Origin of the sequence: Chryseobacterium gambrini, assembly GCF_027920505.1 — a bacterium.
Lineage (GTDB): Bacteria > Bacteroidota > Bacteroidia > Flavobacteriales > Weeksellaceae > Chryseobacterium > Chryseobacterium gambrini.
On record NZ_CP115857.1, the window covers coordinates 2,710,559 to 2,825,901 of the forward strand.

The window sequence follows — 115,343 nt, forward strand, 5'->3', positions numbered from 1 at the left end:
AGTACCATCGGAATTATGGTGATCGCCATTGTGGTTTCCATTTTCTTAGTTTCTTTTGGAGAAACGGTTTTGCCGATAACTTTCGGACACCTTCACAATTTAATGACGGGGATCGACTTTACAGAAGTTCTGATGGGAGCCATGCTAAATTTCCTTCTGTTTGCGGGAGGAATTCATATTAATATCGACGATCTCAAAGAGCAGTTTGTTCCTGTCGTGATTTTTTCAACGGCAGGAGTCGTGATTTCTACCTTTGTGGTGGGTTTCGGCATGTATTATCTTTTGCCTCTTGTCGGGATTTCGCTGCCTTTTATCTATTGTCTGCTTTTTGGCGCACTCATCTCTCCTACTGATCCTGTTGCCGTTCTGAGTATCTTAAAACAGGCAAACGTTTCAAAATCTCTGGAAACCAAAGTTGCGGGAGAATCACTTTTTAATGACGGGATGGCGGTTGTGGTTTTCACGGTTGTTCTTCAGCTTGCGATCGGAAACGAAGTAACCCTGAATATGGAAAGCATTGGTCTGCTGTTGCTGAAAGAAGCAGGTGGCGGACTTTTACTCGGGGTTGTTCTGGGATGGATTACTTCCCGACTGATGCGTGAAGTGGACGATTATATTATTTCCGTTCTGGTAACGCTTTCTGTAGTAATGGGAGGGTATCTTATTGCAAGACAAATGCATATTTCGGGACCTTTAACCATGGTTGCCGCCGGATTATTCATGGGGAATTTTAATGTAAAATTCAAAATGAAATCTGTGACACAGGATTATCTGATCAAATTCTGGGAACTTATCGACGAAATCCTGAATGCAGTTCTATTCCTTTTTATCGGCTTTGAATTACTGATGATCAAAGACTTAAGCCATTATATGATTCCGGGATTATTGGCCATTGCGGTGGTTTTACTGGCAAGATTTATTTCAATTTGGGGACCTACTAAGTTCATGTCTTTCAGAACAAGATTCAGTCCGCAAACAGTAAAAGTTTTGGTTTGGGGCGGAATCCGCGGCGGAGTTTCGATTGCTCTGGCTCTTTCTATTCCGAAAAATGAAAACAGTACCATTGTTTTAAGCATTACTTACTGTGTGGTTGTATTTTCAATTATCGTTCAGGGACTTACGATTGCTAAAGTTGCCAATCCGAAGAAGATTGCCAAAGAGGAAGAAGAACAGGAAAGTGTTGCTTTACATAATACTGATTAAATTATTAATTATCAAATGAATGACATTTTAAAAGAAATAAAAGAAGCTTTAGTTACCTTATCAATTCCCGAGAAAGCAGAATTTTTCCCGAAGTTCTTCAAAACCGGAAAAGGAGAATACGGAGAAGGCGATTTGTTTTTAGGAGTAAAAGTTCCGGATCAGCGTTCTGTTGCAAAAGAATTTTACGCCAGAATTTCGATGGAAGAACTCAGCAAATTACTGTCTTCCCAATATCATGAACACAGATTGACGGCTTTATTCATGTTAATTTCTAAGTTTGAAAAAACAAAAGACAAAGCGGTAAAAGATGAAATTGTTGAGTTTTATCTGAATCATTTACAGCACATTAACAACTGGGATCTGGTAGATTCAAGCTGTTATAAAATTCTGGGACGCTATGCTTTTGAAAACCAGAAAGATGAATTACTGAGAACGCTTTCGGATTCTGAAGAAATGTGGCATAAAAGAATAGCTGTTGTGGGAACGATGCATTATGTAAAAAAAGGATCGTTTGATCTTACCAAAGAATTCGTTACTAAAAATCTGAAACACACTCATGATCTGATGCACAAAGCCAACGGCTGGCTGCTTCGAGAAATGGGAGAAAAAAACGAAGCGGAATTAATTAATTTTCTGAATAAACATTACAAAGAAATGCCCAGAACAAGCCTTCGATACGCCATTGAAAAACTCGACGAAGATCTCCGGCAGGATTATCTGAAAGGCAGAATTTAAACATTTAGTCTGCCTAAAATTTTATTTAAAGTTGAAAATTATAAATAAAAATGCTCTCAACAATTTTAAAAATCTTTGATTTTTAGAAGTTGTTATGCAGGTTTTAATTTGTCCTCGTTAACTTTAAATAAAAAACTCTCAACTTTTGTTGGTAAATTTGAAAATTATTTAAAAACTCAAATATGAAAAACATTATTAAACAGTTGCTTTTATTATTGCCTCTGTTGCTTCTTACAAGCTGTTTTGATATTTTAGACAAAATCAACGTAAAAGCAGACGGAAGCGGAGAATATTCGCTTATTCTGAACGCCAGTAAAAGCAAGACCCGATTGGCATCCATCTCGAAAATGGAAACAATTAACGGTAAAAAAGTTCCGAAAAGGTCTGAAATTGAAGCTAAAATTAATGATGCAGCAAGAATTTTTAAAGCAACTCCCGGAATTTCGAATGTGAAGACTTCAATGGATTTTGATAACTACATCATCAAATTAAGCTGTAATTTCAAGAAAATTGAAAACATCAATGCTGGACTGGAACAACTGAAAGCGAAAAATATCGTAGGAAAAATGGTTCCTGTACAGCTTTACAGTCAGAGCCCGGAGAAAAAAACATTCACCAGAAATAAAGTGAGCAGTTTTAAAAATGATTACGACAAGATGAGCAAAGCGGATAAAGAAGTCTTTAACGATGCGAAATATACTTCCGTGATGCAGTTTGAAAATACCATAAAATCCCAGACCAATAATGCTTACCTGCTTTCTCCGAACAAAAAAGCAGTAAAACTGGAAGCCAACGTTCTGGATTTTATCCTTCAGAAAAAACAACTACAAAATACCATTCTCTTTCAATAATTTCAATCGACAACCATGAAATCTATTTTACAAAAAACACAAATTTTACTTTTACTTTTTGCTTTCAGCTTCGTCTTTTCACAACAGAAAATGAAGCTTCCGAAAGACGTTCTTTTTTACATGGAAATCAACGGGAAGCAGCTTAACCAGAAAATCAACTGGCAGAAACTGAATCCTTTTCTGCTTGAAGTAGCCAAAGAAGACAAAGAAAAACAGGCTTCGTGGAACGATTATTCCAAAACGGGGATAAAATATGATGCCACACAATATCATTATGCCAATTTCAACGATTCCGTAAAAACCTATACGGCTCATTTTCTGCTGGATAACAAAGAAAAATTTCAGGAATTCATTAATTCATCCAAGAAAAAAGGACTGGAAATTTCGAAACGAAAAAATTACTCGTACGTTAATCTTGATGATGAAATGTTCGTTGCCTGGAATGATAAGCAAGCGGTTCTGAAATTAATCAGCTATGAAAAACCTTATAAAATCGACTGGAATGATGAAGCGATGATAGACAGTGCCGCTGCAACAATTGACAGTGCGGCAATTGTTATGGACAGCGCAGCCGTTGCGGTTGACAGCGCATACGTAGAAAAAGCATTCGATTACAAGGAAGAAATCAAATATCTGAAAGATGATATTCAATATCTAAAGGAAGACATTAAAGAATACAAGGCTGAAATTGCCAAGAAAGAAAAAGACATTAAATATCTGGAAAAGCACCACAAATATCCTGAAGAAGAAAAAGATTCGAGTGACAAAAATTATTCTGAAAAAGAAAGCGAATACACACTTCCGCATATGGAGGAAGAAATGGATGAGGAGACGGAAGAAGACAGCATTTATCTGAAACAAATGGATTCTCTGAAGATCGAAAAGTTTAAGATCACCAAAAAACTGGCGGAAAAGGATTTTGATGATTATTTCAGTTCTGCACCGGAGCTTGATGTTTCCAAAGAAATATTGTCTTTCCGTGATGCGGATTCCGATGTTTTTGTGTATACGGATTACGGAAGAATCGTAAATAACGGAGCTTACGGTAAAATTATGAGCCACTACCCTTTCGGAAATCTTATGGGGAAAGCATACGATTCGAATTCTTCTTACAATCTGTATTTTGACAATGATAAAGTAAGACTGGTGAACAGTTATCAGCATAAAAATGAAGCGGTTCAGAAGAGCATCAATTCTGTTTACAGAGGGAAAAAGAATAAAAAGCTGACGGCTCTCATCAACGATAAAAGCATCGGATATTACGCCATTAATGTAGACGGAAATAAGTATTTTGATCTGATGTACAGCCTGTTGAAAGATTCCGGAGAAGGCGATTATCAGAAAGAAATGGAACTTTTAATGGAAACCATGAAGATTGTTCTGGATGAAAAGGCCATTACCAAGATCGCACCAGGAAACGGAATTTTCGTCCTTAACGAATTGAAATCCAAAACCGTAGAATACACGGATTATGAATACGATGATGATTATAATGAAAAGGAAGTGAAGAAAACCAAAGAAATCGCTGTTCCGAATTTCACGTTTGCTTTTGCTACGGAAAATGAAGGGTACTGGAACCGTATTTTCAATCTGCTGACCACGAATAAAGTAACGGCTAAGAAATTCTCTAAAAACGGAGATTTCTATGCCTTCAGTGAAGGAAAAAATGACGGATATTTCGACAAGTTATTCTTTACGGTAAAAGACGGAATTGTCTACGCAACGACCTCAACAGAGAATATTTCAGCTAAAAACCAATCGGAAATCTCTGAAAAATGGGCAAAAGATTCGGCGAAATATCCTTTGTCGGGAAGGTTTGACATTCAGAAACTAATGGTCGGACTTGAGAAAGAGTTTAAAACTCCGTCGGAAAGAAAAACACTGGATCTTCTGAAGAAAAATCTGGGCGAAGTGTATTTTAAAACAGAAGCCAAAGGAGAAAAGATAGAAACAGAAGTTAATTACAACATTAAAAATGCTTCGGAAAACAGTTTAATGTATTTCTTCGATGTTTTTGATGAAGTATATAAAATGAAAGAATCTGATAAAAAGCAGCCTATTTTATAATGAAAAAGAAACTTTTTGTCTTCGTTCTATTACTTTTTGCGGGGATGATGTATTTCGTTTTTTACCATAAACAAAATACGAAGATTTTTTCTCCGCAGGAAGCAGATGCGATCATTCTGATTGATACAAAAAAGCTGACAAGACAATATGTTTACAGCCTTATAGAGCATCCTTCTTTATGGTTTGAAAGCAAAGGAAAAAACAAAATATCTTTTAGAAAATCGGGAGTGGAAATTCCCGATTTTTTGCAGGTTTTCCATCTGAAAAATTCAAAAGTTTCGAACTGGTACAGTGTTTTTGAACTGGAAGACACGAAGACTTTTTTATCGTTTCTGAAACAGCAGAAGTTTACGGATCTGGGAAATCAGATGTTCAGGAAAGATCAGGTTTTTATTAAAATCCTTGGAAAAAACCTCATTATCGGAAGTTCCAGTGATGATTTTGAGCGAATTAACAACCAGTTATTTCACAGTTCTCAGGCAAATCTTTTTGATGCAGACGCGCTCGTTACCAATGGATTAGGAAGTATTATTCTGAACACAAAAAAAGGCAGCCATAATCTTTCTATCGAATTGAAACATGATGAAATTGAAATCAGGAATCAGTCTGATTCTTATGATCCCTCTCCGGCTATTTCAAAACTATTGAAGACCGATTCTTTTTTAGAAACAGAACTGGATGCTGAAAATATTAAAATTTTTAGTTCTTTTTTTGATAAAACTTTTGCAGATTCTTCATCCATTAATCAGATGAAAGTTTCCGTACATCTGGAAGAGGTGAATGACACGATCATTACTTACAGCTACGATGACAATTTTAATGAAGTTGAAAAGAAAACATTTCAGAAGATCATTCAGCCGAATTATATCATTGATTTTCAAAGCTTAAACCCTGAAAAGACGGAACTGTATTTTCAGAATAAAAAATGGATCAATGCCCAGAATCAGTTCACAGCAATTCCTTTTCAGCCTAACCTCATCACTCAGAATAGCAAAGGTTTTAAAATAAAATCTACAAGAAAACCAGTTCAGCAGTCTTTCAATCTGAATGAAAATTATATTTTTGTAAAAAATAATCCGTTATTGCTGTCTTTTTTAAAAACATTATCACCTAAGGAAAAGAAAATGATTTCCGATATTGATTATATTTTTTACGGAAACAGAGATCAGGATTATTGTCTGAAAGTACAGTTTAAAAAAGATGACCTTCCTTTGATTTTAAGGTGGTAAAAAAATAAAAATCAATGGATGCTTTGCATATTACTTTACTAAAACCCGTCACGCATTATTTCCTGCATTTTGTTTTTCCCGTGTTTATTGCTCTAATCTTTTACAGGAAGAACTGGAAAAAAGTGTATCTTATTTTGCTAGCAACCATGCTTGTAGATGTGGATCATCTTTTCGCGAATCCTATATTTGATCCTAACCGCGGAAGCATCGGTTTTCATTTTTTGCATTCTTATTATGCGATTGCGGTGTATTTTTTGATGCTTTTTTTTAAAGGAAATATCAGGATTGCAGCCATCGGATTACTGCTTCATATGTTGACGGATTTTCAGGATTTTTATTTCTGGAATCATTAAAATACCATTAATATTTTCTTTTGATATTTCAAAAGTCATCGATTTTTTGTATTTTAGGAACAGTTATGAAATTGAAAGACTTTTTACATTATACGTATATTTTTCCCATTCTTGCAGTTGGTTATTATTTTTCCGGACTTATGGGGACGGGTGTTCTGTCTGATGTAATTGCCGGAATTTTATTAACGGGCAGTGTTTTATCTGCAGTGCATCATGCAGAAGTTGTCGCACATAAAGTAGGTGAACCTTTCGGAACTATTATTCTTGCGCTGTGTATTACAATCATTGAAGTGGCGCTGATTATTTCACTGATGGTTGCGGGAGGAGATCAGGCGATTACGCTTGCAAGAGATACGGTTTTTGCTGCGGTAATGCTTATTCTCAATGGAATTTTAGGAATCTGTATTTTGGTGGGCGGCGTGAAATATTACGAACAGTTTTTTGCAAGAACTTCCGCCACAACTTATCTGGTTAGTATTGTTTCCATCCTGATTTTGACTTTGGTTCTTCCGAATTTCACCTCCAGCGTAAACGGTCCTTTTTATAATCAGGCACAACTGATTTTTGTTTCTATTGCCTGTCTTGTGATTTATGGAGTCTTTCTGATGGTTCAGACGATCCGTCACAGAAATTATTTTATCGTTCCGGAAGAGCAATCAGAAGAAAATTATATTCCTTCGGTTTCAAAAACGGCAATCAGTTTTACTTTTCTGGTGATTTGTCTGGCGATTGTTGTGATGATGGCAAAAGGTCTTTCTGCCACAATTGAAAATATGGTGCAGAGTTTGGGCGCTCCAAAATCTCTGGTCGGAGTCATTATCGCGGCGGTAGTTCTGCTTCCGGAAGGTGTTGCGGCGATTCGGGCGGCTCGAAGCAACCAGATCCAGTCGAGTTTAAATCTTGCTCTGGGTTCTGCTTTAGCAAGTATCGGACTCACGATTCCTGCGGTTTCTGTGGTTTGTATCCTGTATGATATTCCGCTGGTTTTAGGTCTGGACAAGAAAGATATTATTCTGCTTTCTCTTTCTGTTTTTATCGTGATGCTTTCTTTAAGCCGCGGAAAAACAAATATTCTCTACGGAACGGTTTTATTGGTAAACCTTGCAGCCTACATTTTCACGGTAATTGTTCCGTAACTTAAAAAAACACTGAACTCACAACAAAGAACTTTAAACCATTAGAGTCTTCTTGCGAGTTCCATTTTGAAAGCCATCAGTTTGGCAATGTTTTCAGATTTGTAAATTGCCAGATCTGCGTTTTCTCCCACAAAATTTTCTTCAACCGTTGTTTTCCAGAGATTCAGCCAACGATCGAAATGATGCTGTTCCATCGCCTGAATTTCATTGATCGGAAAATGAACGCCCATCGGATTTCCTTTGTACGACATCTGTCCGAAAAGAATGGATTCCCAAAACGAATACATCTTCGGCAAATGACTGTCCCATTTTACTTTAGCAATATCATTAAAGAAAAAGCCAATAACCTCATCTTTAACGACTTTGGCATAAAACGAATTCACCAGATATTCAATATCTTCTCTTGATTCTAATTTTTTCATACACCAAAGTTAGCATAAAATTGTGTGGAAATGTTTTGTGGCTGGATTGATACATTTCAGGTTTGGGATTTTGTTTTTTACGAAAACAGTATTCAATTTTCTGTAAATCAGATTAATTTCTTATCAGATAAAAAACTTACCAAATCTTCAATGCTTTTAAGATATTTTCCGGATATTCTTTTTTTATTGATATATAACTCGATCTGATTTGAAGTATCAAAAAACAATTCTACAGATTTATTTTCTTGAAATTGATACGTTAAACAACTAACTTCTAACCATCCGTTTTTTATTAAATATTCTGTAAAAGAGTTCTTCATTTTAATAAATTTAAATCTAACAATATCTTCCCGCTTCGTATTCCTGAATGTAATATTCGATCGTATTGCCGGAGCCAGATTCTATAATTTCTCCATCACCATTTTTGACTAAAAAAGAAACATTTCAACTAATGTATTATACTTTTCATCTCTTGTATTATAAAATTCTTTGCTCACATAGAAAAAAATTATTCCATAACTTTTTTTAATAGTAGATTATTTGAAAAGAGAAAACTTAATCCCCGATTTTTCACTGGATTTATCAATATGATTTTGAGCTATTTGGATAATTTTCTGTTCTGTTAACATAATTATTTTCCAGTTTTTACGATTTTAATTTACGAAAAACAAAAAGATTGCCTCTTTCTGAGACAAACTATTTTTGTTCTTATTTATTTTTTTAGATTCAATAAATCTCTAATTCTAAGGACTAAAAATACAAGAAATAACAAGGTATTAAAAATATATAAGTAATTCTCATAGCTGTTATATTTCTGATTGTAGTAAAAAAGTTCAAAAATGTTAGACATTAAATTTAAATAAATCAAGAAATAAAAAAGAATGCTTACATAAATATATTTTTTTACACTGCTTCTAAAAAATAGAAAATAAAGAAGTAAAAAACTATTTAAAGGTAATGCTAAAATCCCCCAAGAAGAGTTAATATCATTCCAATGAAATATATTTATACCAGCAATTAGCAAAAGTGTCCAAAAGTCAATCTCTTGTTCTACATGCTGATTTTTTCTTTGCACTAAGAAAAAAATAATATAAATAATGGCTAAGATTATTGTATGGATTTTAATCCATCTTTTTACCACCTCATAACATTCTGTAAATCCATCGCCACAATATAATCCGTAATCTATAATGTCACTTGAATAAAAGTAAATATATCCGAAATAAGCAGAAAAGCCTGCTGATAAGATCAATAAAATAAATAAAAACTGTTTTTGTCTCATTTGTTTTTAGAAATAGCAAAGCAATATTAGCTACTTATGTTTTATTATTGAGAGAGCTCGTAATTTCGGCTTGAATTGAGCATTAGTTTCTCAATGGTACAGGGACTTTTCAGAAATCAATTTATTTTATAATTGATGATCAATTCAAATCGAAACAAGGTGGTCTGTGCTACTGATTCTTGCAATAACGCCAAAAGACTAATGAGAATTAATCGTATCTTCTGCATTTATGGAATGAAATATTCTATTTCTTTAGCATATGCAAAATCTCCAAAATCTTGCTTCTCTTTTGAGGAAGGTTCTCCTTTGAAGCGTAGGAGCTTTATCATTTTATTTTTCGTTTTTAAATACACTATAGCATTTAGTTTATTTTGCTCTAGCTCTATCACAAAATTACTGTAGGTATGATTTTTATCCGCAATATAAGTTTCTTCAAAAATTTTTTTTAGATTTTTGGGCATAACAATATTAGTATCATAATATTTTCTATTCTGCTGATCCTGCCATGATACCGAAAGATGAACGGGAATTTTTCCTTTCCAAGTATTGTTTGTTATTTTATCAAGATGTTCTGAAAGATCTTCTGTATAAAAAGAGGAATACCAGCCATCAGATGAAACTACATAACTTCTATCTAATTTAGTCTCATTGTTTTTTGATACAAATTTAAATCCGTAATTATACTCTTTCTCATTGTTTGCCCAAGCATCATAAGGGATTCCGTGATATTGCCAGTAAGGCGTTGAATTTCCCCAGTTTTCTAAATTTCCAAAATGTTTATTAAGATTAGGATCTTTGTATGAAGGCAATTTAGCTTTCATAATTTCTACTTTATCAAAATCACCATTTCCTCTTATCCAAACCCTTATCCAGCCACCCGGAGCCATCCCCACAATCAGCTCGAAATAATTACTGGGTTTAGGTATGTTTTCTATGGCATTATCCTCTTTTTCTCGGGGAAAAAATTCAATTTGTTTCTTTATAGTCTTTGTTATCTGCTTGGGATGAGACTGCTCACGAAATATGGCAAGTATTTTTTCTTTCGGGAGCTGTAGTGTTCCTTTATATGATAAGGAATCTGTAGCCGTTGCATATTCTATACTTACTTTTTCAGGAACAGGTTTATATTTATCTCCAGAAATATAATTTCCTGCTGTATCTCCCCAACCAGGCTCTATTGTTGTATGGGTACTTGCTCCAGCATATTCAAAATCAACTGAACCAGCAGCAGGATAAAACTTGGGAGCAGAGATATTGGCAGACCAGTTATAGAGGTCTGCCTGTTTTTCTTTTTTTTCTTGTTGGTCTTTACAGGCTAATAGCAAAAGACTAATGAGACTTAATTGTATCTTTTTTAGATAATTTCGGAGTGTAGAATAGCCGCTGATAGGGCTGCTTTGTGCGATTGTTTTCATTTTCATTAAATTGAGGCTCGTTAGCATAAAGCATTGGAATATGATCTATTGCATCCGAAGTAGCTGCATTTACGTATTGATCTGTTTTATCTTTTGCTAATCTTCCATTATAACTTGCAGATAAATGTACATATTTTTTGTTAATGAGTTTATAATCATCAGGATTTAATTTGTATATTCTTTGTTCATAATCAAAAAATAAATCTCTATTTTCTAGCACTTTACCACTATTATCTTTTTTCCAGCCTGTTTCTGCAACAGCTTTAATGGTATCATAATAATTTTGCAGTTCTTGCGGAAGTTCATATTCAAAAGGATACTTTACATCTGGTTTTGCTATTTTATGGTCATCAAAAAAAGGAACTCCCCCATATTGCATTGCCATGTGGTGCATTACTTTCAATGCTACAACAGAAAGCTTATTGCTTGGTACTCTCTCTGCATTTAATTTATAATGATATGCAAAAAGGTTATATTCTATTTGCCCTTCGGTTTTTGTAATTTGTGATCCCATAAATTCTTTAGGCTTTATGATAATTTTCGTTTTTGGAATAAAATAGTTTTTATCTGTTGCCAATATATGATGATATTCGTCCCATTTTATTTTACTATCTTCACAGTAGTAATTATTGATATACCAATTTCTTAGGTCATTTCTTTCCTGTTGTGCCTTTGCTTTTTTTTCAGAACTTGCATTTACAGAGACATCCATAAAATGAAGTACTTTTTCTTCTACTTTTGCATCTGCATATCCTCCTCCTATATCACTGTGGGCTCCCAACATCCATATTTGTCTGCTATCAAAAGCATCCGTAACCGGAGTTACAGGAAAATTCTTCCGCCAGTCGCTACTTGCCATTATATGAAAAACTTTTTTAAGGTTTCTGTGTTTAAGATATGGATTTGCCTTTGGCAAATCTGCCACTTTTTTATTGAGTTTAAGCAATTTTTGTGTAATGATCTCTCCTGCGAGAGGAACCAGAGGCTTAAGCACATTAGAAATTGGGGATGGAGGTATAATCATTTCACATCCTAATACGCCAACTTTTTCAACTATTTTCACAATATTTTTGTTATCTTCTATGCTTTTAGCCACATCAATGATATTGTTTTTTTCTAGCATTTGTGAAATCACGGTATCAAAAATTCCTAAAAACTCAACAGATACTCTATCAACAGGATATTCCATTTTAATTTTATTTTGAAATAAGTATTGCATATAGCTTCCTGTATCACTAGGATGAAGCATATTATCTAATGGCTTTTTCAATGTAATGTCTGTTTCTTTTTTCAGCAAATCTTTGTTGGTAGGAAAATCATTTTGTTTTTTTTGATCCTTATTCTGTTTATTTGTTATGGTTTCTGCTATTTGCTCTCTTTTCAATACTTCATTGCAAAAATGTCTGGCTGCTGCTGCACCCCTGCTGAAACCAAATACATCAAATTTTATTTCTACAATTTCCAAAGGAAACTTATTTACCGAAGAAGCTTGTATTTTTTTTAACTCTTCCTGTAATTGCTCTACAATTTTTTCGCATCCCTCTTTTACCCGTTCTACTATCCCTCTTTCTCCTTCTCCAAAACCAGAGCCGAACACATCATCTTCCTCATATTTTTTTGTTCCTATTCCTTCTACATATTGTCTGAGTTGTAAATAATAGAATGCATATTTATCTGTTTTTTCTTTTATATCTATCTGATACAAATCGTGCAATAGTGCAACGTTCGAATAATTATTCCAATAGCTACTGCCCGACTCCGGAACAAATCCATTAAATTTATTCTTTGGAAGATTATTTTCATCAATGGGTAGAGGTAATTTATAATATTTGGTATCAGAATTATACTTGTTATTCCCTGTACCATCGAAGAATACTCCAATACGAAGTTTTACTTTTTCTGTTTTTTCAAATGCTTTATATTTTCTTTTGTCTGTTCCATACACATCAATATCTTCTACACCAATATCCGCAAGGTTTCTAATTCCTATATTTCCTGTTTTCATTTTTGTTAATTTTAAATGTTAGTAAAAAAGAAAGCGGTGGTTTCCCACCACTTTCAAAACAAAGTTTAACCGTTGTTATACAGGTTTAATAATTGTACTTGGCAGCGTTGTCGCTCCATCACTATGAGCCAACTGCGCCTCTGTATCCAATTTGAAGCTAGTTTCAAACTCCAGTTCCTTAGGATTTTCACAATTTTCCGGATAATCTTCACGGAATAGTGGAAGCGGATGCAACGGATCAACCGGTAATCCTGTAGAAGATGCCTGAAGAATCGTCAACGTTGTAGGAACTCTTGTGATCCAGTATTTCCCTTGCGGAACTCCTGTCGGCTGTCTCATCTCGTCTACAATAGACATATACATTGGGTCTCCAATCACAGGAACTGCTCCGCCGTTCCAGATAATCCCTGTTTCCATAAAGAACTGTACAGCAGCTTCAAAGCCCGGTTTTACGGTAACAATGATTCTCGCCATCCCTGCCTGAAGGAAACTTCTGAACAGAGGATCCATACTTTCGGTAAGATAGAATTCCTGCCAGCTTTTACGGTTCGCCCAATAGTACGGATAGAAGGTATAATCCATGATTTCCCACTCAAATGCCTGTTCCATGAACTTCGCCAAAGCAGCATACTGATCAAGATTATCATTAAGATATACTTGGAAGTTATCCATTTTGGTATTATCATTTAATGCGTTTGTCGATTCATAGCCCAGTGTATTTGAGTTAAGGTAATCCTGCAACAGGTAAGCGATACAGTTATGCTTAAGGGTATCATGCTCCATATAACGGTAGAAGTTTCCCTGTTTTTCTTTTGCTTCTGCTTCTTTAGCTTTTTGCTCGTCGTCTAAACGTTTTTGTTCTTCCTGAAACTTTTTGTACGCTTCTTCATAGGCTTTAATAATAGCATTAAAGTTTTCTGTCTGCCATTGAAGCATAAATGCATCCGAAAGTTTGCAATACAACGTCACGTTAAGCGTTACATCTTCAATATTTCTGCCTCGGTACAGAAAGTTAAACGTTCCGGAAAGGTTTAAGCCATTTTCCCAAATCGTACTCTGATTGATTCTGCCTCCAAAATTTAAGTTTCTCTCTCCTCCTTTACCGTTGCTGCAATAAAACTCACTATTATGAAATCTGGTATTTCGATCCATATAATATTGGATCTTCATATCTTTGGCAGCATAATTTTGTGTAATATTGATAGGTGTTCCTACCGCACCGAATGAACCGGTTGAATTTGGACGCCCAACAATTTCCTGATATACTTCCACATTTTCTTTTGGAAGGTCGGTTAAAGTTACTCCGTAAATATTTGCCCAATGTTGAAGTAAGTCTTTCGTTGCAGCTTTCGGACTTGCCATATTCCATGGCTCCGGAGCTGTTCTCGGATCTACCGGAGCTGTAAGCACCTGCGCTTTTGCAACGGCAACCGCCAGACGATGCAGTCTTGAAGGTTCAGGAACCATAAATTCAAACATAGTACGTTTACCATAATTGTAAATTTGGTTTTTCATCTTCTTATCGATCCATCTGTAAACCCCTGTAATATGTTTAGGCTGCGCTGCATCGGCATTATCCGTTTTAGTTACCCTTCCTCTGTTGTCAAATTCATGAACATTGGTTTCCGTGTATTCTTTAATGATCTTTTGTACCCTTTCTTCAGAAATTTTGGTCAATACTCTTTCCATCGCTCTTTCCGTGATTTCCTGAGATTTAGCAACCGCCTGTCTCGTGCTGTCATGCTGCGCGGTGTTGTTCGCATAGTCTGCCCCAATATCCAATCTATAACCGGGGTTATAACTAAAGTGAGCATAAGCGGTAATACTTTGCTGCTTTTCAAGTTCTTTAGCCACCTCCGTCTGCATATCCGTTCTGGAGGTTTTGGTCGTATCGGAAATTTTTTCTGTTTCCTGAGACTTGGAAGTAGTGTCGGTAATTTCAGAATAATCCCTTGCTACGGAAGATTTGTGTCTCAGCTCACTTGCCATCACGTTCTCAATATTGGAAACTTCTCCCGGAACGTAGGCGTGAACACTCTGCACGACTTTCAGATAATCGGCAACCCCCAATCTTTTGATTCCGAAGTTTCTGCGTTTTTGGATTTTTACGTTTTCAGGTTCTTCCGGATTTTCCACTACCCCTCTTGTCAGAGTAAGCATGCCCGTAAGCCCCAGATTTCCTTTCGTGTACAGCTGTCCAAGATCTGCGGATGCCTTACTTCCGTTATCAAAAATAATTTCGATTCTGAAATTAATACTTGCCCTAAACTTGTTAACAAGACACACAGGGAGCGTAATTTTATCATTGATCACGGGAATGTTGCTGAAGTTTTCTTCAAAACTTCCTGCCTTATCGGTTGTGGCAATAATTTTTGCAGAAGCCACGCTCCATGAAGAATCTGCGACTTCAAAAGAAAAGTTAACAAATCCTCCTGATCCCGAAAATGCTGATGAGCTGTGTGCATAAAAACTATATGCCATTGGTGTTCTTGCGGTGCTTTGCACCACCGGAACAGACGCTCCTGCAAGGTTAACATACTGCTGCTGCTCAAGCGGAGAGTTTTCCAACGCAGTCTGCATAGAAGAAGAAATATGACTTCCAACAATATTTAAGGCATCTGAATAACTTTCTAATTCCTCATTAAGCGTGATGTTTTGGGAACCGATTCTTAACGTATTGTCAGAAATAATTGTAACTTTCTCTTTTTCCGCTTCTTGAGAAGCCCTGTCCATATCAATCTCTGTGAAAAGTTCGATAAAGAGATCAAAAGATTCCGGGGAGAGTTTTTCCTGTAGATCAGGCAAATTGATTTCGTTTTTATAAGAAAACTGAAAAGGAGCGACCTCAGATCTCTTCAACTCCTCATACATACGGTTTTTTTCTTCTTCCGGAGTTCCTTCGGTGATCTTACTTTCGATTTCTGCAAGTTTTCTTTCGTAAGCATCCAGTGCTTCTCTGTTTTCTTCCTGATATTTTGCATATTCATCCTGATACGCCTGGTAAGAGGATTTGTGATATTTTTTCTGAAGCTTTTCCAGTTCTGTAGTAAGCTTTTCCAGTGCTTCTTTTCGATGAAGCGCTTTGTTGGCTGCCAATAAAACCTGTGCTTCAGATTCTAATCTCTGCGAAGTTCTTGCACTCAAAGCGTTAGCCGATATTCCGGAAGCAGCTCTTGAAGAAACAGACCCCGCGGTAACAGCATCTTCAGAGAATAAAAACTTAGGCAAAACGATTTTTCCGTCCAAGGCTTTTTCCAATGGTTTTGGTCCGTTAACCTTGATAATTTCAGGATCCGCTAAATTCATACTTTGGGCAAAGCCAATATGGATTGCCATTAAAATATGGCTGATTGCTTCTTTCACATAGAAATCTCCCTGAGTAACGATCTGGAAAATATAATTGTTCCAAAGAGTTGAAAAGACTTTGATTCCATCTGCTGTAAGCTCTCTATTGTTATCAATAAGATGACTGTAATAATTTTTTACATCATTTAATTCATTGGCGTTAAGCTCTTCTCTTTTAGAAATCTTTCTTCCGATGATCAGAAGTTTCCCGAATTCTCCCTCTTCAATTTTCTTTTCGGTTTCAAATCCGGAATTACTGAATGTTCTTGCCGCATTTGCCATTTCCGAGAGCTTCGATGCTCTTGAAGATTTTCCTGCAATGGCAGTATCGAAAATTCCGGTAGCTCCTTTTGGTCTGTGGATAAATCCTAAATTTCTTTCTTTGGTTTCTGTAAGCTGTGGATTTCTTAAGCTCACGAATCTGAAAAGCGTCTGAGACGCATCGTTTTTTCCTGACATTTTGTAAATTTGTTTTGCATTATAAAGGTTAAGATTTGAAGCCTCTTTTTAGTAGAGTCACTTCAGGTTTTAGCCTTATTTTTTTAGGTGGTCTTCAGGCTAAAGCATGTCCACCATGAGTTTTAAAGTCTCTTTTCACTTTCTGTTTTTTTCTATATAGCAAATATCGTCCGGCGTGGCGACAAAACTCGTCGTATTAAATTGATTTATAATTATTTTCGATAAAAATTCATAGATAATTGAAAATCAATGAGAAAAATTTCCGAAAGGTTTTTCGGAAAATTTGAAGAGAAAATTGTTTTATTTTTTAACCTTTTTCAGAAAGAAATGAAAGAATTCTACGAGCTGCTTTTTGCCATTAAAATCAAGCTGAAATTTTCATATTTTAACTAAAAATTTTCATAAAGGCTTTTGCAAATTTCATCACAACAATATTTTATCTTTGTATGTTCATTTGAATTCAAATTGATAAATAGGTAGATTAACTTGTTTTTCAATTTTAGAATCAACAGAAAAAGTAAAAACAAAATGATATAAAAAATGGCACGGGGATTTAGAAAAAAAATTCAGCAGAAAAACACCGAAAACAGTGGTTTTGGCAGCAATGTTTCGGGAAGATTCATTAATAAGGACGGTCTTCCGAACGTTAACAGAAAAGGAGTGAATATTTTCAACAGATACAGTTGGTATCATACGATGCTGGATTTATCCACATTCAATTTTCTTTCTTATCTGGTGATTGCGTATGTTTTAGTGAATTTATTTTTTGCTTTAATTTATTATCTCATTGGTGTAGAACATTTAACGGGAATCGATAAAAGTAATCCGGTAAATGAATTCATCGATGTGTTTTTCTTCAGCTCTCAGACGTTTACCACGGTAGGATACGGAAGAATTGCTCCGGTAGGCTTCATGGCAAGTCTGGTGGCTACTTTTGAGGCTTTTTTAGGATTGCTTACCTTTGCCATTGCCACGGGACTTTTCTACGGAAGATTTTCAAGACCGAGAGCGTATCTGAAGTTTTCTGATGTTGCGGTTGTCGCACCTTTTAAAGAAACTTCAGCATTAATGTTCAGGCTGGCTCCCTATAAAAACAATGCATTAACGGATGCAGATGTTGTTATTACTACCGCCATTGAGGTGATGGAAAACAGCTCACCGAAAATTAATTTTTATCAGCTGAAAACACAGCTCAGCAAAATCAATACTTTGGCTCTGAACTGGACAATTGTACATGAAATTGATGAAGAGTCTCCGTTTTACGGGTTTTCAGAAGACGATTTCAAAAATACAGGAATTGAAATTATTGTTCATATCCGTGCTTTTGACGAGGTTTTTTCAAATACGGTAGTACAGAGAACCTCTTATGTAACGAAAGAAATTGTATACGGTGCAAAGTTTATCCCGATGTATTATCCTGATAAAGATAATCTTTCCACGGTGCTGAATCTGGATAAAATAAGTGACTATCAAAAAGAAGAACTTCCGGTATTCATGGAAGAAGAAGAATAAATGGATTTAGAATTTTATAAAAAACAGGCATTACAAAAACAAAAGGAACATAAAAAATTTCTGGACGGGCTGAAAAAGAAACCGCCCAAAAATCTGGATTATATTGTTCAGGAAACGCATGAAGAGGTTTTTGAAAACATAGACTGTCTGCAATGCGCCAATTGCTGTAAAACAACAGGACCGCTTTATACCGAAAAAGATATTGAAAGAATTTCTAAGCATCTCCGCATGAAACCTGCCGATTTTGAAGCAAAATTCCTGCGTGTAGATGAAGATGATGATAAAGTTCTGCAAAATTTGCCGTGCTTTTTTTTAAATGAAGACAATACCTGCTCTATCTATGAGGTTCGTCCGAAAGCGTGTAGAGAATATCCCCATACCGACAGAAAGAAGATCTACCAGATCAATAATTTAATGATTAAAAATACTTTCATTTGTCCCGCCGCATATGAATTTGTAGAGCGAATTATGAAAAATTTAGGAAAATAATATATAATTCAAAATCCGTCTTAAATAATTATAAAGTCCGTTAAATAAAGACTTCACGCATAATATTAGATAAAATGCCGGCGTTTAAGTTAAACAACCATTTAAATATTAATATTATGAAGAAGTTAGTTTTAACAGCAGCGTTTACATTAGTCGGAGTAATCGCGGTATCGGCTCAGACGGGAACATCACAACAAAGCCCGTCACAAAATTCTAATAATCCATCGACCACTCAAATCCAGCAGAATTCACAGGCAACCACAAACTGGGAGACAACTTCCGGAACGTCAAGCCAAAATCAAAATACAGGCACCACTGCCACTGTTGAAGCAACAACACCCGCCACAACAGCATCCGCAGAAACCACTGTAAATGCCAATACAGAAGCAGTAGCAGACACCACCAAATCTACAGACGCTATAAAAGAAGAAAAGAAATCCAAGAAGAAAAAGTCGAAGTAAGTATTTAAATTTTTAAGAAGTAGAAAGAAGATCCTGAAATGTAATGTTTCAGGATTTTTTTATATAAATATCAAACAATATAATTTATCTTAAATAATTATAAATCAAGTTAAAAGAAGTAGAAACAATAAACTTTGTATGAAAGTTGTATTTAACATAATATCAAATTTTGAATAAATAATCGATATGCAAATAAAGAGAATCCTGAATCATATTTCAGGATTTTTTGTGATGTATTTCCTCAAGTCTGAACTGAACAATTTTCTTTATTAATTCTTCAGGAAGATCCTCATTTACAGGAAACTGTACGGCTCCTTTTGAAAATTTATAATTGCTTTTTTTAAATTCAGCCTCAAATTCTTTTATTCCTTCTGCTCCGGGATAAAATCCGATATGTTTTTTATACCCTGCAAAATACACCAAGGGTTTATTTTTGTATCTGAAAGCGGGCATCTGATAGCCAATATACTCTTCAATTTCAGAATTTTGCAAAAGAATCAGTTTTCTGAGATTTTCTAATTTATCCCGAATCTCCGGAAACAGAGCAATATATTCATCAATATTTTTAAATGTATTTTTCATGAATTAAATGTAATGATTTTTCACTTTTTTGGCAGTTCTTATTATCATTCTGAACGAAGCGAAGTGAAGAATCTGACTTTAGTTGAGACGTTATAGATTTCTCCTGTGTCGAAATGACATGAAGATGTTAATTTCATTTGAATTAAAATGATTATCATTAGCTGAATGAAATGCCTTTGCGATCGAAAATATTCAGCATCATTCGAAAACAAGACCTTTCGAACGAACGTAGCGTTAAAAATAAAAAAAGCGCTGAATAATCAACGCTTTCTCCTTTCACTTTTTACTTTTTTCCCATTTATAATCCCGGGAACAGGTTATATGAAAAAAGGTCGGGAATTTCCCAACCTTTGTATTTTATACTACTCCCTGAGCTAACATTGCTTCAGCAACTTTCACGAATCCGGCGATATTGGCACCTTTTACGTAGTTTACATAGCCGTCTTCTTCTTTTCCGTAGTCTCTGCACGCTTTGTGAATTCCGATCATGATCTCTTTCAGTCTTGCATCAACCTCTTCAGAAGTCCAGTTCAGACGGATTGAGTTTTGCGTCATTTCAAGACCTGAAGTCGCAACACCTCCTGCGTTAGAAGCTTTCCCCGGAGAGAACAATACTTTATTGTCTAAGAAATAGTTAATTGCATCAAGCGTAGAAGGCATGTTTGCAGCTTCTGTTACACAAACGCATCCGTTTTCTACCAACAATTTAGCATCATCAAGATCCAATTCGTTTTGGGTTGCAGAAGGGATGGCAACATCACACTTCACTTCCCAAGGACGTTTTCCTGCAAAGAATTCTGCAGAAGGATATTTCTTCACATAATCTTCCGCTCTGTTGTTTCCGGAAGATCTCAATTCCAATAAATAATCGATCTTATCTCCGTCGATTCCATCTTTATCATACACATAACCGTCCGGTCCGGAAATCGTTACTACTTTTCCTCCCAGTTCGTTAACTTTTTTAATAACTCCCCAAGCTACGTTTCCGAAACCTGAAACCGTTACCGTTTTATCTTTGAAAGTCTGTCCGATCGTTTTAAGCATCTGCTCTGCGAAGTAAACAACACCGTATCCTGTAGCTTCAGGACGGATTAATGAACCTCCATACGCAAGACCTTTTCCTGTAAGAACTCCCGTAAACTCGTTTCTGATTTTTTTGTATTGTCCGAATAAATATCCGATCTCTCTTGCTCCTACTCCGATGTCTCCCGCAGGAACGTCTGTTTCAGGACCAATGTGTTTGCACATTTCCGTCATGAAAGCCTGGCAGAAACGCATTACTTCCATATCCGATTTTCCTTGCGGATCAAAGTCTGAACCTCCTTTTCCACCACCCATAGGAAGTGTAGTTAAAGAGTTTTTAAACACCTGTTCGAACGCTAAGAATTTAAGAACAGAAAGGTTTACTGTAGGATGGAAACGGATTCCTCCTTTGTAAGGTCCGATCGCAGAGTTCATCTGGATTCTGAACCCTCTGTTTACCTGGATCTCTCCTTTATCGTCAACCCATGGAACTCTGAAGATGATAATTCTTTCAGCTTCCGCCATTCTTTCAAGAAGCTTCATTCCCGTATATTCCTTTTTCGTTAAGATAAACGGAATTACAGTTACCGCAACTTCTTTTACTGCTTGTAAAAATTCTGGCTCATTAGGGTTTTTTGCCTCAATTTTTGCTATAAATTCTTGGATTTTCTGGTCAATATTATATTGTTCCATATATTAGGGTTGAATATTATTGCCAACAAATTTAATTTTTTTTTCAAGATTCACAACACCCTAAATAATAATTGTTGAAAATTTAATAATATAATGACTTAATATTATTAAATCCACAATTAACGCATTAATATTATTAAAAATTAAATGTTATGTTTAAAATAATGCAATATTAAGAAATCGTTAATTGTCAGGTTGCTAAAAATTGTCTCCCCGAAAGTGATTTTACCTTCCCCAAAAGTTCCAATTCTAAAATTACCGGTAAAATTTTGTGTGAGGCAAGTGCTGTTTTATCGGCAAGATCATCCAGAGATATCTGCGGATTCTCATCTATTATTCTGAATATTTCACTTTGATTTTCAGTTAATTGGATTGAAATTTCACTGTGAGGAAATAATTCTCCAGTTCTTCCCTTCGGATGATTAAATCCTAAGTTTTCAACCAGATCTTTTATCGTGGAAATTGCCGAAGCTTTGTTCTGAAAAATCAGATGATTACAGCCCTGGCTCTGCTTGTCAGTAATTTTTCCCGGAAGCGCATACACTTCACGGTTATACAGATTTGCATAAGTTGCAGTGCTGATTGAACCTCCGCCAAAAGCAGTTTCCACCACAATTGTCGCAGGAGAAATTCCGGCTACGATTCTGTTTCTCTGGATGAAATTTTCACGATCCGGCTTTCTTGAAGAATTGAATTCTGTAAATAACACCCCTCCTTCCTCAAGAATTTTTTCTGATAATTTTTTGTTTTTTGAAGGATACAATGTGTGAAAACCATGGGCTAAAACGGCAACCGTAGAAACCTGATGAAGAATAGACTGCTCATGAACTTCTTTATCGACGCCTAAAGCCAGACCGCTCACCGAAATAAAATTACCGGAAGACGATTCCTGAAAAAACTCTTCAATAAACTGCTTTCCGTAGGAAGTCATATTTCTTGTTCCTACCATGCTTACTTTTTGCTTAGAATCATCATAATTCCCTTTCTGATAGAGAATTACAGGAGCATCATCGCATTCGTTTAAGAGTTTGGGAAGATCATGGAGATGTCTGAGATTAATTTTGATATGGTTTGCCTCACAAAACTTCAGTTCATTTTCGGCAAACTTCAGATGAGCAGGATTTCCGATGTCTGAAATCATTTTAGATCCGAATCCGTCCAGCTTTTTGTATTCCTTTTTGGCGTTTTCCCAAGCGTTCTTGGCACTTCCGAAAGTACGGACAAGCTTATAAAAATTGATATCCCCGATTAAATTACACTCGCGCAGAGCGATAGAATAAAGATGTTCTTCAGAATACATTTGTGTTGTTTTCGCAAATGTAGAAATTTTTAAAATTATTTTCCTCTCAGTTCATCCAGTCTTTCCCAGATATCGTCTTTCTTTTTGTAAGGCAGCTCCATAAAATCTTCAGGATGGTTTTCTTTGTACTCCTGCCATAATTTATCATCTTTTTCGCTGTAATAATTTGGAAATTCCCAAATGAATTTTTTCTTTTTATCTCCTACTTTTTTAAATAGCAAAGCCAGAATTACTCCCACAATTGCACCTGCAAGATGCGCCTGCCATGAAATTTTACTGGGTTCCTGCAGATTAGAGAACAGTTCTTCGGGAAGCATTCCCCACACAAGACTTCCGTAGTACAGAACAACCAGCAGAGAAATAGTCAGCAGTTTTGTATTCCATTTAAAAACCCCACTGAAAAAAAGGAAAAAAGCAAGAACATACACCACTCCGCTTGCTCCGATGGTACAGGTGTAAAGATAATCTCCCGTCATAATGTCAATCGGCGGAAGAAGCCACACCAAAAATCCTGTAGCGAGCCATCCTGTGATAAACACTTTATTGGCAACCAAAGGATAAAACTGATATAATAAAAACATAAGCACCGCGATCGGGATAGAATTTCCTACGATATGCTCCATGTTTCCGTGTAAAAGAGGTGAAGTTATAATTCCCAGCAAGCCTTCTGGCAACAATGGAATAATCGCCCCGAAACAGCTCTGAAAAAAGCCTTGCATCTGCAGAAAAAACCCCAGCCACATCGCTGAAAGCATCAGCAAAGGATATAAAAGAGCCTTTTTGGAAATTATATTGTTTTTTAACATGAAGATTCTACGTCAAATGAAAAGCCAACGATAAATTTCGGAAAAATTGGCGATGAAATCTCTGTTCAGAAATTTATTTCAGCCAAAAAGTAATGATTTTCACTGCTTTCGAAGGAATTCCTTTTATTTTGTCATTGAAAACTTCAAAAAACAATTTCAAAAACCGGATAAAAGCCTGATCACATTCACTTCTTAAAGCTGGTTTTACATTCATAAAAATTATATTTAATATTTTTGTAAGGAATTTTGTACAATGAAATCCTGAACTCATGAAGAAGTTTTTATTAATTCTCTCTCTTTCTCTGGGAATTTTCGGCAACGCACAGGTTGTCATTACAGACACCGCAACCATTAAAGCAGACACCATTAAACACTGGTCAGTTTTAGGAAAACAGTCCTTAATGATCAATCAGGCAGCCTTCTCGAATTGGGTGGGAGGAGGAGCAAACAACGTAGGGTGGCTTGCTGCACTGGATTACAACATTACGTATGAAAAAGACAGTGATCTTTGGGAAAACATCATCCTTTTGAATTACGGACAAAATGATACGAAAGGAGTTGGTGTAAGAAAAACTCAGGACGTTATTAATGTTTCCACAAATTATGGAAGAAAGTTTTCAAAAAGCTGGTATCTTTCTGTAGGAGCGGGACTGATTTCTCAGTTTTCTGCGGGATATGAAGACGGAAATAATCCGGAAGCAAAAAAAATATCCAATTTTATGGCTCCCGGTTATCTGAATGTCGGGATGGGGATTACGTACAGACCAAATGATAACGTAAATATTACCCTTCGTCCGAGCAACGCGAGATGGGCTTTTGTGCTGGATAAAGATCTTCAGCTTGCAGGAAATTACGGTTTAAAAGCAGACGGAGATTCCTCAATATTACAATACGGTTTTCTGGGAACGGCTTATTATAAATTTAAGCTGATGGAGAATGTGAACATCACCAATACGGCATCTGTTTTCTCCAATTATCTCGATCATCCGGAAAGACTGGTTTTGGCGTACGGAATGATCTTAAATTTAAAGGTTAACAAATTTATATCGTCCAACATTACTGTGGATTTAATGTACGACCATAATCAGATCCAGAAAACACAGCTTAAACAGACGTTGGGCGTTGGTTTTGCTTATACTTTGAATAATGGCGTAAAACGTTCCGACAGAAAAGACAGCCAGTGGTGGATTAAAAAGTAAAATCATCAATGATCATATTTTTCCCTCAACAGATTTATTGAGGGATTTTTTTTGAATATCCTTTAATTTTACTGAGTTCAATGTAAAGATTCCGAATCAAAATTGGCTAAAGCCATTCCTATTGATGTTTTTATATTGTTTCACATCGAACCCACATTAATGTTTTCTGGTTCTCTTGTATTTTCCCTTGTAAAAAACCGGGATAATCTTTTGATTTTAATACATTTGTTAAAACATATTTAAAGATGAATTTCGAACAGGTTGCTTTACATTTAGAAGCTTACAGAGAACACGACCAGATCATTGATGCGGCAGAATACATCATCCGCTCTTTCAATCTCGAACATGAAAACTTTAAAGGATTTGGTCTTCGCGATGAGGTTTTCCCAAATTCTCTCGTTCTAACGGCAGAAGGCGTTTTAGGAAGCCCGCAAAAAGTAATGATCCCTAAAAATTTATTCGATTTTGATCTGAATCTGGTTTTAAATTTAATTGCCCACGAAATGCTGCATGTAAGACAGAAAGCTCCGGGACACGTTATTGAAGAAAAAAGCGAAAGGGAATTTCAGGCGTATTACGAAATGCTTTTTCATAAGGTTTTTCCTCAGATTCCCGAAGTATCCGATTTTTACAAAAAAGACTTCGGCAGCAAAGCTCTTGAATATTATAAAAGAATGGGCGAAGGTTCTGAACTGCAGAAAAAATATGCTGAACAGAAACTTGAAGTAGAACAGTTAATCAACACATTATCATGATTGTAAAACCCGAAATTTCGTGGGAAGATTTCGAAAAAATAGACATCCGCTGCGGAACCATTGTTTCTGTAAATGATTTTGAGAAAGCAAGAAATCCATCTTATCAGCTCGAAATAGATTTTGGAGATTTAGGCATTAAAAAATCCTCCGCTCAGATCACTTCGTTGTATCAGAAAGAAGAATTAATTGGTCAGCAGATTTTGGCTGTCGTTAATTTTCCTAAAAAACAGATCGCCAATTTTTTCAGCGAATGTCTGGTTTTGGGTGTTTATGGAGAAGATAAAAAAGATGTTACCCTTTTAACCCCTTCATTACCCACAAAGAACGGAATGCAGGTAGGATAATGTCTTTCAAAAAATCTAATGAAAATATTGAAACCTGTGAGGTTTAGTTTCAAACAAATTACGAAGAAGTAAAAAATGATACAAAATATTCCTTTAGAAAGAGTTTTATTTCTTGATATCGAGACGGTTCCGGGATTCGGATTGTGGGAAGAACTATCGGAAGCCGAACAGATGCTTTGGGATAAAAAAACGAGATTCCAGAGAAAAGATGAGATTTCTCCTGAAGAATTTTATGTGGAAAGAGCCGGAATTATGGCAGAATTTGGGAAAATCATCTGCATCACGATCGGAATGATCGAAAAGAATGATACGCTGAAGATCAAAAGTTTTGCAGGTGACGATGAAAAGAAGCTGCTTCTGGAATTTGGTGAAATTTTTAACAGTCCGAGACTTCGCGACGTCATTTTATGCGCACATAATGGAAAAGAATTCGATTTTCCGTGGATTGCCCGAAGATATTTAATTAATGGGATGATGCCTCCTACTCCGTTTCAGATGTTCGGAAAAAAGCCATGGGAAATTCCGCATATCGATACCATGGAACTCTGGAAATTCGGAGATTATAAAAGTTTTGTATCGCTGGAATTGCTGGCTCATGTTTTCGGAATACCGACTCCAAAAGACGATATCGACGGCTCAATGGTTTCATCAATCTACTACATAGAGAAAGACTTGCAAAGAATAGTTGACTATTGTGAAAAAGATGTCTTAACTTTGGCGAATGTTTTCCGGCGTATGCGTCAGGAAGATTTGTTGAAAAGGTACATCAATTTAGATTAAAAAATGAAATTTACAGACGATCAGATTGCTGACATCGGTGAGGAAATCATCGGTGTTTTAAAAACCGTGTATGACCCTGAGATTCCGGTAGACATCTACGAATTGGGGTTAATTTATGATGTTCAGATCTCCGATGAAGCGGACGTAAAAATTATCATGACGTTAACGACGCCCAACTGTCCTGTTGCAGAAACGCTTCCGCAGGAGGTAAAAGATAAAGTTGGTGAAGTGGAAAATGTAAAAAGCGTAGACTTAGAACTTACTTTCGAACCTAGCTGGAATAAAGATATGATGAGCGAAGAAGCTAAATTTGAGCTTGGAATGCTTTAAAATTTTATTTCTTTAAGCAATTTTCCATTAAAAAATAATTGGCTGTTTCATTTTGAAGCAGCTTTTTTTATTTTCCGTTTTTTCCCCATACACATTTCGTGAAATCCCTAACATTCAGATTATTAAGTTGATATAATTTTGGTTTCAGAAATCAACAGTATGAAAGCCAATACCATCATCGTATCGTTTAATAACGGAAGTGTTCCGCCACAGTATGCTTACCGATATCAGATCGTCTTTTCCGAAAAGGACGGAAATGCAGATCTGAAAGTCTTCAGAGGATATGACGCGGATGAAAAAATGATTGTATCCGAACAAAGAAAATTCAATACAGAAATTTTTCTTCAGCTTCTTTCTTTAATCAGCAAAATAGAGGATTCTGTGAAAGATCCGGCAATGGTGGGAGGAAGCCAGAGAATGATTGAGGTGAATTCAAGAAAAATCATGATCGAACCCAATGATGATTTTGGAATTTCTCTGTTCAACCGGCTTTTATATCTGTATCATCCCGATTTCATTAACCAGATTAATTCTAACCTTAACCTTTAAAAACCAATTATCATGGACAAAGCACCTAAAGAAATGTTTGTAGGAGTTATCAATCCTTATGCATTAACTGAAGCCATCACAGGAAGAACCTTCGACTGGAAAGACGCAAAATCTTATCAGATTCTTGAAGAAACCCTGGAAAAAAACTATGCAGAACTTTTCGACATTAAATTCAATTCTCCCCTTTATGCCGGACTTGAACTTAACAGCGACAACACGGTAAAAGCTTTAAAAACCGAAGATATTAAAGTAAGAGCAACAGATAAACTGGAAACCGTAAATCTCTCGACGATTAAAACCCTGAATGACTTATCCGGTACCGGAGTAAAAGATCTGAATAAGGTTGTCGTAAAAAATGCAAGACTGGATAAGGGTGAAGTAAAAGTTGTTTTGAACATTCCAAAACTGAACAACACTTTTAGCAATAAACTGATCTCTCCATCTATTAGAAATATCATTTTCGGAATGATGAATGCCAACGGATGGACTCCCGCCGGAACTTCATGGAGCGACAGAGGAAATTTCTTCAACGACGTTACGGAATACAATGACCCAATTCAGGGATCAGTGGGCAACTGTTATTTTATTGCAGCCATTGCAGCCATTGCATGGGCAGATCCTTACACCATTCAACATAAAGTAAGAGCAACCGGAACCGGAGAAGCAGACCGTACCAATGCCATCCAGTTTTTCACGAAAGGCGGAGGAAAAGATGCGGCAACAAGACTCGTGGAAGTTACTGATAATACAATCATTAACTCGTCCAACAATCCTGTGTACTGCAGAAGCAATGATGCCGCAGAAATCTGGTAAGCTGTTTACGAAAAAGCCTTTGCCAAATGGATCACGAACGTAAATGACGATAAACCGGACATCTCCAAAACTGCTTTCGGAGATCCTGCCAAAGCTGTTGCACAACTTACGAACAAAACCCCGTATTATTATTACACTTCACCAAGAACAGCGCTTGATCTTTTTGGCGTGGTAAGAGAGAATTCGATGAGCTTTAAAACCATCAATCCAATGGTTGCATGGACGTACGGATCGGGAAGAGATTACACAGGTTCGAATATTGTAGGAAACCATGCTTATACCATTTTGGGATGGTCAACTTTCAATGGTAAAAACTACATCATCCTGAGAAATCCGTGGGGAGTTACCGAACCGAATGGTTTAAATTCTTATCAGGGACTCATCAGCTTCTTCGACGGAAGTTTCTGGAGACCGATCAACATGATTGGAAACGACGGAGTTTTTGCACTGGAAATCAACGCATTCAAATATTATTTTGAAGGTTTGGCTGTGACCAAATAGAACTAAAAAATAACCTTTTTATTAACCTACCCTTCAGCTTCTGCAGATTTCGGTCTGTGGAAGTTTTTATATTTCTGTAGCAATTTCTTTATTTTCTCTTCTGCTCCACTCGCTCCATGATCCTACATACAGATTCGGGATTTTAAAGCCTGCGTAATCCAAAGCGAGAATGGTATGACAAGCCGTTACTCCGGAACCACAATGAATGATCAGATTTTCGGGTTTTCCTTCCAGTAATTTTGAATATTTTTCTCTTAAAATTTCCGGTGACAGGAAATTTCCGTTTTCATCAAGATTTTCAGAAAAAGGAATATTAATCGCTCCGGGAATATGTCCTGCAACAAGATCAATTGGCTCAGATTCACCTCTGTAACGGTACGCATCTCTCACATCAATTACCGTTGATGATTGGTTCGTTAATTCATTTTCAACAGTTTCCAGATCTGAAACAGGAAGAAGCCAGTTTTCTTTATGAATCAGATCCGCTTTTTCGAAAGATTCTTCGCCGGAAGAAAATTCAACCTCTTCTTTTTCTGCATTCTGAAAACCGCCATCCAAAACCTGAACTTTATCAAAACCGAAAGCTTTCAGCATCCACCAAGCTCTTGCCGCGGCATTTGCCCCGTTTTTATCATCGTAAATAACAAGATGGCTATTTTCTGAAATTCCAAGATGGGAAAGTGTTTCTGCAAATTTTTTAATTTCCGGAAGCGGATGTCTTCCTCCAAAAGCAGCGTTATCCCCGATTTCAGCAAGGTCTTTATCCAGATCAATGAATCTCGCTTCTTTAATATGTTTACTCAAATAATTTTGATAAACATCTTTTCCTGCTCTTGCATCAAGAATGATAAGATTTTCTGTTGGAAGATTTTTTAGTTCTGAAGGTGAGATGATGGATTGCATATTTGTTTTTTAATTATGTTCGAAAGAAGCCGCAACTCTGTATTTATTATTAAGAACGTCCGTAATTTTCTTTCTCAGATCTTCCAAAGTAAAACTGGCATCTTTAAAACCGATCGGATAAGTGGAATGTCCGCTTTTCGTTTCTTCACAAATGACGAATTGCGGATCTGTTTTTTCTATCTGAACCGTTTTTTCAATTTTGAATTTACGCTCCACTTTGTCTCCTTTTTCATTAATTAAATATAAGACATACAAAGGCTGAAGCATCTCTTTTGGCTTTTCAAAATATTTATGGATGTTCACAACCTGATTTTTCCAGTTGAACTGATCCACATTAAGATTTTTAAACTTCATTTCATCCTCCGGAAGCTCTTTATTTTCATAGAACGTTCTCATTTTCTCAAAATAAAAATCTGCTTCTGAAAATTTGTTCTGAACATTTAAAGATTTTATCAGCTTGGTGTACAATTCATATTCTTTTGGTAATGATGCCAAAGCTTCTTTATAGATTTTCTCAGACTTTGCATACTCTTTCTGAGTATAATAGAAACCGCCTGCAAATAAAACTATTTTTACATACCAGTTATCTTTCTGACGCGATTTTTGAAGGGCTTCCAAAAACGTTTTTTCCTGATTAACAGAATCTTCTCTGATGCTGTAAATCCGTAATTTTTCATAATAAAATTCCGCCAAAGGATCAGACTCCAAACCTGTATTTATATTTTTCAGAGCATCATCATACTTTTTCTGATACATTTGAGACAATCCGATGTGATAATATACAATAGAATTATCAAAACCTTTTTTTAAAGCTTTGTTGTAATATTCTATTGCTTTATCATCATTTTCCTCCCTGAAAAAAGCAAATCCCAAATAGTAAAGCTCTTCTCCTGTAAAAGAAGGGCTTTCGTTTTCAAGTTCAGTTAATTCCTTAAATTTTTCTTCGTTGAACAGTTTTTCTACTTTCTGGGCAAAAACCGCAGAAGAAAAAACAATCAGTATGGCGACAAAAAGCTTAGTCATACCTCAAAAATGAAAAATATCTTTCGCTTTGTTATAAGAACTTTCGAAGTTCAGCAGATTCAACTTATGATCCGCTTTTTCTACGCTCATAAAATTGATCACCTGTTCGGTAGGCATATTTCCCACCAGATCGTCTTTCGCCATCGGACAGCCTCCAATTCCTTTGATGGCACTGTCGAATCTCGTACATCCCTGATCGTAAGCGGCTTTCAGTTTAGCATAAGAATCTTCATAACGGTTATGAAAATGTGCTCCAAAATTTATTTCAGGATATTTTGAAGGAATTTTTCCGAACAAAAGAGAAATGGTTTCCGGAGTTGCCGCTCCCGTAGTATCAGAAAGTAAGATTTCTTTAACTCCAATTTCAGAAAATCGCTGAGCCCAGAAATCAACCTCTTCCCACTTCCACATTTCGCCGTAAGGATTTCCAAAAGCCATTGAAAAATAAATATTTAGCTGCCTGTTTTCATTTTTTACCAGTTCCATCATTTTAATAATCTCCTGAAAAGCTTCTTCCTGATTTTTATTCGTATTTCTATGCTGGAAAGTTTCGGAAATGGAAAACGGAAAGCCGATAATATCCACCGACTGATGTTTTAATGCTTTTTCAGCTCCTCTGTAATTGGCAACAATCGCAGAAACTTTGGTATTGGATCGGGATTTATCGATGTTTTCCGCCACCTCATCAGAATCTGCCATTTGCGGAATTGCTTTCGGAGAAACAAAACTCAGACAGTCCAGAACATCAAAACCCACATCCATAAGAGAATTGATGTAATCTATTTTTTTATCAGTCGGGATGAATTCTCCCCACCCCTGCATTGCATCACGCGGACATTCTGTAAGAAACATTTTTTACGTTTAGGTTTTCTCAAATATAATAAAACTAAACAAGTTTATCTAAGATTAAAACAAAGCAATCATTATTTTGATTTTCAGCATTTTATATCATATTAATAATCTCAACAGCTTCTATTCAGTCACAAATAAATTATTCTGAGCATCAAATTTGCTAACTTTACAGGAAATTTATACCAATATAATGAGCGCAATAGAATTCAGCCCTTTGTGGAAAGAAAAGCTACTGAACCGTTTTCTTAATTACGTAAAAATCTATTCAACCAGCGACGCAGAAAGCGAAACCACTCCTTCTACAGAAAGACAGTGGAATATCGCCAACTACATCACGGAAGAACTGAAAACGATAGGTCTTGAAAATGTATCGATCGATGAAAATGGTTATATCATGGGATACGTTCCTTCTAATCTTGAGAATAATGACAAACCGACTATCGGATTTATTTCGCATTACGATACTTCACCGGATTTCAGCGGAGAGAATGTAAAACCGCAGGTTTGGGAAGATTATGACGGACGAGATCTGGTTTTGAATCAGACAACAGGATTTACTTTATCGCCATCAAAATTTGAAAGCTTAAAAAAATATATCGGTCAGACCTTAATTACCACAGACGGAAATACCCTTCTTGGAGCCGATGATAAAGCAGGCTGTGCAGAAATTGTAACGGCTGCGGAATATTTAATGGCTCATCCGGAAATCAAGCACGGAAGAATCGCGGTTGGATTTACGCCTGATGAAGAAATCGGAAGAGGGGCGCATAAGTTTGATGTGGCAAAATTCGGGGCAGAATTTGCCTACACGATGGACGGCGGAGAAGTTGGCGAACTGGAATATGAAAACTTCAACGCGGCTGGAGCAGTGGTAAAAATCCACGGATTGAGCGTTCATCCGGGTTATGCGTACGGAAAAATGATTAACGCCGCTTTACTGGCTTCTGAATTTGCACAAATGCTTCCTGCCAACGAAACCCCTGCAACGACTAAAGGTTTTGAGGGTTTTTATCATTTAATGGACTTAAATGCAGATATTTCTGAGGCTAAATTGCAATACATCATTCGTGATCACGATGCTGATAAATTTGAGGCAAGAAAGAAATTCATGGAAGAAAAAGTAGCTGAATTTAACGAAAAACACGGCGAAGGAACTGCCGAAATTGAAATTAAAGAGCAGTACAGAAACATGAAGCAGCAGTTTGAAGGAAAAATGCACATCGTAGATCTTGCCGCAGCAGCGATGAAAGAAGCAGGAATCGAACCAAAGATTAAAGCAATCCGCGGAGGAACAGATGGAGCGCAGTTATCTTACATGGGACTTCCTTGTCCGAATATTTTTGCAGGAGGAATCAATTTCCACGGACCGTATGAATATGTAGCCTTGGAAAGCATGGAGAAAGCGATGGAAGTGATCCTGAATATTGCGAAGGCTTAAAAATCTTATTTATATAACTAATCCGGCTTTGTTGAGCCGGATTTTTATTACATTTTTAGCAAATCTTTCCTAACATGCTCCAAATCTTGAAAAATTCTCTCTACCTTCATTTACCAATTAAAACTTCTTTCAACATAAGTATTTTCAAAAATATTCCAGGGAATACTATCTGTATTTTTTAGAATTATATTGTTCTTTTTATGAACAAAAATTTTTATTAATTCTCCTGCATGATGATGTCCGTTTAAAACAATAGCATGAATGAATTCCGAATCCAGAAGACTTAAATATTTTTTAAACTTATCCGCTTTTTCATCCTCAAGAAAGCTTAAATCTAAATCATCAAAAATTACCGTATGATCAACTATGATTTGGGCTAAATGTTTTGCGTTATTAAAAGCTGTAAAACTCTTAAACATTTTTTCTGTAGAATTAATATCAGACTCTACGACATCCAAATACACTTTCCTTTCGGAATTCAAATTATAATCTTTCTGATATTGTTTCATTCCCTTCTGAACTTCTATTTCGTATCTTCTGAAAGCTCTTTTCCATTCATCTATTTTAGACAGAATATTGTCCTCTGAATATGCCCATAGAAACGAATAAATCTTATTGTCTTTTTCAAAATAATCATCAATATGCAGATCTTCATTCCGATCATAAAAAATCCAGGAGGTGGTATAGTTGAAAAAGATTGATTCATCTAAAACTTTAGATAAAAAATAATTTTTCTCATCAATAAAGAATCTCATTTGTATATCATTTGATTGTTGCAAATTAAACAAAAAACATTACAAAAGTACCGGCTTCACAATATTTAAGTCCTCTTCACAATACATTTTTTTGATTATAATGCTTCTATAATCCCTCATTAATAAATTATTCTGAAATTTTATAAATTAATGGCGTGATTTTTGACAATAAATTATAAAAAACATTCTTATAAATGAAAAAGAGATTATTTTCAGCAGCATTGATTCTTTTATTCGGAATCGGAGTATCTGCACAAAAAACGAATTCTGTAAAGCAAGAGGTAAAAAAAGATGCCAAAAAAGCAGGAACCGCTGTTAAAGACGGCGCCGAATGGACCGGCAAAACCGCAGAAAAAGGTTATGATGCTACCAAAAAAGGTGTTAAAAAGCAACAAAATGGACCAAAAAAACGGCTAAAAAAGGTGCAGATGCGGTAGACAAATCCTACCAAAATGTAAAAGCAGACATTAAGAAAGATTAATTACTAAAAAAACCACCGCTATTGCAGTGGTTTTTTTAATATCTAAATAATAAGATTATCTATCCTTGCTGATTTCCCAAAAAAGCGTCCCAACCCTGCGCTGTTAAAGCAACCAGCTGATTAGAACCTCTCGCCACCATAAAATTTCCGTCTTCTTTTTCAACGGCATGACCAATGATGGTAAAATCCGGGTGGTTTTTAATTTTATCAAAATCATTAGGCGAAATCGTGAATAATAATTCGTAATCCTCTCCTCCGCTTAAAGCTGCCATCACAGGATTTAAATTGAATTCATCCGCTGTTGTAATCGTTAAATTATCCATCGGAATTTTTTCTTCATACAATCTGAATCCTACTTTCGACTGATCTGAAAGGTGAAGAATTTCAGAAGCCAGACCGTCAGAAACATCAATCATAGAAGTTGGCTTGATATCCAGTTGTTCTAAAATCCCTTTTACATCGGTTCTTGCTTCGGGCTTCAACTGTCTTTCCAGAATATAATCGTAGCCTTCCATTTCCGGCTGCATATTCGGATCGGCCAAGAAAACAGCATGTTCTCTTTCCAGAATCTGAAGTCCCATATAAGCGCCCCCTAAATCTCCGGTTACCACCAAAAGATCGTTTGGTTTTGCCGTACTTCTTTTCACAATATGTTCATCATTCTCCATTCCGATTGCCGTAATACTCATTACCAAACCGGCATTGGAACTTGTTGTATCTCCGCCAATTAAGTCAACTTTATATCTTGCGCAAGCGGTCTGAATCCCGGAATAGATTTCTTCCAGAGCTTCCACCGGAAAACGGTTGGAAACGGCAAGAGAAACCAAAATCTGAGTTGGCGTTGCATTCATCGCTGCAATATCGCTGAGATTTACAACAACCGCTTTATAGCCTAAGTGTTTCAAAGGCACATATCCCAGATTGAAATGAACACCCTCCGCCAAAACATCTGTTGTAAGAACCACTTTCTTATTTCCGGGATTAATCACTGCCGCATCATCTCCCACTCCAAGCTCCGAAGATTCGTTGGATAGAGGAAAATGCTCCGTTAAATGTTTAATTAAACCAAATTCTCCCAGTTTGGAAATTGGCGTTAATTCTGGATCTTTATCTTCAAACATAAATTAAAATATCATTGATGATTCATAATTGATAAATGATGTCTAAAATCAGGCATCATTTATCAATTATCATTTATTTAGTAAATACTGCCGGATCAACATTTTCCGGACGGAAAGGAAGTTTTTTGAAATCTTCTCTTGTTAAAATTACTGTCTCCGGAGATTTATATTTGTTCATGGCTTCCACCACATCATCGGGCGGTGTTGTCATTTTTCTCAGCATCGTATCGATCCACACTCCCGTTGCTTCTGAAGTTGCACAATGTTCTCCGTCCGTTGTATAAAATTTGTGTACAAAACGGTAAATAGAACAGTCATCTGCACAACCGTCAATTTCAAGACTTACGATCACCGTCTGGTCTGCAAATATTTCTTTGAAGAAAGAAAATCTTTCGTGCATGATTACCGGACCGATTCCCCATCGGCTCATTTGGGTAACGCCCATTTTTTCCTGCTTCATAAAAGCCATTCTGGTTTGCGCACAATATTGTACGTAAGATGAATTTGCCAGATGTTTGTTGGCATCAAGATCGCTCCAGCGAACTTCGAATGTATGGTAGAATTTCATTTACTTTTTGTTTTAAAATATAAATTGTGTGATTTTTTATCACAAAAATCATTTTTTGTAGTCAATAATTTCACTGTAAAAATGAAAAATTATATTCTTCAAAATTACTCAAATAAGATGGTTTATAAAAATTGTAGTTTTGCAAAAGTAATCTTGAGCATAAGATTAAAAGTATTATGAAGCAAATTATCATTATCGGAGGTGGTGCGGCAGGTTTTTTCTGTGCAGCCAATCTGGACGAAACAAAATATAAAATTACCATTCTTGAGCAGAATTCGGATGTTCTTCAGAAAGTAAAAATTTCGGGAGGAGGACGCTGTAATGTGACTCATGCCTGTTTTGATCCCAGAGAACTGGTACAGTTTTATCCCCGCGGAAACAAGGAGTTGCTGAGTGTTTTCACCAAATTTCAGCCGGGAGATACGATGGATTGGTTTGAGCAGAGAAATGTTCCATTAAAAATAGAACGTGATAACCGCGTTTTTCCGGAAAGCAATTCTTCGCAGACGATCATCAATACTTTTCTACATGAAATTCAGCAGAAAAATGTTGAAGTGAAAACCAAATGTTCTGTAAGAGAAATTGAAAAATCAGGCGAAAAATATATCGTTAAGACCAGTTTAGGTGATTTTGAAGCTGATTTTATCATTTATACAACCGGAAGCTCGCCAAAATCTTTGAAAATGATCGAAAATTTAGGTCATAAAATTATTGATCTGGTTCCGTCGCTTTTTACTTTTAACATTAAAGATGATTTGCTGAAAGATTTAGCCGGAACAAGCTTTGAAATGGCGGAAACTTCCATTCCGAAACTGAAAACCGAAGAAAGCGGACCTTTACTGATTACGCATTGGGGACTTTCGGGACCTGCCATTCTGAAAATTTCAGCTTGGGAAGCGATTAATCTGGCGAAAGTAAAATACAATTTTGAAATTGAAGTCAATTTTATTTCCAAATCAATCGATGATGCGGAAGAATTATTTCTAAACTTCAAACAATCGAATCCAAAGAAAACCATCGGGCAATCAAAGATTTTTGATATTACCAACCGATTCTGGCAGAGAATTCTGGAGGTTTCAAAAGTGGATCTGAATAAACAGGTTGCCCAGATTTCAGGAAAAGAAATGCAGACTATTCTTGAAAATCTATGCAAAAAGAAATTTAATGTCACCGGAAAATCGACTTTCAAAGATGAATTTGTAACGGCGGGAGGCGTTGATTTAAAGGAAATTAACTTTAAAAATATGTCTTCGAAAATTTTGCCTACCTTTTACGTTGCCGGAGAAGTCTTAAATATTGATGCAGTAATAAGCGGATTTAATTTTCAGGCTTGCTGGAGTGAAACTTGGCTGATTGCGCAGGATTTGAATCTGAAATAATAATTTAAACACAAATTGCACGAATCTTTTTTCACTAATAACACAAATTATTTGTGACCATTTGCGGGAAATTGGTGACATTAGTGTTTAACTTAAAACACAAATTACACGAATCTTTTTTTCACTAATTACACAAATTATTGTAACCATTTGTAGAAAATTGGTGACATTAGCATTTAACTTTGAACACAAATTAAGCGGATACTTTCACGAAAAACACGAAATATTTGTGACCATTTGTGAGAAATTAGTGATATTCGTGTTTAAATACAAAAAATGCTTTCAATTAAAAAAAATATTTCGAACACCTTTAAAATCCTTTTGATGATCGGGTTTGGGTATTTCTTTTGGCTGATGCTGAAAATTTCGCTAGAATATATTCCGTTGCGCTCTGATGTGAGTTTTTTAATGATCAAACAGACGGAAGTTACCAACAGACCGGAATATCTTTATTTTTTCTATACACACGTCTACACAAGTATTTTTGTTTTGCTGACTGGATTTTTAGCGATTCTCAGAAAAGATTTCGGCATAAAAAGTTTCCACAAAAACACCGGAAAGATCTACATTTTTCTGATTTTGCTTTTCGCGGCTCCGTCTGGAATTTACATGGGAATTTTTGCCAACGGCGGAATTTTATCGAAGGTTTCCTTTGTCATTCTCGGCTGTTTGTGGTGGTTTTCCACTTTTAAAGCGTATCAGTTGGCCCGACAGAAAAAATTTAAAGAACATAAACAATGGATATGGCGTAGTTTTGCGCTGACACTTTCCGCGGTAACATTAAGAATGTGGAAGGTAATTATTGTATATTTATTCCAACCGAATCCAATGGATGTTTATCAGATCATAGCATGGTTGGGCTGGATTCCGAACATCTTATTAATTGAATATTTAATTGCAAAAAAATACATATGAAAATTTTAAAATTATCGTTAATTTCCTTATTTACAATTGGTTTAACCGCCTGTAAAAAGGATGTAAAAACAACAGATCCTTCAAAAGACAGTCTTACGGCAAAGAAGGATTCTGTAGTTGTTCCCGAAGTTTACAAAGAATATTACGGAATTTATATGGGCGATTTTGCCGGAAAAGGAATGGTAACCTCCGAAGATGGCGAAGAGTATGAAGGTGACATTTATAAAAAAATTGCCCTGAAAATCAACAGGATTACCAAAGATAGTGTGTACGGACAAAGTATTGTTGATGGAAATCAAAGACCATTCAGAGGAGTTTTTAACGAAACTTCAAAATCCTTTATTCTGGATGAACCCGGAAATGATAAAAAAGACGGACGATTTGAGGTAAAATTAAACAACGACAGTCTTACCGGAAGCTGGAATGCCTTCAATAAATCGGCGGTAAAAGCTCCGAATAAGATTTTAAAGCTTGTGAAAAAAGAGTTTGTATACAACCCGAATTTCATGCTGAATGAAAATAACGACCTCATCGATTGGGAAAATCCGAAAGATTTCGTAGAAAAATATACCGACGAAGAAACCGGAAAGACTGAAACCTACACCGAATCCAGAAACAGAATTGCTTCAGATGCCGTTTTCAAAATCAATGCCTCCAAGCAGAAATTAACGGAAAAAGATCTTAAAAACCTCAGAAAACTGGATATGGAAATCATTAAAAACGCAGTTTTCGCGAGACACGGTTATGCTTTTAAGAAGCAAACGTACCGAAATTTCTTTGAGCAGACCGACTGGTACATTCCGGTTTCCAATAATGTAGACCGCGAGCTTTCTCCTCTGGAAAAGGAAAACGTAGCTTTACTGAACCGCTTCATCAAATACGCTGAAGATAAATACGACAGTTTCGGAAGATAGTTTAATGTGTTTTTTGAGGATTTGTCTGAAATTTAACAAAAACAAAAAGCAATAAACATCCAACTAAGTAACACAGAATATCAATCCACGAAAACGAATTTCCGATCACGATATACATCAGGCTTCCTTTCTGGAAGCCTAATTTTTCAGCAATATTGAAATATTGGGCAAATTCTATCAGAAAAGAAAAAATCAGGATACTGAGAATCAATTTTTTATTATCTTCAATTCTGAAAAATGTTTTGATGAAAGTATAGATCAGCATCACAACAATCACATCTCCGAGATACGCTCTCACAAAGAAAATATCTTTAAGTTTGGTAGCGATTAAAACTTCCGTCAGAAATATAAAAACGGTAGCCAGAAAATATGTATAATTAAATGTAACCCGAAATGCCAATCCTTTTTCTTCCACTTGTAGTCCTTTTTATGTATTATGTAGGTTTTATAACCCTTACAAAATTAAAAATAAAGCAGATTGATAACGATAACAAAACTCATTTCTGAGATTTTTTTCAGGGTTTATCGTGATGGCTCTTCTTGCTTTATTGATTTTACTGATAAGATGGATCATCACACCACATCAACCCAATGACTTTCACTGATTATTATTAAAAAATCAATTTTCATTCGGCTTTATTTTTGATGCTTTAAAATATTATTTCTCATAACACAATTATATGAAAAAGCTGATTATTTTTTTAGGCTTATGGTTAAGTTTCTCATTATCTGCACAGACCAAGCAGTATAATTCCGTAAAAGAACTTCCGGATTACGCAGTTCTAAGGACGAAAATGAAGCTTGATGATGTCTACACCAAGGCAGATACTCCGGCGGAATTTCCCGGCGGAATGGAAACGTTCAAAAGGGAATTTTCAGAAAAAATGGACGTTATCGATGTAAAATCAAAAAAAATAAATACCCGAGTTTATTTGATTGTTGAAAAAACAGGCTATGTAAGATATGTAACTGCATTAGGAGACGATCCGAAACACTCCAAAGCCGCAGAAATTGCTGTAAGAAGGCTTTTTGTAAAGTGGAAACCTGCAACAATTAAAGGGGAACCGGTAAGATTTCTTTATACTTTTCCGCTTACTTTGAAGAAATTTGATTAAGTTTCAATATGAAAATTTTCATACAAAATTTCGGATTAAAACGATGGCTGGTTTTATTTCTGATGATTAATTTCGGTGCCCTGCTTTTCGCACAAAGCAGCAATATTCCTGCTCCATCCCAACCAAAAGAAATTGAAAAAACCCCAATTCCGATAATATGTTACGATTCTCCGGATCATGAAGCGTATTTTCCAAAGGGTACAGAAGCATTTATTAAAAAAGTTGAAAATCTTATTACACTCGAATCCATCAAAGTAAAAAAACGTGAAAAAACGCTTACTGCAATGCTTAATTTTACCGTTGAAAAGGATGGAAGTCTTATAGAAATTCGGGCTTTAGGATCAAATACCAGCTTTAATGCTGCTCTGGAAAAAGCCGTAAAACATGTTCAGGGAAAATGGATTCCGGCAAATCAGAATGGTTATCTCGTAAGAAGTAAGATTCAGATTCCTGTAAGCATAAATCTCAAATAATTTACAAAGAACAGAAAAACTATCCGCCAATCATTTTCTTTATCGCATTCAGCTTCATCAACGCTTCAATCGGCGTTAATGTATTGATGTCGATTTTCGTTAATTCTTCTTTGATGCTTTCCAGAACCGGATCATCTAACTGAAAGAAAGACAGTTGCATATTTTCTTCCGTAACGCGCTTGATCTTTTCAGAAGAACCTCCGCTTTGGGAACGGCTTGCTTCCAGCGTTTTCAGAATTTCATTGGCTCTGTTCACGACTTTGGAAGGCATTCCCGCCAGTTTTGCCACATGAATACCGAAACTGTGTTCACTTCCTCCCGGAACCAGCTTTCTTAAAAAGATGATATTTCCTTTATTCTCCTGAATAGAAACGTGGAAATTTTTCACGCGCTCAAAACTTACGGTCATTTCATTCAGCTCGTGATAATGCGTTGCAAACAACGTTTTTGCCTGAGTCGGATGTTGATGAAGATATTCCGCAATCGCCCATGCAATGGAAACTCCATCATAGGTAGAAGTTCCGCGCCCGATTTCGTCGAGTAAAATTAAGCTTCTCTCGGAAATATTATTCAGAATATTCGCCGCCTCGTTCATTTCCACCATGAAGGTCGATTCGCCTGCAGAAATATTATCTGTTGCGCCTACTCTTGTAAAAATTTTATCTAAAATCCCGATTTCAGCGTGTTTTGCCGGGACAAAACTCCCAATCTGAGCCAAAAGACAAACAATCGCTGTCTGACGAAGAATCGCCGACTTACCCGCCATGTTCGGTCCGGTTACCATGATAATCTGCTGAGAATCTTTATCTAAGAAAATATCATTCGGAATGTATTTTTCGCCTAAAGGAAGTGCATTTTCTATGATCGGGTGTCTTGCTTCTTTTAAATCGATGGCAAAACTGTCATTTAAAACAGGTTTGGTATAACTCTCAGAAACAGCCAATTCCGACAAACCAACGGCAACATCCAATTGTGCAATAATTTTAGAGTTTTCCTGAATCTGATCGATATGAACCATCGTTTCAGAACATACATTTCTGTACAGTTCGTTTTCTAAAATTCCGATTTTTTCTTCGGCTCCAAGAATCTGATTTTCATACTCTTTCAGTTCTTCTGTGATGTAGCGTTCTGCATTTACCAGTGTCTGTTTTCTCAGCCAGTCATTTGGAACTTTATCTTTATGGGTGTTTCGAACCTCAATATAATAGCCGAAAACATTGTTGAAATCAATTTTCAGACTTGAAATTCCTGTTCTTTCGATTTCTCTTTGGCACATTTCGTCCAGAAAACCTCGACCTTTGGATTGTAATCCTCTTAAGCGATCCAGTTCTTCGGAAATTCCTTCTTTAATGACGTTTCCTTTCGATAAATTCACCGGAAGCTCATCATTCAGATGGTTCTGAAGGCATTTTATCAATTCATCCTGATCATACAAAGGATCCAGCCAAGCCAAAATATCGGCATGAGGATGAAGCAACGCTTTGATTTTATGAATATTAATTAAACTCTGGCGAAGATATCCCAGTTCTTTCGGTGAAATTTTTTCCGCCGCCAGTTTTCCCATCAGCCTGTCTAAATCGGAAATCGACTTTAATAATTGGGAAATTTCGTATTTAAGATTGTCATTTTCATTTAAAAAATCAATTAAAGACAATCTTCTGTTGATTTCATCCACAGATTTTAATGGTAGAATAATTCTTCTCCTCAACAATCTTCCTCCCATCGGAGTCGAAGTTTTATCGATAATATCTAATAATGATTTCCCCTGCGGATTGCTTGGATATACAATTTCAAGGTTTCTCAGTGTAAAATTATCCATCATCAGAAAATCTTCCTGCGGAATAATCTGAATTTTGGTGATGTGAGACAGTAAATTATGATGGGTATCTTCCACCAGATAAGCGAAAATCGCTCCTGCTGCGGTAATTGCCAATGGCTGATTCTCTACTCCAAAACCTTTTAACGAATTGGTTTTAAAGTGATTCGTCAGTTTTTCGTAGGCAAAATTATACTGATATGCCCAGTCTTCAAGTTTGAAAGCGTTTTTATTTTTAATCTGTTCCGGAATCTGAACACTTCGCTGGTAAATAATCTCACTCGGATCAAATGTATTGACGATATGAAGCAGTTTTTCCAGATTTCCTTCACTCACTAGAAATTCTCCCGTAGAAATATCCACCAAAGCAATCCCGAATTTTTCCTTTTCTTTATGAAGGGAAAGCAGGAAATTGTTCTTTTTTGAATTTAGGACCTGATCATTAAACGTAACTCCCGGTGTTACCAGTTCCGTGACTCCCCTTTTAACGATCCCTTTTACCATTTTCGGGTCTTCCAACTGGTCGCAGATCGCAACTCTCATTCCCGCTCTCACCAGTTTTGGTAGGTAAGAATCTACCGAATGGTGCGGAAATCCTGCCAGTTCGATATGACCTTCACCGTTGGCTCTTTTCGTTAAAACAATTCCTAAAATCTGTGATGTTCTTACGGCATCCTGCCCGAAAGTTTCATAAAAATCCCCCACTCTGAATAGCAAAAGTGCATCAGGATATTTCGCCTTGATGGTATTGTACTGCGTCATTAAAGGGGTTTCTTTCTTCGCTGCCTTTGCCATTACAATCGTTCTTAAGAATTAGGTCGGTAAAAGTATGAAATAAAATAGTAGAAGGAAAGTGCTTTGTATTTTTCCCATAGATTTCACAGATGATTTGGCATATTTTTTAAATTTATAAATTGACTTTATCCCTTTACTAATAAAGGCTTCGACAGGCTCAGCCTGAAAATGTGTAAATCTTTCTGTTAGTATTAGAGATGTCATCCTGAGCTTGTCGAAGGAACTCTGTTAGAAAACCGCTTACTAATCGTTATTCTCCAATATTAATTAAAAAGATAAAGACAATTAATAAAATATCAACTTATTCATTACAATATAACGTATCGAAATCTACATTTAATTGTGTTGATCCTGAATGATCCATTGATATCCATTTATAATTGGTAAGAATATATGCATTTCCTTTATCCAGCTGAACCCACTCATCAATTCCTTTTGCTGCATTTTTTAAATCATTTTTAGCAAATAGACCGGCAGGAGCCGCATAACTCCTTCTTTTTGTTAAATACTTACACTTATCTGTAGAAACCAAGGAATCAACTTCACTTTGTAGAATCAGCTTTGATTTTGTAAGTGTTGGAAGCACCTTATTCATTTTTGCGGGGGTATAAGAACTTTGACAATTAAAAAAAGATATTGAAAATGTAAAAAATAAACTCAGATAAAGTAATTTCATGATCTTTTGTATATTAATTAGACACATTATTTAATAAAATTCAACACAAGCATCTGTGAAATCTGCGGGAGAAAAATGATTAAATTTTCTTCAAAGCTTCCGAACTTTTCTTATATGCCCACTTCTGTTTGTAATTCACCCACTTTGCTTTAAAAATTTTTCGCATAATTTTATCGGTATATCGCATGATAAAAACATGATACAACATATTGGCAAAAACATTCGGTTTATTGGGCAATGCACGAAGCGACATTGAAAATCCGGGTTCCAGATAGCGATTAAAATGCCAGAATGCTCCCGGAATAAAAAGCGCATCACCATGCTCCATGAAAATTTCAAAACCTTTGGCGTGTTTCAGGGCGGGAAATTTTTCATAGTCAGGATTTTCATAGTCTATATCATAAATGGTATGAACCGATAACGGAACTTTGTATAAAAAAGCGGATTGTTTCTGATCGAATAACAGAATTCTTTTCTTTCCTTCAAAATGAATGTGCAGAAAATCTCCCAAGTCCACATCATAATGCATCAGAACATGCGCTTCACTTCCCCCGAAGAACAAGGTCGGAAGACGTTTGAAAAATTTCATTCCCAAATCCGGATACGTAAAGTTTTTCAGCAGTTCCGGAAGCCGGTCTGTAATGATATAAAAGAAAATCCTGAGATCGGAAGGTTTACTTTTGATCGTATCAATATAATCCTTCATTTTCATTCTGGTAACTGGAGCATCGCTGCTTTTATTCGCGTCGGCAGGCTTATTATCGTACAAAGGAACTTCCTGTTCTCCAGCCTTTTCACGGATAAAATCGAAATTCCATTTGTCGAAGGCGTCCCAACGGCTTGCAAAATTTTTAATCAGAAGCGGCTTGTGCTTTTTGAAATAATTTTTCTGAAAATCTTCTTTACTGATGTCGTTAACAATATCTACACTTTCGAGAATCATTTGGTGTGTATTTTTTAATGCGAAATAAAAATAGTGTTTTTCTGAAATTTGGTGAAATTTTGAAGATAAATTAATCTCGACTGGATTTTTAAACTTGAATTTTATGGGATTTAAAATGAAGCAGAGTTTCTTTAATGCAATGCTCGTAAAGATTTTATTTCAATTTTTTCATGCATATTTTTTTGATCGCGAAGGCACTTTTTTCAGCAAATGATAGCAATAAGCATTAGCTGAGTGAAACGCCATTGCGAACGGAAAATATCTGCAAGCATAGAAATTTTGTGAACCTTGCGTTAAAAATAATCTCATGTACTAAAACCAGCATCCTTAAAATCATAATTTGTAAGATTTAAGGTATGAATAAAGTCAGGATAAAATGAAAAAATTATATTTGTAAGACGAACGAAATCTATGAGAGTTTACAACACCAAACATTTCCTGAAAATCCTTTTCAGCTTACATAAAAGCGACACTTTAAAAATATTATTTCCAAGCATGATCCTCGTCGGATTGTATTCTTGGGGCGTAGAATACCTTGAAATTGAACATTTCCGGCTTAATTCGAAATCGGGAATCAGCAATGTGGGTTTAATTCATTCTCTATTGGGCTTTGTGCTTTCTTTGTTGTTGGTTTTCAGAACAAACACTGCATATGACCGATGGTGGGAAGGCAGAAAACTGTGGGGAAAACTGGTTAATGACACCCGGAATTTTGCCATAAAAGTCAACACTATTTTGGGCGACGACAGACAGAATGCCGAGCAAATTGCAAGATACTTAAAGTTCTTTCCTCACTTTTTAGCAAAACATTTATCTAAAGAATCTACCCGACTGGCTTTGGATGAAGATTATTCCGAAATCGAGAAAGAGCTGAAAAATCATGGACCAAGTGAAATTATCATTCTGATGAGCCACAAATTAAATCAGTTAAAGAAAGAAGGAAAAATCTCAGATATTGAAATGCTGTATCTCGACACCCAGCTTTCCGGTTTTCTGGATGTTTGCGGCGGTTGCGAGAGAATTAAAAATACGCCGATTCCCTATTCTTATTCATCGTTCATTAAAAAGTTTATCATTCTGTATGTTTTTGCGCTGCCGATTGCTTACGTTATCAATATCGGAAATTACATTATTCCGCTTACGGTATTCATTTATTATGTTCTGATGAGTCTTGAGCTGATTGCCGAAGAAATTGAAGATCCATTTAATAATGATGAAAATGATATTCCGATGGAAACCATTGCCCAGAATATCGAGAAAAACGTTCATCAGATCATGGGTACTAAAAAATAACAAAATCCGTTTTTATCTGAAAATCGTAAATATTTATACCTAATTTTGACAAAAAAATAAAATTGGTACAGAAATTAAAACTGGAAGAACTCAACAGAATTGATGTGGAAACCTTTAAATCGGTTGAGAAAATTCCTTTGGTAGTAGTTTTAGACAACATCAGAAGCATGCACAATGTGGGTGCAACGTTCAGGACGGCAGATGCGTTTTTGGTTCAGAAGATTATCCTTTGCGGAATCACGCCGCAGCCGCCACACCGCGAAATCCATAAAGCTGCTTTGGGAGCTACGGAAAGCGTAGACTGGAGTCATGAAAATGACATTAATACGACCATTAATGATTTAAAATCTCAGGGATTTGAAGTCGTGGGAATCGAGCAGACGACCAACAGCCAGATGATCACGGATTTCACCATAGATAAAACAAAAAAATACGCGGTGATTTTGGGAAATGAAGTGGAAGGAATAAGCGATGAAGCGTTGCCGAATATTGATTCTTTCCTTGAAATTCCTCAGTTGGGAACCAAACATTCTTTAAATGTAAGCGTTTGCGGAGGAATTGTGATGTGGGAATTTGCAAAGGCTTTAAAATAAAAAAACTGCATATGTCTAAGAGACAGTGCAGTTTGAAATAAATCTAATAAAAAGTAAAAATGAAAGGCGACAAAGATACCCTTTTTTTTTACACCAACAAATTTTAAAATTATTTTTTTTTATTTTCCTGAAAAAAAGTATCATTTTCGGAAAAAGTTTCGTTTAATTTTTTATAAATTAGCACAATGTTTATCAAGGATTATATCTCAAAAGACTTCCCGTGTTTCAGCCTTTCTGACTCGATAGAATCAGCGAGGGAAATGTTAGAGGCATTTGGATATTCTCATATTTTCATCAAAAAATCCCATCATTTTTACGGTGCAATTGCACAGGATTTCCTGTATGAAGAGGAAGGGATGCTGAAAAACCTCGAACATCAGATCGAGCGTTTTGCCATTCTGGAGGATAACAATATTATGGACAGCATCAGAATATTCTATACCTTCAATTCCAACGTGATTCCTGTTATTAATAAATCCGAGAAATATCTGGGATACATCAGCTGTGAGGATATTTTTCAGGATTTTTCAAAATATCCGCTGTTTTCCGAATCGGGAGCCATTCTTACGGTTGAAACGCCGGCAAGAAAATATTCGATGACGGAGATCGCCAATATTGTGGAAAGCAATAATTCCAAATTTTACGGCGCGTTTATCAGTTTCATGTCGGATGAAGTGATCCAGGTGACGATAAAGATCAGCAATGAAAATCTGAGTTCTATTGATGAAACATTCGACCGATATGATTACCGCATCGTACAAAAGTACTATTCTGATGAAAAATCAGACTTATTGCAGGACAGATTCGGGTTTTTCCAGAAATTCATAGAAATATAAAAACTAATGAAGGCAGCCATTTATTCTCAGAAAAAAGATCTTGATACTTTTTTATATTTAAGCAAATTTATTTCCGAGCTGGAAAGCAGAGGTGTAAAATCTGTTTTGTACGATGAGATGGCTGAAGCGCTTCAGTTTTCAAAGATTTTTGAAACATTTAATAATAAAAAAGACCTTCTGGAGAAAGAAGTGGATCTTTTCTTCACTTTTGGCGGGGACGGAACGATTGTGAATTCTCTCACCTTTATTGAAGATCTTGAAATCCCGATCGTTGGGGTAAATACCGGAAGATTAGGATTTCTGGCAAGTTTTACCAAAGAAGAAGCATTTAAAGAGTTGGATTCTATTCTGAAAGGCGATGTTAAAACAAGCCGCCGTTCTGTAATTCAGGTTGTTTCACCTGTTCTGGAGGATTTTTTCCCGTATGCTCTAAATGACGTTACGGTGTCCAGAAAGGAAACCACTTCCATGATTACGGTAGATTCTTATATTAATAATGAATTTCTGAACGTTTTCTGGGGAGACGGTGTTATCGTTTCCACTCCTACAGGTTCTACAGCGTATTCTTTAAGTTGTGGAGGTCCCATCATTTCTCCGAACAACGAGAACTTCGTTATCACTCCTATCGCACCCCATAATCTCAATGTGAGACCTTTGGTGGTAAATGACAGGGTTGAAATTAAATTCGGAGTTGAAAGCCGCGTTTCACAATATTCTCTTTCTCTGGATTCGCGGTTGATTCATATCGAAACAGATCAGGAAATTGTGATTAAAAAAGCGGATTTTCAGATATTACTCGTTCAGCCGAATAACTTAAGTTTCTACGAAACCATCCGCCAGAAGCTACTTTGGGGAAGAGATAAAAGAAATTAAGAATATTTTAAAAATTATTACCTTTACAGGAATTTAAAAACACCCTAATAATTTATATTAAAAAGCAAAACATGAGCAGAATTTTCCCGGCAGGAGTTGCCACAGGTCAATTAGTTACTGATATTTTTCAGCATGCTAAAGAAAACAAATTTGCATTACCAGCAGTAAACGTAATTGGTTCCAGCAACGTAAACGCGGTTTTGGAAACTGCAGCAAAACTAAACTCACCTGTTATCATTCAGTTCTCTAACGGAGGAGCTGCTTACAACGCAGGAAAAGGGTTAAGCAACGACGGACAGAAAGCCGCTATTTTAGGAGCTGTAGCCGGAGCAAAACATATCCATACCCTTGCAGAAGCTTACGGAGCAACGGTAATCCTTCACACAGACCATGCTGCAAAAAAATTATTGCCTTGGATCGACGGATTGATGGATGCTAACGAAGAATTCTACAAGCAGACAGGAAAATCTCTGTATTCTTCTCATATGCTGGATCTTTCTGAAGAATCTCTGGAAGAAAATTTAGAAATTTCAGCAAAGTATTTTGAAAGAATGGCTAAACTTCAGATGACTTTAGAAGTAGAAATCGGAGTTACAGGAGGTGAAGAAGACGGTGTAGACAATTCGGATGTAGACAATTCTAAATTATATACGCAACCGGAAGATATCGCTTACACTTATGAAAAGTTAAAAGCTGTTTCTGATAACTTCACGATTGCTGCTGCTTTCGGAAACGTACATGGAGTTTATAAGCCAGGAAACGTGGTTCTTACGCCAAAAATCCTTGATAATTCTCAGAAATACGTTCAGGAGAAATTCGGAACTGCTGAAAAGCCGATTAATTTCGTATTCCACGGAGGTTCCGGATCTACTTTGGAAGAGATCAGAGAAGCAATTGATTACGGAGTAATTAAAATGAATATTGATACTGACCTTCAGTTCGCATACACAGAAGGGATCAGAGATTATATGGTAAACAATATCGATTATTTAAGAACTCAGATCGGAAACCCTGAAGGAGAAGAAAAACCGAACAAAAAATTCTATGACCCAAGAGTTTGGGTAAGAAAAGGTGAGGAAACTTTCTCTAAGAGACTGGTTCAGGCATTTGAAGATTTAAATAACGTAAATACGCTAAAATAAAAATCATTAATGATAAATGATGATTGATAATTGATTTCTATTAAACAGTTTTTTCATCATTTATCGTTTATTTTTCATCAATTATATAAACAATATGGCATTCGAGTGGTTTAAAAGAAAAGCACAAAATATTACGACATCTACTGATGAGAAAAAAGACGTTCCCAAAGGTCTTTGGCATCAGACTCCATCAGGAAAAGTGGTGGAGCATGACGAATTGAAGAGAAATAACTATGTTTCTCCGGAAGACGGTTTCCATGTAAGAATAGGAAGTGCAGAGTTTTTTGAGATCCTTTTCGATGAAGGCAAATTCACGGAACTGGATGCCAATGTTGAAAGTATTGACATTCTGAACTTTAAAGACACGAAATCTTACACAGACCGTCTGAAAGAAGTAAAAGCCAAAACTAAACTTACCGATTCCATCAGAAACGCGGTAGGAACCGTAAAAGGAACAGAAATGGTGGTTTCCTGTATGGATTTTGCTTTCATCGGCGGATCTTTAGGTTCCGTAATGGGAGAAAAAATCAGAAGAGCGATCGATTACTGTATTGAGAAAAAACTTCCTTATATGATTATTTGTCAATCCGGTGGAGCAAGAATGCAGGAAGCAACCTATTCTTTGATGCAGTTGGCTAAAGTACAGGCTAAACTGGCTCAACTTTCAGAAGCAGGACTTTTATACATCGCTTATCTTTGTGATCCTACTTTTGGCGGAATTACAGCTTCTTTCGCAATGACAGCAGATATTATCATGGCTGAACCGGGAGCTTTAATCGGTTTCGCAGGACCAAGAGTTATCCGTGAAACCATCGGAAGAGATTTGCCGGAAGGTTTCCAGACTTCAGAATTTCTTCAGGAAAAAGGTTTTGTAGATTTTATCGTTAAAAGAACAGAAATCCGAGATACTGTTGCTAAAACAGTGAATTTATTAGCTGTAAAAGCATAATAATTGTAACAAAATAACATAATCTCTCTCTAATTAGGGAGAGATTTTTATTTATGAGAACTTTCAAGATATTTTTCAGCACCATCCGAAGTATGAGTTTTAAAAAGATTATCCGTCTTTTAACGCTTGTTCTTCCTCATCCTGTTTTCTCATTGCTCAGTTTTCATGCCACCGTTCAGGCATACACCATTGCTCAGAAAAAATTCCCTAAAACTGCATCTACCAATGGTGTGGGAAATGCATTCAGACACGCTCTTTGGTGCTGTTTTATTGCGATGTACTGCTCCAAAGTCTCTTCGCCTCAGAAAGCACTGAAATTCTGTAAAAGAATCACCGATATGCACGAAGAATTATTCCCGAACAAACCTCTGGAAACCAAAATGGATCTTCACAACAATAAATTCGGAATGGATTACTTTAAAGAGCTGCTTCCGGGAGTTCACCGCCAGTTTTTCGAGAAAAGTTTTTTCATTGAAGGCTTAGAAAAGAAAATGAAAGATGCTAAAGTTCTGAAAAATCTGGATGATGATTTTGAAGGATTTCTGGTTTATCTGGATTGATATGATTATATTGTATTAGTTTTTAAAACGAAATAATTTCGTCTTTAAATATTAATTTAAACTAATACACTATGAACGAAAGATACTCAAGAAACCGACTTTATGTAAACAATAGCGAACAAAGTATTATTAAAAATTATCCTATTCTTCTCGCAGGATGCGGAATTGGGAGCAATATTGCAGAATGCGCTTTACGTTTTGGCTTTGAAAATATAACCCTTATTGACGGGGATATAGTCGAAAGATCTAATCTTAACCGACAGAATTTCACCGAAAAAAATTTACAACAAAATAAAGCACAAACTCTTTATAAACGGTTAAAAGAAATTAATCCGGAAGCGGACATCAAATATATAAGTGACTTTATTGATCATAATAACGTTAATAAAATCCTAAAAAATATAAAGATTGCTTTTAATGCATTAGACTTTACTTCAGACATTCCTGTTATTTTTGATGAAATAGCACAAAAAAAAGGAATTGTTATCATTCATCCTTATAATTTAGGTTGGGCAGGCTTAGTAACCGCAATACACCCAAATGGACAAAATTTTCAAATTTTGGGTCACAATAAACAATTGAATGAATTAAAAGTTGTAGATTTTGTTATGGAAGAATTAGCTCAAAAAGAAAAAGAAGTATCATGGCTTGCTAAAATAGTAAATGATTATAAAAATGAACAAGAAACTCTTCCTCCTCCTCAACTATCAATAGGTTCATGGCTCGTTGCCGGGATGTGTACTACCCTTTTGTATAAAATAGCAACTGAGAAAAAAAGCAGGTATTTTCCAGAATTTTACTTTAAAACTATTGCAGATTAGCTAAATAAGCTTGTTATTGGTTGCATAAGCCAAAGCTTCTGTAATATTTTGTACATTAATTTTATCAAATAGCTTTCTGCGATGAAATTTTATTGTATCTGCTGTAAGATACATTTTTTCTGCTATTTCATTAATGGTAAGACCCTGCGCATAAAGAAGCAAAATTTCTGTTTCTCTGTCTGAGAGTTTTATCTTCTTACTTTTTTCCCATTTATTTGACGATAGCTGGAATAACCAGATATCATCACTTCCATCTTTAAAAATCTGAATATTTCCTGACGTATTATTTTGCGAAAGAGAGACAATACACATTGCTTTCCATATCTTTCCTTCTTTATTAAGAAATAGAGGTGTAAGCTTATGATTAATCAGTATACTTTTTCCTGAATCTTTTACCAGATGGAAATCATAAGAAATTGTATAAAGTTTTCTTTCTTCAACAGGAATATTTTCATAAAAATTAAATCCTACTTCATTAATTTTCAGTAACAACTGGAGATCATCTTTTTTTACATGCTTAAAATAAAAGGCATAACCCAACTCTTTTACTTCGTCAGGAGTATGACCGCATAAGAAAAGAGGGTTATCCGAAACATAATCAAAACTTTTTTTCTGATAATCTATTATATAAAGACTTTTATAGGTAATTCGGGCAAATGCTTTTACAGGTTCCAGATAATCAAAAGTCTGTAGAAGTTCATTCTGCGAAAGATTATTCACAGTATTTCTATCAGAAAAGAACTGGTTGATTTCATCCATACAATATTTTTATATACAAAGCACACTACACTCGAGTGTAGTTTTATGTTTTTGATAACAAATCTACACAAAAGTGTAGTAATATCCCATAAAAATCAAAATAAATTTAATCAAAAATCACTAAACCATGAAAACTATTAAATTTTCAGTCTTAGAAAAGTCCGAATTGAGGAAGTTTGCAGAATTTGTTGTACAGGAAAATTTCTCACACCACAATGAAAATTTTTGTCATGATCCAAGTTTTATTAGAAAGGAAATTGAATATGTTCTGAATGAAGAAAAAAGTTTTTCCAATTCAAGAATAATTGTTGCACAAAATAATAATCAAATCATTGGGTCCATAAGAACTTTAAAATGGAACATGAAAGATATATTGCCTATTGAAAAAATGTTTTCTGTTAAGTTAAGCAGTTTTCTCGATAGTGAGCAGTACAATATTTGGCATATCGGAAGGTTTGCAATTAAAAAGGGGCGTAAAGAAGGTGGAATCAATTTATTTAAAACATTAATGACTTTCGCCATTCAGGATGTATGCAGTGAAGAAAATACATTAGCCATTGCTGAATGTGATGCTAAACTTTTAAAAATTTTAAAAATTTTAGGTATAAATGCTCATCCTATTACTAATTCTATTCACTATTTAGGCTCTGAAACCATTCCAATTATTTTAGAACATGAAAGTCTAAAGAACTTTCTTAAAAAAAATATTTATCTAGTAAAAAATTATGACTTGGATATTCTACACAGAAGTGTAGTATTTGCAGACTCTATTAAAAACTACACTTTTGTGTAGCTAATAAAAAAAATTGGCTCATTATCTTTGATATTAACCATGAAAAACATATTATTTTTTTTAACATTTATTTTCTTCGGAATTTTTATAAAAAGCCAGACAATTGGCGGCATAGTTGTCAATTCCCAAAATCAGGGAATTGCATACGCAGAAATATCCTTAATAAAAGAAAATATAAAAAAGAATACAATAAGTAATAGTAACGGAAATTATGAAATATCTGTTCCAGAGAAGGGCACTTATAAATTATCAGTAGTAAAGGACGGAGAAGTAATTATAAAAAAAGAGATTAGTATTACAGAAAATAAAACCGAAAATTTGATTTCAGAACTAAAAGAATCGCAAATACAGGGCGTAAGTATTGCTAGTAAAAAGAAATTAATTGAAAGAAAAATAGACAGATTGGTTTTTAATGTAGAAAATTCTATATCCGCAAGCGGTGGTGACGCCTTGGAAACTATGGGAATTATTCCTGGTGTAAAAGTAGTTAATGACCAGATAGGCATTATTGGCAAAAGCAAGGTTTCTATCATGGTAAATGACAGGCTTATCCAGCTTTCGGAAAATGATCTTCTGAGCTTTCTGAGAAGTATTAAATCTGAAGACATTAAAAATATTGAAGTAATTACAAATCCTCCATCAAAGTATGATTCGGAAGGAAACAGTGGTCTCATTAATATCAAACTAAAAAAAGCAAAGGAGAATTATCTTAGTGGAAACCTTAAAACCAGCTATACCCAAGCTACCTATTCTATGGGAAATTATGGCGCAGGACTTAATTATCAAAAGAAAAAAGTTACCCTCACTACAAATTTTGATTATGAAAACGGAAGTACAGCACCTTATCAGGAGTATACACTTTATTATCCGAACTATACATGGTTTGAAACTAATAAATCAAGAAGTTTTAGAGATAATTTAAGTGGCCGGTTTTCCTTGGATTATGAGATAAGCAAAAAAACGACTATTGGGATACAGTATTTAGGAGGTATAAATAATCCTATTAGAAAAGGGGACAATTCTTCTCAAATAAGCTCTAAGAAAGGATTAGACTCCCTGATAATTACTCCTTCAGATTTACGCGTGAGAAAAAATAATCATGCAGTTAATCTTCATACTATTACAAAACTAGATAGTATTGGCAAAAAGATATCTTTTGATGTAGATTATTTTACGTTTAATTCTAATGCAGATAATCAGTTTTCTACATCGTCGTATTTACCGGGTGATTATAATGCTAAGACATTTCTTTCGGCAAATAATTTAAGTAGCCAAGATATTAAAATTTATTCTTCAAAAGCTGATATAGAATTTCCGTTAAAATGGGCAACTCTATCTTTTGGAGCGAAAGTTTCATTTATTAATAATAAAAGTGATGTTTTATATTTTAATACAACAAACGGAAATCCTTTTTTAGACTTTGGTAAAAGCAATACTTTTGATTATAAGGAAAATACGCAGGCAATATATTTATCTGGAAGTAAAAAACTATCAAAAAAATGGGAAACGCAGCTTGGTTTTAGACTAGAAAACACACAAACAAAAGGCTATTCTGAAACATTAGACCAAACAAATAAAAATAATTATACTAAACTGTTTCCCACTTTATATATTAATTATTTAATGAATGAAAATAGTGTATTTGGGTTTAATTATAACAGAAGGATTGACCGCCCAACTTATTCTGATCTGAATCCTTTCAGATTTTATACTACAAAATATAATTATGGAGAGGGAAATCCTTTTTTACAACCTTATTTTACAGATAACTTTGAAATATCATACAGCTATAAAAACAATTATGCTTCGGCATATTTAAGCTATATCAATAATGGTTTTGATCAGGTTACATATGTTTCGGCAGATAATCCCGTTCAGGCGATCATACCGAGTAACTTTTATAAGCAGATAAATCTGGGAATACTGGAAAGTTATCTTTTCAATAAATGGAAATGGTGGGAAAGTAATAATCAGGCAAATATTTTCTATACAAAAACAATGTCAGATATTCCCAATACCCTGACAGACCTTTCAGGATGGAGCGCATCAGTAAGCTCTAACAACAGCTTCACTTTGAACTCCGCAAAAACATTAAAAGCAGAACTTGGTTTTAACTACCAGTCTCCTTCAATTGCGAACAGCTATAAAATGTCATCTTTTTATTATTTCAATACTGGATTAAAATTGTCACTTCTGGAAAAAAAACTGCAGATAGCATTAAACATAATGGATATTTTTCGAACCTATAAAATGACATTTACACAGGTTGTAAATGGTATAAAACAGGAAAACTTTGATTATCGTGATACTCAAAAAATAAGAATCTCCGTAAATTGGAATTTTGGAAAAACACTAAAAATACAATCCAGAAAACTAAGTAACGAAGAAGAGAAAAAGAGAGCCAATTAAAAAGATTTGATTGTAGTTCTTCATATAGTGTACAATGTATGAAAACTACAAATAAATATCCCGCTTGCAAGCAAGAGTGAAAATCTAGGAATTATACTCTTTAAACTATGATTCTACTGTTTAACCTAAAAACTATTTAACATGTTTACATTCAACAAAAAAGAAACTAAGAACTTAGCAAAAAATTCTGGTTTAATTAAGAACAATGTTCTAAAAAAAGCTGTTTTACAATTGGATTCTGAAAACAGGATGGGAGCTGCAGGACCGGTAGTAATCGGTTATTCTGAAGTGGTTTATGATAGAATTATCCACGAGAGAACTATTAAAACTTTCTTCTAATAGATATGAGAAGGATATGCTTCTTATGTATATCCTTCTCTTCTTTTTTATTCTTAAAAACCTAGTAACCAATGAATATAGAAGCACTTGTAGTAAAAGTAGCGGGAAGATGCAATATCAACTGTACATACTGCTATATGTATAATCACGCAGACCAATCTTATAAACTTCAGCCAAAATTTATGTCTAAGGAAACGATTCTGGCTCTCAAGGAAAAGATAAAAAATCATTGCCATAAGCACTCATTAAAAAAATTCTTTGTTGTGTTACATGGCGGAGAGCCTCTATTAATGAACATAAAGGATATTACCTTTTTTCTTCAGACGCTACATTCTTTACATAATGATGATATAGAAATCCTATTTGCTATGCAGACTAATGGAATGCTTTTAAGCAAAGAACACTGTGAGTTATTTAGCAAATATCGTGTTGGGATTGGAGTAAGTTTAGACGGAGGAAAAGAAGTTAATGATAAATTCAGGATTGATAAAAAGGGAAAAGGTACATTTGACAGAGTGAAGAAGGGAATGGATGTTGCCAATAAATATTTAGATTACAAATTAGGCTGTTTATCTGTTATTAATTTCATGTCTTCTCCAGTTGAACTTTATGAAACATATAGAAATTTAGGTTTTTCCATTATCAATCTTCTTTTACTGGATGAAAACTATGATAGTATAGATCAGGTTCCCAAACTTAAAAATGCAGAATGGCTGATAGAATTATTTGACTATTGGTATAACCTCAAAGATGATGAAAACAAAGTTTCTGTAATAAAATTTGAAGATTATATTAATTACATCTTCGGATCAGAAAACGGTACTGAAAGTTCAGGAAAGGGATATAACAAATTGGCTGTTATTGAAACTAATGGAGATATAGAGTCTTTAGATGTATTAAAAATATGTGGCGAAAGCTTTACGAAACATAAATTTAACCTCCACACGAACGAATTCGACGATATTTTCCAAAGCGATCTTATTGACGTATATTATAATAGTAAGCAGATGTTACCAAAAAAATGCTTGGCTTGCCCCATTCATGAAGTTTGTGGCGGAGGATATTTACCTCATCGCTACAGCTCTAAAAACGGATTTAATAATCCTTCTATATATTGTAATGATCTTCTAATGCTTATTACACATATTCAGAATAAAGTTATAGATTCATTACCTGAAGATCTTATAAAAGAAACAGGTATTCAGAAACTTACCTATGAAGAAGCCTTAAAAATAATCGATGAAAAACTTCCTACTATTCAGGAACCATCTTACGTGAAAAAACTGGAAAGTTTTGCCATGAATTAATCATATTTCCTCACAATAAAAATATATTTTTAGTTGAAGTCAATCAATTCGCTTAAAAATCATAAAAAAATTGATGAAAAGTTTCCCTTTTATAAAACAACTAGATAGCCAGGATTGTGGTTTAGCTTGCCTTAAAATGGTTAGCAAATATTATGGTGTTTTGCTATCTGACTCTGTTTTTTCAGAAAGTAACATTTCCAAAAGAGGGATTACCATATCTGATCTCAAATATACCTCCGAAGAATTAGGCTTCGATGCCTTACCAGTAAAGTTAAGTTATGAAGAAGCATTATCAAATATTAATGTTCCTTCTGTCTTTTTCTGGAATCAGAATCATTTTATTGTTGTTTATAAAATGACTCCAAAAAAAGTATACGTAGCAGATCCCGCCTTTGGAAAAACTGTTTACACCAAAGAACAATTCTTAAAAGGCTGGACTCAGGAAAAAGAAAAAGGAATTATATTAATTCTCGAACCTACAGAAAATCTGCATGAAAAATCCGATGAGCACAAAAAAAATACATCCAGAAATCTTCAGTATATAACTCAATATATTAAAAAGCATAAAACTCAATTTTTACTAATTGCCATTACTCTTTTAGTTTCATCATGTATTGAGCTTATATTTCCATTTTTCACACAAAAAATTTTAGATAAAGGAGTCGCTTTAAAACAAGTTAATCTAATCTATCTAATTTTGGCTGCACAAATTGGGCTTTTTATAAGCAGAGTAGTGTTAGAATATTATCGATCTTGGTTATTCATTCATATTAGTAGCAGAATAAGCTTATCGATTATCTCAGATTTTTTAGCAAAGCTAATGAGGCTCCCTTTGAAATTTTTCAATAGTAAAAACACAGGAGATCTTTTACAAAGAATACAGGATCATAAAAGAATTGAAGAGTTTCTTTCTCAGGATCTTATCCAGACCGTTTTTTCATTTTTCAGCATTATCATTTACTCTGCAGTATTACTCTATTTTAATTCAACAATATTTATTATTGTATTGATAGGAACTTCGCTAGAGTTGACTTGGATTTTTAATTTTTTTAAAAAAATAAAAATATTAGATCAGAAAACGTTCTCTCTACAATCTACCGATCAAAATAAAATCTATGAGATTATTAATTCGATGCAGGAGATTAAATTAAATAACCTTGAAGAATATAAACGCCAAGAATGGAGTTCAATACAATCTAATATCTATTTAAATAATATTGAGAAGCTTAAAGTAAATCAAAAATATGAAAGTTATAAATTTATTAACTTCTTTCAGAATATATTGGTTGTTTTTACATCTTCTTTAACAGTCATGAACGGACAAATGACAGTAGGAACCATGCTTTCAATCGTCTATATTATTGGAGGAATGAATAATCCTATTTCACAACTTATCACTTTCTTTCTGCGCTATCACTTAGTGAAAATAAGTTTTGAGAGACTCAATGAAATTCATAATAAGGAAGATGAAGAAAACATTAGTCAGATAGGTTATTTAGAGCGAATTTTTGATATATCCCTAAAAAATGTGAGTTTTTCATACGACAACTCTCATTTTATTTTAAATGATATTGACTTAATTATTCCAAAGGGAAAAACAACAGCAATTGTAGGAGCTAGCGGAAGCGGAAAAACCTCACTTTTAAAACTGATTTTAAAGTTTTACACTCCGCAAATGGGGAAAATATCCTTGGAAGAAATTTCTCTGAAAGAAATTGAAAATGTAGTATGGAGAGAAAAGTGCGGGGTTATTCTTCAGGATAGTCATATTTTTTCAGATACAGTTGCTTATAATATTGCCTTGGAGAAAAACCCTGATCAAAGCAAATTAAATACAGCTGTTGCTTTATCTAATATTTCGGATTTTATTGATATGCTACCTTTAAAAATCGATACTATAATAGGCTCAGAAGGAGTCGGTCTGAGTCAGGGACAAAAACAAAGAATTCTTATTGCAAGAGCAATATATAAAAATCCCGATTATCTATTCTTTGATGAAGCCACCAATTCTCTTGATGCTAAAAATGAGAGAATAATTGTTCAGAATATTGATAATTTTTTCAAACATAAAACAATGATTGTAGTGGCGCATAGACTTTCTACTGTAAAAAATGCGGATCAGATAATTGTTCTAGATAGTGGAAGAATTGTTGAACAAGGAAATCATGATCAACTTATACAGATAAGAGGAAAATATTTTGAACTAATACAAAATCAATTAGAGTTAGGATTATAGAGATGAAAAATGAGAAAAATCTAATGGATAAAATTCCATCCCATTTTACACTTTTAGGAGTTATAATAATACTTTTAAGTATTATTGCTCTCTATTTCGCAGCTAAAGTTTTGTTTTTTTAATTCATTGCCAGAATAAATACTTTTGCTTAAAAATTACTACATTTAGAACCAAAATAATCTTAAATAATGGTTCTCAGCAGAATTTGGTCGGCATTCATTATCATTGCCATTGCCATTGCAGGTATAAAATACGTTTCATCAGGCAACTACAAAACTATTTTCAATGATATGGTTGTAGGTAAAGGCGGTGATACCGTACAGATTGCCACTCAGAAAATGAATGCACTCTCTCCTATTGTGCGGGACAATCTCATGAAAAAAAATGATTTTGCGGACAGTAGAATTCACTACAAAACAGATTCTTTAAGGCAGGATGTAAAAGTGTACCGTGTTCAGGAATCGGATGGGGTAATCGGAACTTCTGAAACGGCAGTGAAAATCTGTCTCGGACTTATCGGAATTATGACTCTATTCATGGGGTTCATGAGCATTGCGGAAAAAGCAGGAGGAATCAACCTTTTAAGCCGGTTAATTCAGCCTTTTTTCTCAAAATTATTTCCCGATATTCCTAAAAACCACCCCGCTTTCGGGCATATGCTGATGAATTTCAGCGCCAATCTTCTCGGTCTGGATAATGCAGCAACACCTTTTGGTCTAAAAGCGATGGAAAGTTTGCAGACTTTAAATCCGAATAAAGACACGGCAAGCAACTCCCAGATCATGTTCCTCTGTCTTCATGCAGGAGGAATGACTCTAATTCCGGTTTCCATCATTGCGATCCGCGCCTCGATGGGTTCAAAAACGCCGACGGATATTTTTCTTCCGTGCATGATCGCTACATTTGCGGCAACTTTAGCCGCGATGATCGTGGTTTCTTTATATCAGAAAATCAACCTTTTAAAACCTGTAGTTCTTGCCTACGTTGGCGGAATTTCTGCCATAATCGCATTGCTGGTTTTATATCTTACTCAATTAAGCAAGGATGAACTGGATGATTTCAGCAAAGTGCTAAGCAACGGTTTAATTCTTTTCATATTTTTAGCCATTGTTCTTGGCGCTGTTTATAAAAAAATCAATGTTTTTGATGCTTTTATTGAAGGAGCAAAAGAAGGTTTTACAACCTGTGTAAAGATTATTCCTTATTTGGTCGGAATGCTTATTGCCATTTCGCTATTGAGAACTTCCGGAGTATTTGACGTAATTATCGACGGGATGAAATGGGTTGCTTATTCTGCAAATTTAGATTCGAGATTTGTAGACGGGCTTCCGACCGCTTTAATCAAACCTTTGTCGGGTTCTGGAGCAAGAGGAATGATGGTTGATACCATGACAACTTTCGGCGCAGACAGTTTTCAGGGAAAATTGGCAGCCGTTCTTCAGGGAAGCTCAGACACGACGTTTTATGTCATTGCTGTTTATTTTGGAGCCGTAGCCGTAAAGAATACAAGATACACAGTAATTGCTATGCTTCTGGCTGATTTGGTGGGGATTATTACTTCTATTATTCTAGCATATCTTTTCTTTGGATAAGAGTTGCTGGTTAATGGTTATTAGTTTATTATTCTAATATAAAACACATATGAGTTATACAAAACTTGATATTTATAACATTTCGTTTGAATTATTTATTGAAACCCATCGGCTTTCTTTTAAATTGCCAAAATATGAAACTTATGAATTAGGAAGCCAGCTAAGACGCTCTTCGGATTCTATTGTTACAAATATTGTAGAAGGCTATGGAAGAAAAATTTATAAAGGTGAATTTATTCGCTTTTTGGTTTATTCACAAGGCAGCTGTGATGAAACAGTTTGTCATTTATCAAAACTATCCAGACTTTATCCTGAATTAAATTCAGATTTTGAAAATAAAGCACAAGAATACAAACTTCTGGGAGGAAAAATAAATAACTTTATAAAATATGTCCAATTAAACTGGCGTACATAGACAAGCAACCACAAACCAATAACAAGAAACAATTTATGATTACAGATAAAGAATTCACCCTACGATTAATACGCCAGTTAACTCAGGCGTTAGAAAAGCTGATTTTGGATAAGCCTGAAGAAAGCTTAATGCAAAAAGAGCTTGATTTTGAATCTTTAATGAAAGACATTTTTAAGTTTGATTTTACAACGCTTTCATCAAAACCGAAAGAGGAAATCATAGAAATTGTTAATGAAAGACAGGAAAGAGACCATAAAGATTACTATGAAATGTTAGGAAATCTTTTCTATTTTAACGGAAAACAATCTGATAACAAAGATTTTTTAGATAAAGCAAAAACATTCTACGAACTGTATCTCCAAACGAGTGGAATATTTGCGCTTCCGGTTATTAACAGAATTTCAGAAATAAAAAAAGCACTTGAGTAAAGTGCTTTTGTATTTTTTAGAATGTAATTTTATATGATCCTGTGGAAGAAACACTCGCTTTTTCTGCTTTTACATATTTCTTAACCCACGATATCGCATTCGAACTGATGCAGGGATCGGAAGTTCCCCCCGATCTTCTCGCCGAAACAACGTTTCCTGCTTTATCTACAGTGTAAGCAATGGTAATCGTTCCGCTCGCTGTACAGCTATTCGCGGGCTGTGATCCGCCTCTTCCCATTGTTCCGGGGATAAATCCTACCAGTTTTCTGTCGATTCCGACTTTACTGTCACCATTTCCATCACCACCTAAAGGATCTCCAGCATTTCCGATTCCGTTTCCATCGCCTTGGCTTCCTGCTTTTGTTCCGCGTCCTCTGATCAGATTTCCAATGGCAGCATTTCCTTTTCCGTCACCATTTCCAGTCTTGGAATTTGCGGTTGTGGCTCCTGATTTTTTAGTGTTTTTGGTTGCAGAGGTACTTGTGGAAGTCTTTTTAGTTTCTGCTTTGGATTCTTCTTTTTTTGGAACCGAAGTTTTAGTATTGTTTCCGGTTATTACCTTATCTTTCGCTTCTGTTTTTTTGGTTTCAGGCTGCGGATCCGGCTGGATAACCGTCTTGGTTTCAGGAACAGCAGTTTCTGCAGGTTCAGAAGCGACTTCTTCTGTCGCAGCAGCAAGGCTTCCCGGCTGATCCGCCGGTTCTTCTACCCCGTTTCCGTTTCTGTTATCTCCAAAATTTACCAACATGGTTGTAATAACTTCTGGCTGTTCATCGAGTTCCGGTTTCAGTTTATACAGAAAAACAAATAAAAGAATGGCAGACCAAATGAGAATAGAAAGCACCGCGCTTTTTATCCTGTCTCTGTTTTGCTCATCTTTACTGATTATATGGCTTCTCATTTTAAAATGCTCCTTACTTCGAAGAGTTATTTATCTTTAACGGTTGCAATGGCAATATTGAATTTATGTTTCTCGGCAATTTCCATTACAAAAACCACGTCTTTATGGAGGGTATTTTCGTCTGCTCTTATGGTGAAAGATTTATTCGCCTGACCTGTTAATTTATTGACAATGGTCTGTTCCAATTCTCCTCTGTTCACAGGATTATCGTCTACAAAATAAGACCCATCCGGTTTTACGCTCACCACCAAAGGATTCGGAATATTGTCTGCTGCGGTATCTGCTTTCGGCAATTTTACATCGATCGCACTTTGGTTGGCTGCCGAAGAAGTTACCATAAAGAAGATCAGCATCAGCAAGATAACATCTGTCATCGCTGCCAAACTGAATTCCGGGTTTGCTTTATTTCTTCTCTGAATTTTCATCTGTTGATTCTGATTTTATGTTTGTCAGATGGAACCTTTCGGTTTCATAAGAAAAAATTATAACGGTTTATTGATAAGGTCCAAAAATTCTCCGGACATGTTTTGCGCCTTCAATACAAATTTATCAATTCTTGTTAATAATAAATTGTAAAAAAAGTTTGCCGGAATTGCTACAGCAAGACCTACTGCTGTTTGTCCCAATGCAGTATAAATACCTTCAGACAAAGTTTTCGGAGAGAAAGAACCCGTTGCATGAGACAAATTGAAGAATGCGATAATCATCCCGATTACCGTTCCCAGAAGTCCCAACATCGGAGCTATACTTGGAACCACCGCCAAAAGATTCAGATTTTTTTCCATGTTGGCAACCTCAACCTGAGCCTGAGATTCCATCGCACTTACGATATCCGAAACAGGGCGCCCCAGTCTTGAAATTCCTTTTTCTAAAATTCTTCCTTCTGGAGAATTCTGTCTTTTACAGTAATCTGCCGCAGACTCTATTTTACCATCTCTGATAAAATCTTCGATATTATCCATAAAATTGGCATCTGTTTTTGAGGTTAATCTTTTAATAAAGAAAAAGCGCTCAAAGAAAAGATATACGGAAAATACACCGAGCAACAACACGGTTACCATCACTATTTTAGCGAAAGCTCCTCCGTGGAACATGATTTTCCAAAATGAGAATTCTAAATCGTCTGCCGCTACTGAAGGTGCAGCAACCTGGGCAAATAAAATCTGAGTAAGTTCCGTTAACAGCATTAAAGTGTATTTATAAAAGTTGTAACGACAAAAGTAATGGAATATTATGAATTGAACTCTTAAAAATTGCTTAAAAACAACTTAAAGTTTGTTATTTTCATAAATAGCAAATTTCTTTCCAAAAATGATTTGAAAAGAAATCTGATATAAAAATGGGGACAAATAAAGATGATTAATCTTCGTCTACCTCAATTTCTTCCTGCTTGAATTCACATTTCAGTCTGAAAGGAATCGGCGTGTCTGATCCTGTATAAAAATCATCAATCGTTCCTTTCCAGATTACCTGAAGTTCTCCTTCTTCATTTTTCTCAAACTGAAGCTCATTATCATAAATAAAGGCTTCCTCGTCATCGAAAAGATCTACTTCGGTATATGTATCTTCATCAGAATCATTAATCGTAATGGTTTTTCCTTCTATTTCCGCGGAATCGATAGGGAAATCGAACACTTCAAGAGAAAGCTGCGGAAAGTTGTACTGTAATGAATCATCCTCTACATGATCCAGACTGTCATCCGTAATAATTTCAACTTCCAGAAAATGTTGTTGGTTGCTGTAAACCGCCTTGCAATAAGTATTTCTGATATTGTACTTTAGCGTTTCGTCCGGATGGTAAATTTTTAAAATCCCTTTCATTATTTCTTAAAAAAAAGAGCGGTAATAATATGATTGTTAAACGTTTTCAACAAAGATAAAAAATAGATTGAACGTGAAAAATTTTTTGAAAAGTATTTTTAAAAAATCTCTTTTAAATTAATATAACAAGCCTTTAAAATTTTAAACTTATGAAAAAGTGCCGCTATATGATAACGACACTTTTAAAAAATTTTAATTATTAAAATAAGTTATTCAATTTTTTCGGCTTTAAGCTGAGTCGTATTTAATCTTGCATTGCTTGGTGCATTTGCAGATTTTTCAAATTTCAGTTCAGAACCATTCCAGTGAACAGGTTTTCCTTTTGAGGAAGTATCTGCTTCATTATGAAGTACGGCAGTCATATTTTCGTCATAATCCTTTGAAAGAATTTCTTTCGGAACTTCAATATTTTCAAGACCTTTTCTCGTTCCCACAGCAATGTATGAGAATTTTACAGCATTGCTATCATCCGTTTTGGCACTGAATCCTGTTTTTGTAGGCTCCTGCTCAAGATAGATCTGAGAGCCTTTCCCGATCGGAGTAATGGTTACCACTACAGAATTTTCCGCAACCAGATCAGAGAATTTTCTGTCAAAAGAAACACTTACCCTTCCGCTCGCATCAAGAGTTGCGGTTCCTCGTGTATAAATGTCTGCAGTGGTTGATGTAGGAACATACGTTGTAACTCTTTCTGTGCTTCCGTCTACAGTACTTACATTAGCAATTACATTATTAGTATAAGTGGCACCATCCACATACATCCCGTAACGGCTTCCACTTGCGTTAATCCCGTAAACATTACCCCTAAAAGCAGCTCCCATAAGATCTCCTACTCCCATTACCCCAAATCCTGCTGCCTCAGAACCCAACGCGGATCTACCCGTTCCTGTAGACATTGCGGCATTTCCATACACTCCTGCATTCGCAGAAGCAGATGTTCTGTATCCTAAAATTCCAAAAGTCCCTGCAACCTGTGAATTCCCCAACACTCCACCCGACCTGTCGACTGCTGCGGCACTTGCTACAGAAAGAACTTCTCCTAAAACACCAAAAATGTAGGCATCATCAGTTGCTATAGGTTCTGCATTCCCCATTGACCCGTAAAGAGTAGTATGCGCTAAAGTGGTTGCGGCAGAACTTGGCCCTGAATAGCCACTTCCTGAATTACCCGCAGCAGCACTTCCTATCGTTCTGCTTCCCCAAATCATTGACCTTCTTGTAGAAGATGCTGTTGTAGCATCTGCGCCAGCAGCGTTTGCAGATGCAAATACCCCACTTCCCGCTCCACTATGCAAAATGTAAACACCTGCATTATTATTTGCTGTATTGCTATTCTGGACTCTAAAACCTTCCCCTGTTCCATTATGATTAATAAAACCTCCTACTCCAGGATTACCAGAAGCCATTGTAATATTTAACCCTCTTGAATTCGTAGCCGTTCCGTTTTGAGTAATTACCAACGCCCTGTCGAGAGTAGCTGAACTCATATCAATGAACATTCCTTTTGATCCCGTACTTGCTAAACTTCCGGTATCTGCTGCACTGCTCGACTGACTTATAATAGCTGCAGGCTGATTGGTTGTTCCTGATTCCAAAATGTGAATTTTTGCAGAAGGAGCTGTTGTTCCGAATCCTGAATTTCCATTATTAAGAAGAGACATTCCACTTCCTGCAACATTACTTGGCTGAAACCTTGCGAAAATACCTGTTGCATTAGAAGGTGCTGCATTATTGATAATTCTCACCAATCCATTTGTTGAATTTAAGGCTGTACTTGTAGAAGTAATATCCAGTAAAGTTCCTGTAGTTAAAGCATTTGCTCTTAAAGTAAGAGGAGTCTGTGTACTTGCTGTGGTCCAATCCCAACTTTGTGCGAAATTCTTACTGTCTATCGAATTATTCTCTGTTCCGTCGATAAGTCCTGAAATCGGCGTTTTTGCAGCCGTCCCGAAATTATTAATAGCAACCCATTTTGCCAATCCGAAATTATAATAATAAAATCCCGGAGCTGTAAGATCTACGGTACTTGCCGTAAGACTGGTTGCTGCACTCGTTGCGTAAATCATCATAGAATTTTGAGAACTCCCCAGAAGAGGCTCCATATTTTTAATCTGATCTCCTGTTAATCTTGGAATTAAGATACCCTCCGGTCTTACACCATTGGTTTTAGAAACAATGTCAAAGGTTGTGTTTGGCGAAGTTGAATTTATTCCAACTTGGGCATAAAAAGCCGAAATGCTTGAGAAAGCAATTGCCAGGTTAAGTAGTTTTTTAGTCATATCAATTAAAATTATATTTTCACATTAAATTAAACAATAATTAAAATAATTCACAACACTTTTACTTATTATTTAATTAATCGCTAATATAGAAAAAAACTAATAACACAAAACATATCATACGAATAATTATTTTTTTTTACACATATACTAATTATATATAAATTTTTAAATTAATTAAGCAATCAATAACACATTTTTACCAAATCATCTAACTTTAAATTAAAAAAACACAATTATCAATATTATTTTATGTGTAAGATGTGATTTGAGGTAAATATTTTCATTAAAATAAATTAAAAACAAATAATTTTCTTGTTTATAATCTTAATTTTAGTTGATTGAAAATTTACGTTGATATTATATTTATTTTTGTTCTCTAAAGATTCCGGAATGAAAAACATCATATCAAAAAGTATTTTAGGATTAGGTCTGATCATCAGTTTAGGCTCATGTAAAAAATCCGATTCGCCTTTAACAAAAGTAACACCATCCAACCTGGATTCTATTGCTTCCAATTATTATGAACAATATCTGAAATTATATCCTCTGGATGCAACTTCGCAGGGAGACTTGCGTTATAACGATCAGCTTCCGATTAACATCGATAAAGATTTTATCTCCGGAGAAGTCGCTTTTTACCGTTCTGTAGAAAAGCAACTGGAAAACGTGGATTATAAAAATCTTTCAGACGAAGATAAGGTAGTTTATGATGTACTGAATTTTACGTTAAAAGATAAAATTGAAAACTATAATTACCATCCGGAATATATTCCTTTTACACAATTTGGCGGTCTGCCGCTTAATTTTCCTTTGTATGGAAGCGGAGAAGGAAGCCAGCCTTTTAAAACAGAGAAAGATTATACCGACTGGCTGAAAAGAATGGAAAAATTTCCGGAATGGATGAATGCAGCGACCGATAATTTCAGTGAAGGGATTAACAATAAAATGGTTTTGCCTAAAAAACTGGTGGTAAAGATGATTCCACAGATGAGAGCCGAAGAAATTACGTCTGCCGATCCGGATAAAAACATTTTTTACGGACCGATCAGAAAGTTTCCGAAAAATTTTACAGACGAGCAGAAAGAAAAATTCTCTAAGCTTTACAAGGATGCCATCGTACAGAAAATTATTCCCGCTTATACTAAAATGGGCAACTTTTTAGAAAAAGAATATTTACCAAAAGCAAGAGAAACAGACGGTTATAACAGCTTACCAAACGGAAAGGAAATTTACCAATACTATGCGAAAAGCTGGACAACAACTAATAAAACGCCGGAGGAAATTAATAAAATCGGACTTCAGCAGGTAGCAATGCTTCGCGCCGAAATGGAAAAAGTAAAACAGCAGGTTGGTTTTACGGGAACACTGGAAGAGTTCATCAATTATGTAAAAACAGACCCGAAAGCAATGCCTTACACGAGTTCAAAAGAAGTTCTGGCTGCATTCAATGGAATTTTAACGAAAATTACGCCGAAGCTGAAAACCATGTTTTCAATAACACCGAAAACAGGATTTGAGATCAGACAAACTGAAAAATTCAGAGAGGCAAGTGCAAGTGCAGAATACATTCAGGGAACTCCGGACGGAAAAAGACCAGGAATCTTCTACGTTCCGCTTCCGGATCCGTCAAAATTCAACGTAACTTCAGGTATGGAATCTTTGTTCTTACACGAGGCTATTCCAGGACATCATTATCAGGTTTCTTTACAGCAGGAAAACACCAAACTCCCGAAATTCATGAGATTCGGCTGGTTTGGAGCTTACGGTGAAGGATGGGCGCATTATTGCGAAACATTAGGACCGGAATTCGGGCTGTACACAGATCCTTATCAGAAGATGGGCTACCTGAGCGACCAAATGCTAAGAGCAGTAAGACTGGTAGTAGACACGGGTCTTCACACGGGAAAAATGACCAGAGAACAGGCAATCAAATATTTTCTAAGCAATATTTCTTATGACGAAGCCGGAGCAACAGCCGAAGTAGAGCGATATATGGCAATGCCTGGACAGGCTTTAGGCTACAAAATCGGTTCGCTGAGAATCCGTGAGCTGAGAGAAAAATATCAGAAAGAACTGGGAAGTAAATTTAATTTAGCCAAATTCCATGATGAAGTTTTGAGCCAGGGTTGCCTTCCTTTGGATGTTCTGAACAGGAAAATGGAACTTTGGGCAAAAAAACAGAAATAATTTTTGCCGAAATCACAAAAAACGCAAAGTTTTTCATTGATTTTTATTTTTTAATTGTAAAATTTGTCTAAACTTTTTTACCGCAAAAGATGCAAAAGATTGTAACCCTTTAGTTGTTTAAGCTTAATACTTAAATGGAAAGAAAGAGCGCATAAGTTTAAAAAAAATCAAAGATTTTTTCTCTTTGAAGGCTTTTGAAATACTTTAAATAAATCCAATAATGTCTTTTGTCTCTTTTGAAGTTAAATTTAAAATGAGTTTAAAAAACTTATAATTTGCGCCTTTGTAATTAAAATTGAAAAACAAAAAAATACAACGAAAAAAGATGTTTACAGTAGAACAAATTGAATCTGCTCACGGCAAAGTAAAAACTGGAGCAGATTTTCCAAATTACATCAAAGAAATTAAGGAATTAGGCGTGAAATCTTTTGAAACATGGGTAAAAGACAGCCATACCGAATATTTTGGAGAAAATGATTTTAAAACAACCTCAGAACCTCAATATAAAGATTTAGTAATCGCTGATGATTCTGACCAGGAAAAGTTTATTCAGCAGCTTAAAAGTCATCAGAGAGGAGAGACGGATTATATGAAATTCTGTGAAGACTGTGCAGAAACCGGTATTGAAAAATGGATTGTAGATCTGGATCAATTTACCTGCATTTACTACGATAAAGCCGGAAACGAAATTCTGACAGAAGAAATTCCTCATTAAAAACTGAAGTCACAAATTAATTTTTGTGGCTTTTTTGTTTAGCTTTATGTTTTAAAACAGAATATGATAAAAGCATTTCTCTTTTTTATCACTTTCATTTTTGGATTGTGTTTTTTAAGTTGCAAAAAGGAAAACAGGGCAATCTCACAACCTGAAAAAATTACTGTTGATGAAAATTTAAGTAAAAATGATACATTCAAAATTCTATCAAAATATCCTGAGCTTAAATTATTTAACAGTGAAAAAGTAGAAAGCCTAACAAGAACCGCTCATATTGTACAAGAAGATGGTTATTATGAAAGCTTTTTCTATCCTCGAAGAAAGCAATACAGATTTTTTCAGTTCAGCGATTATAAATGCAAAACTGAATATAAAGGAGACACCATCAATATTTGGCTTAATAATTACAACGGATATTTTGGAAACGGAGTTTTGGTAAAGGTTTTTAATGATCAGTTTTTAATTCAAGATATTGACCCTAAAGCCTTAAAAGGTGAGATTAAATTTATCAATTCTTATCCTGTTTATCAGAAATTGGTTCTTAATAAATACACCTTTCAAAAAAGCGACAGTATTTATGGGTTTATCGACTATGAAACGAAGCTGGATTCTCTGGTTACTAAAAATTTCAGAGGATATTTTAAAACAAAAATTAAATAAGAAAAATAATGACAGAAAGTCTAAAATCGCTATTCCTAAGGGATTTAAATAAGCTGAAACAGGAAATTGAATCTTATAAGAATGAAACAAATCTCTGGAAAACAGAGGCAAACATTTCAAATTCGGCAGAAAATTTAACGTTGCATATTGTGGGAAATCTCAGTCATTTTGTGGGAGCTGTTTTGGGAAATTCCGGGTATGTAAGAAACAGGGAGCTTGAATTCTCATTAAAAGATGTTCCAAGAACGCAATTAGTTCAACAGATTGAAAAGACGATCGAAACGGTGACGATTACGCTTGAAAGGCTGTCTGATGAAGACCTCCAGAAACCATATCCGCTTGAACCTTTGGGTTATGGAATGACGACGGAATATTTCCTAATCCATCTTTTCGGGCATCTGAGTTATCATCTGGGACAGATCAATTATCACCGAAGATTGTTGGATTGATTTGCTTCTTCATCTATTTGACCACCCCGTCAAAAATTCTTCCGAATTTTCGCCATCCCTCCAAAGGAGGGGAATTCAGGCTTCGGAAAAGACTGTTTATTTTTCGAACAGCATTTTGGTGATGAAATCTTTGGCTCCGTTTCCTCGCGCGGGAGAATATTCTCTTCCGTAGAAAATAATCTGAAGATGAAGTTTATTCCACACTTCTTCTTTCCAGAGTTTTTTGGCGTCTTTTTCGGTTTCTACTACGTTTTTTCCGGAAGTGAGCTTCCATTGTGTCATTAATCTGTGAATGTGGGTATCTACCGGAAAAGCAGGAAATCCAAAGCCCTGACTCATCACAACGGATGCGGTTTTATGTCCAACTCCGGGAAGCGCTTCGAGTTCTTCGTAGGTTTGCGGCACTACTCCATTATGTCTTTCCAGAAGAAGTTCTGCCATTCTTTTGAGATTTTTGGCTTTGGTATTGGCTAGTCCTATTTCTTTGATTAATTCTTTAATCTGATATTCCTCCAGTTTTGCCATTCTCTGTGGGGTTCCGGCTACGCTGAAAAGTTCGGGCGTTACCTGATTCACCTTTTTATCGGTTGTCTGTGCAGATAGTGCTACAGCAACCATTAAAGTGTAAGGATCGGTATGATCCAACGGAATGGGAACTTCGGGATATAATTTTTCTAATTCGGTCTGTACGAGTTCGGCTCTTTGCTTTTTTGTCATGGAAGCATTAAATTTGAACAAAAATAAATCATTATGTTGAAAGTCGGAGATAAATTACCTCAATTTGAAGGAACCAATCAGGATGGCGAAACGGTACATTCTGAAAATCTGATCGGTAAAAAGCTTGTTGTCTTTTTCTATCCGAAAGCCAATACACCCGGCTGTACTGCTGAAGCGTGTAACCTGAGAGACAATTATTCTGAACTGAAGAAACAGGGATTTGAATTGTTGGGAGTAAGTGCAGATCCTGTAAAAAATCAGAAAAAATTCAGTGAGAAATTTGAATTTCCGTTTGATATTATTGCCGATGAAACGCGTGATGTTATTGAAAAATTTGGCGTTTGGCAACTGAAAAAGTTTATGGGAAAAGAATTCATGGGAATTGTAAGAACCACTTTTGTTTTTGATGAAAACGGAATCTGTACAGAAGTTATCGATAAGGTAAAAACGAAAGATCACGCTGCACAGATTTTGAAATAGTTTTTACTTTAGACAACTTCTTTATTTAACCGCAAAAGGCTCAAAAGAATAAAAATCAGAGATCTTTAGAAGCTGTTGAATCTTTTTTGTGGCTTTTGTGGTTAAATAAAGAAGTTGTCTAAAGTAAAAACTATCCTAATCTGTTTCGTAATACATCAGTTCCTCCGGATCGTTGGGAATGGTGACGAATTTTTGGAATTTTAACCCCAGCTTTTCAATTAATTTCTGAGAAGAAAAGTTGTCTTTTGTTGTAATGGCAGAAATCTTTTTCAACCCGAAATCATCCATTCCGACTGATTTTATCTTTAAAGCGGCTTCATAAGCGTACCCTTTTCCTTCAAACTCATCTAAAAGCGAAAAGCCGATATCCACAACATCCAATCCTTCCCTTTCGAAAATTCCAACTCCTCCGATTTTATGATTTCCTTCTTTGGTAAGCATTAAATAATTTCCATAGCCCAATCTTTCCATTTGAGGAAGAAAACGGTTTCTGATATAATCTTCTGCGTCAGAAAGTGTCTTCAAATTACGATCTCCGACAAACTGAATGAATTTCGGACGGTTGTAAAGATCCAGAATAAATGCTGCATCTTCCAAAGACATCGGACGAAGAATCAGACGTTCTGTTTCGTAAGAATTATTTTCGTTTTGTGGATCTTGCGGGTTTCTTTTTAGGCTCATCTTTCGGTTCTTCTTTTTTCTCGATCTTCAGCAATCTTGGGTTATTGGTGCATTTTTTATTATAAAGCTCAATATACGAACCATTATCTTTCGCTTCCGTAATTATTCCTGTTGATTTACTGATGGTTAAAGTAAAATGTTTTTTCTGATAAGGACATTCTGTAGAAGTCAGCTTTCCTAAATTCAGATAATAATTGGATTTATCTTCGTAATAATTCGCCGCAATATCTCTGAATTCTTCATCGATAATATAACCGTCTGTTGCCGCAGAAATGGCAGCATCCTGAATGTCATCAGGTTTTCCCACAAAGTTTTTAAGCCCTTCAAGAGTGGTAACATATTCTGTTTTTCCTCCGGATACATAGACGATGAAATAAAATTCATTTTCTTCCGCAATTCCGATATTGAATCCTGAGGTTTGTGAAACATAATCTATCGCCGCTCCGGACTGTTTCAAAATACGGTCTTTCCCATAACCGCTGTGAATCAGCAGCCAGGAAGAGGCTTTAACATTCGGAATAATGTTCTGTAAAATACTGGAAACATTAGAAAAATGCTTCTTTTCCTGCGCGTAAGAAAATATTCCCAAAAACAAAAACCCGAATACCCAGAATTTTCTTATCAATGTTATCATAGTTATAGAACGAGGAAAAAAGAAAAATATTTTACATGAATTTATCTCCTTTCTTCAGGTTTTTAAGGTCTAAAACATAGTCTTTTATCAGCTGATCGTGATCTCTCGGGCAGATTAAAAGAGCTTTATCGGTATCTACAATGATGTAATTTTCCAATCCGTCGATAACCACTGCTTTATTGTTATTTTTCATACGGATTACATTTCCTTTTGCATTATAGGTAAGAATCGGCTGTTTAGATTTTACGGCATTCAGATTCTCATCCTTGTCTGCATTTTCATAAACGGAAGTCCATGTTCCCAAATCGCTCCAGCCCAAATCTGCCGGAATTACATAAACGTTCTGTGCTTTTTCTAAAATCCCGTTATCAATAGAAATTTTCTGGACTTTAGGATAAATCAGTTCAATACAGCTTTTTTCACTGTCTGCATTGTATTCGCAAGCCATAAAATGCTGCGTCATTTCCGGAAGATACATTTCAAAAGCATGATGGATGCTTTTTACACTCCAGATAAAAATGCCTGCATTCCAAAGGAAATCACCGCTTTCCAGAAAGCTTTTAGCAATTTCAAGAATCGGCTTTTCCGTAAAGGTCTTTACTTTATAATAATCTGAATCGTGTTTGTCTACAAACTGAATATAGCCGTATCCTGTGTCGGGTCTTGTAGGTGTAATTCCTAATGTTACCAGATATTCGTTCTTTGCAGCAATTTCAAAAGCCAGTTCTACTTTTTTCAGAAAAGTTTCTTCTTTTAAAATTAAATGATCTGCAGGAAGCACGATCATGGTTGCATCGGGATCTGTTTCAGCGATTTTATTCGCCATGTAAAGATTACACGGAGCCGTATTTTTAAGCAAAGGTTCGCCTACAATATTTTCCTGCGGAACTTCCGGCAACTGCTGATGCGAAAGCTCTACATACTCTTTATTCGTAATCACAAATATATTTTCATTAGGAATAATTCTGCTGATCCTGTCATAGGTCTGCTGAATCATGGTGCGTCCCACTCCTAAAATATCCTGAAACTGTTTCGGAAATTTCTGCGTACTCATAGGCCAGAATCTGCTTCCGATTCCACCTGCCATAATGACGCAATATCTGTTTGATTTTGACATTCTTATGTGTATTTTTCTACCCTTGCCAATGGTTTGAAAGAATACTTTCTTCCTGTAGCCAAGTTTTTACAAAGATAGTTTTTTTTAATTAGACCTTCTAAGAGGTACTTTTCGTTCCGGTAAATAAAAAGATCTCCTTTTTGAAGCGTTTCAATAAACACAAGCGTATCGTCCTGTTTCTCAATGTGAAAATATTTTACCAGCTCCGGACTTGCCATAAAATTGGCTTTCGGAGATTTCGAAAATTTAACAATGACGGGTCTTAAATCTTCTTCATATACTTCAAGACTCTGCAAAAGCATCTGCCGGAAAGTTTCTTTCCATTCGTTTCCGTGAGGAGAAATTCTTCTGCCGTATTTTTCAAAGGCAATAAGATGCGCCAACTCATGGGTTAACACAAAGAAAAATAATTGCGGAGCCAAAGTGGAATTGATCGTAATCTCATGAGAATGATCCGGAAGTTTACGATAATCTCCCAGTTTGGAATTCCTGTTGCGTGTAACTTTTATATGAATATAATAGTCTGCAAACCAGATTTTTAAATATTGAAGCGTATTTTGCGGTAAATATTTTTCTAATGACTGAATAGACATTTTACAAACTTAATGGAATTCCGGCATAGAAATTCAACAATTTAAGACTGAAAACATAATTATATTTTGCCTGAGCTACAGAACCCTGTGCATTAGCATAATTATTTCTTGCAATATTTACATCATAAATGGTAGATCTTCCTGCTGCATAACTTTTATCTGCAAACTCCAATGCAAGTTTGGTGCTTTTCTCTGCCTGAAGTGATGAAAGATAGATTTCATAATTGGCATCCACATCAAACTGCGCTTTCTGAACATTCTGTCTTACGGTCTGTTTCTGCTGTTCCAAAGTTACTTTAGCCAGACTTTCATTCAGTTTAGACTGTTCTACCTGAAGTTTTGTAATTCCTTTATTAAAAATAGGGATATTGACAGAAAGAGCTGCCTGTTGTCCGAAATTGTCTTTATATTGAGAAAAGAATCCCTGTTCTTTTACATAGAAAAGAGCGGAACCTACATTATCTGTATTTAAAAGGTTATTGTAGAAAGATCCAATTCCTGCACTTGCCGTAACAGTAGGCCAGAAAGCCGTTTTGGAAACTTCGGTCTGCGCCTGTGCTGCTTTTATCCTGCTCTCCGCTGCTTTTACCTGCGGCTGAGTCTCGTAAGCTGTTGTTAAAACCTCATCAACTGATTTTAACTGCGGAGCCAACTGATCCGGAACATTTACATCTTCCACATCAAAATCTTTATATTCCTGAAGCTGTAAAAGCTGCGCTAAAGCAAATAAGCTTCTTCCCACATTAATTTCAGCGGTCTTCAGGTTTTGTTTTTCTCTTGCCAGTCCTGCCTCTGCTTCTGCTAAAACCGTTTGTGCCGTTGTGCCTATTTCTGTAGTAATTTTTGATCTGTCATATTGTTTCTGAGCATTTTCAACAGCCGCCTGAGAAATTTTTACAATTTCTTTATTCAGTAACGTTGTTAAATACTGCTGTGCAATCTGAAGAGAAATATCATTTTTAATGGTTTCAATATCATACTGACTTGCTTCTACATCGAATTCTGTTTTTCTGATGGTTTTTTCAAGTCTGCCGTTATTGTATACCAAAATATCTGCGCCAAGATTTGCACTGTTACTGAATCTGTCGTTTCTTAAACTTCCCGTACCAAAAGAAGTCTGCCCGAAACTCACCGTATTCCCCACAGAACCAGAAACAGAGGGAAGGTAATTTTTCTTTGCAATTTTCAGATTCAGATCCTGAGACTGTTTCGAATATTCATTTTGGATCACCTGAAGATTATGTTTGGTCGCATAATCCACACATTCTCTCAAAGACCATTTTTTCTGGGCATTTACAGCCAGACAAGATAATCCCAAAATAATAGTCAAAACCTTTTTCATACTCTATATATTTTTCCCTATTAGACGAAGTAAATATAAAAAAGTTACAGTTTTAATATTTCTTTTTAAAAAACTTTTGAGAATTTTGTATCATGACAAACGAACAGTATCAGGAAGCGGTAGAATGGCTTTTCGTTCAGGCTCCTAATTATCAGACAGACGGGCAGAAAGCTTACAAACCGGGATTGGACAATATTATAAAACTTTGCGATTTTTTTGGAAACCCTCAGGAAAAGATAAAATGCATTCACATTGGCGGAACAAACGGCAAAGGTTCTTCCAGTAATATGCTGGCTTCGGTTCTGCAGGAATCGGGATATAAAGTAGGTCTGTATAATTCTCCCCATCTCATTGATTTTACAGAGCGAATTAAAATGAACGGAAAAAACTGCGACAAGGAATTTGTATTTAATTTCATCCGGAAACTGAAAAATCTTCCTGAAAATATCCGTCCTTCCTTTTTCGAATTTACCACGATCATGGCTTTTGAATATTTTTATCAGCAAAATGTAGATTTTGCGATTATAGAAGTCGGTTTAGGAGGCAGACTGGATTCTACCAATATTATCAATCCTTTGGTTTCAGCCATTACGAATGTACAGCTGGATCATCAGAATATTTTAGGAGATACCATTGAAGAAATTGCAGGAGAAAAAGCAGGAATCGTAAAAGCGGGAGTTCCTGTTATTTCCGGAGATGAAAACGAAGCCGTAAAAAATATCATTAAAAATAAAGCTGATGAAGAAAATGCAACTTTTGTTGATGCTACCCTGCTAAAAACAGATTTAGAATCTGATTTAAAGGGAAATTATCAAGAGAAAAACATTAAGGTCGTATTATGTTTAGTTGATGAATTAAGAAAATTAAATTACACCATTTCCGATGAAAATATTGAAAAAGGGCTTCTTCATGTTCACCAAAACACAGGATTTATCGGTCGATGGTTCCAGTTTTCAGAAAATCCATTGACGATTTGCGACACAGGACACAATCAGGCAGGTCTGGAATATGTTTTTTCACAATTAAATTCCATCGATAAGCACAAACATATTATTTTAGGCTTCGTGAATGACAAAAAAATAGACGACGTCATGAAAATTTTACCTGACAATTCTCAGTTTTATTTTGCAAAACCAGCCATCCATCGCGGAAGACACCCTGAAGATTATGAAAATTTACTGATTGATGCGAAAATTTTTTACAAAATTTTCGATTCTGTACAACAGGCGTATCTTTCTGCAAAAGAGGAATGTACAAATGAAGAAATGATTTTTATCGGGGGAAGTAACTTTGTAGTGGGAGAATTTTTAGAAAAAAATTTGGAGATTTCTAAATAAGTCGTATATTTGCACCACTCTAATCGAGGAAATAACGATAAAGAGGGTTCTTAGCTCAGTTGGTTCAGAGCATCTGGTTTACACCCAGAGGGTCGGGGGTTCGAATCCCTCAGGACCCACAGAAAAGGAAACGAAACCTTTCAAAAAAATTCGGGTTCTTAGCTCAGTTGGTTCAGAGCATCTGGTTTACACCCAGAGGGTCGGGGGTTCGAATCCCTCAGGACCCACAAAAATCTCTCTTTTTTAAGGGAGATTTTTTTGTTTTATACAACTTCCCTCCTATTCATGGGAGTTTACAGTAATTCTCATTTAAATCCTAAGTTTTTCAAATCTCAATATTTTTCAATTTAAAGGCAGTATTTTAGGTTACCCATTTTCACTCTAGGTTACCCATTTATGTTTTTAAACAGTTTGCATTCATTTTTATCTTAAAATTAAAGTTAAAAAGAGGAAAAATTTGCTTCCAAAAATCACAAAATAAATTAGACTCAGGTTACCCATTAGGTTACCCACTTCTAGTCTAGGTTACCCATTCAATCCCCCATTAATACTATGAAATTATCAATACTATTTTTACTAAGAAGAAACAAAGCTAACATAAAAGGGCTTTGTCCTATTGAATGTAGAATCACTTTAGACAGTCAAAGAAAGCCTTTTTCAACTGGAGTATTTATCAACCCAGAATACTGGAATGCTTCCAAGCAGAAAGCACATCCTCCTAATAAAGGAAACACTCAAATCAACACTCAACTAAGCCTGATTAAACAAGACATTAATCAGGCTTTTTTATTCCTACAAGTTCAGGAAAAGGACTTTGATGTAGATGATATTTACAGACAATACAAAGGAGAAAATATTAAGCAGGATAAATCAATTACTGAAATGTTTCATTTACATATCACTAAACAGGAAAAGTTGATAGGTATTTCTACTACTAAAGTGTCTGTAGCTAAGTTTTATCAGACACAAACTCATGTAAAGTCTTTCATAAAGTACAAGTACAATAAATCAGATTATCTTCTAAAAGACATGACAATGGCATTTATTACTGAGTTTGAGTTCTATCTTAAAGCTGAGAAACAGTTTAAACAGAATACAGTTCATAAGACTATACAGAGGTTCAAACAGATAGTAAAGTTAGCTGTAGGATTAGATTACTTAGCTAAAGACCCTTTCCTACTCTACAAGAACAGGAAGCCTAAGAAACAAGTTGTGTTCTTATCTAAAGAGGAATTGGAAGCATTAGAGAAACATCAGTTTGCTTCTGAAAGATTACAGCAAGTTGCTGATATGTTTATTTTCTGCTGTTATACAGGTTTAGCATATACAGAAATGTCAAATCTTAAAGCAAGTGATATTCAGACAGGTTATGATAGTAATAAATGGATTCATATTCACAGACAGAAGACTAAGAGAGATTATGATATTCCCTTGTTATCTAAAGCAGAAAATATTTTATATAAGTATAGAACAGAGACACAGCTCCTTCCTATTATTACTAATCAGAAGTTCAATTCTTATCTAAAGGAGATAGCTGAGATTGTAGGTATAAATAAGACTCTTACCCATCATATAGCCAGAAAAACCTTTGCTTCAACTATTCTACTTTACAATGATGTACCTATGGAGATAGTATCTGAGCTTTTAGGTCATTCAGAAATAGGAACTACTCAACAGCATTATGCTAAGGTTGTAAAGGAAAAAGTTGGTGAACAGATGAATAGGTTAAAAGATAAGCTTAATTTATAGTGAAATCTAAATAACAGTGTTATATTTATTAATTATTTATAACACTGTTAATTTTAATATTTATGAATGTTAATGACCATTTTAATAATTTTCCAATAGATTATTTTAATCTTGAAGTTCTTAATTTTATTGATAATGCAGGTTTTAGAAACACTGAACAAGCTAATGCACATTTGGAAAGATCTGAACAATTAATAACAAAGGAAGAACCTCTAGAGCTTAATTCTAATGGATATATTAAAGATTCTCTTGCAGAAAAGTTAAACTTAAATGTAAGGAATACCTCTGTCATAAATTGTGCTGTTGGGCAAGGAAAAACAACTGCAATTTTAGAAATAGTTAAAGAACATATACTTAGCAATGCTAACACATATATAATCATAGCAGTGCCTTTAGTGAGCTTAATTTCTCAATATAAAAAGGATTTATTAAACTTAGGATTCACAGAAGAACAAATATACTCCTATGAAAACATTAGAAATAAAGATCAAATTGATTATCTAAATCCTCTTTTTAGAATCCATTTAGTTACAGTCAATACTTTATTAGGAAATCCTGGAGACAATGCTCCTTTACAATCTGAAGCTAAGAATTCTTATTTGCAGAAACTTTCAAAACAATTTGGAGATAATAATAAGAAAGTAATATTTATTTATGATGAAATACATGAGGCTATCAGAAATTTCAGCAAAATTGGAGAGGCTCATTTATATTATTTTTCCAAAGTTATAGCAAAAAATATTTTATTAAGTGCTACCTATAATGTACAATCTATTCCAGTAATAAAAATGCTATCAAAATTAACTGATAACAAGATTCAAATCCTAGAGTCTAAAAGAGAGGTTATAAATGAGCAAAGCAGGTTATATTTACATTTCACAAACTCATACAACACATCAAACCATACTCCTATTTCACAATTAGTCAAACAGTTAATCAGAGAAGATAAGAATATAGACATTTTATGCTATTCAAAAAAACTATGTAAGAACCTTCTAGACCCTAATACTGAACCTGGAAACTTACTTACTGAAAAATTTGGTACACTAAGAGATTGTACATCAAATCTAGAAGATAACCAGAATAATACTGATGAAGATATTTCTACTAATAGATATGACAATAATTTTTGTAATATTGGAACCAACTTTAAATCTGGTGTAAGCATAAATAAAGAGGATCATGCTTTCATAATAATTCTTCCTCCTAAATCTAAAGGCCCTTATTTTTCTAACAATGGAATCTTCACAGAAGGAATAAATTCTGTTATTCAATCCATTGCAAGACAAAGAACAATTGGAGAAATACATATTATTTTACCACATCCTATTTTAATGGATTATAGTTCTTTAAGAAATATGTCTGAAGATCAAAGGAATCACTTTATGCAAGCTTATAATGAAATAGCTATTGATCCTAACAGAACTAGGAATAGAAATGGAGTAACTACACCACTAGTTAGATATATCCCATTTTCAGAACATTTTGAGATTATCAGCAATAAGTATTCTGAGTTAATAACAAGATTAATGATTCCCTATTTAAGAAATTCTAACTTAGACATTCCTGACCTTTATGATTATATCATGGAAAATGGAGAAATGATTCTAACCTTAGAAGGATTTCTTGGTAAGAACCTATCCAGTTTTGTGACTTATTCTGCCTTTACTAATCAATTTTACAATGCAAGGTTAGCTGAATTTTATTATGCTCCTGCATTAGATGAAGAAGAATTTAGAGGAGTTATGAGAATAGCATATGAGGAATATAATGAGGATTCAAATAACACACATAAACATTTGTCAGTTATATATAAAGAACTGAGAGATAAAATAATTGGCTCTATTCCATTAAGCTATGATTCAAATACTGTAGCAAAATTAAAAACAGAAATTTATAAGTATGTGACAACACAAGCTGAAATATCAGGAATACTCCCTAGAAAACTACCTTTGAAGTATCTTGCTGTTGAATATGCAAATTTTAATGACAACTCTACTCCTGAAAGGAGAAATTTCTCTGAAAGAATTAAAACTTTTATAGACAAGGTACATAACAGTATGATAGCTAGTGTAAATAATGAGCCTGCATATTTTAAAAACTATGAAGAAGTTAAAATCTTTGAAAATGAAGAAAATGAACTTTTAAACTTAATTCAAGAGATTAAAGAGAAAAATCCTGCATTAAAATTAAATGGTGCTAATTTCTTCAGAAACATAAAACTGGAAGATATTGCCCCAAAATTTTATGATTATATTATTGATTCATTCTATGAAACTGCAAGTTATAGACCTAGAGATGGAGAAACACAAAAAAATTACAAAAGAATAGTTTAATAAAATGAGTTGCTTTTTGTAATCTAACATATATAAGTAATTACAATTTTTTACTCATACATCATGAACACCCAAGAGTTGGGTGTTTTTTTATGTCCAAATTCTAACAATTAAATTTTAAACATATGCAATTAAAACAATCACAAAAACAACAAGTAAAGCTCAGATTAGGATTATCTGGGGCTTCTGGGTTTGGAAAAACCAAATCAGCTTTATTATTAGCCTATGGAATGACACAGGATTGGAGTAAAATAGCTGTTATAGATACAGAAAATTCCTCTGCTTCCTTATATTCAGACTTAGGGAATTACAATGTACTGGATTTACAGGCTCCTTATTCTCCTGAAAGATACATACAAGCCATAGAACTATGTGAAAACTCTGGAATAGAAGTAATTATCATAGATTCTATTACCCATGAGTGGAATGGCACAGGTGGATGTCTTGATATTCATGAAAAACTAGGTGGAAGATTTCAAGACTGGGCTAATGTTACACCAAGACATCAGGCTTTTATTAATAAGATATTACAGTCAACATGCCATGTCATAACCACTACAAGAAGAAAGATAGACTATTCTCTAGATGTAGCTAGTAATGGTAAAACCCAAGTAGTAAAGCATGGCACTAAGGAAATCACAAGAGATGGCTTTGAGTATGAATTGACTATTAATTTTGAGCTAGTGAATGAGAATCATTTAGCTAAGGCTAGTAAAGACAGAACAGGGCTATTTATGAACAGACCTGAATTTATCATCACCTCTGAAACAGGAAAGGTGATTTTAGATTGGTGTAATTCAGGTATAGAATCTGAAAGTAAATCTATTCCTATGGAAATTCCTCCCCAAATTCAGCAGAGAGTCTCTACAGAAGAAGATGTATATAAAGCTATTCAAGGCTGTAATTCTATAGCTGAACTTTTAACTTTATATAAAGAGTTTCCCCAATATCACAAGACTTTAAAGCCAGACTTTGAAGCTAGGAAAACATTATTAATCCACACCACTAACCCTAATAATCAATTCAGTAGAAATGGATATGAAAAATAAAACTAAACCTTCTTCTCTAGAGGAAGCATTTGATGTAGTGACTTCAAAAACTACTAACACAATAGAGATAAATAATAGGACTACTCCTATCCCACCTGACTTACAGCTTAAGAGAGTGAATGATTTATCAGATAAGAAATCTCTAGATGATATTTTCCTTGATAATGAAGAGATTGAAGATGCAGAAATATTCTATCCAAGCAGGATGAATATTCCTGACCAGCCCAAAAGTGAATCCAGTACAGTAGATAATAAGCCTGAATCTTTAAATATAGTTCAGGCTTCTTTTATGCCCAATCCCAAAGTAGAAAGCTACCCTAGTGATATTACTGCTGGAAATAATCAGCCCAGCCCATTTATTATGGCTAATACACTGGAAGCTACATTACATCACTTACAGAATGATTGCATCATTCCTGTATTCTCTAGAGACAATGAGAAAACTATTGCACATCAGGAATTTATAGAATGTATTATTAATGCTGTAAATAAAACATTTCCTTACCACAGCATTACAGCCCCTGAAATTAGAGTATCTCATCAAATCAAGGGTAGAACTCCTTCAGCTATTTATAAGCCTGTAAAAGAGCTTCTAGAGCATGAAAAAACTATCTATTATGAAAGAATGGCTTTTATTATTAAAGTTCCTTCCATTACTGATATAGTGAATGGTAATGAACTTTCTCTAACTATTGGTGGGGTAAGAGCATACAATCAGGAGAATCTCTACAGTAAGAAATCTTTAGAAAAGTTCAAGTTCTTTATTGGATTTCAGAATAAAGTATGCTGTAACCTTTGTGTATCTACAGATGGGTTCCTTGAAGATATAAGAACTTCTAATGCTGATGATTTATACAATAAAGCAGTAGAAACTATACAAAGCTATAATGCAGAGCTACATCTCATGGAGATGAAGGAACTTACACAAGATTACTTTTCAGAACATCAATTTGCCCAGCTTATAGGTAAGAGTAGGCTATATCAACACTTACCCAAAACAGAGAAACAGAATATTCCTTTACTTAATTTTAATGACAGCCATATTAATACTATGGCAAAGGATTACTATGAGGACAAGAATTTCTGCAGAGAAGATGATGGAAGCATTAATCTCTGGGATGTTTATAATCTCTTCACACAAGCTAATAAGAGTAGTTATATAGACACTTTTCTTGACAGGAATTTAAATGCCTTTGAGTTTACCAAGGGTATTCAAAAAGTACTCAATGGTAATTCAGATTATCATTGGTTTTTGAGTTAACTTTATCCATCTCACAATTTTGTGGGGTGGATTTTATTTTTTATAATTGTTGGTATGCAGGAATTCATTACTTATAACTACATTAGAAATAAAATAAAAAAGTTCAGTAGAAAAGAACTATTGATAAGTCTATATTCACTTTTAAAAAGAGTTGATTTAAAAGATGACAACAAACCTTCTGCTATATGGCAAGTATTTCTTCTAATAAAATGGACATACCTTAATGGGGAAGAGCCTTATAATCCTAAAAAGCTTTCAGATAATGAAATTCTGCAGTTACTTAATTATATAGAAAAGTTTGAAAGTATAACCCTTAATCCTTATGTTAAAAAGCATGATTGGGATAGCTTTTTTCAAATAATTGGTTATCAACAACTCTATTTACAAAAACAAATTCATTGGGTGTATTTTGCACAACAACTTAAACTTTACACATCTATTACTTCAAAGTATGATATTGAAAAATCATTTCTAAGTAAAACAGGAATAACTATTTATGATTTTCTAGCTACTTCTTTTATACTTTGGATGTACACAAATATGAATTCTATTTTAAAACAATATACTTACAATGGTTTTATTGGTACAGATGTTTATGAAGCTTATTCTTACTGCTTGCCTATTGAAACACTAGATAAGTACCTAAAACTTTTATTATTAGAAGATAAGAATGCTCAAAAAATAATTAATTCATACAAGAAATCTCTTATTAAAAATGAATTTCAACCATTTGAAATTTCTTTTTTTACAATGTTCCCATTTCAGAATTTATCCAATAGCATCAATATTATTCATAAATCAATATTTGCTCACACATGCTGCTATTATATCTATGATTATTTGAAAGAAAATGATGAGAGCTTTACAGAAGAGTTTGGAAAAAGATTGGAAAAGTATATAGAGATAGGACTGTTAGAAGCTAAAATAAACTTTATAACAGAAAATGAATTAAGGATATTGTATGGTAAAAATGAAAAAGTTGTTGATTATTTAGTAGATGACTGTGTTCTTATTGAATGCAAAGGAATTGAACCAAAACCTTTACCATCAGTAAATCCAGCAATAAATCTAGTTTATAATGCTCTTAAAGATTCAATTATAAAGGCATATACACAGCAAATGCTTAATGTAATAAAGAATAAAAAAAATGAAAAAGAATACTTTGGGATTATTATAACATATAAAACATTTTATTATTCTTCTTTACAAGATTTATGGGAGATATTGAAAGATGATGTTGAAAAGTTCTGCACCAAAAATAATCTTAAAGAAAATCCTCTCCCTCCAGAAAATGTATTTATAGTTGATCTCTTAACTTGGGACAAAATAGTTCAAATACTAAAATGTGAAAATATCAATCTCTTTGAAATTTTAAAACAAGCCAAAAACTCTAATAATATTGAAAAATCATTATTATTTAGTAGCCATTTAGATAAGTTTGAAAATGAATCCTGTGATCTTAATTATCTACAAGAAGAATATAGAAAATTTGATATATTATTCTCTAAGAATGAATCTTAACAATATTCCTGTCAGATTAAATTGTGACTATCTCAGATTATCATTGGTTTTTGAATTAATCCTACCTTACTAAAGCTGTAAGATGGGTTTATTTTAGCAAATCAATGTCATATTCTGGTTCCTCATTCCATTCTTGACCTAATAAAATTCTTCCATTAGCTTTTTTACTTCTTTTTACTCCATCAGCTCCCCATGTTCCCCATTGTTTAAAGAAAAATGCAACATTCTGTTCATCACATTGTCTTTGAATATCAATTGCCCATTCAGCCTTCATAGGTCTTGCTTTATGACCACTTTCACCACCAACAATTACCCAATGTATATCTTCAAGATTTAGCTTTCCTACATCAGATATAAGAGGTTCTACTGATAAAAATCTTACTTCAGCATCAATTGTCCTTAATACATCAATTCTTTTCTTTGTAGCAGCATGTTCCACTGTTACCCCCAACCAAACATTTTTGGGAACAGCTCTAGTTGAAAAATAATCTGCTAGAATATTTTCTCTTTTGGTTAAAATTTGATATTGATGATGTGGAGTTTTTTTTATTGTATCAAAAACTTGATCCAAAAATTCAAAAGGCATTCTTTCATGAAATAAATCACTCATTGAGTTAACAAAGAATTTTGTAGGCCTTTTTATTTTAATTGGAGCATCAAGTCTATCTGGCATTAATGTAAAATCAAAACCATTTTCATACCCTGGAGCCCCCATTGCTTTTAATCTTTTAGCCATTACTTCTGCATAACAGAACTTACAGCCAGATGTAATTTTATTACAACCAGTAGAAGGATTCCAAGTTGCATCAGTCCATTCTATTTTAGATTGTTTCATTTTTTAATTAAGATTTCTACATCAGAATATTTTGCTAAAGTATGGATTTTTTCAGACTTTAATTTTCCATCTATAACAATTCTTTTTTCTTTCTCTAACTTTCTGAGATAATCATTACAATGCTTAGCTAAGCAACCAAACTCCAGTGTTTTAACATATAAATTATAAAGAGAATTCTCATTCTTTTCAAAAATATTTCTTTCTAATTTTTTATTGAGTAATTCTATTTTTTTAATTGTATTATACTCTTCAAACAAAGAAGCTATTCCCTCAGCTATTGTTTCACCATCTATATTGTAATTTGCATCTCCAGTATGAGGATTTATATTCCATCCTACTTTTAAAAATTTTTCAAGTCCATAAGTATGATTAGATCCAAATATTAACCCATAAATATTAATTCCTTTTTTAATTGAAAATGGAGCTAATCTATAATCATTATTTATCAATGATTTATAGTAATCAAATACAACTCTGTGAGAATGAAATGGTTTGCTTTCATCAAAATCTTTTTTCTTTATTTTTATATAGTTTGAAAACTCAGGAAGCTCATTAAATCTTCTTACAAATGATGATGATATGAAAAATACAAAGTCTGTCCTTTCTAAGGCAATTAGTTTTTTAAAAATTTCTTCTGTAATTTCTTTTATGCCAAACTGATCTAAAATCATTAATCTAGGGATTTTAGGCTTTTTAGACATTAATGGGAAAATCTCATTAAATAAGGTATTAAAAGGCTTATTATATAAAACAACTTCAATTTTTTCTCTGTTATATTCAAAGCTGTTAATATTGTTTTGTAATTGAATTAAAGAACTATAATTTGCCTCATTAAGTATAACTTTAATTTTTACACCAGTAGACTTAACTAAATCATTATATTTATTTAATATTTCTAAAATTAGTAATGGACTTCCATAATTTCCTTGGACATCTTTGCCTTCACCTGCAAAAAAATCATAAATAATAATATTCTCCCAGTAATTATTATTTTTAGAAGATATAAAGACAGGCAACCATTCTGTAAGATATTTTTTAAAAATCTCTAGCTTTGCTTTTGTTCCATCATCAAAAGGCTTTGAAAAGTGTTTTTTTGCTTGCATTATTAATATTATGTGAAATACTAATTTAATCAAAACTTATAAAATTATCAAAAAATACCTAATTGAATTTATATTTATTAAAGTAATTGCTATTAAAAATAAAAAGTCTGGAAATATCCAGACTTATATTATTTTTAATTTTTTTAAAATGACTTAGTATTATTCAATACATATTTTATTAATGAATCTCTCTCTCTTTTCTTAATCTGATTGAAACCTTCATCAATTGAAATTACTCTTCCTTCAGCTTTTCTAGATTCAACTTTAATAGACATTTTCTCAAAATCAAATCTTAATTGCTGACTTGTTACTTGTGGCTTAATTGGGGGTTGTTTTTTCATAATTTTGAGCTAAAGAGTGAACTGCTTGTTGTTCTAAGGTTGATAATGCTTGTAAGGATTTGGCTGTCTTAGGACTTATATTCTTATAGTTACTTCTTATTAGTTTGCCTTTTTTGTCTTTTCTTTCTGCAAAATTAGTAAAAAAAGTAAGATATCTTCTAGGAGCAACTCCATCAAACATTAAAATCTTAACTTTATTTGTCTCTTTTTCATTCTCTGTCATTGAATCACTATGAAGAGTTAAGCATAAACTCTTAACATAAGGCTCAATGAAGTAAACTTCCTCTATTCCAGCTGCAACTATGTGTCTAGCACAGTTATGACAAGGATAAGTTGTACAAAACAGTTTTCCTCCTATCATTTTATCACCAGTAGTTTGACTACCCTGTATTATAGCATGCATTTCTGCATGAACTGATCTAGAAAATTCAATTAGATCTTTAACTTTTGTATCTTTTATACTTTTTTTAACTTCATTTAAAAGATCATCTTTCAGATCACCATTATCATCTTTAAATATAGTCTTAATTTTATCATTAGTTAAAAATCCATCAATAATATTTTCTACTAACCTTTCTTTATGTGCATCATTACTACAATATCCTTTATTATAACATCTATTATCAAGAGATGTGCCAGATGAAGAGTATAAATTTCCTCCATATTTAGGAACATCATTCCATCCTGTAGAAAGTAAATTATTATTACTATCAATTATACATGCACCAACTTGTCTTGATAAACAGGCTGAGTTTCCAGATGCAGATTTTGCATTATACATTGATAATTCTTCTATAGTAGGAGTGACTATTGCACTTTCAAATATTAGGTTAAGATATCTTTCTATTTTCCTATTAAGATCAGGTATATTTTCTTCAGAAATTCTAACAAAAAAGTCTCCATCAACAAATGTTCCTCTTACATTTTGGCCATATTCTAGATTTTGTTTGTCATCTATCTCTATAATTCTCACTATTTCTTCTGGACTAAAACCTTTATTTTTAAGATTTTCTTTCCTATCATTTAAAGAAGAAAAAACACTTATTTGATAAAAATTATCAGTATAGACTTTTCTTAATAATTTTAACTCATCTGTTGTTTTCAAGGAGTCAATTATATAACATTTTCTTCTTGATTTAAAATCTTCAGATTTTGGCTCATCTATACCATTTTCTTTAGCTTCTCTTAATCTAGACAAATGTATTTCTTGGATAGCTAATTCAGCTAATATAGTATTATTCTGATTTTTTCTTATAATATTTCCTTTACTAATTTTTTCTAAATAGTCATTAAAAATTCTACTTTTACCTGGCTCTTTAATTATTTCTTTTTCATCCTCACTATCTACTTTATAAGAATTTATAAATTCACTTAATTTTATAACTTCTACAGTATACCCATATTTAACAAATAAGTTATATTTTAAAGTCTCTATTACATTCTCTTTTAATGAGCCAATTGGTGAGCATATACCAAAAAATAATTCTGCTGTTAGAGTATTATCTACTTTTTGTAGTGTTGTACTATTCTCATTTTTAAAGCCTTCCTGGCTTATTAACTTTACTGCAGCTTGTGTTTTCATAAGTTCATTAGTTACAAAAACTAAAATATAAAATTTTTAATTAATATAAAATAAAATATGAATATACAAGTTCCCTCATATCAAACATCCCCTTTTTCAAAAAAGTAAATACCCCCACCCCCTTCTGAACTACTTAGATAAATTCTCTGGAGAGAAATAAAGATGTTCTGATTTATTTTACATCTTTAGAATCACCTCATATCTTTTTACTCTAGCTCACTGCCCCCCACAACTTTCTATCATCTCTGACATATTTTGAGTATTAACTCAAAATTATATCAATTATGAAAAGACAATTTAAATCATTTGTGGCAAAGGTTGAAATGTTAAAATCTGAAAAAGCCAGTGAAGATAAGAATGGGCTTATGCCAGTAATTCTAATAGGTATTGCAGGGGAAATACCTAGTAAAACTGTTATTAGTGGTACTGTAGCTCAAAGAATGGGAATATATGAAGGAAGTATATATCTGTTTCAGGCTAATGAAATAGAATCAGATCCTTTGTATGGAAGACAATTTAACTTCATGGCAATATCTAAGGAATTATCAGCTATAGAGACATTGCAAGCCAGTGATTTTGTAGGTAAGCTGAGGATAATAAAGGTAGATTCCTCAGAGGATTTTGAAGAATTTGTAGCTGATACTCTACAGCTAGAAAATGCTTAATAAAATGCCACCTTATTAATTTAGGGTGGTATTTCTTATTAAATCTTATTTCTGTACCAAGTTTTGTAATCATCTATATAAGTAAGATCACAAAATCTGGTACATATTATCATGGCAATGTCATGAATGTAATAGTATATTTTACCCTAGAGACTCACATGTAGATTCAAAATAGAGGGAATATTGTGTGAAAATTCCTTTACCAAAATACAAAGGATATTATATTGATAGCCTTTTTAAGCTTCTGTAATTTCTATATCAAAGAATTCCTTAGGGTGAATTTCCAAAGCATGTGCAATTCTGAAAAGAGTATAAACTGTAGGATTAGTCCTTCCTTGTTCAATTCTTGAAATATTAGTTACATCAATATTACCTTCCATTTTTCCTACAAGATCAAGCTGAGAAAAGCCTTTACTTTGTCTTATCTCCTTAATCTTATTCCCAACTGCTTTTAAAATTTCTAATTTTTCCAACTTGCCATATATGATAAGTCAAAGATTGTGAATATATTTGTTTATAATATAACCATATATGGCAATAATAAAATTTTAACTATGAAATATACCTATTACTCAATCTTACTTATTTCTTTTATCATAGTAGGGCTATATCAATCTTTAAAAGGTAAAATAAAAGATGAAGTTGGAGAAGAGACCACAGAATATTTTCTGGGACAAATTAAAATTATAAAACTATTTCAAATATTATCAATTATAACTCCCTTGATAATATTATTACTAAATGAAAAGTGGTATTGGGCTTTCCTGAAATACATTGTATTATACTTCTTAATATCTTTTTTGACAATAATTAACACACTTAAAACCAATAACAAATCAAAAATATATTTAATAATTATTCTAGGTCTGATTAACATTTTATTATTGATAACATATATTAACAATTAAAAAATCAAATATGAAAAACAAAACTAAAATACTTACAACAATAACTTTATTTGTCTTAAAATTAAGCTTTGCTCAATCTAATTTTAGTAAAGGATATAATTCTGGATATTCATCAGGATATTGTCAAGATAAGCCAAATTGTATAAGCCCTATTTCTCCTATTCCTCCTATACCTACTATTGATGAAAGCCCTGATTCTTATAAGGATGGATATAACAGAGGGTTTAAAGATGGCTTAGGAAATAATACAAAAACAGACAGAGAAAGATATAAAACCTCTAAGCCTAAATTTTACAACTATGAAAGAAGTTCCAATAACACAAATGAACTACTACTTATGTTGCTACAGAAGAAAAAACAAGCAGAAGAAAAAGTTCAACAAAACTTTCAGGAAGCATATTCAGAAATTCAGGATTATGAAGATAATGACTCAGAAGAAATTAAAAAAATTAAATCTACATATCTAAATAAAATTGAAAACTTAGCTAACAACTCTGCTAGTATTTTAACAAAAACAAATGGAGATTATAAATATTTAATCAGCTTATTACAAAAAATTTATGATGAATTCTATGATGAAGTCAATAAAAAATAAGATCAGAACCACTCAAAACAGAGTGGTTTTTTAATACTTAAATCTTTATGAAACCAAAAATACCTTTTAGAATAGGTTACCAATATGATAATTGGGAGCTAAATCTAATGAGCATAGCAGACAGTATACCTAACAATTCTTATTGTAGCTATTTGTGGGTAGGAAGTGAAATAAAGAAGTTTTTAAACTTTACTCCTCACAGAACAGAACTTATATTTTATTGGGATATATTAGATGTTGTAATACTAGAGTTTGATAAGAAATCTGAACATTACTACAACAGGATAAATAAAGCCTTATCTGATAGAGTTACAAGAGCAAATTTTGAAATTCTTCCTGATGGTATGATCCTACACAAGTTTATAACTAGTAAAGTTCATTATTGGAATATCTATTTTCCTGCTAGTAGAGAAATAAGACTGATTTACTATTCAAATTCTTTTTCCTATATCAATGTACTTTTAGAATGAAAAGGCATACTTTTAGGCATACCCAAGAAATGAAATCCTTACAAAGTATAATGAATACAGAGAAAATAAGAATTATGGAGAATCCCTCAGGACCCACAGAAATCTCTCTTTTTTAAGGGAGATTTTTTTGTTTTATATTTTCTGTGTAAGACTGATTAAAAAAAGCCTCCACAGAATCGGAAGGCCCTATTTATAAAATCTTTTCCACTACTCTCTGCACATGCAACTCTTCCAGACAAGCCCAGTCTCCACGATAACATTCTTTATCCCCAAAAACAGAACAGGGTCTGCAAGTAAGGTCTTTCACCTGAACCACATCTTCTTCGCTTTGTCCAAAGCCTAAAAAACCTGCAAAAGGATGAGTCTGCCCCCACACGGAAACACATCTTGTTCCCATAAGACTTGCCAGATGCATATTGGCAGAATCCATGGAGATCATTAATTCTAATGTAGAAATTTTATTTAATTCTTCCTGAAGGCTCAATTTTCCCGCTAAACTGAGAGTATTCGGGATTTCTCTCTCCCACTGCTCCAGCGTTTCAGCTTCAGACTTTCCCCCTCCGAAAAAATAAATCGTCTGTTTTTGTGCTAAAATTTTAGCCAGTTCAAAAGATTTTTCAAGAGGAAGCATTTTTCCACGATGCTGAGCAAAAGGCGCAAACCCTATTCCTGATTTTTCTCCGGAAACCGGTCTCAATGCATGAGAAAGCTCAACGTTAAAGCCCATTTCCCGAAAAACATCTGCATAACGCTCTACCGTTTTTTTTAATTGGGTTTTATTTAAATTCCAAACATTCGTGAGATCTTCTTTTTCTTCTTTTCCCTTATTGATTTTGAATACTTTAAGTCCTTTTCTTCTGTAAATTTTGTCGAGAATCTTCGTGCGGATAACATCATGAAGATTTGCAATAAGATCCGGATGAAATTCATTAATTAATTCATTGGCAAGACGTCTCAATCCGAATATTCCTTTATAGTCATCAAGGTTAACTCCTTTGAATATAACGTTCGGAATATCAGCAAATAAAGCTTCAAAATTTTTTCGGGAAACCATCACAATTTCTACATCGGGATTTTGTTCCAGAAACTCACGGAAAACAGGAGCTGTCATCGCAACATCCCCAAAAGCAGAAAAACGGTATGCTAAAATTCGGGTCACAGATTAAGACTTCAGTTGATATGCGACTGCGTAAAATTTAATCTGCTTCGTCATTGCCATCAAACCATTGGCTCTGGAAGGAGAAAGAAACTCCTGCAGACCAATTTCAGCAATAAATTCGAAATCAGAATCCAGAATTTCCTGTGTAGAATGACCGCTGTAAATGCTTACCAGAAGCGAAACAATACCTTTCGGCAAAATCCCGTCCGAATCTGCCTCAAAAAACAGCTTTCCATCCTTAAATTCAGCATCAATCCAAACTTTACTCTGACAGCCTTTGATCAGGTTTTCTTCCGTTTTTTTGTCTTCAGAAAGACCTTTCAGCTCTTTTCCAAGATCAATAATATATTCGTATTTCTGCTCCCAGTCTTCAAGAAAAGCAAATTCGTCGATGATTTCCTGCTGTTTTTCTTTAATAGTCATTGTAAACTGATTTCTTTCTGCAAAGATAGCCAAATTAAAAAGATGTTGAATTTATTTGAAGCTATTCCCGCTTTCTGCTGTATCTTTTTTGCCCGTTCTTATCCCCATGCAAAAAAAAGGATGTCGCGGCAATCGGGGCTAAAATTAAAGTCATCAATATCAAATATTTGGATAGAAATTTAAAAAGAAGCCTTTTCAAAAACCTGCAACAGTTTTATTTCTTCGTTTTCCCAGCATAGAAGATGAGCAGCTTTTTCAAGTTCGGGAAGATAATTTTGTCTTCCTTTATCTAAAACCGATTGAATGGCAAGCCCAATATGTTCCGGCTGATGATCTTTTATAATTTCACCAATGTCAAATTGTCTTTTAATATTCTGCATTTCAGGAAGATTTGACAGAATCAGAGGAACTCTTGCCTGAATACAGTCTAAAACCTTATTGGGCAAAGAATAATAATAGCTTTCTCCCCCATTCTCTTCAATGCTCATTCCGCAGTCTGCAGTTAAAGTAATCTTTCGCAGATCTTCCGGTAATAATTTTCCTAAAAACTGAACCTTATGCTGAAGATTTTCCCTGATAACCAATTCTTCGTATTCTTTTTTCATCGGTCCGTCTCCTGCAATTCTAAAGATAACATCATCCAAATGTTTCATTGCCAAAATTGCCTTATCAATCCCGCGAAAAGGATTAATAACTCCCTGATAAAGAATTATTTTCGGACAGTTTTCCGGAATTTTACCTTCAAAAACAAATTTTCTGGGTGCATTTTGAACAACAACAGGCTGAATTCCGTAGTGGGATTTAAACCAATTGGCGTATCCGGAACTTGCTGTAATCATCAATTTCAGATCAGGAATCAGCTTTCTTTCAAGATGTCGCCACAATTTTTGTGACATTTTGCCTTGAATCGCAGGCATTTCGGAAAAAATTTCATGACTGTCAAAAACCAACGGAATATTTAATTTTTTAGCAATTAAATAATTAGGCAGTAAAGAATCCAGATCATTTGAATGAAGAATCGTGTTTTTATCCGCTTTTTTCTTTAATTCCCTGTACAATTTCCAGTTGAATTCGAAATAAGCCGTTTTCAAGCTCTTTGAAATTAATTTAATCCTTAAAAAAGAATAAGGTCTGGACATTTCTCCGGCTCCGTTCCAGTCATTCCCTATCAGATCAATCTCATAGCCTTTTTCATGTAAAGTCCTGCAAACCTTTTCGATACGCTGATCTGTATACAAATTACTGAACGCAGAAGTAATTATTTTTCTTCGCTGCATTATTTTTCTTTCGTCATCAGAAGATGATAAATTTGTATAAAACAGATTAATCCGTTCGGAATAATTACCGGCCAGAGCATTCCGCTGAAAATTCCGTAGATAACAAAGCAGATGCAGCCGATCATATTCACGATCCTTATTTTCCTGATGTCTTTCAATATGAAGCTCAGCACGATGAAAAGTGACGCGGAATATCCTATGTAAGTGGCTATTTCAGGATTCATGAGAAATTTTTAAGGACAACAAACTTAATCATTTTCAATAAGATAATAAAATTTTTTCTGCCATAAAGTCATTTATTGCTTTTTGGTAAAATATTTGTAATTTAGATAATGAATAAATGGCAATGTTGCTTTTATTCTAATGAGATATATTATGGATTATAAGTTTTCACAAGGTTTGAGCCAGGTGTTCAAACAAAGCAAGAGCGAAGCAAAAAGGCTCAAAAGTGAATTTCTTAATACAGAACATCTACTTTTAGGTATTATAAAAACAGAAAACTCTGCAAAAGAAATCCTTCAAAACCTTAATGCGGATCTAACACAAATCAGAAGAAAAATTGAAACTTTAAATACAGCAAGTCTTAATCCTATTTCTGAGGAGGTTACCAATATTTCTTTCACGAAAATGGCAGATCATGCCATTAAACGTGCTGAACTTGAATGCAGACAATACAAAAGCAATGAGATTAATACCGTTCATCTGCTTTTAGGCATTCTTTATAAATATGAGGACCCTACTTCAAACATATTAGGAGCTTACGACATCGACTATGAAGGAGTTTCAAAAGAATATCAGACCATGCTTAAAAATTCCGGACAGGCTCCACAGATGAGTGCTTACGACGACGATGACGAAAGAGAAGATTTTGAGCAAATGAGAAAGCCTACAGGAAATTTAGGCTCTGCTAAAAGTAAAACACCAACACTGGATAACTTCGGTAGAGACTTAACTTCTCTGGCAAGAGACGGGAAATTAGATCCTGTTATCGGTCGTGAAAAAGAAATTGAGAGAGTTTCTCAGATCCTTTCAAGAAGAAAGAAAAACAATCCTTTGCTAATCGGGGAACCGGGAGTTGGTAAATCTGCCATCGCGGAAGGTCTGGCTTTAAGAATTCAGCAGAAAAAAGTTTCCAGAGTCCTTTATGGAAAACGCGTGATCACTTTAGATCTTGCAAGTTTAGTTGCCGGAACAAAATACCGTGGTCAGTTTGAGGAAAGAATGAAGGCGATCATGACGGAGCTGGAGAAAAACAGAGACGTGATCTTATTCATTGATGAGCTTCACACCATTGTTGGTGCGGGTAGTTCAACAGGAAGTTTAGACGCATCCAATATGTTCAAACCGGCTTTGGCAAGAGGTGAAATCCAATGCATCGGAGCGACTACTCTGGATGAATACCGTCAGTATATTGAAAAAGACGGCGCATTAGAAAGAAGATTCCAGAAAGTAATGGTGGAACCTACTTCTATTGATGAAACCGTTCAGATCTTAAATCAGATCAAAGATAAATACGAAGAGCATCATAATGTAATTTATACACCTGAAGCAATTGCTGCGTGTGTGAATCTTACATCAAGATATATTACAGACCGTTTCCTACCGGACAAAGCGATTGATGCGATGGACGAAGCGGGATCACGAGTGTATATTAAAAACATGAAAGTTCCTACCGAAATCATCGATTTTGAAAAGAAAATCGAAGAAATTAAAGAATTAAAACAAAAAGCAGTAAAAGCGCAGGATTATCTGGAAGCGAGAAAACTGAAAGATGAAGAAGAAAGACTTCAGATGGAACTGAATTCTGCTCAGGATAAATGGGACAAAGATGTAAAAGAGAAAAAAGAAACCGTAACAGAAGAAAATGTAGCGGAAGTAGTTTCTATGATGAGCGGTGTTCCTGTTACCAAAGTTGGTAAAAACGAGCTTGATAAACTTGCCGGAATGGATGGAAACCTGAACGGAAAAGTAATCGGTCAGGAAGATGCGGTGAAAAAAGTTGTGAAAGCAATTCAAAGAAACAGAGCCGGTCTTAAAGATCCGAACCGTCCGATCGGTACATTCATTTTCTTAGGAACAACAGGGGTTGGTAAAACCGAGCTGGCTAAAGTAATGGCAAGAGAACTCTTCGAATCTGATGAATCTTTGATCAGAATCGATATGAGTGAATACATGGAGAAATTTGCCGTTTCAAGATTGGTAGGTGCGCCTCCGGGATATGTTGGATATGAGGAAGGCGGACAATTAACAGAAGCGGTAAGAAGAAAACCTTATGCTGTAGTTCTTTTAGATGAGATTGAAAAAGCGCATCCTGATGTATTCAATATCCTGTTGCAGATCTTAGATGAAGGTCACGTTACAGACAGTTTAGGAAGAAAAATCGATTTCAGAAATACGATTATCATTCTTACTTCAAACATCGGTACAAGAGATCTTAAAGACTTCGGAGACGGTGTTGGATTCGGAACTTCTGCGAAAAAATCAACAACAGATTCCAGAGCAAGAAGTACGATTGAAAATGCGCTTAAAAAAGCATTCTCACCAGAATTCCTGAACAGAATTGATGATATCGTTATCTTTAATTCTCTTGAAAAAGAAGACATCAAGAAAATCATTGATCTTGAACTGAACAAATTGTATTCAAGACTTGAAAAATTAGGATATAAAGTAGAGCTGACTGAAGAAGCGAAAGACTTTATTTCTGAAAAAGGATGGGATAAAGATTTCGGAGCAAGACCATTAAAAAGAGCGATCCAGAAATACATTGAAGATTTATTGGCAGAAATGCTCGTAAACAAACAATTAACAGAAGGAGAAACCGTAGTTCTTGATCTGAATGAAGCGAAAGACGGTTTGGCAGGGAAAACTTCGAAGCCAAAGAAATCTGCCGCTGAAAAGTCCTCTTAATCGTAAGTAAATAATTTAATCATACCAAAAAGCATCGGAAAACTCCCGATGCTTTTTTATTAGTTAGTTTTTATTCTAATTCTGTAGTGCTTATTTGTTAAAAAATTTGTTCGTTTGCGTTTAAATTTTATTCGCGCAGATTTTGCAGATGTCGCTGATCTGAATGTAGTGATCTTAAACCGCACCTTTCAGAATACAAACTAAAGCCCCACTACAAATCCGATATTCGGAACTAAACCACTTGAGAAAATACTCGAATTTTCTTTCCATAAAACGTTATACATCAAGCCTAACTGTAAATAAGAATTATTCCCGATTCTCTGCATATAACCGCCGCCAAGATACAATGCATCTTCGTCTGCATTAGCTTTAAAATCATAAAACTTGTCTTTATAATTGATGAAATAATGCTGATAATTGGCACTTACGAAAAACGTTCTTGCAATATAATAATTCAGAAAAGGACCAACTCCGAACATCGTAGAACTGTAAGCATTTGATTTCTGCCAGGAAACACTTCCCAAAACTCCACCTTCAAGATCCTCCGTAAGTCGGTAACCCACTCTTGGAGCCGCTGAAAGATTAAAGTAATTGTTGCTTCCAAAACCAAAGCCGATTCCGCCGCCGAAAGTCCAGCGATTATTATTTTCAGGAGAAGCATTTACAGCAACCTGAGAAAACAGCAAGCCTGAACATGAAACACATAAAGAAATAATCAGTTTTTTCATATTTAAATTGTTTTTATCGATGTTTAAAATTATCACTTTTTTGCGAATCTTTTTAATTGTATTTTTGCAGCGTCAAACTAAGAACTCCCGTTAAGAGTTTCGTAAAATTGAAATAACATGAAAGTAGTAGTAGGATTATCCGGAGGAGTGGATTCCAGTGTTACAGCGTATCTGCTGCAACAGCAAGGTCATGAAGTAGTGGCTTTGTTTATGAGAAACTGGAACGATGCTTCGGTAACGCTGGAAGATGAATGTCCGTGGATCGAGGACAGCAATGATGCCTTAATGGTGGCTCAAAAACTTGGAATTCCGTTTCAGGTGATTGATATGAGCGATCTGTACAAGGAAAGAATCGTAGATTATATGTTCGACGAATATCAGAAAGGAAGAACTCCGAATCCTGATGTTCTCTGCAACAGAGAAGTAAAATTCGATGTTTTTATGAAGACGGCAATGTCTCTGGGCGCAGATAAAGTCGCAACGGGTCATTATGCAAGAGTAGATTCAACGATCGATGAAAACGGAAAAGAAATTTTCCATCTTCTTGCCGGAAAAGATAACAATAAAGACCAGTCCTACTTCTTATGTCAGTTAAGTCAGGATCAGTTGTCCAAAGCATTATTTCCGATTGGAGAGCTTACAAAACCTCAGGTTAGAGAAATTGCCAAAGAAATCGGTTTGGTAACAGCAGATAAAAAAGATTCTCAGGGATTGTGTTTTATCGGAAAAGTAAGTTTACCGCAATTCTTACAGCAGCAATTGGTTCCAAAAGAAGGTGAAATCGTGGAAATTTTTAAAGACTCTCCCCTTTTTGCTGAAAAAATGCCTGAATTTTCGTCAAAACAGGAAGAATTAGAATACCTAAGCCGAAAAATCAATTACAAAAAGACAGACGGTAAAGTTATCGGAAAACATCAGGGAGCTCAGTTTTTCACGATCGGACAAAGCAAAGGACTTGGAATCGGCGGACATAAAGAAAGCTGTTTTATCATCTCCAGAGATATGGAAAACAATATCCTTTTCGTGGGAGAAGGACATCAGTTTCCGGGACTACTTAAAAGAGCCTTAAAAATTGATAATTCTGAACTGCATTGGGTTCGTGAAGATCTGAGACTGAAAAACGGAGAATCGATGCAAGTAATGGCAAGATTCAGATACAGACAGCCATTGCAGAAAGCAACTTTATATCAGTTTGAAGAAGGATTCTATGTGGAATTTGAAGAACCGCAGTCTGCCATTGCAGAAGGACAGTTTGCATCGTGGTACATCGGCGAAGAGCTGATCGGAAGCGGAGTTATTTCCTAAAATAAATCTTATCTAAATAATAATCCCGAAGCGTTTTAGTTTCGGGTTTTTTGTTTGAAAAAACATCAATTTCTATTTTATTTTATGGTTTACATAGAACAAATTAAGAAACACAGATACAATAATTTCCAATATTAAAATCATCATTAAATAACCGATTGGTTTTCCTAAGAAAATTCCTCTGGCTAATTTTACAACTCCCAATAGAAATATAGAAATCAGGAAGTAAAAAGTTGTTTTCGAAATGGTTTCTCCAAAAAATTTCAGCGCAAAAACAGAGGCATAAAATCCAAGGACGAGAATGAAATAGAATTTGAGAAAATAGTGTCCTTTCAAAGAAATCGGATCTAAAGTATGGTTGATTGTAATAAGCCAGATCAGACTTATGAGCACCGGAATTGTGTGGATAAGGATTTTTTTCATGTGTATTCTATTTCGGTTAATCTCCTCCACCTCCGCAACCACCGCATCCGCTTCCACAACTGCTTCCGCAGGAACTGCCGCAACCGGAACCTCCGTCACCGTGTGAACTGTTGCTTCCGCAGGTGTAGAAAAAGCCGCCGTCACTTCCGTTATCTCTATTATCTTTATTGGATTCGTTATTTGTACTGAATGCTTTTATAATCATTACGATCAGCACGAAGACGAAAATAAGAGTCAGGAATATTCCCCAACCTCCGTTATTGTTTTCCATACAGGAATAGATCACCAAAGAACTGCTTAAAAGAATAAAAATTTTAACAAAAGGCGATATTTTTCTCTTTTTTGAAGGAATTTGAGTCGATTTCCAGATATCTTTCGGCGGTTCCTGCTCAAATATTTTCTCATAATTTTCTAAAGTTTCCGCAAACCAGCTTTTATGTTTTTCATTTTCGCTTTCTCCGCCTTGTGATGGTTGATGATGCAGTTTCTGCTGCAAAACTTCCGGACAGAATTCTTCCCAGTAGTTTTGCGTGTAAATGAGATGCAAATGCCATACTTTGTCTATAATTTCGCTCGGCGAAGCACCATTTGGAAGTTTACAGCAGAGGTAGACGAATTTTTTGTACTCATCAATTGCTTTTCGGGCAAATGTTTCTGTCCAGTTTTCTTCTTTTGCCAGTTTCTTTGAGAAAGGAAAATCGGCAGCAGATTCATCCAATGAGAATTCCTGAAGCCTGTTCCAGAGAGGATCATTTTGTAATACGATTTTTGTTTCCATTGTTTTAACTTTTAATTTCTACTCAAATATCGTTGGATGTTGAGATATAAAAGTCTTGTAACAGTCTCATTTAGTTTTAAAATTATCTTATATTAGTCTTATAAATTGAAACATGAAAAAAGAAGATATACTACACATAGAAAAACTGATGAATTTTCTGGCGTTGTATTTCCTGAAGAAACCTCATTGGGAAGATGTATCCAAAACCGAATGGTCTTATATTGTTTCAGAACTTAATGATCTGATTATTCAGGAAACCTCAGAGAACAACAGTAAAAAAAGTCCGGATCTTTTAGGTTCAAATTATCTCTATGAGCATTTGATTATCAATAAATTAAAGAAATATTACCAGAATGAAAATGCGATGTTGAGCAAGCCAAATCTTGCCAAACTCAGCACGATCGTAAAAGTCTTAGGATATTCCAGTTATATCGATTTCATCAATTCCAATACGGAATCATTCAATTTTAATGATCTGAGAATTGATATGAATAATGTGAAGCCAAATACCGTTTTGCTGGACCGTCTTGTCGGATGTTGGTATTCCTACAACAGAAATCTTCCGGAAAATCCATTACAGGCAAAAGAAGACCGAATCTGGCGTTCTGCAACGGAAATCTACAAATCTGAAACTTCCGGAGAATATTTCGTCGAAAGAAGCGGCGGCGACCGTCATAAATATTTTGGAAAAATAACAGCCTATTCCGATTATGTCTTTATCATCATGAACAGCAATACGTTCATCCGGCAGCGTCATTTTATCTCAAGAATAAAAGACATCAAGGAAAAGCTGAAAAATCCAGAGTATAAGCTCCATGAGTTGCATTTTATAAGTACGTGTATCAGTTTTAATCAGGAACCGATTGCCCTTTTCGAAATTTTCCAGAAAGCAGACCGGAAAACCTTTATTTCAGACTCCATCAGTTTTCCGATCGACAGCGATGAAATTCCGAAATCGATTATCAAACAGCTTGAAGACACGGAATCTAACCGTATCGATTACAGGTAGTTGATTTTGGTTGATGGATTCTGGTTCAGAGTTTTTTGTTTTGGGTTTTAACTTACCAACCAGTCTTTAAAATCTTTTACGCGGTCGCGGCTTACGGTAATTTCTTCCTGTGGCTGAAATTCCAGTTCAACCCTGTAATTGGGTGAAGTGTGGATATTTTTAATGTAATCTGAACTGATGATAAACTGCCGATTTACGCGGAAGAATTTCTTTTCATCCAGCACTTCTTCCAGTTCGTCCAGTGTGAAATCCGAAGGATATGTTCTTTCCTGAGTCTGTAAATAAACAATTTTATTTTCGCTGAAAAAACAGCTTACTTCGTGGGTCTGTACAATTTTCAGGTTGTACCCGATCTTTACTAAAATTCTGGAAAGCGTGCTTTTCTCCTTTTTAATTAACTGCTTAATTTCGTGTGAATTGACGGAATTATCTGAAGGAATAAATGATTTGAATTTTTCGATCGCTCCGGCAAGATCTTCATCTAAAATCGGCTTCAGAAGATAATCGATGCTGTTCAGCTTGAACGCTTTTAAGGTATATTGATCAAAAGCTGTCGTGTAAATGATAAATCCTTTTGTCGGAACTTTTTCAAAAATATCGAAAGAAAGACCGTCTCCCAAAACAATGTCTGAAAAGATGAGCTGCGGATGTTCATTTTCCGAAAACCACTGTACTCCTTCTTCTACGGATTCTATTTTCGCAACGATCTCAATTTCAGGAAATTCGTTAAGCATTCTTTCCAGTTTCCTTGAAGCGGGTTTTTCGTCTTCGATAATAACAGTTTTGATCATTGAGTTCCTGTTTTAGTTTTATAATTTCGAAATAAAAGTAATCAAAAATTGTCAGTTTTAAAACTTCAGCGGTTCTTTCGATTTTCTCATTTCTTTTTCCATCACTTCTCTTTCCCATTCAGAGTCCAGAAGGAAGAGTTTTACGGCTTTTACGGTTAAAATAATTCCCCAGATAGAAAGAATGATCGATCCGTTCCACAATGAAAAATCAAAGATTCCTTTTTCTAAAATATCGTCTCCGAAAATAATTACTGCCACGATCCCAAACCATAAAAGGCTTTTGTAGAATTTTTTAAGCTCGTGTACTCTTTCCTGTGCCTGATTGTAGTTCATAATAATCTGTTTTTAAAGTTAAAATTAAATGCTATTTATAAAGACTTTGTGTTTTTTCTTTCCTCGTCCATCAGTTGTTTGATCTTTCTTTCTTCCCAGTCTCTTCCGATCCCGAAAGTACCCGCTGCGTGCGCTGCAAGACCTAATCCCCATCCTAACATCGGCCAGAAGAACCAAAGATACTGTGGTGATGTTAAAAGATTCAGCACAGCTAAAAATGAAATCACAAGGCAATACGAAGTAAGGTTCCCGTAAAATCCTTTCAGTTCTTTTACTCTTCTTGATGCTTTTTCGTATGCTAATTCTTCTTTGTTGGTGTAAGTTTCCATATTTTTTATTTTTTAAGATTAATTGTTTGTTTTTGTTGAGACAAATGTAGGACAGAAAACAGCCACAAATCAATTTTAAATGACCGAACCGTAGAATATGCATCCTGAATTGTAAAAATCCCGACTCAACGGAGAATCGGGATTTTTTGATTTTATGTTTTTAGTTGTTTGGTTAGGAATACCGCGAAAGTATAGTGTGTTTTTTAGCTAGAATTTGTAATCAATTTCTATATCAAATGATTGTTAAACTGACTAGATTTCTCCTTCGTCGAAATGACAGTGCAAGGATTTTTAATTATGGAGTTAAGTGTTTGCTCCTTTAGGAGCAGAATCTGTGTAGAAATAAGAATAAATCCGTCAATCAATCCATAGGATTGGTATCTTAAATACGATAAATTTTCTAAAGATAGCGTTCCTACGGAACGCAGAACGCCTTGCGAATATGCTGTTTACACAGATAAAACTCTATAGAGTTTTCTACCATTTTACTTTAAACAACTTTCCTGATTTTGTTGATTAAAAATCAGTAAATAAGTAACTTAATAAACAAAAGGAATCAGCTTTTTCGTTTTTCTCCGGTAATCAAGATATTCTTCTCCGAACTGCTCGATTAAAGCCTTTTCTTCGACATTCATTCTGTAGCTGAATGCAATAAAGGGAATTAAAAAAGCCAAAGCCAATGAGAGCCAGTTGTTTAAATACAACCCCAAACCCAACGAAGTAAGCAATGAAAAAGCGTAAGACGGATGTCTGAGATATTTGTAAAACCCTTCTTTCTTAATTTTATGATCTTCTTTAATCGTAACGTCAACCGTAAAATATTTTCCCAAAGAACGAATGATGATGAACCTTAAAATAATTCCGATCCATATCAGAACGGCTCCTGAATAATAGATCCAGACCTCATCAGAAATGGGAAACCGTATAACGTAAGAAACCGCAACGGCACTTACAATTGAAAGCGGAATGGCAATCCATAACAGGTTTAGAGTAGATTTATCCTTTTTATTGTCTTTTTCACCGGATTTCAGGATGTTTTTGTAGAGAAATTCGCTTAAAAACCATGCGGCCATAGAAATGGCAAAAAGAATCTGTAAAGTTTTCATATCAAACGGTATTTGGAAGTGATGAACAATTTATCTGCCGTTTTTTTCCTTTTCCATCAGTTCTTTAATTTTTCTTTCTTCCCATTTATTTCCCAGCATAAACCCCGGAATAAACGTTCTCATTGCCGAAATGGCAACTCCGATTCCCCAGAAAAAAGGAAGCGCAAAAAATTTTAACTGAAAAATAGATTCATTGGGTTTTAATTCTGTGTAATTCAGATATAAAATGAAAATATTAACCGCAATATAAATGAAGACGGAAAAGTAAAATCTTTTGATTCTTTTTACCTGTCTTTCCGCTTCTTTATATCTGAAATCATCTTTGCTTATCGGTTCCATGATGCTTATTTTAATGTTCTGTTTTGTTTTTCTAAAATTTCCCTGATCTTTCTTTCTTCCCAGCTTTTACCAATAGCGAAAACACTCATTCCGTGAGCAACAAGCCCGATTCCCCAACCTAACATCGGCCAGTAAAACCACAGACGATCCGGACTGGTGATGAGATTTAAAATAATTAAAAAAGGAATGATAATGCAGTAAGAAATGAGATTTCCGTAGAAGCTTTTTATTTCTTTCACCCGTTTGTGCGCACGTTCGTAAGATTCATTTTTAGTTTCGGCTATTTCACTTACAACATCCGGTTTAGAAGAAAGTACCGGAAGTTTTACTTTAAAGTAATCTTCAGATTTTTCTATAAAAACATTTCTTTTGGTGAGTAAAGAATAGCGCTGTACAATATTTGCAAGACCGATCCCTGAACTTTCTTTGATCTGCTCTCTTACCTGTAAATTATTTTCAATGCACAACGTATCATTTTCAGAGAAAATTTTAATGATGAGAGGTTTTGAAGAAGTGGCAAAATTATGCTTGATGCAGTTCTCCAGAAGAAGCTGTAAAGACAGCGGAACGACAAATCTTCGGTAATCTTCTTTTTTTACATCAAAATCAAAATCTACGCTGTCCTCGAATCGTGTTTTCAGCAATTCGCAATAGGTTTTGGCAAATTCCAGCTCATCTTCTACGGTAACCAGTTCTTTGTCTTTCTGCTCCAAAACGTATCTGTAAATCTTTGACATTGAGGCAGTAAACTTCTGCGCCTGTTTCGGGTTTTCATCAATTAATGAGCTTAAAACATTCAGAGAATTGAATAAAAAATGTGGATCTAACTGGTTTTTAAGACTTTCAAACTGTGCATTGGCAGATTTGGCAATTAACTTCTGTTCAACCACTTCTTTTTTGGACGTTTTCCGAAGTTCTTCCATGAAACCTTTGGCATGAAGAAAAGCCGAAATAAGCAGGGCAATATTAATCATGAACCAATTGGAAACATTGTATTTGCTGGAAAAGAACTGTTCTGAGGTTGTTGCCTTCTGAATCACCACGAAATTCATATAATTACAGAAATACACCAAAATGGTATTGGCGATGAGAATGGAAATGATGCTTATGATCGCTCTTGTTCTTGTGGTTTCAGACCATGGGAATTTCCTGTTGAGAAAATCGTTGATGATACCGTTTCCCAGTCCCAAAACGAATGAATACATGGTGGAAACCAAAAGGGTAATGGCAAAATTTTCAAGTGTTTTTTCATCATTAAAAACGAAAAAGAAGAAAAATGCTGTTGCCAGCGATATCCAGAGTAATATGATGATGCTTTTGTATTTCATTGTGGGTTTTCTTGGTTCAAAATTAGGCTTTAATAAAAGTATTAAAAATAATTTTTCGCCGAACCGTCATTTTTTGTGACTGAAGGGCACAAAAAAACCTTCCGCGAAGAAGGTTTTTTTAAATTTTAAGGCACAAAAGACAATGTTAAAATGAATTTCTATAATAATCAAAGCGCTCAAAAGAATAAAAATCAAAGATTTTTAAAAACTGTTGTGTTCTTTTATTCCTGGGCTTATTAACTTTTTAAAATGCATCAAAATCTTTTGTGGCTTTTGTGGTTAAATAAAAGTTTAAACAGACTTTTCACATTATTTTGCAGCTCCGCTTACAAAATATTCAGCTTCTGCTTTTCCCCAGTTGGGAGCGATTTTAGATTTTGGAACGTAGGTTTTAAACTTCGTTAAAGCATCTTTAAACTGTTCCATCCCTTTTGTTTTGCTTCCTCCAAACTGCTCCGGAGTGAAGTAAGTGTCTTCCGCTTTTATCAGGGCAATTCTTGGATTTTCGGGATCAAGGTTTTCCGCTTTTTTCAATTCTTCTATGGCTTTCATTCCGTCTGTCATGTATCTTTCGGTAGGATTTTCCATCATTTTAAGGGAGTACGACATTTTTCTCAGCAGGTGAATTTCTGCATTGTCTTTTCCGGCAATGTTTTCCGCCTGATCCAGATATTTTTCTGCAATATTTGCCTGTGTTGAAAGCTCAGACATTTTACCTTCTCTCATTAACATTCTTCCCTTTTGAATGTATGAAAACGCGGCATAATATGCAGGAAGCCATTCTTTGGTTTCTTTTTTCCCGATTCTGTCGAAGTCATTCGCCAGAGTCTGGAATTCGTCAAGAGATTTACAGTTTTCAATTTTGGCAATTTTATCAGACATTATTTTTTCATAATCTGTCTGGGCAAAAGCAGTTAAACTCATCAGACTTAAAGCAAAGATTAATAGATATTTTTTCATGTTTTCTAAATTTTTAAGTTAATTTTTGTTTTGAATAAAGATATATTTTTAATTGAATTGAAATAACTTTTACAAATTATTATTAATGGCATCCTGCGTTTTGTCGACTCCGAAGCTGATGAATGCGCCTACAAAAACAAAGGTATTTACAGGCGGAACAACCGCTGAACTCCTTGATCCGTCCATTGAGAAATTGTAACCGTATACATTTTTCGATCCTAAAATATTGGATACACTCAATACGAGAACGGTAAATGTTTTTGAGTCTTTCTTTCCTAAATTGGGAAGATAATTTACACTGAAATTTAAGGCGTTGTAATCTTTCAGACTGCCTTCGTGTCTTACGAAATATTTCTGTTCACCATTCACATCCTGTGTTGCGATGTCGTAGTACGGACGACCTTTTGCGTAGGTGTAGGAAATATTGAAGCCTGTTTTCCATTCCGGAACAAATCTTTTGGCTACTGCGGAAAGGGTGTGTTCGGAAGCGAAATTCGGTTTTAAACTCATCGGATAATTCATAAAATCTCTTTTTGAATCTAAAAATGAATAGCTGACCCAGTAATCGATATTGTCGAATGTTTTTTTATCTCTCCAGAATAACTCTAACCCTTTTGCATAACCAAAACCGCTGTTGTTATCCGCTGTCTGAACAAATTGATTCTGTCCGTCGATGTACTGTAAGTTTTTTACCTTCAGAAGATCATCATATTTTTTGTAAAAAGCTTCAAATCTCAGGCTTCTTCCTTCCGTTGTTCTCTGCACCTGAAAGATATAATGCTGTGATTTCTGGAAGTCTAAATTTGCAGGACCGTTGATGTATCTGCTTTCGGGATTCTGATAAAAAAGTCCGTAAGCGAAAGAGGTAGTCCAGTCTTTGGCAAGACGATATGCTAAAGCCAGACGCGGTGCAATATTGTTTTTCCCAAGATAGGAGGAATGCTCTGCTCTCACTCCTATTTTTGCTGATAACTGATTGCTGAATCCTAAATCTGTTTCTGCAAACGCTGAAGAGATCAGGTCTTTGTAGTTTTTTGTTACAAAATCGTTAAAATTTAATTTTTCGCTGGTACTGTTGAATTCAAAACCTCCTCTTAATGCGCTGATCTTATTTATTTTTCTTTCTAAAACTGTCTTGAAATTGATGTAATTTCCGTCATTCAGAAGTTTTGTGCTTCCGGTTTGGGTTTCTCCTTTTTGGGTTGAAAAATCAAGGTCTGATTGATTATAGGAATAAGATGCTCCTGCATTTAGCAAATATTTTCCGAATTTCTGCTTGAAAGAGAGATTATGATAGGTATTTTTTCCTTTCAGTTTCACGAGAGACAGGTCATAATCTTCCGGTTCCAGACTTGGAGTCTGCACTGCCATTCTGTTGGAATCATATTTTCCGTAATATTTGAAAAATCCGCCTGATTTTGTTTTAAATCTGAAATTCAGATCGCTGTTTATACTTTGTGGAGCTTCGGAAAAATTGGTATTAAAATTGAAAATTTCCTGCATTAGCTTTAAGTTTGAATATCCTAAACTGGCTCCGTAAGAATAGTTTTTATTATCGCCCAATCTCTGAAATCCGGCGTTTAAAAAGATGGGAGAAACACCGAAATCGTAAGAACTCTGATCCGGAAGATCTACACTTTCCAGCATCAGTGCCCCCGAAAGAGCCTGACCGTACAATGCAGAATATCCGCCGCTTGAGAACACATTGCCTTTGAAAAGAGAGGTATTGAAACGGTCTCTTCCTGCAATTCCCGGAACTGAATTGGAAAAATAATTGTTGATTAAACTTCCATCCATGAAAATTTTTGATTCCGTTCCTGTTCCGCCACGGATGAAAAGACCTTCTGTTTCGCCCACTTTCTGAACTCCGGGAAGATACGTTAATGCCGATGTGATTTGTCCTTCCGCTCCGGCTGTTGTGTAAATATCAATCGGCGTAAGTAATGTTGTCGATCTTTTTTTGTCGCTTGCTTCGATAGAACCTGCCGAAACCACTACTGCATCAATTTCATTAATTTGCTCTTTCAGTTCCGCATTTACAGAAACTTCCTGATTTTCAATCACAATCGGTTTTTCAACATCAATGTATTTCGGATGGGTAAAAACTAAAACACGGCTGCCTTTTTCTGAAGTTTCAAAAGAGAAATTTCCGTTGGAATCGGTTGTGGCTCCATCGTAGGTATTTTTCAGGGTAACATTTACCTCTCCCACTCCTCTATTTTTGTACGTAACTTTTCCCGAAATTCTGGTTTGGGCGAAATTTAGTGCAAATGATAAAAAAGTGATAAGAAATAATAATTTTGTTTTCATAGCTGTTTTATTTCGATTCAAAAGTATGACGAATTTTGGTTGTTTTTAAATTTTTGTTGCTGAGTGGTCGTTTTTGGAATCTGAATGGTTGTTTTTGATTTTATGATGATAAGATTTATTTTAGGAAAATATATTGACCACCCCGTCAAAAATTCTTTGAATTTTCGCCACCCCTCCAAAGGAGGGGAATTTTACCACTAATTGTATTATTAAACTGCGTTGAATTTAATTGATGGGAATGCAGAAATCGACGAGCATTTTTCCTTCGGGGTGTTCTTTATAGTTGGTATGGTAGATTTCAAAAGGATAGGCTTTTCGTACTGAATAATGGTTTTCATTCATCCAAAGAAAAAGGGAAACCCAGCATTTTTCAAAGTCATTTAAAGTGACTTCTCCGCTTCCGAGAATGAATTTTCCGGCTTCAAGGGTTTCGGGGAAAATCTGGTTTTCCTGCTGTTGTAATTTTTCCTCCAAGAGCATACAGGCGTGAATTTGTACTTTATCTGGCGGAGTAACTTTAAAGCTGTCGTGATAAACGGAAATCATTTTTAGATTCTCTCGGGGAAATAGTATTTTCTCGGTTGCCCAATCTATTAAGGTGTTGTAAGAGGATTCCACGTTGGCAATTCCAAGGCTCATCACTGCTGCCAGATTCATTTCCGGAAGTTCGGTAATTTTAATTTTTAAATTCATTGTTGTCCATTTTAACAGGTTTTCTATATTGCAAATGTATTGTTGAAAAACTGCATCCATTTGTCCGTTCTTGCTTTGTCTTAATTGAATTTTATGAAATTTTTCGGGAGCCGATTTTCTGAATTCTAAGGGAGATTTTCCGTAATGCTTTTTAAATGATTTGTTAAACGCAGAATGGTTGGAGAAACCTAATTCAAGATAAATATTTTTTACACTTATGTTCTTTTTTACGGCTAAATAAAAGGCACTTTTTTCAATTCTTTTGCGGATGATATAGCTTTGAAGGGTTTCATTGGTCATAAGTCTGAAAATCCTGTGAAAATGAAAGGGAGAATACGCTGCAACTTCCGCAACTTTTTCTAAAGAAAGTTCGGTATCGAGATTGTTATCAATGTACTGAATAGCTTTCACCATTCTTTTTCTGTATTCTTCCAATTTAAAAGCATTTCCTGCAAAGGTATCGACATCGGATGAAATTGGTTTGTCTTTTATTGCTATTTATGAAAAAAGACAGGAATCGTAATGCGCTTTGAAAAATGTTGTCTAACTTTATCCGACAATCACTTTAAATCATTTAAAAATGAAAGGTACAACATTAGCATTATTGGCAGGATGTGCGTTTTTTGCGGTTTCATGTGGAACAACAAATACGTATCAGATCCTTTCCAAAAGCAACACACAAACGGGCGGAACGGCAAAGTTTACCCAAAAAGGAGATGAAGTTGTCATGAAACTGGATGTTACGAATCTTACTCCGGGAATTCATGCGGTACACATCCACGAAAAGGGTGACTGTTCTGCAGCAGACGGAACTTCAACGGGAGGACACTGGAATCCATCGAAAAACGATCATGGAAAATGGGGTGCTGAACATTTCCACATGGGAGATATCGGAAATCTTACGGCCAATCAGGATGGTGTGGCAACGCTGACTTTTAAAACCAATAAGTGGTGTCTCGGATGTTCTGATGAGTCTAAAAACATCATAGGAAAAGGAATGATTATTCACGCCGCAGCCGACGATTTTCATACGCAGCCAACCGGAAATGCAGGAGGAAGAGTGGGTTGTGTGGAGATTAAGTAGTTTTTCGCTTCTATCAATAAAAAATACCGCTAACAAAAAGTAGCGGTATTTTTATATTTCGATCTGAATATTAAGATTTTACACTCATGTCTGTAATGATGTTCATTGCTTCCTGAAGGTAAAGGTCTTTCTTAAGATTTTTGATCCAGATTTCAGATTTTTTCTTGAAGGCTTCATCTTTTTTCTCTCTTTCAATTTCATTCTGATACAAAGTAAACTGAAGACCGTTTTCAAATTTCGTCAGAGACTTGAACTTCTCGATCTGTGCTTTTCTCTGCTTCATCAATTCATTGAATTTATTGATATTCAAAGTAATGGTCTCTTCTTTATCCAACTGTTCTCTCCACTGAGCGGATTCTAACAGCAACTGATATTTTGCATTTTTAGCCATTCTGTCGTTACTTGCTTTTTCTAACGCCTGAATGTTGAAATAATTAAGCTTCTGGAAGCTTGTGGAAGGAATTTTATCCCAAGCCAGAGCATAATCATCATATCTTTCTCCTACTTCTGCATACGAAAAAAGATCTTTCATTTTAATATCTGAAACAATTCCTTTTCTCTGGGTAGATTCTCCTGTAATTCTGTAGAATTTCTGGATGGTAAGTTTTAAAGATCCGAAATCGTCTTCTGTATTTAAGAATCTGTTTAGATCCACAAAAGTCTGCACTGTTCCTTTTCCGAATGATTGAGGCGAGCCGATAATCATTGCTCTTCCGTAATCCTGCATCACACCTGCTAAAATTTCTGAAGCTGAAGCGGAAAGTTCGTTCTGCATAATCACCAATGGTCCTGTCCAGATCGGAGTTTCATTTTTATTTTTTAAGGTCTGAATTTTCCCGTTTCCGTCTTTTACCTGAACATAAGGTCCTGCCTGCATGAAAAGTCCCATGATGTCTCCCACTTCCGTTAAAGAACCTCCTCCGTTGTTTCTAAGATCCAGAACAATTCCTTCTATTCCCTGAGCTTTAAGCTTGATGATTTCGTTTTTAATATCATCAGAAGCATTTCTTCCGTTGGGATTTTCAAAATCTGCGTTGAAGCTTGGTAAATTGATGAATCCGTATTTTTTACCATTCGGAGAGTTTACAATAATACTTCTTGCGAAAGTATCTTCAATGGCAACTTCTTCACGAATCATGGTAACTTCTTTTATTGTTCCGTCTTTTTTCTGAACGGTTAAAGTAACCGGAGTTCCTTTTTCTCCTCTGATGAGTCTTACGGCTTCATCAGAAAGCATTCCCACAACATTTACGGCATCTTCTTTCGGTTTAGATTTTACTTTTAAAATTTTATCTCCTTCGGAAAGCTGCTTGGATTTCCACGCCGGAGCGCCGATCGTTAAAGCTCCCAGATAAAGATTTCCTTTTTTCTCCTGAATAATGGCTCCGATTCCGATCACTTTTCCGGTGAAATTGGTATCGAAATCTTCTTTATCCTTTGGAGAATAATAGTTGGTGTGCGGATCGAAAACTTCTGTATAGGCATTCATATACACTGTAAACCAATCCATTTTCTTTCTCTTTTTGAATCTCGTAAAGGTTTCTTTTACAAGATCTTTCACCTCATCAGTTGCTTTTTTAAGCTTCTGATCCGGTGCAAGAGGCTGATATTTTATGGTATCTTTCAGGTTGTATTTCTGTACAGAATCTTTTTTCTCTTTCTGAGCTTCTTCTTTGCTGTTCATCGATTCAATTTCCTGAAGAATATTGTATTTGATGAATTTTTTCCACTCATTATACTGCTCCTGCTTGTTTGCCGGAACTTTTTTCATTTTCGGTTCTAAAATAAGCGTTTCATCTTCTTCCAGATTAATCGGCTTACTGAAGATATCCTGTGTAATTTTATCGATCTCGTCTACTCTCTGGTATAATCTGTCGATGGTAAGTTTGTAGAAAGTAAGATCTCCCTGATTGATGTAATCATCCAGTTTCGTTTCGTGTTTGCCGAACTCATCCATATCGGACTGAATGAAATATCTTTTTCCCGGATCTACCATTTCGAAATAATGCTTATAAACATCTTTAGAATAGGCATCGTTAATGGGTTTTGGGCTGTAATGCAAATAAGAAAGTGTATTTTTTACGCTCACCATTATCGTCTGCATCTTTTCGTCATCATTCTTTGGCGAGTTGAAACAAAACATTAGACTTGTTAATGGAATTAGGAGTAAAAATTTATTTAGCTTAAAATTTTTCCACATAAATCTGTAATGTATTTTATTAATTTTAAAAAAGTATTTTAATGAGTAGTAATTTTTTATTTTCCGTTACAAACTATCAAATTTAATACCTTATTTCTAAATATCTGTCACTTTTAAGAAATTTTATTAAAATCCGTTTTCCGGTACATTTTTACCGTTAAGATTGTACTTAAAAAAGATAATTAAACGTTTTTAAAATTTAGTTTTCGGAAAAATGAATAAAAAAGCATAAACATTTCATACAATAATTAAACGCAAAGTTTTTCCGAAGAAACTCTTTACACTATATTTGTTACAATTAAAAAATTTATATGGAAAGACCACTTATTCTGGTTACAAATGATGACGGAATTACAGCACCGGGAATCAGAAATCTTATCAGTTTTATGAACGAAATCGGAGAAGTAGTTGTTGTAGCGCCCAACTCTCCACAAAGTGGTAAAGGTCATGCGATTACCATAAATTCTACTTTAAGTTACGAAGAAGTACATCTCGACGGTCCGCAAAAGGATTTTTCGTGCAGCGGAACTCCTGTCGACTGTGTAAAGATGGCTCTTGACAAAATTCTTCCGAGAAGACCGGATATTGTGGTTTCAGGAATTAATCACGGAGCAAATTCTTCCATCAATGTTATTTATTCGGGAACGATGTCTGCTGCTGTTGAAGCGGGGGTGGAAAGTCTTCCTGCCATCGGATTTTCTTTGCTGGATTTCAGTTGGGAAGCAGATTTTACACAGGCGAAAGAATATATTCAGAATATTGTAAGAAAAACTCTGGAAAACCCAATGCCGAAAGGAATTGTTTTAAACGTGAATATTCCGAAACTTCCGAAAGAGGAAATAAAAGGCGTAAAAGTATGCAAACAGGCAAATGCAAAATGGGAAGAAAGCTTTGATGAAAGGGTGAATCCTCACGGAAAAAAATATTACTGGCTTACAGGCTATTTCAACAATATGGACGAATCTGAAGATGCCGATGAAACCGCTTTAGCCAATGGCTATATCTCCATTGTTCCGGTGAAATTCGATCTTACAGCTTACGAGTATATGAATACGCTGAATGAGGTAATGAAGTTTGATTAAACATAAATATTGAGGCGTAAATTTTTTTACGCCTTATTATTGTCCTTTTGTCTTGAAACAAAAGAACGAAAAATTCAAGACTTGGGAACTTTCGCTAAAAATTAATTCTGTTCTCTAAAAATTCTAAAACTCGCGCGAATTCAAGATTTGTTCTTCGGTTCAAACAGTCCTCTCGCGCTCAAACAGTAGAATTTTTTTAACGTTCACAGAAGTAATTTTCTTAACGATCCATTCCCCTATGTCATTATTAATACAAAAAATTCATAAATAGCGGTGAAATTTGTTGAAAGAAATTAA

115 protein-coding genes, 2 tRNA genes and 1 pseudogene (2 of these 118 running past the window's edge) are annotated in these 115,343 nt (G+C 34.8%); 62 read left to right on the top strand and 56 right to left on the bottom strand.

The window, feature by feature from the left end; translation table 11 throughout:
* From PFY09_RS12220 to PFY09_RS12250, 7 genes are all read left to right on the top strand, one after another.
* Window positions 1-1,203: the 3' portion of a cation:proton antiporter gene (locus PFY09_RS12220; RefSeq protein ID WP_271159885.1), read on the top strand. It extends 84 nt beyond the left edge of the window; only the last 1,203 of its 1,287 coding nucleotides appear in the window; the start codon falls outside the window, past its left edge; the stop codon is at window positions 1,201-1,203.
* 15 nt (window positions 1,204-1,218) lie between these two features.
* Window positions 1,219-1,938: a DNA alkylation repair protein gene (locus PFY09_RS12225; RefSeq protein ID WP_271159886.1), complete on the top strand. Its 720-nt coding sequence runs from the start codon at window positions 1,219-1,221 to the stop codon at window positions 1,936-1,938.
* 182 nt (window positions 1,939-2,120) lie between these two features.
* Window positions 2,121-2,789 carry a hypothetical protein gene (locus PFY09_RS12230; RefSeq protein ID WP_271159887.1) on the top strand — a complete coding sequence of 223 codons (669 nt, stop codon included), beginning with the start codon at window positions 2,121-2,123 and terminating at the stop codon, window positions 2,787-2,789.
* A 15-nt stretch (window positions 2,790-2,804) separates the two neighbouring features.
* A complete protein-coding gene (locus PFY09_RS12235; protein ID WP_271159888.1) occupies window positions 2,805-4,856 on the top strand; it encodes a hypothetical protein in 2,052 nt (683 codons plus the stop codon).
* A complete protein-coding gene (locus tag PFY09_RS12240) occupies window positions 4,856-6,085 on the top strand; it encodes a hypothetical protein (RefSeq protein WP_228427546.1) in 1,230 nt (409 codons plus the stop codon). Before PFY09_RS12235 ends, PFY09_RS12240 begins: the two co-directional genes overlap by 1 nt.
* 14 nt (window positions 6,086-6,099) lie before the next feature.
* Window positions 6,100-6,438: a DUF6122 family protein gene (locus tag PFY09_RS12245; protein ID WP_076393976.1), complete on the top strand. Its 339-nt coding sequence runs from the start codon at window positions 6,100-6,102 to the stop codon at window positions 6,436-6,438.
* Window positions 6,439-6,503: 65 nt separating this feature from the next.
* On the top strand, window positions 6,504-7,574 hold the full coding sequence (locus tag PFY09_RS12250) for a calcium:proton antiporter (protein WP_076393978.1): 1,071 nt from the start codon (window positions 6,504-6,506) through the stop codon (window positions 7,572-7,574).
* Window positions 7,575-7,615: 41 nt separating this feature from the next.
* Here the strand turns inward: PFY09_RS12250 and PFY09_RS12255 are convergent, their stop codons facing one another.
* The 6 genes from PFY09_RS12255 to PFY09_RS12280 all read right to left on the bottom strand — a co-directional run bounded on the left by PFY09_RS12255 (window position 7,616) and on the right by PFY09_RS12280 (window position 16,502).
* Complete coding sequence (locus PFY09_RS12255; protein ID WP_076393980.1) at window positions 7,616-7,996, bottom strand: group III truncated hemoglobin; 381 nt, start codon at window positions 7,994-7,996, stop codon at window positions 7,616-7,618.
* A 107-nt stretch (window positions 7,997-8,103) separates the two neighbouring features.
* Window positions 8,104-8,316 carry a hypothetical protein gene (locus PFY09_RS12260; protein WP_076393982.1) on the bottom strand — a complete coding sequence of 71 codons (213 nt, stop codon included), beginning with the start codon at window positions 8,314-8,316 and terminating at the stop codon, window positions 8,104-8,106.
* 392 nt (window positions 8,317-8,708) lie between these two features.
* On the bottom strand, window positions 8,709-9,278 hold the full coding sequence (locus tag PFY09_RS12265) for a hypothetical protein (RefSeq protein WP_271159889.1): 570 nt from the start codon (window positions 9,276-9,278) through the stop codon (window positions 8,709-8,711).
* Window positions 9,279-9,505: 227 nt separating this feature from the next.
* A complete protein-coding gene (locus PFY09_RS12270; RefSeq protein ID WP_271159890.1) occupies window positions 9,506-10,693 on the bottom strand; it encodes a DUF2931 family protein in 1,188 nt (395 codons plus the stop codon).
* Entirely contained in the window at window positions 10,608-12,698 is a 2,091-nt protein-coding gene (locus PFY09_RS12275) for a phospholipase effector Tle1 domain-containing protein (RefSeq protein ID WP_271159891.1), read from the bottom strand. Before PFY09_RS12275 ends, PFY09_RS12270 begins: the two co-directional genes overlap by 86 nt.
* A gap of 75 nt (window positions 12,699-12,773) precedes the next feature.
* The gene (locus PFY09_RS12280) at window positions 12,774-16,502 is read right to left on the bottom strand and encodes a hypothetical protein (protein WP_271159892.1); all 3,729 of its coding nucleotides are present in this window, start codon (window positions 16,500-16,502) and stop codon (window positions 12,774-12,776) included.
* A gap of 249 nt (window positions 16,503-16,751) precedes the next feature.
* On the opposite strand from PFY09_RS12280, the gene PFY09_RS12285 reads away from it, so the two are divergent.
* From PFY09_RS12285 to PFY09_RS12300, 4 genes are all read left to right on the top strand, one after another.
* A complete protein-coding gene (locus PFY09_RS12285; RefSeq protein WP_271159893.1) occupies window positions 16,752-16,895 on the top strand; it encodes a hypothetical protein in 144 nt (47 codons plus the stop codon).
* A 147-nt stretch (window positions 16,896-17,042) separates the two neighbouring features.
* A complete protein-coding gene (locus tag PFY09_RS12290; RefSeq protein ID WP_271159894.1) occupies window positions 17,043-18,014 on the top strand; it encodes an ion channel in 972 nt (323 codons plus the stop codon).
* Window positions 18,015-18,503 (top strand): YkgJ family cysteine cluster protein, encoded by a 489-nt coding sequence (locus PFY09_RS12295; RefSeq protein ID WP_271159895.1) that lies wholly within the window; start codon window positions 18,015-18,017, stop codon window positions 18,501-18,503.
* Window positions 18,504-18,619: 116 nt separating this feature from the next.
* The gene (locus tag PFY09_RS12300) at window positions 18,620-18,964 is read left to right on the top strand and encodes a hypothetical protein (RefSeq protein ID WP_271159896.1); all 345 of its coding nucleotides are present in this window, start codon (window positions 18,620-18,622) and stop codon (window positions 18,962-18,964) included.
* Window positions 18,965-19,180: 216 nt separating this feature from the next.
* On the opposite strand, the gene PFY09_RS12305 is transcribed toward PFY09_RS12300, so the two are convergent.
* The 5 genes from PFY09_RS12305 to PFY09_RS12325 form a co-directional block, all read right to left on the bottom strand.
* Window positions 19,181-19,546 carry an iron chaperone gene (locus PFY09_RS12305; protein WP_271159897.1) on the bottom strand — a complete coding sequence of 122 codons (366 nt, stop codon included), beginning with the start codon at window positions 19,544-19,546 and terminating at the stop codon, window positions 19,181-19,183.
* 357 nt (window positions 19,547-19,903) lie between these two features.
* Window positions 19,904-21,262, bottom strand: a complete 1,359-nt coding sequence (gene gdhA, locus PFY09_RS12310; RefSeq protein ID WP_076394000.1) for an NADP-specific glutamate dehydrogenase — start codon at window positions 21,260-21,262, stop codon at window positions 19,904-19,906.
* 190 nt (window positions 21,263-21,452) lie between these two features.
* Window positions 21,453-22,562, bottom strand: a complete 1,110-nt coding sequence (gene dprA / locus PFY09_RS12315) for a DNA-processing protein DprA (RefSeq protein ID WP_271159898.1) — start codon at window positions 22,560-22,562, stop codon at window positions 21,453-21,455.
* A 35-nt stretch (window positions 22,563-22,597) separates the two neighbouring features.
* Window positions 22,598-23,368 (bottom strand): rhomboid family intramembrane serine protease, encoded by a 771-nt coding sequence (locus PFY09_RS12320; RefSeq protein WP_076394004.1) that lies wholly within the window; start codon window positions 23,366-23,368, stop codon window positions 22,598-22,600.
* A 73-nt stretch (window positions 23,369-23,441) separates the two neighbouring features.
* Window positions 23,442-23,582, bottom strand: coding sequence for a hypothetical protein (locus PFY09_RS12325; RefSeq protein ID WP_214587693.1), 141 nt, complete (start codon window positions 23,580-23,582; stop codon window positions 23,442-23,444).
* Between the two features lie 55 nt (window positions 23,583-23,637).
* Here PFY09_RS12325 and PFY09_RS12330 point away from each other — a divergent pair, with 55 nt between their 5' ends.
* The 7 genes and pseudogenes from PFY09_RS12330 (at window position 23,638) to PFY09_RS12360 (ending at window position 28,639) form a co-directional block, all read left to right on the top strand.
* Complete coding sequence (locus PFY09_RS12330) at window positions 23,638-24,567, top strand: DUF3078 domain-containing protein (RefSeq protein ID WP_271159899.1); 930 nt, start codon at window positions 23,638-23,640, stop codon at window positions 24,565-24,567.
* Window positions 24,568-24,812: 245 nt separating this feature from the next.
* Complete coding sequence (locus PFY09_RS12335; RefSeq protein ID WP_271159900.1) at window positions 24,813-25,322, top strand: hypothetical protein; 510 nt, start codon at window positions 24,813-24,815, stop codon at window positions 25,320-25,322.
* Window positions 25,319-25,666, top strand: a complete 348-nt coding sequence (locus PFY09_RS12340) for a tRNA-binding protein (RefSeq protein ID WP_271159901.1) — start codon at window positions 25,319-25,321, stop codon at window positions 25,664-25,666. Before PFY09_RS12335 ends, PFY09_RS12340 begins: the two co-directional genes overlap by 4 nt.
* Window positions 25,667-25,741: 75 nt before the next feature.
* The gene (locus PFY09_RS12345; protein WP_076394012.1) at window positions 25,742-26,446 is read left to right on the top strand and encodes a 3'-5' exonuclease; all 705 of its coding nucleotides are present in this window, start codon (window positions 25,742-25,744) and stop codon (window positions 26,444-26,446) included.
* A gap of 3 nt (window positions 26,447-26,449) precedes the next feature.
* Window positions 26,450-26,776, top strand: a complete 327-nt coding sequence (locus tag PFY09_RS12350; protein ID WP_076394014.1) for an SUF system Fe-S cluster assembly protein — start codon at window positions 26,450-26,452, stop codon at window positions 26,774-26,776.
* A 159-nt stretch (window positions 26,777-26,935) separates the two neighbouring features.
* Window positions 26,936-27,325: a hypothetical protein gene (locus tag PFY09_RS12355; protein WP_271159902.1), complete on the top strand. Its 390-nt coding sequence runs from the start codon at window positions 26,936-26,938 to the stop codon at window positions 27,323-27,325.
* A 33-nt stretch (window positions 27,326-27,358) separates the two neighbouring features.
* A pseudogene (locus PFY09_RS12360) lies at window positions 27,359-28,639 on the top strand (C2 family cysteine protease).
* Window positions 28,640-28,705: 66 nt separating this feature from the next.
* Here the strand turns inward: PFY09_RS12360 and PFY09_RS12365 are convergent.
* The 3 genes from PFY09_RS12365 to PFY09_RS12375 are packed head-to-tail and all read right to left on the bottom strand — an operon-like array spanning window position 28,706 to window position 31,417.
* Entirely contained in the window at window positions 28,706-29,542 is an 837-nt protein-coding gene (locus PFY09_RS12365) for a sulfurtransferase (RefSeq protein WP_271159903.1), read from the bottom strand.
* Window positions 29,543-29,551: 9 nt separating this feature from the next.
* Window positions 29,552-30,565 (bottom strand): tetratricopeptide repeat protein, encoded by a 1,014-nt coding sequence (locus PFY09_RS12370; RefSeq protein ID WP_271159904.1) that lies wholly within the window; start codon window positions 30,563-30,565, stop codon window positions 29,552-29,554.
* 3 nt (window positions 30,566-30,568) lie between these two features.
* Window positions 30,569-31,417, bottom strand: a complete 849-nt coding sequence (locus PFY09_RS12375) for a hydroxymethylglutaryl-CoA lyase (RefSeq protein WP_271159905.1) — start codon at window positions 31,415-31,417, stop codon at window positions 30,569-30,571.
* Window positions 31,418-31,607: 190 nt separating this feature from the next.
* Between PFY09_RS12375 and pepT the strand changes: the two genes are divergently transcribed.
* Window positions 31,608-32,855, top strand: coding sequence for a peptidase T (gene pepT / locus PFY09_RS12380; protein WP_271159906.1), 1,248 nt, complete (start codon window positions 31,608-31,610; stop codon window positions 32,853-32,855).
* 110 nt (window positions 32,856-32,965) lie between these two features.
* On the opposite strand, the gene PFY09_RS12385 is transcribed toward pepT, so the two are convergent.
* Window positions 32,966-33,610, bottom strand: a complete 645-nt coding sequence (locus PFY09_RS12385; protein WP_271159907.1) for a hypothetical protein — start codon at window positions 33,608-33,610, stop codon at window positions 32,966-32,968.
* A gap of 194 nt (window positions 33,611-33,804) precedes the next feature.
* On the opposite strand from PFY09_RS12385, the gene PFY09_RS12390 reads away from it, so the two are divergent.
* The gene (locus PFY09_RS12390; protein WP_271159908.1) at window positions 33,805-34,047 is read left to right on the top strand and encodes a hypothetical protein; all 243 of its coding nucleotides are present in this window, start codon (window positions 33,805-33,807) and stop codon (window positions 34,045-34,047) included.
* Between the two features lie 103 nt (window positions 34,048-34,150).
* On the opposite strand, the gene thiL is transcribed toward PFY09_RS12390, so the two are convergent.
* Together thiL and PFY09_RS12400 are read right to left on the bottom strand one after the other, a co-directional pair.
* Window positions 34,151-35,212 carry a thiamine-phosphate kinase gene (gene thiL / locus PFY09_RS12395; RefSeq protein ID WP_116099052.1) on the bottom strand — a complete coding sequence of 354 codons (1,062 nt, stop codon included), beginning with the start codon at window positions 35,210-35,212 and terminating at the stop codon, window positions 34,151-34,153.
* A gap of 73 nt (window positions 35,213-35,285) precedes the next feature.
* Window positions 35,286-35,780, bottom strand: coding sequence for an acyl-CoA thioesterase (locus PFY09_RS12400; RefSeq protein WP_108408621.1), 495 nt, complete (start codon window positions 35,778-35,780; stop codon window positions 35,286-35,288).
* A 176-nt stretch (window positions 35,781-35,956) separates the two neighbouring features.
* Between PFY09_RS12400 and PFY09_RS12405 the strand changes: the two genes are divergently transcribed.
* The 3 genes from PFY09_RS12405 (at window position 35,957) to PFY09_RS12415 (ending at window position 38,988) form a co-directional block, all read left to right on the top strand.
* Complete coding sequence (locus PFY09_RS12405; RefSeq protein WP_271159909.1) at window positions 35,957-37,159, top strand: BaiN/RdsA family NAD(P)/FAD-dependent oxidoreductase; 1,203 nt, start codon at window positions 35,957-35,959, stop codon at window positions 37,157-37,159.
* Window positions 37,160-37,435: 276 nt separating this feature from the next.
* Complete coding sequence (locus tag PFY09_RS12410) at window positions 37,436-38,074, top strand: DUF2306 domain-containing protein (protein WP_271159910.1); 639 nt, start codon at window positions 37,436-37,438, stop codon at window positions 38,072-38,074.
* Window positions 38,071-38,988 carry a YARHG domain-containing protein gene (locus PFY09_RS12415; protein WP_271159911.1) on the top strand — a complete coding sequence of 306 codons (918 nt, stop codon included), beginning with the start codon at window positions 38,071-38,073 and terminating at the stop codon, window positions 38,986-38,988. The genes PFY09_RS12410 and PFY09_RS12415 overlap by 4 nt, the downstream gene beginning before the upstream one ends.
* A gap of 1 nt (window position 38,989) precedes the next feature.
* On the opposite strand, the gene PFY09_RS12420 is transcribed toward PFY09_RS12415, so the two are convergent.
* A complete protein-coding gene (locus PFY09_RS12420; protein ID WP_271159912.1) occupies window positions 38,990-39,403 on the bottom strand; it encodes a ribosomal maturation YjgA family protein in 414 nt (137 codons plus the stop codon).
* Between the two features lie 265 nt (window positions 39,404-39,668).
* On the opposite strand from PFY09_RS12420, the gene PFY09_RS12425 reads away from it, so the two are divergent.
* Both PFY09_RS12425 and PFY09_RS12430 read left to right on the top strand, forming a co-directional pair.
* Window positions 39,669-40,103 carry an energy transducer TonB gene (locus PFY09_RS12425; RefSeq protein WP_271159913.1) on the top strand — a complete coding sequence of 145 codons (435 nt, stop codon included), beginning with the start codon at window positions 39,669-39,671 and terminating at the stop codon, window positions 40,101-40,103.
* A gap of 8 nt (window positions 40,104-40,111) precedes the next feature.
* Complete coding sequence (locus PFY09_RS12430; protein WP_271159914.1) at window positions 40,112-40,576, top strand: energy transducer TonB; 465 nt, start codon at window positions 40,112-40,114, stop codon at window positions 40,574-40,576.
* Window positions 40,577-40,595: 19 nt separating this feature from the next.
* Here the strand turns inward: PFY09_RS12430 and mutS are convergent, their stop codons facing one another.
* The 3 genes from mutS to PFY09_RS12445 form a co-directional block, all read right to left on the bottom strand.
* Window positions 40,596-43,187, bottom strand: a complete 2,592-nt coding sequence (mutS, locus tag PFY09_RS12435; RefSeq protein WP_271159915.1) for a DNA mismatch repair protein MutS — start codon at window positions 43,185-43,187, stop codon at window positions 40,596-40,598.
* A 301-nt stretch (window positions 43,188-43,488) separates the two neighbouring features.
* Window positions 43,489-43,773 (bottom strand): hypothetical protein, encoded by a 285-nt coding sequence (locus PFY09_RS12440; RefSeq protein ID WP_271159916.1) that lies wholly within the window; start codon window positions 43,771-43,773, stop codon window positions 43,489-43,491.
* A gap of 169 nt (window positions 43,774-43,942) precedes the next feature.
* Complete coding sequence (locus PFY09_RS12445; protein WP_271159917.1) at window positions 43,943-44,806, bottom strand: cupin-like domain-containing protein; 864 nt, start codon at window positions 44,804-44,806, stop codon at window positions 43,943-43,945.
* A 411-nt stretch (window positions 44,807-45,217) separates the two neighbouring features.
* On the opposite strand from PFY09_RS12445, the gene PFY09_RS12450 reads away from it, so the two are divergent.
* The 8 genes from PFY09_RS12450 to PFY09_RS12485 all read left to right on the top strand — a co-directional run bounded on the left by PFY09_RS12450 (window position 45,218) and on the right by PFY09_RS12485 (window position 51,873).
* Window positions 45,218-46,099, top strand: a complete 882-nt coding sequence (locus tag PFY09_RS12450) for a bestrophin family protein (protein ID WP_087711950.1) — start codon at window positions 45,218-45,220, stop codon at window positions 46,097-46,099.
* A 62-nt stretch (window positions 46,100-46,161) separates the two neighbouring features.
* Complete coding sequence (locus tag PFY09_RS12455) at window positions 46,162-46,692, top strand: RNA methyltransferase (protein ID WP_271159918.1); 531 nt, start codon at window positions 46,162-46,164, stop codon at window positions 46,690-46,692.
* 260 nt (window positions 46,693-46,952) lie between these two features.
* Window positions 46,953-47,528: a CBS domain-containing protein gene (locus tag PFY09_RS12460; RefSeq protein WP_268052232.1), complete on the top strand. Its 576-nt coding sequence runs from the start codon at window positions 46,953-46,955 to the stop codon at window positions 47,526-47,528.
* A 6-nt stretch (window positions 47,529-47,534) separates the two neighbouring features.
* A complete protein-coding gene (locus tag PFY09_RS12465; protein WP_076394067.1) occupies window positions 47,535-48,401 on the top strand; it encodes an NAD kinase in 867 nt (288 codons plus the stop codon).
* Window positions 48,402-48,472: 71 nt separating this feature from the next.
* Complete coding sequence (fbaA, locus tag PFY09_RS12470; RefSeq protein ID WP_108410372.1) at window positions 48,473-49,543, top strand: class II fructose-bisphosphate aldolase; 1,071 nt, start codon at window positions 48,473-48,475, stop codon at window positions 49,541-49,543.
* Between the two features lie 94 nt (window positions 49,544-49,637).
* Window positions 49,638-50,492 (top strand): acetyl-CoA carboxylase, carboxyltransferase subunit beta, encoded by an 855-nt coding sequence (gene accD / locus PFY09_RS12475; RefSeq protein WP_108410373.1) that lies wholly within the window; start codon window positions 49,638-49,640, stop codon window positions 50,490-50,492.
* A 53-nt stretch (window positions 50,493-50,545) separates the two neighbouring features.
* Window positions 50,546-51,052 carry a DUF6973 domain-containing protein gene (locus tag PFY09_RS12480; protein ID WP_214587718.1) on the top strand — a complete coding sequence of 169 codons (507 nt, stop codon included), beginning with the start codon at window positions 50,546-50,548 and terminating at the stop codon, window positions 51,050-51,052.
* A gap of 71 nt (window positions 51,053-51,123) precedes the next feature.
* A complete protein-coding gene (locus tag PFY09_RS12485; protein ID WP_271159919.1) occupies window positions 51,124-51,873 on the top strand; it encodes a ThiF family adenylyltransferase in 750 nt (249 codons plus the stop codon).
* Here PFY09_RS12485 and PFY09_RS12490 read toward each other — a convergent pair whose 3' ends face one another.
* Window positions 51,874-52,632: a response regulator transcription factor gene (locus tag PFY09_RS12490; RefSeq protein ID WP_214587720.1), complete on the bottom strand. Its 759-nt coding sequence runs from the start codon at window positions 52,630-52,632 to the stop codon at window positions 51,874-51,876.
* A 127-nt stretch (window positions 52,633-52,759) separates the two neighbouring features.
* On the opposite strand from PFY09_RS12490, the gene PFY09_RS12495 reads away from it, so the two are divergent.
* From PFY09_RS12495 to PFY09_RS12530, 8 genes are all read left to right on the top strand, one after another.
* Window positions 52,760-53,425, top strand: coding sequence for an N-acyl amino acid synthase FeeM domain-containing protein (locus PFY09_RS12495; protein ID WP_271159920.1), 666 nt, complete (start codon window positions 52,760-52,762; stop codon window positions 53,423-53,425).
* Between the two features lie 39 nt (window positions 53,426-53,464).
* Window positions 53,465-55,834: an outer membrane beta-barrel family protein gene (locus PFY09_RS12500; RefSeq protein WP_271159921.1), complete on the top strand. Its 2,370-nt coding sequence runs from the start codon at window positions 53,465-53,467 to the stop codon at window positions 55,832-55,834.
* A 141-nt stretch (window positions 55,835-55,975) separates the two neighbouring features.
* Window positions 55,976-56,173: a hypothetical protein gene (locus tag PFY09_RS12505; RefSeq protein ID WP_116099260.1), complete on the top strand. Its 198-nt coding sequence runs from the start codon at window positions 55,976-55,978 to the stop codon at window positions 56,171-56,173.
* 71 nt (window positions 56,174-56,244) lie between these two features.
* Window positions 56,245-57,480 (top strand): radical SAM protein, encoded by a 1,236-nt coding sequence (locus tag PFY09_RS12510; protein WP_214587723.1) that lies wholly within the window; start codon window positions 56,245-56,247, stop codon window positions 57,478-57,480.
* 73 nt (window positions 57,481-57,553) lie between these two features.
* Window positions 57,554-59,716: a peptidase domain-containing ABC transporter gene (locus PFY09_RS12515; protein ID WP_271159922.1), complete on the top strand. Its 2,163-nt coding sequence runs from the start codon at window positions 57,554-57,556 to the stop codon at window positions 59,714-59,716.
* A gap of 188 nt (window positions 59,717-59,904) precedes the next feature.
* A complete protein-coding gene (locus PFY09_RS12520; RefSeq protein WP_271159923.1) occupies window positions 59,905-61,308 on the top strand; it encodes a nucleoside recognition domain-containing protein in 1,404 nt (467 codons plus the stop codon).
* Between the two features lie 49 nt (window positions 61,309-61,357).
* Window positions 61,358-61,723, top strand: coding sequence for a four helix bundle protein (locus PFY09_RS12525; protein WP_116099264.1), 366 nt, complete (start codon window positions 61,358-61,360; stop codon window positions 61,721-61,723).
* A gap of 35 nt (window positions 61,724-61,758) precedes the next feature.
* Window positions 61,759-62,151, top strand: a complete 393-nt coding sequence (locus tag PFY09_RS12530; RefSeq protein ID WP_076394079.1) for a hypothetical protein — start codon at window positions 61,759-61,761, stop codon at window positions 62,149-62,151.
* A 16-nt stretch (window positions 62,152-62,167) separates the two neighbouring features.
* Here PFY09_RS12530 and PFY09_RS12535 read toward each other — a convergent pair whose 3' ends face one another.
* The 5 genes from PFY09_RS12535 to PFY09_RS12555 form a co-directional block, all read right to left on the bottom strand.
* On the bottom strand, window positions 62,168-63,052 hold the full coding sequence (locus PFY09_RS12535) for an energy transducer TonB (RefSeq protein ID WP_271159924.1): 885 nt from the start codon (window positions 63,050-63,052) through the stop codon (window positions 62,168-62,170).
* A 26-nt stretch (window positions 63,053-63,078) separates the two neighbouring features.
* Window positions 63,079-63,477: an ExbD/TolR family protein gene (locus PFY09_RS12540; protein ID WP_076394083.1), complete on the bottom strand. Its 399-nt coding sequence runs from the start codon at window positions 63,475-63,477 to the stop codon at window positions 63,079-63,081.
* 57 nt (window positions 63,478-63,534) lie between these two features.
* Window positions 63,535-64,239: a MotA/TolQ/ExbB proton channel family protein gene (locus PFY09_RS12545; protein ID WP_087711968.1), complete on the bottom strand. Its 705-nt coding sequence runs from the start codon at window positions 64,237-64,239 to the stop codon at window positions 63,535-63,537.
* A 172-nt stretch (window positions 64,240-64,411) separates the two neighbouring features.
* Window positions 64,412-64,873 (bottom strand): hypothetical protein, encoded by a 462-nt coding sequence (locus tag PFY09_RS12550; protein WP_076394087.1) that lies wholly within the window; start codon window positions 64,871-64,873, stop codon window positions 64,412-64,414.
* A 209-nt stretch (window positions 64,874-65,082) separates the two neighbouring features.
* Entirely contained in the window at window positions 65,083-67,152 is a 2,070-nt protein-coding gene (locus PFY09_RS12555; RefSeq protein WP_271159925.1) for an autotransporter outer membrane beta-barrel domain-containing protein, read from the bottom strand.
* Window positions 67,153-67,545: 393 nt separating this feature from the next.
* Between PFY09_RS12555 and PFY09_RS12560 the strand changes: the two genes are divergently transcribed.
* The 4 genes from PFY09_RS12560 (at window position 67,546) to PFY09_RS12575 (ending at window position 71,166) form a co-directional block, all read left to right on the top strand.
* Entirely contained in the window at window positions 67,546-69,342 is a 1,797-nt protein-coding gene (locus tag PFY09_RS12560; RefSeq protein ID WP_271159926.1) for a DUF885 domain-containing protein, read from the top strand.
* Between the two features lie 325 nt (window positions 69,343-69,667).
* The gene (locus tag PFY09_RS12565; protein ID WP_076394090.1) at window positions 69,668-70,057 is read left to right on the top strand and encodes a DUF1398 domain-containing protein; all 390 of its coding nucleotides are present in this window, start codon (window positions 69,668-69,670) and stop codon (window positions 70,055-70,057) included.
* A 63-nt stretch (window positions 70,058-70,120) separates the two neighbouring features.
* A complete protein-coding gene (locus PFY09_RS12570) occupies window positions 70,121-70,717 on the top strand; it encodes a hypothetical protein (protein WP_271159927.1) in 597 nt (198 codons plus the stop codon).
* Between the two features lie 8 nt (window positions 70,718-70,725).
* Entirely contained in the window at window positions 70,726-71,166 is a 441-nt protein-coding gene (locus tag PFY09_RS12575; protein WP_271159928.1) for a DinB family protein, read from the top strand.
* Window positions 71,167-71,262: 96 nt separating this feature from the next.
* Here PFY09_RS12575 and PFY09_RS12580 read toward each other — a convergent pair whose 3' ends face one another.
* Window positions 71,263-71,883 carry an endonuclease III domain-containing protein gene (locus tag PFY09_RS12580; RefSeq protein ID WP_256039575.1) on the bottom strand — a complete coding sequence of 207 codons (621 nt, stop codon included), beginning with the start codon at window positions 71,881-71,883 and terminating at the stop codon, window positions 71,263-71,265.
* A 33-nt stretch (window positions 71,884-71,916) separates the two neighbouring features.
* On the opposite strand from PFY09_RS12580, the gene bcp reads away from it, so the two are divergent.
* Window positions 71,917-72,363: a thioredoxin-dependent thiol peroxidase gene (bcp, locus tag PFY09_RS12585; RefSeq protein WP_271159929.1), complete on the top strand. Its 447-nt coding sequence runs from the start codon at window positions 71,917-71,919 to the stop codon at window positions 72,361-72,363.
* A 135-nt stretch (window positions 72,364-72,498) separates the two neighbouring features.
* Here bcp and PFY09_RS12590 read toward each other — a convergent pair whose 3' ends face one another.
* From PFY09_RS12590 to PFY09_RS12610, 5 genes are read right to left on the bottom strand one after another with little or no spacing between them, the layout of a single operon-like run.
* Window positions 72,499-73,044, bottom strand: a complete 546-nt coding sequence (locus PFY09_RS12590) for a GNAT family N-acetyltransferase (protein ID WP_271159930.1) — start codon at window positions 73,042-73,044, stop codon at window positions 72,499-72,501.
* Window positions 73,001-73,678 carry a hypothetical protein gene (locus PFY09_RS12595; protein ID WP_271159931.1) on the bottom strand — a complete coding sequence of 226 codons (678 nt, stop codon included), beginning with the start codon at window positions 73,676-73,678 and terminating at the stop codon, window positions 73,001-73,003. Before PFY09_RS12595 ends, PFY09_RS12590 begins: the two co-directional genes overlap by 44 nt.
* 31 nt (window positions 73,679-73,709) lie before the next feature.
* On the bottom strand, window positions 73,710-74,795 hold the full coding sequence (locus tag PFY09_RS12600; RefSeq protein WP_271159932.1) for a mannose-1-phosphate guanylyltransferase: 1,086 nt from the start codon (window positions 74,793-74,795) through the stop codon (window positions 73,710-73,712).
* Window positions 74,796-74,797: 2 nt separating this feature from the next.
* Entirely contained in the window at window positions 74,798-75,388 is a 591-nt protein-coding gene (locus PFY09_RS12605) for a SprT-like domain-containing protein (protein ID WP_271159933.1), read from the bottom strand.
* 1 nt (window position 75,389) lies between these two features.
* Window positions 75,390-76,730, bottom strand: coding sequence for a TolC family protein (locus tag PFY09_RS12610; RefSeq protein WP_076394100.1), 1,341 nt, complete (start codon window positions 76,728-76,730; stop codon window positions 75,390-75,392).
* Window positions 76,731-76,822: 92 nt separating this feature from the next.
* Between PFY09_RS12610 and PFY09_RS12615 the strand changes: the two genes are divergently transcribed.
* The 8 genes from PFY09_RS12615 to PFY09_RS12650 all read left to right on the top strand — a co-directional run bounded on the left by PFY09_RS12615 (window position 76,823) and on the right by PFY09_RS12650 (window position 85,983).
* A complete protein-coding gene (locus PFY09_RS12615) occupies window positions 76,823-78,067 on the top strand; it encodes a bifunctional folylpolyglutamate synthase/dihydrofolate synthase (protein ID WP_271159934.1) in 1,245 nt (414 codons plus the stop codon).
* Between the two features lie 44 nt (window positions 78,068-78,111).
* Window positions 78,112-78,186, top strand: a tRNA-Val gene (locus PFY09_RS12620).
* A gap of 33 nt (window positions 78,187-78,219) precedes the next feature.
* Window positions 78,220-78,294, top strand: a tRNA-Val gene (locus tag PFY09_RS12625).
* Between the two features lie 325 nt (window positions 78,295-78,619).
* Window positions 78,620-79,816, top strand: a complete 1,197-nt coding sequence (locus tag PFY09_RS12630; RefSeq protein WP_333781122.1) for a site-specific integrase — start codon at window positions 78,620-78,622, stop codon at window positions 79,814-79,816.
* Window positions 79,817-79,878: 62 nt separating this feature from the next.
* On the top strand, window positions 79,879-82,152 hold the full coding sequence (locus PFY09_RS12635) for a DEAD/DEAH box helicase family protein (protein ID WP_271159935.1): 2,274 nt from the start codon (window positions 79,879-79,881) through the stop codon (window positions 82,150-82,152).
* 125 nt (window positions 82,153-82,277) lie between these two features.
* Window positions 82,278-83,201, top strand: coding sequence for an AAA family ATPase (locus PFY09_RS12640; RefSeq protein WP_271159936.1), 924 nt, complete (start codon window positions 82,278-82,280; stop codon window positions 83,199-83,201).
* Entirely contained in the window at window positions 83,185-84,462 is a 1,278-nt protein-coding gene (locus PFY09_RS12645) for a DUF3871 family protein (RefSeq protein ID WP_333781123.1), read from the top strand. The genes PFY09_RS12640 and PFY09_RS12645 overlap by 17 nt, the downstream gene beginning before the upstream one ends.
* A 54-nt stretch (window positions 84,463-84,516) precedes the next feature.
* Window positions 84,517-85,983: a hypothetical protein gene (locus tag PFY09_RS12650; RefSeq protein ID WP_271159938.1), complete on the top strand. Its 1,467-nt coding sequence runs from the start codon at window positions 84,517-84,519 to the stop codon at window positions 85,981-85,983.
* An 88-nt stretch (window positions 85,984-86,071) separates the two neighbouring features.
* Here the strand turns inward: PFY09_RS12650 and PFY09_RS12655 are convergent, their stop codons facing one another.
* The 4 genes from PFY09_RS12655 to PFY09_RS12670 all read right to left on the bottom strand — a co-directional run bounded on the left by PFY09_RS12655 (window position 86,072) and on the right by PFY09_RS12670 (window position 89,844).
* On the bottom strand, window positions 86,072-86,818 hold the full coding sequence (locus tag PFY09_RS12655) for a DUF5131 family protein (RefSeq protein ID WP_271159939.1): 747 nt from the start codon (window positions 86,816-86,818) through the stop codon (window positions 86,072-86,074).
* Window positions 86,815-87,921 carry a three-Cys-motif partner protein TcmP gene (tcmP, locus tag PFY09_RS12660; protein WP_264742765.1) on the bottom strand — a complete coding sequence of 369 codons (1,107 nt, stop codon included), beginning with the start codon at window positions 87,919-87,921 and terminating at the stop codon, window positions 86,815-86,817. The genes PFY09_RS12655 and tcmP overlap by 4 nt, the downstream gene beginning before the upstream one ends.
* A gap of 143 nt (window positions 87,922-88,064) precedes the next feature.
* Window positions 88,065-88,262: a hypothetical protein gene (locus PFY09_RS12665; RefSeq protein WP_271159940.1), complete on the bottom strand. Its 198-nt coding sequence runs from the start codon at window positions 88,260-88,262 to the stop codon at window positions 88,065-88,067.
* On the bottom strand, window positions 88,240-89,844 hold the full coding sequence (locus tag PFY09_RS12670; RefSeq protein ID WP_271159941.1) for an anti-phage dCTP deaminase: 1,605 nt from the start codon (window positions 89,842-89,844) through the stop codon (window positions 88,240-88,242). The genes PFY09_RS12665 and PFY09_RS12670 overlap by 23 nt, the downstream gene beginning before the upstream one ends.
* A 284-nt stretch (window positions 89,845-90,128) precedes the next feature.
* On the opposite strand from PFY09_RS12670, the gene PFY09_RS12675 reads away from it, so the two are divergent.
* Window positions 90,129-90,509 (top strand): hypothetical protein, encoded by a 381-nt coding sequence (locus PFY09_RS12675; protein ID WP_271159942.1) that lies wholly within the window; start codon window positions 90,129-90,131, stop codon window positions 90,507-90,509.
* Window positions 90,510-90,745: 236 nt separating this feature from the next.
* Here PFY09_RS12675 and PFY09_RS12680 read toward each other — a convergent pair whose 3' ends face one another.
* The gene (locus PFY09_RS12680; protein WP_271159943.1) at window positions 90,746-90,982 is read right to left on the bottom strand and encodes a helix-turn-helix domain-containing protein; all 237 of its coding nucleotides are present in this window, start codon (window positions 90,980-90,982) and stop codon (window positions 90,746-90,748) included.
* Between the two features lie 445 nt (window positions 90,983-91,427).
* On the opposite strand from PFY09_RS12680, the gene PFY09_RS12685 reads away from it, so the two are divergent.
* Window positions 91,428-92,012, top strand: a complete 585-nt coding sequence (locus tag PFY09_RS12685) for a hypothetical protein (RefSeq protein ID WP_271159944.1) — start codon at window positions 91,428-91,430, stop codon at window positions 92,010-92,012.
* A gap of 47 nt (window positions 92,013-92,059) precedes the next feature.
* Window positions 92,060-92,482, top strand: a complete 423-nt coding sequence (locus PFY09_RS12690) for a hypothetical protein (RefSeq protein WP_271159945.1) — start codon at window positions 92,060-92,062, stop codon at window positions 92,480-92,482.
* A gap of 190 nt (window positions 92,483-92,672) precedes the next feature.
* On the opposite strand, the gene PFY09_RS12695 is transcribed toward PFY09_RS12690, so the two are convergent.
* The 4 genes from PFY09_RS12695 to PFY09_RS12710 form a co-directional block, all read right to left on the bottom strand.
* Window positions 92,673-93,641, bottom strand: a complete 969-nt coding sequence (locus PFY09_RS12695; RefSeq protein WP_271159946.1) for a glycosyltransferase family 9 protein — start codon at window positions 93,639-93,641, stop codon at window positions 92,673-92,675.
* A 3-nt stretch (window positions 93,642-93,644) separates the two neighbouring features.
* Window positions 93,645-94,064: a SufE family protein gene (locus PFY09_RS12700; protein WP_076394104.1), complete on the bottom strand. Its 420-nt coding sequence runs from the start codon at window positions 94,062-94,064 to the stop codon at window positions 93,645-93,647.
* 179 nt (window positions 94,065-94,243) lie between these two features.
* Window positions 94,244-95,341, bottom strand: coding sequence for a glycosyltransferase (locus tag PFY09_RS12705; RefSeq protein WP_271159947.1), 1,098 nt, complete (start codon window positions 95,339-95,341; stop codon window positions 94,244-94,246).
* Entirely contained in the window at window positions 95,341-95,565 is a 225-nt protein-coding gene (locus PFY09_RS12710; protein WP_087706744.1) for a uroporphyrinogen decarboxylase, read from the bottom strand. Before PFY09_RS12710 ends, PFY09_RS12705 begins: the two co-directional genes overlap by 1 nt.
* Before the next feature lie 151 nt (window positions 95,566-95,716).
* Between PFY09_RS12710 and PFY09_RS12715 the strand changes: the two genes are divergently transcribed.
* The gene (locus PFY09_RS12715; protein ID WP_076391020.1) at window positions 95,717-98,248 is read left to right on the top strand and encodes an ATP-dependent Clp protease ATP-binding subunit; all 2,532 of its coding nucleotides are present in this window, start codon (window positions 95,717-95,719) and stop codon (window positions 98,246-98,248) included.
* Between the two features lie 200 nt (window positions 98,249-98,448).
* Here the strand turns inward: PFY09_RS12715 and PFY09_RS12720 are convergent, their stop codons facing one another.
* Window positions 98,449-98,976, bottom strand: coding sequence for a hypothetical protein (locus tag PFY09_RS12720; protein ID WP_271159948.1), 528 nt, complete (start codon window positions 98,974-98,976; stop codon window positions 98,449-98,451).
* A 117-nt stretch (window positions 98,977-99,093) separates the two neighbouring features.
* Between PFY09_RS12720 and mnmA the strand changes: the two genes are divergently transcribed.
* Window positions 99,094-100,281, top strand: coding sequence for a tRNA 2-thiouridine(34) synthase MnmA (mnmA, locus tag PFY09_RS12725; protein ID WP_271159949.1), 1,188 nt, complete (start codon window positions 99,094-99,096; stop codon window positions 100,279-100,281).
* A 72-nt stretch (window positions 100,282-100,353) separates the two neighbouring features.
* Here the strand turns inward: mnmA and PFY09_RS12730 are convergent, their stop codons facing one another.
* Entirely contained in the window at window positions 100,354-100,704 is a 351-nt protein-coding gene (locus PFY09_RS12730) for a hypothetical protein (RefSeq protein ID WP_271159950.1), read from the bottom strand.
* A 16-nt stretch (window positions 100,705-100,720) separates the two neighbouring features.
* Window positions 100,721-101,482 carry a glycine-rich domain-containing protein gene (locus tag PFY09_RS12735; RefSeq protein ID WP_271159951.1) on the bottom strand — a complete coding sequence of 254 codons (762 nt, stop codon included), beginning with the start codon at window positions 101,480-101,482 and terminating at the stop codon, window positions 100,721-100,723.
* Window positions 101,483-101,594: 112 nt separating this feature from the next.
* Between PFY09_RS12735 and PFY09_RS12740 the strand changes: the two genes are divergently transcribed.
* Window positions 101,595-102,491 (top strand): hypothetical protein, encoded by an 897-nt coding sequence (locus tag PFY09_RS12740; protein ID WP_271159952.1) that lies wholly within the window; start codon window positions 101,595-101,597, stop codon window positions 102,489-102,491.
* A gap of 47 nt (window positions 102,492-102,538) precedes the next feature.
* On the opposite strand, the gene PFY09_RS12745 is transcribed toward PFY09_RS12740, so the two are convergent.
* The 9 genes from PFY09_RS12745 to PFY09_RS12785 form a co-directional block, all read right to left on the bottom strand.
* On the bottom strand, window positions 102,539-103,282 hold the full coding sequence (locus PFY09_RS12745) for a LytR/AlgR family response regulator transcription factor (RefSeq protein WP_271159953.1): 744 nt from the start codon (window positions 103,280-103,282) through the stop codon (window positions 102,539-102,541).
* 57 nt (window positions 103,283-103,339) lie between these two features.
* A complete protein-coding gene (locus tag PFY09_RS12750; protein WP_271159954.1) occupies window positions 103,340-103,615 on the bottom strand; it encodes a 2TM domain-containing protein in 276 nt (91 codons plus the stop codon).
* A 35-nt stretch (window positions 103,616-103,650) separates the two neighbouring features.
* Window positions 103,651-103,944, bottom strand: coding sequence for a 2TM domain-containing protein (locus tag PFY09_RS12755; RefSeq protein ID WP_076391027.1), 294 nt, complete (start codon window positions 103,942-103,944; stop codon window positions 103,651-103,653).
* A 539-nt stretch (window positions 103,945-104,483) separates the two neighbouring features.
* Window positions 104,484-105,050, bottom strand: coding sequence for a methyltransferase family protein (locus PFY09_RS12760; protein WP_214587766.1), 567 nt, complete (start codon window positions 105,048-105,050; stop codon window positions 104,484-104,486).
* A 30-nt stretch (window positions 105,051-105,080) separates the two neighbouring features.
* Window positions 105,081-105,389, bottom strand: coding sequence for a 2TM domain-containing protein (locus PFY09_RS12765; RefSeq protein WP_076391029.1), 309 nt, complete (start codon window positions 105,387-105,389; stop codon window positions 105,081-105,083).
* 5 nt (window positions 105,390-105,394) lie between these two features.
* Entirely contained in the window at window positions 105,395-106,717 is a 1,323-nt protein-coding gene (locus tag PFY09_RS12770; RefSeq protein ID WP_256039437.1) for a 2TM domain-containing protein, read from the bottom strand.
* Between the two features lie 309 nt (window positions 106,718-107,026).
* Complete coding sequence (locus PFY09_RS12775; protein ID WP_271159955.1) at window positions 107,027-107,677, bottom strand: hypothetical protein; 651 nt, start codon at window positions 107,675-107,677, stop codon at window positions 107,027-107,029.
* A 69-nt stretch (window positions 107,678-107,746) separates the two neighbouring features.
* Entirely contained in the window at window positions 107,747-109,987 is a 2,241-nt protein-coding gene (locus PFY09_RS12780) for a TonB-dependent receptor (RefSeq protein ID WP_271159956.1), read from the bottom strand.
* Between the two features lie 225 nt (window positions 109,988-110,212).
* On the bottom strand, window positions 110,213-111,115 hold the full coding sequence (locus tag PFY09_RS12785) for an AraC family transcriptional regulator (RefSeq protein WP_271159957.1): 903 nt from the start codon (window positions 111,113-111,115) through the stop codon (window positions 110,213-110,215).
* Window positions 111,116-111,260: 145 nt separating this feature from the next.
* On the opposite strand from PFY09_RS12785, the gene PFY09_RS12790 reads away from it, so the two are divergent.
* Complete coding sequence (locus PFY09_RS12790; protein WP_076391033.1) at window positions 111,261-111,764, top strand: superoxide dismutase family protein; 504 nt, start codon at window positions 111,261-111,263, stop codon at window positions 111,762-111,764.
* Between the two features lie 70 nt (window positions 111,765-111,834).
* Here the strand turns inward: PFY09_RS12790 and PFY09_RS12795 are convergent, their stop codons facing one another.
* Complete coding sequence (locus tag PFY09_RS12795) at window positions 111,835-113,964, bottom strand: carboxy terminal-processing peptidase (RefSeq protein ID WP_076391034.1); 2,130 nt, start codon at window positions 113,962-113,964, stop codon at window positions 111,835-111,837.
* Window positions 113,965-114,275: 311 nt separating this feature from the next.
* Between PFY09_RS12795 and surE the strand changes: the two genes are divergently transcribed.
* Complete coding sequence (surE, locus tag PFY09_RS12800) at window positions 114,276-115,046, top strand: 5'/3'-nucleotidase SurE (RefSeq protein ID WP_087706712.1); 771 nt, start codon at window positions 114,276-114,278, stop codon at window positions 115,044-115,046.
* A 293-nt stretch (window positions 115,047-115,339) separates the two neighbouring features.
* On the opposite strand, the gene PFY09_RS12805 is transcribed toward surE, so the two are convergent.
* Window positions 115,340-115,343, bottom strand: partial view of a radical SAM protein gene (locus tag PFY09_RS12805; RefSeq protein ID WP_271159958.1) — the 3' portion only. 1,400 nt of this gene lie beyond the right edge of the window; 4 of the gene's 1,404 nt are visible here — the last part of the coding sequence; its start codon lies beyond the right edge, outside the window — the gene reads right to left on this strand; the stop codon is at window positions 115,340-115,342.

What these genes read in the sequence shown, in the direction of transcription:
- PFY09_RS12225 (WP_271159886.1), top strand. Translation starts at nt 1,219, where the DNA reads ATGAATGACATTTTAAAAGAAATAAAAGAAGCTTTAGTTACCTTATCA.
- PFY09_RS12230 (WP_271159887.1), top strand. Translation starts at nt 2,121, where the DNA reads ATGAAAAACATTATTAAACAGTTGCTTTTATTATTGCCTCTGTTGCTT.
- PFY09_RS12235 (WP_271159888.1), top strand. Translation starts at nt 2,805, where the DNA reads ATGAAATCTATTTTACAAAAAACACAAATTTTACTTTTACTTTTTGCT.
- PFY09_RS12240 (WP_228427546.1), top strand. Translation starts at nt 4,856, where the DNA reads ATGAAAAAGAAACTTTTTGTCTTCGTTCTATTACTTTTTGCGGGGATG.
- PFY09_RS12245 (WP_076393976.1), top strand. Translation starts at nt 6,100, where the DNA reads ATGGATGCTTTGCATATTACTTTACTAAAACCCGTCACGCATTATTTC.
- PFY09_RS12250 (WP_076393978.1), top strand. Translation starts at nt 6,504, where the DNA reads ATGAAATTGAAAGACTTTTTACATTATACGTATATTTTTCCCATTCTT.
- PFY09_RS12255 (WP_076393980.1), bottom strand. Translation starts at nt 7,996, where the DNA reads ATGAAAAAATTAGAATCAAGAGAAGATATTGAATATCTGGTGAATTCG.
- PFY09_RS12260 (WP_076393982.1), bottom strand. Translation starts at nt 8,316, where the DNA reads ATGAAGAACTCTTTTACAGAATATTTAATAAAAAACGGATGGTTAGAA.
- PFY09_RS12265 (WP_271159889.1), bottom strand. Translation starts at nt 9,278, where the DNA reads ATGAGACAAAAACAGTTTTTATTTATTTTATTGATCTTATCAGCAGGC.
- PFY09_RS12270 (WP_271159890.1), bottom strand. Translation starts at nt 10,693, where the DNA reads ATGAAAACAATCGCACAAAGCAGCCCTATCAGCGGCTATTCTACACTC.
- PFY09_RS12275 (WP_271159891.1), bottom strand. Translation starts at nt 12,698, where the DNA reads ATGAAAACAGGAAATATAGGAATTAGAAACCTTGCGGATATTGGTGTA.
- PFY09_RS12280 (WP_271159892.1), bottom strand. Translation starts at nt 16,502, where the DNA reads ATGTCAGGAAAAAACGATGCGTCTCAGACGCTTTTCAGATTCGTGAGC.
- PFY09_RS12285 (WP_271159893.1), top strand. Translation starts at nt 16,752, where the DNA reads ATGAGAAAAATTTCCGAAAGGTTTTTCGGAAAATTTGAAGAGAAAATT.
- PFY09_RS12290 (WP_271159894.1), top strand. Translation starts at nt 17,043, where the DNA reads ATGGCACGGGGATTTAGAAAAAAAATTCAGCAGAAAAACACCGAAAAC.
- PFY09_RS12295 (WP_271159895.1), top strand. Translation starts at nt 18,015, where the DNA reads ATGGATTTAGAATTTTATAAAAAACAGGCATTACAAAAACAAAAGGAA.
- PFY09_RS12300 (WP_271159896.1), top strand. Translation starts at nt 18,620, where the DNA reads ATGAAGAAGTTAGTTTTAACAGCAGCGTTTACATTAGTCGGAGTAATC.
- PFY09_RS12305 (WP_271159897.1), bottom strand. Translation starts at nt 19,546, where the DNA reads ATGAAAAATACATTTAAAAATATTGATGAATATATTGCTCTGTTTCCG.
- gdhA (WP_076394000.1), bottom strand. Translation starts at nt 21,262, where the DNA reads ATGGAACAATATAATATTGACCAGAAAATCCAAGAATTTATAGCAAAA.
- dprA (WP_271159898.1), bottom strand. Translation starts at nt 22,562, where the DNA reads ATGTATTCTGAAGAACATCTTTATTCTATCGCTCTGCGCGAGTGTAAT.
- PFY09_RS12320 (WP_076394004.1), bottom strand. Translation starts at nt 23,368, where the DNA reads ATGTTAAAAAACAATATAATTTCCAAAAAGGCTCTTTTATATCCTTTG.
- PFY09_RS12325 (WP_214587693.1), bottom strand. Translation starts at nt 23,582, where the DNA reads ATGAATGTAAAACCAGCTTTAAGAAGTGAATGTGATCAGGCTTTTATC.
- PFY09_RS12330 (WP_271159899.1), top strand. Translation starts at nt 23,638, where the DNA reads ATGAAGAAGTTTTTATTAATTCTCTCTCTTTCTCTGGGAATTTTCGGC.
- PFY09_RS12335 (WP_271159900.1), top strand. Translation starts at nt 24,813, where the DNA reads ATGAATTTCGAACAGGTTGCTTTACATTTAGAAGCTTACAGAGAACAC.
- PFY09_RS12340 (WP_271159901.1), top strand. Translation starts at nt 25,319, where the DNA reads ATGATTGTAAAACCCGAAATTTCGTGGGAAGATTTCGAAAAAATAGAC.
- PFY09_RS12345 (WP_076394012.1), top strand. Translation starts at nt 25,742, where the DNA reads ATGATACAAAATATTCCTTTAGAAAGAGTTTTATTTCTTGATATCGAG.
- PFY09_RS12350 (WP_076394014.1), top strand. Translation starts at nt 26,450, where the DNA reads ATGAAATTTACAGACGATCAGATTGCTGACATCGGTGAGGAAATCATC.
- PFY09_RS12355 (WP_271159902.1), top strand. Translation starts at nt 26,936, where the DNA reads ATGAAAGCCAATACCATCATCGTATCGTTTAATAACGGAAGTGTTCCG.
- PFY09_RS12365 (WP_271159903.1), bottom strand. Translation starts at nt 29,542, where the DNA reads ATGCAATCCATCATCTCACCTTCAGAACTAAAAAATCTTCCAACAGAA.
- PFY09_RS12370 (WP_271159904.1), bottom strand. Translation starts at nt 30,565, where the DNA reads ATGACTAAGCTTTTTGTCGCCATACTGATTGTTTTTTCTTCTGCGGTT.
- PFY09_RS12375 (WP_271159905.1), bottom strand. Translation starts at nt 31,417, where the DNA reads ATGTTTCTTACAGAATGTCCGCGTGATGCAATGCAGGGGTGGGGAGAA.
- pepT (WP_271159906.1), top strand. Translation starts at nt 31,608, where the DNA reads ATGAGCGCAATAGAATTCAGCCCTTTGTGGAAAGAAAAGCTACTGAAC.
- PFY09_RS12385 (WP_271159907.1), bottom strand. Translation starts at nt 33,610, where the DNA reads ATGAGATTCTTTATTGATGAGAAAAATTATTTTTTATCTAAAGTTTTA.
- PFY09_RS12390 (WP_271159908.1), top strand. Translation starts at nt 33,805, where the DNA reads ATGAAAAAGAGATTATTTTCAGCAGCATTGATTCTTTTATTCGGAATC.
- thiL (WP_116099052.1), bottom strand. Translation starts at nt 35,212, where the DNA reads ATGTTTGAAGATAAAGATCCAGAATTAACGCCAATTTCCAAACTGGGA.
- PFY09_RS12400 (WP_108408621.1), bottom strand. Translation starts at nt 35,780, where the DNA reads ATGAAATTCTACCATACATTCGAAGTTCGCTGGAGCGATCTTGATGCC.
- PFY09_RS12405 (WP_271159909.1), top strand. Translation starts at nt 35,957, where the DNA reads ATGAAGCAAATTATCATTATCGGAGGTGGTGCGGCAGGTTTTTTCTGT.
- PFY09_RS12410 (WP_271159910.1), top strand. Translation starts at nt 37,436, where the DNA reads ATGCTTTCAATTAAAAAAAATATTTCGAACACCTTTAAAATCCTTTTG.
- PFY09_RS12415 (WP_271159911.1), top strand. Translation starts at nt 38,071, where the DNA reads ATGAAAATTTTAAAATTATCGTTAATTTCCTTATTTACAATTGGTTTA.
- PFY09_RS12425 (WP_271159913.1), top strand. Translation starts at nt 39,669, where the DNA reads ATGAAAAAGCTGATTATTTTTTTAGGCTTATGGTTAAGTTTCTCATTA.
- PFY09_RS12430 (WP_271159914.1), top strand. Translation starts at nt 40,112, where the DNA reads ATGAAAATTTTCATACAAAATTTCGGATTAAAACGATGGCTGGTTTTA.
- mutS (WP_271159915.1), bottom strand. Translation starts at nt 43,187, where the DNA reads ATGGCAAAGGCAGCGAAGAAAGAAACCCCTTTAATGACGCAGTACAAT.
- PFY09_RS12445 (WP_271159917.1), bottom strand. Translation starts at nt 44,806, where the DNA reads ATGATTCTCGAAAGTGTAGATATTGTTAACGACATCAGTAAAGAAGAT.
- PFY09_RS12450 (WP_087711950.1), top strand. Translation starts at nt 45,218, where the DNA reads ATGAGAGTTTACAACACCAAACATTTCCTGAAAATCCTTTTCAGCTTA.
- PFY09_RS12460 (WP_268052232.1), top strand. Translation starts at nt 46,953, where the DNA reads ATGTTAGAGGCATTTGGATATTCTCATATTTTCATCAAAAAATCCCAT.
- PFY09_RS12465 (WP_076394067.1), top strand. Translation starts at nt 47,535, where the DNA reads ATGAAGGCAGCCATTTATTCTCAGAAAAAAGATCTTGATACTTTTTTA.
- fbaA (WP_108410372.1), top strand. Translation starts at nt 48,473, where the DNA reads ATGAGCAGAATTTTCCCGGCAGGAGTTGCCACAGGTCAATTAGTTACT.
- accD (WP_108410373.1), top strand. Translation starts at nt 49,638, where the DNA reads ATGGCATTCGAGTGGTTTAAAAGAAAAGCACAAAATATTACGACATCT.
- PFY09_RS12480 (WP_214587718.1), top strand. Translation starts at nt 50,546, where the DNA reads ATGAGAACTTTCAAGATATTTTTCAGCACCATCCGAAGTATGAGTTTT.
- PFY09_RS12485 (WP_271159919.1), top strand. Translation starts at nt 51,124, where the DNA reads ATGAACGAAAGATACTCAAGAAACCGACTTTATGTAAACAATAGCGAA.
- PFY09_RS12490 (WP_214587720.1), bottom strand. Translation starts at nt 52,632, where the DNA reads ATGGATGAAATCAACCAGTTCTTTTCTGATAGAAATACTGTGAATAAT.
- PFY09_RS12495 (WP_271159920.1), top strand. Translation starts at nt 52,760, where the DNA reads ATGAAAACTATTAAATTTTCAGTCTTAGAAAAGTCCGAATTGAGGAAG.
- PFY09_RS12500 (WP_271159921.1), top strand. Translation starts at nt 53,465, where the DNA reads ATGAAAAACATATTATTTTTTTTAACATTTATTTTCTTCGGAATTTTT.
- PFY09_RS12505 (WP_116099260.1), top strand. Translation starts at nt 55,976, where the DNA reads ATGTTTACATTCAACAAAAAAGAAACTAAGAACTTAGCAAAAAATTCT.
- PFY09_RS12510 (WP_214587723.1), top strand. Translation starts at nt 56,245, where the DNA reads ATGAATATAGAAGCACTTGTAGTAAAAGTAGCGGGAAGATGCAATATC.
- PFY09_RS12515 (WP_271159922.1), top strand. Translation starts at nt 57,554, where the DNA reads ATGAAAAGTTTCCCTTTTATAAAACAACTAGATAGCCAGGATTGTGGT.
- PFY09_RS12520 (WP_271159923.1), top strand. Translation starts at nt 59,905, where the DNA reads ATGGTTCTCAGCAGAATTTGGTCGGCATTCATTATCATTGCCATTGCC.
- PFY09_RS12525 (WP_116099264.1), top strand. Translation starts at nt 61,358, where the DNA reads ATGAGTTATACAAAACTTGATATTTATAACATTTCGTTTGAATTATTT.
- PFY09_RS12530 (WP_076394079.1), top strand. Translation starts at nt 61,759, where the DNA reads ATGATTACAGATAAAGAATTCACCCTACGATTAATACGCCAGTTAACT.
- PFY09_RS12535 (WP_271159924.1), bottom strand. Translation starts at nt 63,052, where the DNA reads ATGAGAAGCCATATAATCAGTAAAGATGAGCAAAACAGAGACAGGATA.
- PFY09_RS12540 (WP_076394083.1), bottom strand. Translation starts at nt 63,477, where the DNA reads ATGAAAATTCAGAGAAGAAATAAAGCAAACCCGGAATTCAGTTTGGCA.
- PFY09_RS12545 (WP_087711968.1), bottom strand. Translation starts at nt 64,239, where the DNA reads ATGCTGTTAACGGAACTTACTCAGATTTTATTTGCCCAGGTTGCTGCA.
- PFY09_RS12550 (WP_076394087.1), bottom strand. Translation starts at nt 64,873, where the DNA reads ATGAAAGGGATTTTAAAAATTTACCATCCGGACGAAACGCTAAAGTAC.
- PFY09_RS12555 (WP_271159925.1), bottom strand. Translation starts at nt 67,152, where the DNA reads ATGACTAAAAAACTACTTAACCTGGCAATTGCTTTCTCAAGCATTTCG.
- PFY09_RS12560 (WP_271159926.1), top strand. Translation starts at nt 67,546, where the DNA reads ATGAAAAACATCATATCAAAAAGTATTTTAGGATTAGGTCTGATCATC.
- PFY09_RS12565 (WP_076394090.1), top strand. Translation starts at nt 69,668, where the DNA reads ATGTTTACAGTAGAACAAATTGAATCTGCTCACGGCAAAGTAAAAACT.
- PFY09_RS12570 (WP_271159927.1), top strand. Translation starts at nt 70,121, where the DNA reads ATGATAAAAGCATTTCTCTTTTTTATCACTTTCATTTTTGGATTGTGT.
- PFY09_RS12575 (WP_271159928.1), top strand. Translation starts at nt 70,726, where the DNA reads ATGACAGAAAGTCTAAAATCGCTATTCCTAAGGGATTTAAATAAGCTG.
- PFY09_RS12580 (WP_256039575.1), bottom strand. Translation starts at nt 71,883, where the DNA reads ATGACAAAAAAGCAAAGAGCCGAACTCGTACAGACCGAATTAGAAAAA.
- bcp (WP_271159929.1), top strand. Translation starts at nt 71,917, where the DNA reads ATGTTGAAAGTCGGAGATAAATTACCTCAATTTGAAGGAACCAATCAG.
- PFY09_RS12590 (WP_271159930.1), bottom strand. Translation starts at nt 73,044, where the DNA reads ATGAGCCTAAAAAGAAACCCGCAAGATCCACAAAACGAAAATAATTCT.
- PFY09_RS12595 (WP_271159931.1), bottom strand. Translation starts at nt 73,678, where the DNA reads ATGATAACATTGATAAGAAAATTCTGGGTATTCGGGTTTTTGTTTTTG.
- PFY09_RS12600 (WP_271159932.1), bottom strand. Translation starts at nt 74,795, where the DNA reads ATGTCAAAATCAAACAGATATTGCGTCATTATGGCAGGTGGAATCGGA.
- PFY09_RS12605 (WP_271159933.1), bottom strand. Translation starts at nt 75,388, where the DNA reads ATGTCTATTCAGTCATTAGAAAAATATTTACCGCAAAATACGCTTCAA.
- PFY09_RS12610 (WP_076394100.1), bottom strand. Translation starts at nt 76,730, where the DNA reads ATGAAAAAGGTTTTGACTATTATTTTGGGATTATCTTGTCTGGCTGTA.
- PFY09_RS12615 (WP_271159934.1), top strand. Translation starts at nt 76,823, where the DNA reads ATGACAAACGAACAGTATCAGGAAGCGGTAGAATGGCTTTTCGTTCAG.
- PFY09_RS12630 (WP_333781122.1), top strand. Translation starts at nt 78,620, where the DNA reads ATGAAATTATCAATACTATTTTTACTAAGAAGAAACAAAGCTAACATA.
- PFY09_RS12635 (WP_271159935.1), top strand. Translation starts at nt 79,879, where the DNA reads ATGAATGTTAATGACCATTTTAATAATTTTCCAATAGATTATTTTAAT.
- PFY09_RS12640 (WP_271159936.1), top strand. Translation starts at nt 82,278, where the DNA reads ATGCAATTAAAACAATCACAAAAACAACAAGTAAAGCTCAGATTAGGA.
- PFY09_RS12645 (WP_333781123.1), top strand. Translation starts at nt 83,185, where the DNA reads ATGGATATGAAAAATAAAACTAAACCTTCTTCTCTAGAGGAAGCATTT.
- PFY09_RS12650 (WP_271159938.1), top strand. Translation starts at nt 84,517, where the DNA reads ATGCAGGAATTCATTACTTATAACTACATTAGAAATAAAATAAAAAAG.
- PFY09_RS12655 (WP_271159939.1), bottom strand. Translation starts at nt 86,818, where the DNA reads ATGAAACAATCTAAAATAGAATGGACTGATGCAACTTGGAATCCTTCT.
- tcmP (WP_264742765.1), bottom strand. Translation starts at nt 87,921, where the DNA reads ATGCAAGCAAAAAAACACTTTTCAAAGCCTTTTGATGATGGAACAAAA.
- PFY09_RS12665 (WP_271159940.1), bottom strand. Translation starts at nt 88,262, where the DNA reads ATGAAAAAACAACCCCCAATTAAGCCACAAGTAACAAGTCAGCAATTA.
- PFY09_RS12670 (WP_271159941.1), bottom strand. Translation starts at nt 89,844, where the DNA reads ATGAAAACACAAGCTGCAGTAAAGTTAATAAGCCAGGAAGGCTTTAAA.
- PFY09_RS12675 (WP_271159942.1), top strand. Translation starts at nt 90,129, where the DNA reads ATGAAAAGACAATTTAAATCATTTGTGGCAAAGGTTGAAATGTTAAAA.
- PFY09_RS12685 (WP_271159944.1), top strand. Translation starts at nt 91,428, where the DNA reads ATGAAAAACAAAACTAAAATACTTACAACAATAACTTTATTTGTCTTA.
- PFY09_RS12690 (WP_271159945.1), top strand. Translation starts at nt 92,060, where the DNA reads ATGAAACCAAAAATACCTTTTAGAATAGGTTACCAATATGATAATTGG.
- PFY09_RS12700 (WP_076394104.1), bottom strand. Translation starts at nt 94,064, where the DNA reads ATGACTATTAAAGAAAAACAGCAGGAAATCATCGACGAATTTGCTTTT.
- PFY09_RS12705 (WP_271159947.1), bottom strand. Translation starts at nt 95,341, where the DNA reads ATGCAGCGAAGAAAAATAATTACTTCTGCGTTCAGTAATTTGTATACA.
- PFY09_RS12710 (WP_087706744.1), bottom strand. Translation starts at nt 95,565, where the DNA reads ATGAATCCTGAAATAGCCACTTACATAGGATATTCCGCGTCACTTTTC.
- PFY09_RS12715 (WP_076391020.1), top strand. Translation starts at nt 95,717, where the DNA reads ATGGATTATAAGTTTTCACAAGGTTTGAGCCAGGTGTTCAAACAAAGC.
- PFY09_RS12720 (WP_271159948.1), bottom strand. Translation starts at nt 98,976, where the DNA reads ATGAAAAAACTGATTATTTCTTTATGTGTTTCATGTTCAGGCTTGCTG.
- mnmA (WP_271159949.1), top strand. Translation starts at nt 99,094, where the DNA reads ATGAAAGTAGTAGTAGGATTATCCGGAGGAGTGGATTCCAGTGTTACA.
- PFY09_RS12730 (WP_271159950.1), bottom strand. Translation starts at nt 100,704, where the DNA reads ATGAAAAAAATCCTTATCCACACAATTCCGGTGCTCATAAGTCTGATC.
- PFY09_RS12735 (WP_271159951.1), bottom strand. Translation starts at nt 101,482, where the DNA reads ATGGAAACAAAAATCGTATTACAAAATGATCCTCTCTGGAACAGGCTT.
- PFY09_RS12740 (WP_271159952.1), top strand. Translation starts at nt 101,595, where the DNA reads ATGAAAAAAGAAGATATACTACACATAGAAAAACTGATGAATTTTCTG.
- PFY09_RS12745 (WP_271159953.1), bottom strand. Translation starts at nt 103,282, where the DNA reads ATGATCAAAACTGTTATTATCGAAGACGAAAAACCCGCTTCAAGGAAA.
- PFY09_RS12750 (WP_271159954.1), bottom strand. Translation starts at nt 103,615, where the DNA reads ATGAACTACAATCAGGCACAGGAAAGAGTACACGAGCTTAAAAAATTC.
- PFY09_RS12755 (WP_076391027.1), bottom strand. Translation starts at nt 103,944, where the DNA reads ATGGAAACTTACACCAACAAAGAAGAATTAGCATACGAAAAAGCATCA.
- PFY09_RS12760 (WP_214587766.1), bottom strand. Translation starts at nt 105,050, where the DNA reads ATGAAAACTTTACAGATTCTTTTTGCCATTTCTATGGCCGCATGGTTT.
- PFY09_RS12765 (WP_076391029.1), bottom strand. Translation starts at nt 105,389, where the DNA reads ATGGAACCGATAAGCAAAGATGATTTCAGATATAAAGAAGCGGAAAGA.
- PFY09_RS12770 (WP_256039437.1), bottom strand. Translation starts at nt 106,717, where the DNA reads ATGAAATACAAAAGCATCATCATATTACTCTGGATATCGCTGGCAACA.
- PFY09_RS12775 (WP_271159955.1), bottom strand. Translation starts at nt 107,677, where the DNA reads ATGAAAAAATATCTATTAATCTTTGCTTTAAGTCTGATGAGTTTAACT.
- PFY09_RS12780 (WP_271159956.1), bottom strand. Translation starts at nt 109,987, where the DNA reads ATGAAAACAAAATTATTATTTCTTATCACTTTTTTATCATTTGCACTA.
- PFY09_RS12790 (WP_076391033.1), top strand. Translation starts at nt 111,261, where the DNA reads ATGAAAGGTACAACATTAGCATTATTGGCAGGATGTGCGTTTTTTGCG.
- PFY09_RS12795 (WP_076391034.1), bottom strand. Translation starts at nt 113,964, where the DNA reads ATGTGGAAAAATTTTAAGCTAAATAAATTTTTACTCCTAATTCCATTA.
- surE (WP_087706712.1), top strand. Translation starts at nt 114,276, where the DNA reads ATGGAAAGACCACTTATTCTGGTTACAAATGATGACGGAATTACAGCA.